Genomic DNA, 113,378 nt, shown 5'->3' with positions numbered 1-113,378 from the left:
TGACTGCAACGAACGAGGGCCCAGCGCCGTCCTGAGGGTATGGAGGCAGCCTTGGCGGACGTAGAGGCGCAATCCAGCGCGATCGACTTCGAGGTCTGGGTGACCGAGAAGGCGGATGCGCTGCTGCGGTTCGCCTATGTGCTGACGGGCGACCACCAGCTGGCGGAGGACGCCGTCCAGGACGCACTGACGACCGCCTGTGCGCGCTGGGCGCGGGTCAGCCGGGCTGACGACCCCGAGGCCTACGTGAAACGGATGGTGGTCAACGCACACATCTCCTGGTGGCGGCGCTTCCGTCGCCGGGAGGCGCCGGTAGAGGACCCGACGAGGACCACAGCCGCCGCTCCCGACGGCACAGCCAACAGGGCCGACGCGGAAGCCGTCTGGGCGCTCTGCGCGACGCTGCCGGACAAGCAGCGCGCCGCCGTCGTACTGCGCTTCTACGAAGAGCTCTCGTACGCCGAGATCGCAACACTCCTGCACTGCGCGGAGGCCACGGCCAGATCGCATGTGCATCGAGCCCTGGCCGTTTTGAAGGACACGCTGAGCAAGGAAGGAGCCGAGGATGCCTGAGCCGGATGAGCAGGAGCTCGGCCCGCAGCTCGCGGACGCCTTCCAGAGCAAGGCCCACAGCATCCAGGGCCGCCGGCCGGCCAGCTTCGCCAGTGAAGCGCGCAGGCGGGTCCAGCAGCGGCGGCACCGGATGACCATGGCCGCCGCGGCAGTGGTGGTTGTAGCGGCCATCGGCGGTGTCTGGGGCGCCATCGGCGGTCCATCGCCCATGCCAACGAGTTCCAGCGACAGCGCCGCCGGCAGTGCGGAGGGCCAGGGCAACAAGAGCGCGCCCGAAGCGGCCATCGACGGATGTCCGCCCCAACACCCGATCCTCACTGCTCCCAGCCACGAGGCTGTACCGCCGGGGACCGGTCTTGACCTGGACACCCCGGTCTTCGGGCTGCAGGCCTGCCGGTACTCGCTGGCACCGGGCAACCAGCTACTGCTCGGCTCGGCCACCTTCACTGCGACCACGGCCCGCCAGGTTGTCGACGCGATCAAGGGGCTGCCGGAGCGCAACCCGACGCTTCCGGTGTTCAAGTGCACCGCCGAGACGGCCAGACCGAAGGAGGCGATCGTGCTGCGCTTCGACACCGCGACCGGCGTCCGAGAGGTCTGGGTCGGGTACGACGGCTGCGCGTCGGCCGGGTTCTTCACCGGCACCCGAACGTACGGGCTCTATGCCGGACCGCTCAAGCTCATCCTCAAGGACGGCGTCCGCCCCACCGGTGGCATCTACCTCGACCACCTCGAGGGCTGGTAGCTACTCCCGCGCCTGACATCGGCTTCGACAGGGCTCGGGACGGACCGGGTTGTCGGTCGTCGGGCTCCCTGTTCGGTCAGGGAGGACGATAACGGGTCGCGATCGCCGTGGCCGGGCGGTCAGACTGGGGGTATGGGTCATGTGGAGGTCGCGGGGATCGGGTTCGAACTACCGGACGGGCGGGTGCTGCTGGACGACATCACCTTCCGGGTCGGCGACGGCGCCAAGGTCGCGCTGGTCGGCGCCAACGGGTCCGGTAAGACCACGCTGACGAGGATCATCGCCGGCGACCTGAAGGCCCACAGCGGCAGTGTCGCGCGGTCCGGCGGGCTGGGCGTGATGCGGCAGTTCGTCGGTTCGGTCCGCGACGAGACGACCGTTCGCGACCTGCTGCTCGGGGTCGCGCCGGACCGGATCCGGGAGGCCGCCGCCAAGCTCGACCAGGCCGAGCTGGCGATGATGGAGGCCGACGACGAGAAGACCCAGTTGCGCTACGCCCAGGCGGTGTCCGACTGGGGCGAGGTCGGCGGCTACGACGCCGAGGTGCTCTGGGACGTCTGCACGATGTCCGCGTTGGGCATCCCGTTCGACAACTGCCGCTGGCGCGAGGTCAAGACGCTGTCCGGCGGGGAGCAGAAGCGCCTGGTACTGGAGGCCTTGCTGCGTGGGCCGGACGAGGTCCTGCTGCTGGACGAGCCGGACAACTACCTCGACGTACCGGCCAAGCGCTGGCTCGAGGAGCAGCTGAACGCGACCCCGAAGACGGTGCTCTACATCAGCCACGACCGTGAGCTGCTGGCCAACACCGCGACCCGGATCGTCACCGTCGAACTAGGGGCCGCGGGCAACACCGTGTGGACGCACGGCGGTGGCTTCCGGTCCTACCACGAGGCCCGCAAGCAACGGTTCGAACGACTGGAGGAGCTTCGCCGCCGCTGGGACGAGGAACACGCCAAGCTCAAGGCGCTCGTACTGCGGTACAAGGTGAAGGCGGCCTACAACGACGGGCTGGCGTCGGCGTACAAGGCGGCCCAGACCCGGTTGCGCAAGTTCGAGGAGGCCGGCCCGCCCGAGGCGATCCCGCGCGAGCAGAAGGTCAGCATGCGGCTGACCGGCGGCCGGACCGGCAAGCGCGCGGTCGTCTGCACCGGCCTCGAGCTGACCGGCCTGATGAACCCCTTCGACCTGGAGGTCTGGTACGGCGAACGCGTGGCCGTCCTCGGCTCGAACGGCTCGGGCAAGTCGCACTTCCTGCGGCTGCTCGCGAACGGTGGCTCCGATCCCGACATCGAGCACCGCCCGGTCGGCGAGATGGTGATCCCGTCGGTCGCGCACACCGGGAGCGCCAAGCTCGGCGCGCGGGTCCGGCCGGGCTGGTTCGCGCAGACCCACGAGCACCCCGAGCTGGCCGGCCGGACGCTGCTGGAGATCCTGCACCGCGGCGACGACCACCGTGACGGGATGGGCCGCGAGCTGGCGTCCCGCAAGCTCGACCGGTACGAGCTGGCGCACGCCGCCGAGCAGAGCTTCGACTCGTTGTCGGGGGGTCAGCAGGCGCGGTTCCAGATCCTCCTGCTGGAGCTGTCCGGTGCCACCCTGCTGCTCCTCGACGAACCGACCGACAACCTCGACGTCGAGTCCGCCGAAGCGCTGGAGGAGGGCCTGGACTCCTTCGACGGAACGGTTCTGGCGGTCACCCACGACCGCTGGTTCTCCCGCGGTTTCGACCGCTACCTGGTGTTCGGCAGCGACGGCACCGTCTACGAGGCGCCGGAACCGGTCTGGGACGAAGGCCGGGTCGAACGCGCTCGCTGAGGGCGGTCGATGCGGTAGACGTAGTGCAGCGGGTCGTCGATGGGGTTGTCGGGTTCCATCGGGCCCGCTGCCACGCGGTGGAAGCCGGCCCGTTCGAGAGCACGCCAGGACGGGCGGTTTCCGGCGACCACGGCGACCAGGATGGTGTCGACGTCGGGGGCAGTGGTCCAGGTCTCGGCGACCAGTGCCGCGATCATCGCCGTACCGACGCCTTTGTTGGTGTCGGTGGATTCGCCGATCAGGTAGTCGATGGTCATCGTCCCGGCCGGCACCTCGGTGAGCGCCTGGAACCCGGTCAGTTCCTCCGGGTAGTCGGCCAGCCTGCTGCGCTGCATCAGGCCGATCGGGTCGCCGTCCTGGAGGACCAGCAGGTCCTCTGAGGGTTCACGGCCGTCGGCCGCCGTCCCGAAGTCTCGTTCGAGGGCTTCGGGTGTCGTCTCGTGGTTCCACCAGCGGGCGACGTGGGGGTTCGCCAGCCAGCCGGCCAGCAGCGGGAAGTCCGCCCTGGTCAGCCGCCGGAAGGTGTAGGCCATGGATTCCTCCTTGGTTTCACTGACGCTAAAAGCCTAGATTTACCGTCAAGCTAATTAGCGGCCAGTCGCTGCTGGTAGCGGGCCTGGCGAGCTCGCTGGCTGCAGGAGGAATGACAGAAGCGCCGACGGCCGTGGTGCCGGACGAACAGCATCCGGCAGTCCTCGCCGGCGCAGCGAGCCAGCACCGAACCATCAGTCGCGAGCCCGATCGTCTCGGTGGCCAGTTCGGCCAGCAACCGGGTGGTACCGGTACTCGACGAGTCGGCCGCCATCCGGGGTACCCCACCCGCCGGCCACTCCATCCGCACCGAGGAGTGCGCCTGAGCTGCGCAATCGTTGACGGCCGCGACCGACTCGTAGCCAGGATGCTTGCCATCGGCAAGCGCCGCCAGCACCTGGTGAACGTGGTCGCGGAACTCCCGCACCCGCCCGAGATCCCGAGCCGGTACGCCGGACGGCCGCCGCCGGCCGTGCAGCCTGGCGTACTCGGCGAACCACCCGTTCATCAGCTCGGCCGTGCGCAGGAAGTCGACGATCACGCCGTCATCGTCGTACCGGGTGTTGGCGAACTCGACGGCGAGCGGCTCGGTTCCCAGGAGTGGGTAGTCCATGCGACTGACGATACCGCTCAACATTTACCGTCAGTCAGAGATTGGTGCACCACGTCTCGCGGTAGGCGGTCCAGTTCGCCTCGGTCGCGGCGAAGTCGACGTAGAGGGCCAGGCCGAAGTTCTTGCGGTCCGACTCGCCCAGGCCGAGCTGAGCGCCTCGCACAGCGGCCTCCACAGTCTCGGCCGAGCCGCGGTGGGAGAAGTTGTCCTCCCAGTAGAACGGCACGCCCATCAGCAGGTCCACGTGGGCCGGCGTCGCCTCCAGTGCCATCTCGGTCTGCTGCGCGACATACCCGCCGTACAGGGATTCCAGTGGGGTCCAGGTGTCGTACGACATCACCGCGATCTGCTCGACCCGGCTCGCCACCTCGTGGAAGTACGACTTCGACCACCACTTGCTCATCCCGGTGAAAGCGACCAGTACGCCGTTCATGCCGGGCGCCGGATTGAGTTGCGCGGCGGCGACGGACAGCGGCGCCTTCCGCGCGGACGTCATCGCATGGACCTGATCCAGCAGTTGCAGGAAGCCCTTCGAGCCGGACCGCACCGGCTCCAGGTCGAAGTGGATCCCGTCGAAGCCCTGGTCGAGCAAGTCGCTGGACGTGGTGGTCACCCGATCGCGGACGGCCGCGTCCTCCAGGACCATGCCCGAGCTCTTCTCGGGCTGCACGATGTCGCCGAGCCATGCCTGCACCCGGATCCACGGCATCGCCTGGTGCACGGCCTCGGTGAACCACCGGGCCTTCGGCGAAACCTTTGCCCAAGGCAACGAACCGTCGTGTTCCAGGGGTCCGGTGTGCACGTAGAGGTCACGGATCCCCGTTCCCTCCAGCTGCTTCGCCAGCGCCGTGATGTCGGCCGCCGACTTCCGTCCGTCCACCCAGGCATGCCCGAGCCAGATCGCGTCCTGCCCACGGGTCGTCGCCGAGGCCGCCGGATCACCCGTGTAGGCGATGCGCCAGGTCAGCGCCAGTACGCCGTACGGGACTGTGATGAGGAGAAGCAGCGCCAGTGGGATGAAGGCGAGGGCGCGGCGGCGGCGCGTCCAGTTCTTCACCGGCGGCGCAGGCCGTCGAAGAGCAGATTGAGCATCCGGGAGCGGACCTCCGGGGTCAGGCCGGCCGCGGTCGCGCCGCGGGATGCGCCGATCAACAAGGCGTAGACCTCGGGGAACTCGGCGTCCCCGCGCAACTGGCTGCTCTGCTTGGCCCGCTCGAGCAGCTGGCCGAAGGCCTCGCGCATGCCCGCGCCCGCCTGCTTGGCGTCCTCGCCGACCACCGTGCCGGCCGCGATCAACGCTTCCCCGATGGCCAGCTTGGAGGCCGCTTCGGCGACCACCTGCTCGAAGAACGTGAAGAACGCGGCGCCGGGATCGTCCTGCGCGGCCAGCTCGATCGCGCGGTCGCGGAGGCGCTCGAGCCGCAGCGTCAGAACGGCTTCGAGCAGGTCGACCTTGGTCGGGAAGTGCCGGAAGACGGTCGCGATCCCCACCTCGGCGAGCTTGGCGACCTCGTCGGTCGAGGCGTTGGGGGACCGGCCGAAAACCTCCTCGGCGGCGGTCAGGATCCGGACCCGGTTGTCCCGGGCGTCCGCACGCAACGGCCTCATCGCACTCCTCGCAGTGGTCGGCACCCGACAGCGTAAGAGACGTTCGGGAACCCGAAAGAGTTGTCAACGGAGTGGCGACTCCGTATATTCGGAGTCATCACTCCGCTTATTCTGCCGTGAGGACACCCCCGATGACTCCTGAACAGGTCTTCCTCCGACTCGTGCACGGCGTCGCCGATCGCGATCTCGAGGCGCTCCCGGCGCTGTACGCCGAGCAGACCGACAACGTGGCGATGGCCCGGGCGCGCGGCCGGCTCGACGAACTCATCGCAGTACTGCGGGAACCGGCGCCGGAGCGGGAAGCGTCGTAGTACCCAGAAGCGCACGAACGGCCCCGGTCCCCTGGCAGCGCAGCCGGACCGGGGCCGTTTCCAACCTCAGGCAACACGCTCCCGCAGCGGCGTCGCGGCCAGGGCTTTGGCGGCGATCACCAGGCCGGCGGCAGCCAGCACGATGTCCTTCAACACGTACTGCGCCTCCAGCGTCGGCGTCCCCGGGAACAGGTCCCCGAAGAACAGCACCAGCGGCGACATGATCCCCACCAGCGAGAAACCCAGCACCAGCAACCCGGTGCGGAGCAGCTTGCCGGTGATCAGTGTGATCCCGATGAAGCACTCCAACGCGGCCGTCAGCAGCAGTGCCCCCGACCCGCTGATCACGCCCAGCGTGAGGGTGTCGATGGTTCGGATGACGAGCGCCTCGGCGGGACTCGCGCCGGGAAAGAACTTCAGCGCCCCGAAGGCCAGGAAGACCAGACCGAGGCTGATCCGCAGGATGTCGATGCTCCGCCGGCCGAGCCAGCCGGACAACTTGTTGCTCTTGGCAATTAACGCGTTCATCGCGGGGTCTCCTGATTCGCAAGCTGATCTGACTCCCTCAGCCTCGCGAAAACACCCCCTGTACCGCGTCCGGCGGGAGACGGCACTTTGCCTACCCCGGCCGCGGTACTACGCCGTACTGCGGAGCCGCCGTTCGGCGTACTGCTCAGGGTTGCCCTGATATCGGTGGGAGCAGCACAACGGCCCCCCGACGTGTAGTCGGAGGGCCGGTGAGGAGATGGGTCAGCGGTCGCCCATCGGGACGTACTGGACGCCACGGGCGCCGGTGTAGATCTGCTTCGGACGGGCGATCTTCTGGTCGGTGTCGCCGAGCGACTCCAGCCACTGGGCCAGCCAGCCCGAGGTCCGCGGGATGGCGAACAGCACGGTGAACATCTCCGGCGGGAACTGCAGGGCCTCGTAGATCAGGCCGGAGTAGAAGTCCACGTTCGGGTAGAGCTTGCGGGAGACGAAGTACTCGTCCTCCAGCGCGATCTTCTCCAGCTCGACGGCGATCTTCAGCAGCGGGTTGATGCCCGTCACCTCGAACACGTCGTCGGCAGCCTTCTTGATGATCTTGGCGCGCGGGTCGTAGTTCTTGTACACCCGGTGGCCGAAGCCCATCAGCCGCTCTTCGCCGTTCTTCACGCCCTCGATGAACGACGGCACGTTGTCGACCGTGCCGATCCGGCGCAGCATCTTCAGCACCGCCTCGTTGGCGCCGCCGTGCAGCGGGCCGTAGAGGGCGGCGATGCCGCCGGTGACCGCGGAGTACGGGTCGACCTGGGTGGAGCCGATCGCCCGGACCGCGTTGGTGGAGGCGTTCTGCTCGTGGTCGGCGTGCAGGATGAACAGGATCTCCAGCGCGCGCACCAGCCGGTCGTCGGCGGCGTACTTGGGCTCGCTCATCTTGAACAGCATCGACAAGAAGTTGGCCGCGTAGCTCAGCTCGTTGTCGGGGTAGACGTACGGCTTGCCCTGCGCGTGCCGGAAGGAGAACGCGCCCAGCGTCGGCATCTTGGCGATCAGCCGGCGGATCTGCAGCGCCCGCGACTCCTCGTCGAAGATGTCCCGCGACTCGGGGTAGAAGGTGGACAGCGCGCCCACCGAGGCGAGCAGCATGCCCATCGGGTGCGCGTCGTACCGGAAGCCCTGCATGAAGGTCTTCAGGTTCTCGTGCACGAACGTGTGATACGTCACGTCGTGCACCCAGGCTTCGTACTCCACCTTGTTCGGCAGCGCGCCGTTGACCAGCAGGTACGCGACCTCGAGGTAGTTCGACTGCTCGGCGAGCTGCTCGATCGGGTAGCCGCGGTACTCCAGGATGCCCTTGTCGCCGTCGATGAAGGTCACCGACGAACGGGTCGAGGCGGTGTTGACGAAGCCGGGGTCGTAGGTGGCCAGGCCACCGTCTCCGTCGGTTGCACTGATCTGCTTGAGATCAGCGGCACGGATGGTGCCATCGGTGATGGCAAGGTCGTAGTCCTTGCCGGTCCGGTTGTCCCGGACGGTGAGCGACTGTTCGGTCACAATGCCCTCTTCGGAAGCTGGCGTCATCGCCCGGTGAGTGAGGGTATCGTCGCCGGCGGGACGCGGATCGGACTGCAATCTTCACCGCTAAACTAGTGCGGTCCCGAGCTCCTTCCAAGCCGGGGTCCCCTCCCGTCGCGGGCTCGCTTTGACCCCGAGGCGTCCACGCCGGTATTCTGGGCTGCTGTTGTGCGTTCCTGGTCCTCGCCGGTGTGATTGCGGGCCGCTCGCCGACGTACCAGTTCTAGATTTGTCAACCTCTGAGAAACGAAGGTCAACGACCGTGCGCACGTACAGCCCGAAACCTGCTGACGTCACCCGTGAGTGGCATGTGATCGACGCCACCGACGTCGTGCTCGGTCGGCTCGCCGTCCAGATCGCCACCCTGCTGCGTGGCAAGCACAAGCCGACGTTCGCACCGCATGTCGACGGCGGTGACTTCGTCGTCGTCATCAACGCCTCGAAGATCGCGCTGTCCGGCAACAAGCGGACCGACAAGCTGGCCTACCGCCACTCGGGTTTCCCGGGCGGCCTGACCTCCACCCCGGTCGGCGAGATCCTGGACAAGGACCCGCGCAAGGCCGTTGAGAAGGCTGTCTGGGGCATGCTGCCGAAGAACCGCCTCAGCCGGAAGCTGCTCGGCAAGCTGAAGGTGTACGCCGGTCCGGAGCACCCGCACTCGGCCCAGCAGCCGAAGCCGTTCGAGATCACCCAGATCGCTCAGTAGTAGCGATCGACGAGCCAGGTAAACGAGGATTCCCAGCGTGAGCGACATCACCACCGAGACCGACGACCTCGACACCGAGGTGCCCATCGACACCGAGGGCCCGGTTGCCTACACCTCCGAGACGAACCCGAGCCCGGAGCAGCGCGCCGAGTCCGGTCGCGTCGCGGTGATCAACCCGGCCGGTGCCACCGGTCGCCGCAAGGAGGCCGTGGCGCGCGTCCGGCTCATCCCGGGGACGGGCAACATCACCGTCAACGGCAAGCCGATCGACGTCTACTTCCCGAACAAGGTTCACCAGCAGCACGTGAACGAGCCGTTCGTGGTTGCGGGCCTGGAGGGCTCCTACGACGTCATCGCCCGGATCAACGGCGGCGGCATCACCGGCCAGGCCGGTGCGCTGCAGCTCGGGATCGCCCGTTGCCTGAACGCCGCCGACGAGGAGGCGAACCGTCCGGGTCTGAAGAAGGCCGGTCTGCTCAGCCGCGACGCGCGGATCAAGGAGCGCAAGAAGGCCGGTCTCAAGAAGGCCCGTAAGGCTCCGCAGTACAGCAAGCGCTGATCACCTGATGTCGCGTTTGTTCGGCACGGACGGAGTCCGTGGCCTGGCGAACGTGGATCTCACCGCGGAGCTGGCGCTCGACCTCTCGGTCGCGGCAGCTCACGTACTCGGCGAGGCCGGTGCCTTCGAAGGGCACCGGCCACGCGCCGTTGTGGGGCGGGATCCTCGGGCCAGTGGTGAATTTCTCGAAGCAGCCGTGGTGGCCGGTCTGGCCAGCGCCGGCGTCGATGTCGTCCGGCTCGGCGTGCTGCCGACCCCGGCCGTCGCCTACCTGACCGGCTCGACCGGTTCCGATCTCGGCGTGATGCTGTCCGCCAGCCACAACCCGATGCCGGACAACGGCATCAAGTTCCTGGCCCGCGGCGGGATCAAGCTCGACGACGTCATCGAGGACGCGATCGAGGCGAGGATGGGCGAGGAGTGGCAGCGCCCGACCGGTGCCAAGGTCGGCCGGGTGCTCGACGACGGCCAGGGCTTCGAGACGTATGTCTCGCACCTGGTCCGGTCGGCCCCGAACCGGTTCGACGGTGTGAAGGTGGTCGTCGACTGCGCCAACGGTGCGGCCTCGCTGACCGCACCGGAAGCCCTACGCCGGCTGGGCGCCGAAGTCATCACGTACGCCGCGGCGCCCGACGGCCTGAACATCAACCTCGACTGCGGTTCGACCCACATGGAGGGTCTGCGCCGCGAGGTGATCGGGCACGGTGCCGACCTGGGTATCGCCCTGGACGGTGACGCCGACCGGTGCCTGGCCGTGGACGCGGCCGGCGAACTCGTCGACGGCGACCAGATCCTGGCCGTGCTCGCCCTGGCGATGCGCGACTCGGGCCGGTTGTCCAACGACACCGTGGTGGCGACCGTGATGAGCAACCTGGGCTTCGTCCAGGCGATGGTCCGGGAGCAGATCGCGGTCGAGCAGACCAAGGTCGGCGACCGCTACGTGCTGGAGGCCATGAAGGCCGGCGGCCACAAGCTCGGCGGCGAACAGTCCGGCCACGTGGTGCTGTCCGACCACGCGACCACCGGCGACGGCACACTGACCGCCGTCATGCTGCTCGCCCGGATGGCCCAGACCGGCAAGCCGCTGGCCGACCTGGCCTCGGTGATGACCCGCCTGCCGCAGGTCCTCGTCAACGTCCCCAACGTCGACAAGACCCGGGCCGGTACCGACCCCGACGTACAGGCCGCGGTTGCGGCCGCCACTGCCCGCCTGGGCGACAGCGGTCGCGTTCTGCTCCGTCCTTCGGGCACGGAGCCGCTGGTCCGCGTCATGGTCGAAGCCGAGTCGTCCGACACCGCCCACGAGGTCGCCCACACCCTCGCCGGCATCGTCGAAACCTCACTCAAGCTCTGACCCCAGCACCACCCGAACCCCGCCGAGCGCTCGTCTCGGCGGGGTTCGTTTTTGGGTTGCGATGAAACACTGCCTCTGGCTCTGAAACAGTGTTTTAGGGAGTCGTGGTGACCTGCCAGAGGTGCTGGTCGGGGTCGGCGAAGGTGGCGGTGTAGCCCCAGGGCTGAGCGGCGGGCGGGCTGACGATGTCGGCGCCGGCCTCGCGGGCACGGTCGATCTGCTGGTCGACCTCGGCGTTGGTGCCCGCGCTCAGGGCGAGGATGCATTCGCCGACCCCGGGATCGGCCACCTTGCGCCCGCCGATCACCCAGCCGAAGCCACCGGTCGGGATCAGCATCAGCCGTATCCCGTCGTTGACGGCGAACTGCAGCGGCTCCGGCAGGCCGTCCTCGGCCAGTTCGCCGATCGGCTCGAACCCGAGCCCGGCACCGTAGAACTCGAAGGACCGCTGCCGGTCGGCGATCGGCAGGCAGACGATGACAGGTGAATTGCTCATGGTGCGGAGCCTCCTCAGGCGGTGGTGAAACGGGAACTGGGCGCGCCGGAGACGCGACCCGGCGGCAACTTGCGACCGCAAAGAACGAGCAGCAGATCCTGGGCGCTGCCGGACAACTCCTGCTGCCCCGAACCCAGAGACCAGTCGAGGTCATCGGCCCGCAGTACGACGTCCTGCAGGTCGGCGCCGAAGAACCTCACGTTCTTGGGCTTGATCCCGTCCAGCACGAGTTGCAAGCGGTCCAGGGGAACGCGGCGATCGAGGCCCAGGGCGACCGTGATGTCGAGCCCGTGGATGACGTCGTGGGACAAAGCGCCGACCAGCCCGCCGCCCGGCGGCTTCCACGGGTGATGGGCGTTCGCCCGCAGTACGGCGACCAACTCGTCGGCAGTCAGCTTCTCCGCATCCTGACGGGCCGCGCGGTCAGCCATCTTGTGGAAGTCACCGCGGGCCCGCACCATTCCGAGCAGAAATCGAGCGATCGAGTACCGGAACGGCATCGTCAGATGAGCCACCACTTCTCGCACCCGCCAGCCGTTGCACAAGCTCGGCGAATCCCAGTCCTCGTCCGGCAACCCGGCCAGCAGGTCAGCCAAGTCCCGTCGTTCTGCCGCCACGGCCTCCTGCACGTCCGTCATCACAACCCCTTCCTCGAACGGCGCTCTCTGCCCTACCGACGAACGGGTTGCTCCCCACCGGACAGCTACTCCGGCGGTGGAGCGGTGGTTTCGCCGATGTGGAGTCTGGCGGGGATCAGGTGGGGCGGGGGGAGGGGGGCGGCGCCCTCGAGCTGGCGGATCAGGGCTTGCGTGCCGAGCTGGCCGAGCTCGGGCCCTGGGGTTCGCATGAACGTGAGTTCCGGGTTCGAGAGGGCTCCCGTATCAGGGGACATCAGCAACGACAGCACCGAGATCTCGTCCGGGACGCGACGGCCGAGGCGGTTCAGGCCGGACATCACGCCGAGCGCGGAGTACTCGTTCAGTACGACGACAGCCGTCGTCTCCGGGTGGTCGCGCAGCAGCCTGGTCGCGGCGCCCTGGCCGGCGCGGGTCGAGTCGGCGCAGGCCAGTACGACGGTCTCCATGCCGTAGCCGGCCGCGACCCTGCGGTAGGCGGCCTCGGAACGCACATAGGGGCCGTAGGTGCGAAAGCGCGGGTCGGCCAGATCGCCCGAGATCAGGGCGAGGCGGCGATGCCCGAGGCCGTGCAGATAGCCGATCGCGTCCTCGACAGTGGTGTCGAAGTCGATGTCGACGTGGGACAGGCCTTCCAGCGTGGTGGTCCGGCCGATCAGCGCGAACGGTGTCCCGGTCTGTTGCAGCACCTCGATCCGGGGATCGTCCAGCTGGACCTCCATCAGCACGACCCCGTCGACCAGTGACTGCCCGACCAGCTCGGTCAGCTCGCCCCCGTCGTTCCCGACCGGCCACAGCACCAGGTGGTAGTCCTGCTTGCGGGCCGCGTCGGCCGCGCTGGTGAAGAACTCCGCCGCCGAGAACCCGAACCGGTGGTCCAGGGCCGGGTAGGCCATCGCGATGATCCGGGTACGACGGCTGGCCAGCGCCCGGGCGACCACGTTGCGGCGGAAGCCGAGCTCGGTCATCGCCTGCTCGATCCGCTGCCGGGTCGCCGGCGTCACCGGTTTGGTGTCGTTGAGCACGAAGGAGACGGTGGCGATGGACACCCCCGCACGCTTCGCCACGTCCCGCATGGTCACCATCGGCCGTCCTCCACCCCACTTCCGTTGTCCGGTCCCACCCTGCCAGCTGGACGGGCGCGAACCCTTGACAGCCGTGTGACGTAGGGAACATAGTCCCTGACTACGCGGCTAGTTAACCGCTTTGCCGCCGGTCCCACAACAGCCCGGAGAAGTTTTCCCCGATCCGTGGTTAAGCGCTTGACCAGCGTGGCCATCGGTTCTCTCACCGGCCCACCGAAGGAGTGCAATGTCATGATCACGCAGCGGATCACCGCGGCTCTGGCGGGTGCGACGGCCCTGTCGCTCGTCCTCGCCGGCTGCGGCGACAGCGGCGACAGCCCGTCGTCCTCGTCCACCGGCAGTGTCAGCAGCCTGACGATCCTGGACTACTACAACAACGACCCGGACAAGGCGCTGGTGCAGAAGGGGCTCGACGCCTGCGCCACCCAGCTGGGCATCACCATCCAGCGCGAGCCGGTGCCTGGTGACACCCTGATCGCGAAGGTGCTCCAGCAGGCCTCGTCGAAGACGCTGCCCGACGTGCTGATGCTGGACAACCCCGACGTCCAGCAGATCGCCGCCACCGGTGCGCTGGCGCCTCTGAACGATATGGGTCTGAGCGGGGACGGCGTCATCCAGGGCATGAACGACGCCACGTCGTACCAGGGCAAGCTCTACGGGCTGGCGCCGGTGACGAACACGATCGCGTTGTTCTACAACACGCAGATGCTGCAGGAGGCCGGCGTCCAGCCGCCGAAGACCTGGGAAGAGCTGAAGGCCGCGGCCAAGAAGCTCACCAAGCCCGGCCGGTACGGCATCGCGTTCAACGCCAACGCGACGTACGAAGGCTCCTGGCAGTTCCTGCCGGCGATGTGGACCAACGGGGGCGACGAGACGGATCTGAAGAGCCCGCAGGTCGCGGAAGCGCTGCAGTTGTGGGTGGATCTGGTGCAGTCGGGCTCGGCGTCGAAGAGCGTGATCAACTGGACCCAGGGCGACGCGAAGGACCAGTTCGCGGCGGGCAAGGCCGCGATGATGGTGAACGGTCCGTGGCAGATCCCGGCGCTGGCGAAGGTGCCGAACATCAAGTGGGACGTGGTCACCTTCCCGCTGAACAAGCCGGACCAGACGCCGGTCGCACCGCTGGGTGGTGAGGCCTGGACGGTCCCGCTGAACAAGGACCAGGCCAAGCAGCAGAAGGCCGCCGACTTCGTGAAGTGCCTGAACTCGGACGAGAACGAGCTGGCTCTGGCCAAGGCCCGGTTCACCGTGCCGACCAAGACCGCGCTGCTCGACCAGTACGTCCAGGAAGTGCCCTCGATGAAGGCGTTCACCGAGCAGGTCAAGACCGCCCGCGCGCGCACCGGCAAGCTCGGCGAGAAGTGGCCCGAGGCCGCCAAGGTGATCTACCAGGCGATCGCGCTGGCGCTGACCGGGAAAGCCTCCGCGCAGGACGCCTTCAAGCAGGCTTCCGGCGGCTGATCGCGATGGCGCAGGCGACTTTGACTCGTAAGGACGCCGCGGCGTCCGGCCCCGAGCCTGTCCGCAGGCCTCGGGGGCGGCGCCACCGCGGCGAGGATCTGACCAAGATCCTGTTCGTGGCACCGGCCGCGCTGGCGATGCTGGCGCTGTTCGGGTACCCGGTGGTGAAGAACCTGATGATGAGTCTGCAGGACTACGGCCTGCGGACCTTCTTCACCGGGCAGGCGCCCTGGGTCGGACTGCGCAACTACTCGGCGGTGGTCAAGGACCAGTTGTTCTCGCAGGCGATGGTGAACACGGCGCTGTTCACCATCGGCTCGATCGCCTTCCAGTTCACCGTCGGACTCGCGCTGGCGCTGTTCTTCCGCCGCCGGTTCCCGCTCGGCGGTCTGCTGCGGTCGCTGCTCCTGCTGCCCTGGCTGCTGCCGCTGATCGTGTCCAGCGCGACCTGGCGCTCGATCCTCGAGCAGGACAGCGGGATCCTGAACCGCAGCCTGACCTGGCTCGGCGTCATCGACGATCCGGTGCCGTGGCTCAACTCGCCGTCGGTCGCGCTGATCGCGGTGATCGGGGTGAACATCTGGATCGGCATCCCGTTCAACGTCACCCTGCTGTACTCCGGTCTGAGCGAGATCCCGGACGAGCTGTACGAGGCCGGCCAGCTCGACGGCGCGACCGGCTGGCAGGCGTTCCGCTTCATCACCTGGCCGAACCTGCGCGCCGTGGCCAGCGTGCTGCTGGTACTCGGTGTGGTCTACACGATCAAGGTGCTGGACATCATCCTCGGGCTGACCGGTGGCGGCCCGGCCAACGCGACCCAGACGCTGGCCACCCAGTCGTACGAGCGGTCGTTCATCGACTTCAAGTTCGGTGAGGGCGCGGCGCTGAGCAACATCCTGATCGCGATCTCGCTGGCCTTCGCGGTCCTCTACCTGCGCGCCACCCGGCGCGCCGTCGACGAATAGGAGGTACGACGATGTCCGACTCCGCTGTTCGTCGCGGGATCTACACCGTGATCGGCGTACTGGTCCTGTGCGTGATGCTGTTCCCGGTCTACTGGATGGTCAACGCGTCGCTGCAACCGTCCGGGAACACCCTGACCGCCGGGCTGCTGCCGCTGGATCCGAGCTTCGCCGGCTACCGGCGGGCCCTCAGTGAGCAGGGCGAGAACCTGCTCACCAGCGTGATCATCGCGGGCGGCACGGTGGTGCTCTGCCTCGCGGTCTCCGCGCCCTGTGCGTACGCGCTGTCGCAGTTCCGCTCCCGCTGGGTGGGAATCGGGCTGCTGGCGATCCTCGTCTCGCAGATGATTCCGGGGATCGTGATCGCCAACGCGCTCTACACGGCGTACGAGCGGCTCGGCCTGCTGAACTCGATTCCCGGCCTGATCGTGGCCAACTGCAGCAGCGGGATCCCGTTCGCGATCCTGATCCTGCGGTCGTTCATGTTGTCGCTGCCGCCGTCGCTGGTGGAGGCCGCGCGGGTGGACGGCGCCGGGCTGTTCCGGGCGTTCGTCGCGATCGTGCTGCCGATCAGCAAGAACTCCCTCATCACCGCCGGACTGTTCACCTTCCTCTTCGCCTGGAGTGACTTCCTCTTCGCCCTCACGCTCACCACCAAAGGTGACGTGCGGCCCGTCACGCTGGGGATCTACCAGTACCTCGGCACCCAGGTGCAGAACTGGAACGCGGTGATGGCCACCGCGGTCCTCTCGGCGATCCCGGCCATCGTGCTGCTGGTCGCCGCCCAGAAGTACATCGCCGCCGGCGCCATCGGTGGCGCCGTCAAATGACCCTCGACAACCAAGGACGAAACTGATGACGATTCGGGTACTCGTATGGGGCGAGAACCGGCACGAGCAGGTCGAGCCGCACGTCGCCGAGATCTACCCCGACGGCATGCACACGACGATTGCCGAGGGCATCGCCGAGAACCTCGGCGACACCGTCGAGGTCGGTACGACGACCCTCGACGAACCCGAGCACGGCCTGACCGAGGAGGTGCTGGCCAACACCGACGTACTGGTCTGGTGGGGGCATGCCGCGCACGGTGAGGTCGAGGACAAAGTGGTCGACCGCGTGTACCAGCACGTGCTGTCGGGGATGGGCCTGCTGGTCCTGCACTCGGGCCACTGGTCGAAGATCTTCGGCAAGCTGATGGGCACCACCTGCACGCTGCGCTGGCGCAGTGAGCAGGATCGGGAGCTGGTCTGGACGGTGAACCCGACGCACCCGATCGCGCGCGGCATCCCGCACCCGATCGTCATCGAGCAGCAGGAGATGTACGGCGAGTTCTTCGACATCCCGGTGCCGGACGAGCTGGTCTTCGTCTCCACCTTCAGCGGCGGCGAGGTGTTCCGGTCCGGCTGCACGTTCCGGCGCGGCCACGGCAAGATCTTCTTCTTCTCGCCCGGCGACCAGGACTACCCGGTGTACCACCACAAGGATGTCCGCAAGGTGATCGCCAACGGGGTGGAGTGGGCCAAGACCGACCTGCCGGAGCGAGCCCTGCCGACCTTGCTGCGGTACGAGACCGGTGACTTCTTCAACGGCCACGGGTACGCCGGTCCGATCGAGGCTGAGTCCGATGAAGAGCGTGCCGATGCCTGAACCCCTGCGGCTTGTCCAGGTCGGCGCCGGAGGGATGGGCCGGGCCTGGCTCCGCACCATCAAGGAGAACCCGGACGTCGTACTGGCCGGGCTGGTCGACCTCGACGTTCCGCTGGCGCGTGTGGCGGCCGACGAGCACGGGTACGCCGAAGTACCGGTGGCGGCGTCGCTGGACGAGTTGGCCGAGCGGACCGGTGTTGAGGCGGTGATCGACGTGACGGTCCCGCTCGCGCATCCCGTGGTCAGCGTGGACGCGTTGCTGCGTGGGTTGCCGGTGCTGTGCGAGAAGCCGCTGGCCGAGACGGTCCGCGAATGCCTGACGATGGTCGCGGCCGCGGAGGCCGGCGGTCAGTTGCTGATGGTTTCGCAGTCCCGCCGGTACTTCCGGACGGGTGAGGCCTTCGGGCGGCAGCTGGCCGAGCTGGGCGCGGTCGGCTCGTTGTCGTGCGAGTTCTTCAAGGCGCCGCGGTTCGGCGGCTTCCGGGAGCGGATGGCCGAACCGCTGCTGGTCGACATGGCGATCCACCAGTTCGACCTCGCCCGCAAGCTGATCGGTACCGAGCCGCTGTCGGTGTACTGCGACTCCTACAACCCGGACTGGAGCTGGTTCGACGGGCACGCGGCCGCGGACGCGGTCTTCACCTTCGACGGCGGAGCACGCTTCGTCTTCACCGGAAGCTGGTGCGCGCCCGGTCTGGAAACCTCGTGGAACGGCCGCTGGCGAGCAAGTTCGGCCAGCGGTACGGCGATGTGGGACGGCGACTCGGCCCCCACCGCGGAACTCGCTTCCGGCGAACCAGTACCGGCGAAGGTCGGCGACGAACCAGAAGAAATCGCCGGCTCCCTGGCCGAATTCGTCCACGCCCTGCGCACCGACAGCAAACCCCAGACGGAGGTCCACGCCAACGTCCTTAGCGTCGCCATGGTCGAAGCTGCAGTCCGCTCCTCAGCCTCCGGCACCCCGATCCGCATCGCCGACGTCCTCACCACCGCCCACACCGAAGCCCTGGAAACCACCCCACCCGGCCCGGTCCTCGACAAACTCCGCTCCTGGCCCTCGATCCACCAGGTCGTAGGCCTCCCCGAAAAGCACTGACGATCGCACCGACGCCCGGCAGCAGAGCGCTGCCGGGCGTTGGTGCGTAGTACAAGCGATTGAACGGGGTGGTTGGTTGTGGGTGGGGGTGGCCGAGTGTTGGATGAGGTGTGGGTTTGCCCTTGACCCCGTCTCTGTCCGTGGGTAACTTTCGGCTGCGGGGGCACGGTTGTAATTCAATTACCTGAGGGGTCGGTCATGTCCGCCTTGCGCCGTTTTGCCGTTGCCAGCCTCGGTCTCGCGACCATCGCCTCGCTTGCGCCGGCTGCTGCTGTCAGTGCTCCACCGCCCGAGACTCCGCCGGCGTTCGCCACCGAACAGCAGGCCGCCATGGCGCTGCACCGGATGACGCTGGAAGAGAAGATCGGGCAGATGTTCGTGCTGTTCGGCTACGGGCCGGACGCGCACAAGCCGGACGCCCGCAACACCACCCTGTACGGCGTCGCGACGCCCGCCGAGGTGATCGCGAAGTACAAGCCGGGTGGCTGGATCTACTTCAGCGCGCGGGGCAACGTGGAGAACCCGACCCAGCTCGCGACGTACTCCAACCAGCTCCAGCAGGCCGCCCTCAGCACCGGCCGGCGGATTCCGCTGACGATCGCCACCGACCAGGAGCAGGGTGTGGTGGTCCGGATCGGGCCGCCCGCCACCCAGTTCGGCGGCAACATGGCCCACGGCGCCACCCGCGACACCGCGGACGCCCGGACCGCGGCCGGCATCACCGGCCGTGAGCTGAAGGCGATGGGCATCCGCCAGGACTACGCCCCGGTCGCCGACGTGAACGTCAACGCGCTCAACCCGGTGATCGGTGTCCGCTCGTTCTCCAGCGACCCGCAGCTGGTCGCGGACATGACGGTCGCGCAGGTCAAGGGGTACCAGCGGGACGCCGGCATCATGGCGACCGCGAAGCACTTCCCCGGCCACGGTGACACCCGCGACGACAGCCACACCGCGCTGCCGACGATCAACCACACCCTGCAGGAGTGGAACACGATCGACGCGCCGCCGTTCAAGGCCGCGATCAAGGCGGGGATCGACTCGATCATGACCGCGCACATCGTGGTCCCGTCGCTCGACCCGTCCGGTGACCCGGCCACGCTGAGCAAGCCGATCCTGACCGGCGTCCTGCGCAACCAGCTCGGCTTCAAGGGCCTGATCATCACCGACGCGCTCGAGATGGCCGCAGTACGGTCCAAGTACGGCGACGCCGAGGTGGCGGTCCGCGCGATCGAGGCCGGCGCCGACCAGTTGCTGCTGCCGCCCGCGCCGGACGTCCAGTTCAAGGCGGTCGTCGACGCGGTGAAGTCGGGCCGGATCAGTGAGCGTCAGGTCAACGAGAGCGTGATGCGCATCCTGTTGCTGAAGCTCAAGAACGGCGTCCTCTTCCACCCGTACGTCGACCCGGCCCAGGTCGCCACCACGGTCGGTACGCCGGCCAGCCTGGCCACCGCGCAGACGATCGTCGACAAGTCGATCACCCTGGTCAAGAACAACAACCAGACCCTTCCGCTCGCCGCCACGCCGCGGAAGGTGCTCGTCACCGGCTGGGGCGTCGCCACGACCGCCTCGCTGGGCGCCAGTCTCACCAAGCGCGGTGCCACCACGACGGTCGCGCAGACCGGTGCGGCGCCGACGGACGCGGCGATCGCCGATGCCGTCGCCAAGGCACAGCTCAACGACGTCACGGTGGTCCTGACCCAGAAGGCCTGGGACACCACGGTCACCGACAAGCTGGGCAAGCAGCAGAAGCTGGTCAAGGACCTGCTCGCCACCGGCAAGACCGTGATCGTGGTAGCCGTCCGCGACCCGTACGACATCGCGTACTTCGACCAGGCGCCGACGTACCTGGCCACCTACGGCTACCAGGGCGTCTCGATGGAGTCGCTGGCCAAGGTCCTGTACGGCGAGATCGCACCGGCCGGCAAGCTCCCGGTCGACATCCCGGTGGCGGGGCAGCCCGCCACGCCGCTCTACCAGTTCGGTCACGGACTGACCTGGTGACTCCGATGGAGTTCTCCCGCAGACAAACCCTTGGTCTCGCCGCCGCGGCTGTAGCAGGCGCTACGGTCGCAGCGGCAGGCCCCGCGCAAGCGACCGCCAGCCGATGGGTTCGCGACACCCTGCGCCGGATGACGCTGGAGCAGAAGGTCGGCCAGCTGTTCGTCTGCTACGCCTACGGCGCCACCGCGGACACGGCCGACGCTCGCAACACGGCCCTGTACGGCGTGGCGACTCCGGCCGAGGTGGTGCGCAAGTACCACCTCGGGGGCGTCATCTACTTCGCCTGGACCGACTCGGTGAAGGAACCCGTCCAGATCGCCCGGCTCTCCAACGGTCTGCAGGCAGCAGCCCTGGAGAACAAGGGCGTTCCGCTGCAGATCAGTACCGACCAGGAGCACGGTGTCGTGTTCCGGGTCGGTCCGCCCGCTACCCAGTTCCCCGGTGCGATGGCGCTCGGTTCCACCAGGTCGCCCGCCTTCGCCCGGGCCGCTGGTGGCATCGGCGGCCGCGAACTCAAGGCCGTCGGTGTCACCACCGACTTCGCGCCGGTCGCCGACGTCAACGTGAACCCGCTCAACCCGGTGATCGGGGTCCGCTCGTTCTCCAGCGACCCGCGGCTGGTGGCCGAGCTGACCGCGGCCCAGGTCAAGGGCTACCAGCGCGACGGCGGCATCGTCGCGACCGCCAAGCACTTCCCGGGTCACGGTGACACCGCGACCGACAGCCACACCGGCATCCCGGTGATCAACCACACCCGCGAGCAGTGGGACACGATCGACCGGCCACCGTTCGAGGCGGCGATCAGGGCCGGGATCGACTCGATCATGACCGCGCACATCGTCGTACCGGCGCTGGATCCGTCCGGTGATCCGGCCACCCTGAGCCGGCCGATCCTGACCGGCATCCTGCGCGAGCAGCTCGGGTTCGACGGCGTGGTCATCACCGACTCCCTCGGCATGAAGGGTGTCCGCGACAAGTACGGCGATGCCGAGATCCCGCTCCGGGCACTCGAGGCCGGCGTCGACCAGCTGCTCATGCCGGTCCAGCCCGATCTGGCCTACAACTCCGTCCTGCAAGCGGTCCGCAGCGGCAGGATCAGCGAGCAGCGGATCGACCAGAGCGTCGAGCGCATCCTCGAGCTCAAACTCAAGACCGGAGTCGTCGACCGCCCGTACGTCGATGTCGCCCGCGTCCCCAAAGTCGTCGGTACGCCGGCCAACTACGCGGCGGCGCAAAACATCGCCGACCACACCACGACGCTGCTCAGGAACGACGCCGGTCTGCTCCCGCTCTCGCCGGCACCCCGCAAGGTGCTCGTCACGGGCTACACTCCGGCCGTCCTTGCGGCCGCACTCCACAAGCGCGGCGCGATCGCCACCGTCAAGGACACCGGCGCGACGCCCACGGACGCCAAGATCGACGACGCCCTCGCCGCTGCCCAGCAGGCCGACCTGACGATCGTCTTGACGATGAAGGCCTGGGACACCGAAGTCACCGACAAACAAGGCAAACAGCGCAAGCTCGTCAACGGACTGCTCGCGACCGGCCGCCCGGTCATCGTCGTCGCCGTCCGCGACCCGTACGACGTCGCCCACTTCCCGGCCGCCGCGACCACGGTGGCGACGTACTCGTACGCCGCTGTCTCGCTCGAGGCCCTGGCCAAGGTCCTGTACGGCGAGATCGCGCCGACCGGCAAGCTCCCCGTCGACATCCCCAGCGCGGCCGATCCCACAAAGGTGCTGTACCCCTTCGGCCACGGACTATCTTTGGCGAGGGACACCCGCCTGACGGTCGCGTCGTACAACATCCATGCGGGCGCGGGGGAGGACAACGCCTTCGACCTCGAGCGCACCGCCCAGGCGATCAAAGCGCTCGACGCGGACATCGTCGGTCTCCAGGAAGTGGACGTGAACTGGGGAGCCCGCAGCCAGTGGCGGGACACCATCGCGGAGCTGGCGGAGAAGCTCGGCATGGACCACGGCTTCGCCCCGATCTACGACCTCGACCCACCGGCCGCCGGCCAGCCGCGCCGGCAGTACGGCGTGGGTGTGCTGTCCCGTTTCCCCTTGCAGCGCACGGAGAACCACGACATCACCCGGCTCTCCACCCAGGACCCGAATCCGGTGCCCGCCCCGGCGCCCGGGTTCCTCGAGGCCGAGGTGGACGTGCGTGGCCGCCGTATCCATGTCTACGTGACCCACCTCGACTACCGCGCCGATCCCGCGGTCCGGCTCGCGCAGGTCGAGGACACCGTGAAGATCCTGGCCCAGGATCGCAAGGATCTGCAACTGCTGCTCGGCGACTTCAACGCCGAGCACGACGCGCCCGAGCTCGCGAAGCTCTGGCGGAAGCTCGACGACGGCTGGCTGACCGCCGCGGTCACCACCGGCGGCCCTTCGACGTACCCGGCGGTCGCTCCGGTGAAGCGGATCGACTACGTCGCCGTCGGGCGTGGCTTCCGCGTTGCCAGGGCTTCCGTCCCAGCGCCTGGCTCCTCGGTGGCCAGCGACCACCGCCCGATCGTCACCGACCTGTACTTCAAGCCCTGAGGGAGAACCGATGAAGCGCCGCAGTCTGCTGGCCGGTGCGGGTGCACTCGCCGCCGCACCGCTGATCGATGTCCAAGCGGCCGCGGCCGCCGAGCCTGCCAAGCACAAGGGAGTCAGGACCGGCGCCCAGGTGCTGGCCGATGACGACTTCACGGCCCTGGCCGGCCAGAAGGTCGGGGTGTTCAGCAACCCGACCGGCATCCTCGACGACCTGAGCCACGTCGTCGACACCATGCACGCGTCCGGCAAGGTGAACGTGGTCGCGGTGTTCGGTCCCGAGCACGGCTTCCGCGGCAGCGCGCAGGCCGGCGGTTCCGAGAACGACCACGTCGACCCGCGGACCGGGATCATGGTCTACGACGCGTACGGCGCGAACGCGGCCAAGCTCGCCACGCTCTACCAGAAGTCCGGGGTGGAGACCGTCGTCTTCGACATCCAGGACGTCGGGGCGCGCTTCTACACCTACATCTGGTCGATGTACGAGGCGATGGTGGCCGCCGCCAACACCGGCAAGAAGTTCGTCGTGCTGGACCGGCCGAACCCGGTCGGCGGCTACGCCCGCGGCCCGATGCTCAAGCCCGGCTACACCTCCGGCGTGGGCAAGGAGGAGATCGTCCAGCAGCACGGGATGACGGTCGGTGAGCTGGCCCGGATGTTCAACGCGGAGTACCTCGCGCTGGACACCGGTGGCCCGGTGGTCCAGGACCTCCAGGTGATCAAGGTGAAGGGCTGGAAGCGGGACCAGTTGTTCGCCGAGACAGGCCTGCCCTGGGTGATGCCGAGCCCGAACATGCCGACACCGGACACCGCCCTGCTCTACCCGGGCACCTGCCTGTTCGAGGCGACCAACTTCTCCGAGGGCCGCGGCACGACCCGGCCGTTCGAGCTGATCGGCGCGCCGTACATCGACTATCGCTGGGCCGAGGCGCTGCGGACGAAGAACGTCCCGGGCATCGAGTTCCGCGAGGCGTACTTCACCCCGTTCATCAGCAAGAACGCCAACCTGCTCTGCGGCGGGGTGCAGCTGCACATCACCGACCCGCACCGGGTCGACCCGATCCTGGCGGCGACGCACATGATGATCGAGGCCAAGCGGCTCTACCCGCAGTTCGCCTGGCGGGCCGAGAACCCACCCGGCCGGTGGATCGACCTGCTGACCGGCTCGGACCGGTTCCGGACCATGTTCACCGCGGGCGCCACGGCCGAGGAGATCGTCGCCGCCTGGCAGCCGGAGACCCGGGCCTGGACCGCACGCCGCGCGAAGTACCTGCTGTACAAGGGAGATCACCGGTGAGAAGACTGCTCGTTTTCACGGTAGCCTCTACCCTCGTGCTCACTCTGGCCACCCCTGCGGTTGCTACCAGCAACAAATCCGGACGGTTCGACCGCCCGTACGACGGCTACGCGCCGAAGTCGACGTTGCTGCGCGACGCGACGCCGGCGAAGGCCGGCCTGGATCCCGCGCCGATCGACGCCGCGCTGGCCCAGGTCGACGGCTGGACCCGGCCGAACGGCACCGTCAAACCCCTGTACGCCGGTGCCGTCACGCTGCTCGGCCACAACGGCAAGGTGGTCACCCGCACGGCGACCGGCCAGGCGGTCAAGTACGCCGACGGCAACGGGACCGAGTTGCCGGCCGACCAGCAGATCCCGATGCGGACCGACACGATCTTCGACATGGCCTCGGTCTCGAAGCTGTTCACCTCGGTCGTGGTGATGCAGCAGGTCGAGAAGGGCAAGGTCGGCCTGGACACCCCGATCGCGACGTACGTGCCGGAGTTCGCGGCCAACGGCAAGGAGGCGATCACGGTCCGGCAGGCGCTGACCCACACCACCGGGCTGCCGGCCTGGCTGCCGCTGTGGAGCGCTCAGCCGGACCCGGCCTCCCGGATGCAGATGGCGCTGACGGCCAAGCCGACCAGCCCGGCCGGTACGAAGTACCTCTACAGCGACCTGAACCTGATCGCGCTGGGCGAGGTCGCCGCGCGGGTGTCGGGCAAGTCGCTGGACAAGCTGGTCGCGGACGGGATCACCAAACCGCTGCAGATGCGCGACACCGGCTACAACCCGGACGAGAAGAAGAAGCCGCGGATCGCCGCCACGGAGTACCAGGCGTCCCCGCCGCGCGGGATGGTCTGGGGCTCGGTGCACGACGAGAACGCCTGGTCGCTCGGCGGCGTCGCCGGCCACGCCGGGATCTTCTCGACGGCCGACGACATGGCCGTGCTGGCGCAGGCGTTCCTCAACGGCGGCAGCTACCGCGGGGCGCGGATCCTGAAGACGGACTCCGTCACCGCGATGATCACCAACTTCAACCAGGCCTTCCCGGGCAACGACCACGGGCTCGGGTTCGAGCTGAACCAGCGCTGGTACATGGGTGGTCTGTCCGGTCCCCGCACCGCCGGCCACACCGGCTACACGGGCACCTCGCTGGTGATCGACTTCGACTCGCGCTCGTTCGCGATCCTGCTGACCAACCGGGTCCACCCGAGCCGCAACTGGGGCAGCAACAACCCCGCCCGCAGGGCCGTAGTACAGGGCCTGGCGTTGTCTTTGGGGGTCGGGCCGCGGCACGGCAAGGACGCCTGGTTCTCCGGCACCACGGACGCCAGTACGACGACGCTCGCCGTGAAGGTCGCCGTACCGGCCGGTGGGGCGAAGATGTCGTTCGACCTGTTCGTGGACACCGAGGACTCCGACCTGCTCTACCTGGAGACCTCGGCCGACGGGACGACCTGGACCAAGGTGCCGTTCACCGTGCGGGACCGCGGGACCGTGATCGATGCCGACGGCACCATCAGCGGCTCCGGCGACCGGCACTGGCACCAGGTGACCGCGGAATTGGCTCCGGGTGACCAGACGGTGCGCTGGCGTTACACCTCCGACGCGCTTTACCAGGGCCGTGGTGTCTATGTGGATGGTGTGAAGATCTCATCTCCGGACGGGATGCTGTTCGACGGAGAGCGAACACCCGAGTCATTTACAGCATCTGGTTGGAGACTTTCGCGTCGATGACCCCGCTCGGTGCGTGATCGCCGTACGGTGGCGTCATGACTTCAGTTACCTCTCCAGAACCCACGGGGCCGCTGCTGGTCCGGGTCCGCGCGGTGATGCCCGCGCTGGCCCCGGCCGAGCAGCGGGTGGCGAACGCGGTCCTCGCCGACCCGAGCGGAGTGGCGGCGATGACGATCTCCGAACTGGCCGAGGTGGCATCCACCTCGGAGACCACGGTCATCCGGTTCTGCAAGCAGATCGGCGTCCCCGGCTATCCGCAGCTCCGCCTGCAGCTGGCAGCCCAGTCGGCCACGGAGAACATCCGGCCGGAGGTGGGCGGTGACATCGAGCCGGGGGACTCCCTGGCCGATGTCGTCGGCAAGGTCGCGTTCGCGGACGAGCGGGCGGTCCGCGAGACCGCTCAGCAGCTCGATGTCGAGGCGCTGAGCAAGGTGGTCGCCGCGGTGGCCAAGGCGCCGCGGGTCGACCTCTACGGCACCGCCGCGAGTTCCTTCGTGGCGCTCGACCTGCAGCAGAAGTTGCACCGGATCCGCCGGGTCGCGTTCGCCTGGTCGGACGTGCACGTCGCGCTGACGAGTGCCGCGTTGCTCGGCGAGGGCGATGTCGCGATCGGCATCTCCCACACCGGAACGACGGTCGAGGTCGTCGAGGCGCTCGAGGAGGCCGCCAAGCACGGCGCCACCACGGTCGCCATCACGAACTTCCCGCGGTCACCGCTGGCCCGGACCGCGGATCTTGTCCTCACCACGGCCGCCCGCGAGACAACCTATCGCTCCGGCGCGATGTCGAGCCGGATCGCCCAGCTGATGGTGATCGACTGCCTGTTCATCGGTGTCGCGCAGTCGGTGATGCCGGACGCCCGCAAGGCACTCGAGGAGACCGCGATCGCGGTCCGTGGGCACCGTCTGAAGAGTTCTGTCAATGATCAACAGAATTGAAAATCCTTCAGTAGGAAACTAACATCGTCACTGTGATCACACCCACGGAGCAGCGCAACCCCAGGACGCTCGCGATCGATGCGGTGGGCACCACCGAGATCCTCCGGATGGTCAACGCGGAAGACGCGCGGGTTGCCGGTGCGGTGAGTGCGGTGATCCCTGAGCTGGCACGGGCGGTCGACGCCGCCGTCGAGGCCGTCCGCAACGGCGGGCGGGTGCACTACTTCGGCGCCGGCACCTCCGGCCGCCTGGCGGTGCTCGACGCCGCCGAACTGCTGCCGACCTTCCATGCCCCCGAGGACCTGGTGGTCGCCCACCACGCCGGCGGCATGGAAGCGCTGCTGCGCGCGGTCGAGAACGTGGAGGACTCCGAGGAGGGCGGCGCCGCCGACGCGGCCTCAGTGACCGGCCGGGACATCGTGATCGGCCTGGCGGCCTCGGGCAGCACGCCGTACGTCGCGGGCGCTCTGCGGGCCGCTCGTGCCGTCGGAGCGACCACTGCGCTGGTCACCTCCAACCCGGCGGCACCGCTGGCCCCGCTGGCCGACATCGTGATCGCCGCGGACACCGGGCCGGAGGTCATCGCCGGCTCCACCCGGCTGAAGGCCGGGACCGCGCAGAAGATGATCCTGAACAGCTTCTCCACCACGCTGATGATCAAGCTCGGCCGGACCTGGTCGAACCTGATGGTCGACATGGTCGCGACGAACCAGAAACTCCGCGGCCGGATGCTCCGCATCCTCGGCGAGGCAACAGGCGCCGACGCCGACGCCTGCGCGACGGCACTCGCCGACGCCGACGGCGAGCTCAAGCCGGCCCTCGTGCACCTCCTGACGGGCTCCCCGATCCCCGAGGCCCGCCGCGCCCTGTCCCAGGCAGGCGGCCGCGTAGCCGTCGCCCTGGGCCTGCTCAGCGCCACCGCCTGACACCGGCCGTCGGTCGTTCCGACGGCGTTCTTGCGCGTCGCTCACGCTTGGCGACCGATTCGATGCGCTCGGCAACGAAGCTGCAGCTTGTTGCAGTGCTGCGCCGTACCCATGAGATGGCTGCGTCTGCGACCCTGGCGAACAGTTCCGGAATTCCGGAAAAAATTCTGCGGGTTTGTTCCGGGATGAACTACTAAGCGCTGGCTTGAAATTCGTGCGGGGAACCCTTCGCGTGGGTTCATTTGAACGTGACAGCTAACCGGTGGCAGCCATCCCGCTGGTTTCGGAATGGCTGGGACGTTTGATTTTTGGGCGGCACAAAACGGAGTAGCATCGCTGATTCGCAGCCGAAAGAAAAGCGATCCAGGACACGTCGCCAACGGTGATGGGGTCATCACTTTCGGTCCGTAGCGAGATTCTGTGATCGTGTCGTATCGTCACGTCATCGCCAGGCCTTGGTGGGGGGCTGGTGCTCTGAATCCTTTGTGTTCAAGGCGAACTTCGGAGCTCGGATGACCATGGACGGTACTGTCGTGGTGCCCGGAACCACTAGGGGCGCCCAATGGGTCGATGACGTGTTGCTGGCCGGACCGGCCGGTGACGTCTGTTTCAGACTCCCTACTCCTATTGACCGCGGAATGCTGCGCCGGCTGGTCCGGGAACGGCAGTCCGAATTGGCCGGCTCGGGTTTGCGCCCGGGCGGCGCCGCCGCATTGCGATTGCCGCCGTCAATGGCTTTCGTGACGCATTTGCTGGCGGTCTGGCGGCTCGGTGGGCAGGCGATCCTGCTCGATCACCGGCTGACCGACTACGAGGTCCGCCGGGCGATCGAGCGGCTGGTCCCGCAGGTCGTGGTGTCGGCGGACCGGCCGGTGGTTTCCGGGCTGCGCACGTTCGTCGACGTCGACACCGACGTGGCCAGCTACTCAGGTCACCCCGCAAGCACCTCACATGCCGTCGTCCAGCTCAGTTCGGGGTCGACCGGCCCGTCGAAGGTGATCGGGCGGACCGCGGAGGACCTGGTCGAGGAGGTACTGCGGTACACCCAGATCGAGGGCGTGCCGCTGCGGGGCGAACGCGTGATCCTGCTGCCGTCGATGGTGCACGTGCTCGGACTGGTCGGTGGGCTGATGTACGGCCTGCACGCCGGTGTCGAGCTGGTCCCACCGGCGCGGCTGACCGGTGACGCCATCGTCCAGGCGATCGCGAGCGGCAACAGCCCCGCGACCGTGCTCGGGGTGCCGTTCCACATCGGCCTGCTCGCCTCGGTCCAGGAGCCGCCGCCACTGCCGCAGTTCAAGCGGATGACGACCGGTGGCGAACTGGTGCCGGCGGCAACCTCGGCCGCCTTCGAGGACAAGTTCGGCGTACCGCTCGGCAACATGTACGGGATGACCGAGGTCGGGGTGATCGGGACCGACCTGTTCGGCGCGCACCGGCCCGCGATCCGCCCGGCACCCGGGATCGAGGTGAGAGCTGTCGATGGAGAGCTGCGGATCCGGCGGCCGGAGTCGCCGTACCTGGGGTTGTCGGACCCGAGTCGCTGGGCCGACGGCTGGTTGCGGACCAAGGACGCCGGGGTGGTCGATCCGGAGACCGGCCTGGTGTCGATCAAGGGCCGGCTGGACTCGCAGGTGTCGGTCGGTGGCCTGAAGGTCGACCTGACCGAGGTCGAGTACACGCTGACCACGCTGCGCGGCGTCGAGGCGGCGGTGGTGGTCCACGACGGCTCGATCACCGCCTACGTCCAGCTGCACGAACGCCGCGACGTCACCCGGATCGAGGCCGACCTCGCCCAGCTGCTCGCGTCGTACAAGCGGCCGCGCAGCGTGCGGGTGCTGGATCAGTTGCCCCGGACAACCACCGGGAAACTCGTCCGCGACATCGCGGTACTGCGCAAGGCCGCGCCGTGATGCTCACAGACCTCGACGGACCGGACGCCCGTCGGAACGACAACCGCCAGCACCGTGTCGGCCCGCACCGGGAGATGGACCAGGGTGAGCTGCGGCTCGGCCGGGACCGGTCCGCCGGCGGGCAACGGCAGCTGCCGGCGCAGACCCGCGTTGCGCAGGCCGGTACCGAGGGCCTTGCCCACCGCTTCCTTTCCAGTCCAGAGGTGCAGGAAAGCCTCGAGTTCTTCGGGCTGTCCTGCCATCCAGGCGAGCTCGGCGGGAGTGAACCAGCGGTGGGCCAGGCCGGTGACGTCGCGGGGGTAGCGGTCCTCGAGGTCTACGCCGACTGGGCCCGCCAGGCCGGCGACGACCGCGACGAACCGCCGGCTGTGGCTGATGCTCACCCCGAGCGGGCCGACGTGCGGAGCGCCGGCGGCGTCGTGGCGCAGGACCGGCGGCCGGTCGAGCAGCGTGCCGGCCAGGTCGAGGAGCAGGGCGTGGGCCGCCGCCCGGTGGTCGCGTTCGACGGGTTTCAGCCAGACGTGCACGGGCTCCAGCTCGGGGTCCGGGCGTCGACTCACAGAAAGAAGGTAACCCGATGAGGGAAGAGGTTCGCGAGTTCGTCCTCGCGCAGCTGGTGGACATGAACTACGACGTCGAGGGCATCGACGACGACACCACGCTCGGCCCGGCCGGGGTCGACCTGGAGTCGCTGGCGCTGGCCGACCTGTCGGTGCGGGTCGAGGACAAGTTCGGTGTGCGGTTCTCCGACGACGAGTCCGAGGAGCTGGCCCTGATGACCGTCGGCGAGTTCACCACCGCGGTGGCCGGCCGGGTAGCGCAGCAGGTCTGATGAGCTCCCTCCTTCCGCCCGGGAGAGCCGAGATCGTCGACTGGCTGGCCGCGCTGGGCGACCGCCGGCCCGGTGAGGTCCGGGAACGGATCGACTCGATGGAACTCGCCTGGCTGGTCCACCAGGTCGAGCAGCGCTACGGGCGCGAGCTCGACGACGACCAGCTGGACCGGATCAAGACCATCGACGACGCCGTTCTCGTCTTCGCGGAAGCGTTGCAGAGCCATGTCTGACCGGCCGCGGGTCGCCATCACCGGACGGTCCGTCCTGAGCGCGCTCGGCCGTGGAGCCGAGGCGCAACTGGCGGCTGCCCTGCCCGGCGCGGCGGCCTTCACCGAGGTCCAGCGGTTCGACACCGGTAACCGCCGGGTCAACCGGGCGGCGACGGCTACCGATGTGCACTCGCTGGAGGAAGAGCTGCTCGACGCGGTGACGGAAGCCTGTGCCGAGGCCGGGCTGACAGCCGCTCAGCGCGCCACAACCCCTTTGTTTCTTGCGGTTCACGGCCGAGCAGGCGTCCGCAGCCTCGCTTCCAGAGCCACCCGCATCTACACCAGCGCCTGCGTCTCAGCCAGTACTGCGGTCGCTGACGCGGCCGCGCTGATCCGCAACGGGTACGCCGAGCGCATCGTCGTCGCGGCCGGCTATCTGGTCGAGCCTGATCAGTTCGCGTTGTTCGACGCGGGCCGTGCGTTGTCGCCGGACGGCGTGGTCAGGCCGTTCAGTCGTGACCGTAAGGGACTGCTGCTCGGCGATGGTGTGGCCGCCATCGTGCTGCAGCGGGGTGAAGGCTTGGCCGAGATCGCCGGCTGGGGGAGGGCCGGAGACGGCTACCACCCGTGCCAGCCGGCTCCTGACGGACACGGTCTGGCCGCAGCCATCGAAGCCGCGTTGCGGAAGGCCGATCTTCCGCCGGAGGTCGTCGGCTACATCAACGCCAATGCCACCGGGACAGGTTTCAGCGATGCCTCCGAGGCGGCCGCGATCAGGACTGTGTTCCACAGCGAAGTACCGGTGAGCTCGACGAAGGCCGTGCACGGTCATGCGCTCGAGGCCTCTGGATTGCTGGAGCTCATCCTGACCGTGCAGGCGCTGCGCGAGGGAAAGCTCCCGGTCAACGCGGGCTTCACCACGCGTGATCCCGAGTGCGACCTGGATCTGATTCTGCACGCGCCCCGGCCCGCCGCAGCGCAGTACGGGCTGTCTCTGAATGCGGCCTTCGGTGGCGCGAACACGGCCTTGCTGGTGCGTGCTGGATGAACCGCCTGACTGGGATTCCCGCACCTCGCACGCTCGCTGTCGGTCACTGGCCGGAGCCGGGTGACGACGTGGTGGCAGGTCCGCCGTCACTGCCCGGTTTCGTCGCGTCATCGTTCAGCCCGCTGGCCGCTGTCGTGGCCGATCGTTGCCTCAAGCCCGCGCCTGCTGTGGAACGGACCGCGATCGTCCTGGTCACCCGCAGCGGCGACCGGGTCAGTGCGGACCACGTGCGCCAAGCGGTTGCCGACGGCAAGCGAGTCGGGCCGCTCTACTTCTTCCAGTCGGTGCCGAACAGTGTGGCCGGCTACATCGCGGCCCGATGGGGTCTGCGCGGACCGGTGGTGTGCCTCAGCCCCACGACTGAGGCGCACGTCGCCGGACTCGAACAGGCGGCGCTGCTGATCGCGGACGGAGACGCGGACCAGGTCCTCGTCGTACTCGTGGAACAGGCGGCCGACGGCGACACCGCCGAGGCCATGTTGGTGAGTGGGGGAGATCCGTTGTGAAGAGTCTGAGAGCGCGACTGGCCGCCGATCCGGCCATCGGGGCCGGCAACGTGCTGGCGACCGTGATCGCGCACGGTGCCGACCTGACCGGGCCGGGCCTGACGTTCGACACGGCCGTCGACGAGTTCCCGGCCGAACATCCGCTCACCCTCGGCGAGCTCGACGACCGGGTCCAGGCGCGGAGCGCGTGGCTGCGCGATCGGGGGATCGGCAGGCGTGACGTGGTGGCGATCTGGGCGACCGAGGCCGCCGACATCGTGCTGAGCTTCCTCGCGCTGACCCGGGTCGGTGCGATTCCCGCGCTGCTGAACGGGAAGATGGCTCCGGCCATCGCGGAGGAGTACATCCGGCGGCTGCGGGTGACCGGCGTCCTGGTCGACGCCGCCCACCAGGACTTGTTGCGTGAGGCACCGATCCTGGGTGACCCCAAGGAGCTGGGCACGGGCGATCCGGCGAAGGCGCCGGCGCAGTACCGGCATCACCAGGACGACCCGGTGGTGATCACCCATACCTCGGGGACGACGGGTGTGCCGAAGGCGGTGCTGCACACGCATCAGACCCTGTACGCCGCGCTGAAGCATCTGCTCACGATGCCGCAGTCGCAGGGGACGGACAGGATCCTCAACGCGCTGCCGATCCCGCACACGGCGACGATCCTGATGGTCAACCAGGTGCTCGGCAACCGCGCGGAGATGCTGCTGCTCTCCAGCCAGGACGCACCGACCGTGCTGCGGCACATCGAGAGCTGGAAGCCGCACGGGGTTTACGGGTTTGCCGTCACGTGGGCGGGGCTGGCGCGCGAGGATCTGTCGGCGCACGATCTCGACTCGGTCCGGATGTGGTTCAACACCGGCGACTGCGCGCACGAACCGCACATCCGGAAGTTGGTTGCCGTGGGCACCCGCGAGACGGTCGGCCGGGAAGGTCGTACGACGGTCTGCGGCTCGCACTTCATCGACGGGCTCGGCTCGAGCGAGATGGGGCACAACGGCTTCCACATCACGCACACGATCGACAGCGACCAGTACGGGCGGTGCATCGGCAAGCCGTACCAGTTCGCATCAGCCGCTGTGCTCGACGCATCCGGCGAGGAACTCCCACCAGGCAAGCCAGGCCTGCTCGGCTTCCGCTCGCCGAGCGTCTCACCGGGCTACTGGAACGACTCGGTCAACACCTACAAGTTCCGCCTGAACGGCTGGTTCCTCACCGGAGACCTGGTCTACCGCGACAACACCGGCCACTACTACCACCTGGACCGAGTCCCCGACGCGGTCGCGGGTTTCGATGGCCCACAGCTCTACACATCCCTCTCAGAGGAACGCATTCTGGCAGCGCTCCCCGAAGTACAAGACTGCACGGTCATCATCGTCCAGGAAGACGGCCAGTTCCGTACCGACGTCCTGCTGGAGCTCCCCGCCGGTGCCGGTCCCATCGAGGAGCGCGACGAGCGGATCCTCGCGGCGGTAGGCGCGGAGGTCGCGGCCACGCTCCGGCGAATCACCGTCGTCGGTGAGGACGCAGTGCCAGTCACCGTAACCGGCAAGGTACGCAAGGTCGCGCTACGCGCAGAACGCGAGTCCGGCGGCACACCGGCTGCACCCGCTGCACGGTCTGAGGTGCTGCGGGGCGCTTCGCCTTCAGCTGTGGAAGCCGGCGGTGGGGTGCCGGTGGTGGCGGTTGCTGGTGACGCCGGGGGTGGGCGATGACTGCGGTGAGCATCACCGGGATGGGGTTGATGACTCCCGTGGGGCGTGGCGTCGTGGAGGTGTTCGACGCGTTGTTGCACGGGAAGTCCGGGATCGGGCGGCCGCCGGTGGGCCATCCGGTGGCTGAGTCGGTGGAGCTGGCGGGCTTTCTCAGCGAGTTTGATACCGGGAAGATCGCCGGCGGGCCGGATGGGAAGGTGATGGATCGGACGGTGATTCTTGCTCAGTTGACGGCTGAGGAGGCGTTGGCCGACGCGGGGCTGGTGGTTGGGGAGAATGTCGCGGCCGAGCGCATCGGGGTGATCATCGGGGGCGTCGGTGGGATGGCGACGCTGGAGAAGCAGGTGCTGGCTCGGGCTGAGCGTGGGCGCGCGGCGGTCAGTCCGTATCTGCTCACCGGGATCCTGCCCAACATGCCGGCCGCCCGCGTCGCGATCCGCTTCGGCATCCGTGGCTACACCTCATCAGTCGGTACTGCGTGCGCCTCCGGCGCGCAAGCGATCGCGGACGGCGTACGACTCATCCGCACCGGCGAGCTTGACGTAGTCATCTGCGGCGCCAGCGAAGCGCCGCTCTTCCCGACCTTCGCGGAAACCTTCGCCAACGCCCGCGCCCTGGCCCGCGGCTGGGACGACCCGACCGACGCGAGCCGCCCGTTCGACCTGCGCAGGAACGGTTTCGTCCTCTCCGAGGGTGCCGGCCTGCTCGTCCTGGAGAGCGCCGACCACGCCGACCAGCGGGGCGCGAAGGGGTACGCCGACATCGCTGGGTACGGCGTGAACTCGGACGCGCACCATCCGACCGCGCCACGCCCGGACGGTACCGGCGCCGCCGCCTGCATGCGCCAAGCATTTGCCAGCGGCAACGTTTCGTCCGGCCAGGTCGGCTACGTCAACGCCCACGGCACGAGCACCAAGCTCGGCGATGTCGCGGAGTCGGTGGCGATCGCCCTTGCCTTCCAGGGATCCAGCCCGGCCGTGAGCTCCACCAAGGCGCTCACCGGACACATGCTCGGTACGTCGGGGGTGGTCGAGGCCGCCGCCACCGCGATGGCGATCAACACCGGCCTGTTGCCACCGACGTACAACCTGGACGATCCCGACCCGGCCTGTCCGCTGGATCACGTCCGCAAGGAGCCGCGCGAGGCGCGCCCGGAGTACGCGCTGTCGAACTCGTTCGGGTTCGGCGGCCAGAACGTCAGCCTGCTGTTCGGTCCTCCGAGCACGCAGATCAAGAGTGAGGGGAAGGTCTGGTGATGGAGATCTACGGAATCGACCACGTCGAGATGTACGTGGGCGACGCCAAGCAGGCGGCGTTCTACCTGGCGCACGCCTTCGGCCTGCAGGTTCACGGCCAGGGGGGACCCGAAACGGGGCTGGCCGGCCAGCGTTCGCTGCTGCTGCGGGAGAGCGCCGTACAGATCGTGCTGACCTCGGGACTGGCTGCCGACCATCCAGCCGCCGCGTACGTCCAGCGGCATGGTGACGGTGTCGCGGTGGTCGGCCTGGAAGTCGACAACGCCTCGGTCGCCTACACCGAGCTGCTCGCTCGAGGCGCCGAGTCTGTGACCGAGCCGGTGACGTACACCGACGAGCTGGAGACCACCGTGGTGATCGCGGAGGTGGCCGGCTTCGGCGACGTGATCCACCGGCTGGTCGAGCGGCACGGCCCGCGGCGGGAGTTCCTGCCCGGCGCCATCCAGATCACCGAGCCGTCGAAGGGCCCGGACGAGAAGCTGTTCAGCGAGATCGACCACCTGGCGATCTGCGTGCCGTCGGGCCAGCTGAAGCCGACCGTCGAGTTCTACGAGAACGTGTTCGGTTTCCTGCCGATCTTCGACGAGTACATCGAGGTGGCCGGCCAGGGGATGGAGTCGACGGTCGTCCAGAGCCCGTCGAAGCACGTCACCTTCACCCTGATCGAGCCCGACCCGAGTCGCAGGCCGGGGCAGATCAACGACTTCCTCACCTGGCACGCCGGCGCCGGTGTGCAGCACATCGCGTTGAGGACCAGCGACATCGTCGAAGCGGTCAGCACGCTGCGCGACCGTGGGGTGAACTTCCTCGCGTCGCCCTCGGCGTACTACAAGGCGCTGCCGGACCGTGTCGGTGAGGTCGAGACGCCGATCGAGGCTCTGGAGGAGCTCGGCATCCTGGTCGACAAGGACCACTGGGGCCAGCTGCTGCAGATCTTCACCGAGTCGATGCACGTCCGCCGGACGCTCTTCCTGGAGATCATCGAGCGGCGCGGCGCGATGACGTTCGGCAGCGGAAACATCAAGGCCCTGTACGAGGCCAAGGAGCGCGAGCTGGCGGGGGTCGAGGCGTGATGCTGGAGTTCAAGCTGTCCGACGAAGAGATCGAGCTGCTGCCGTCCGACGAGGACGTCGCGTTCTACGCCGAGCACGGCTGGTACCTGTCCAAGAAGCTGCTCACCGACGACGAGACCGACGAGCTGGTCAACGCCAGTGAGCGGTACTACGCCGGCGAGCGCGACCGGACCCTGCCGGTCAGGCCGCCCAAGCTCGCCTACTGGGACCCGTCGAAGGGCGACGTCCAGCGGCACAACGACTACGTGCACTACGAGCACGACGGCCTGGCCAAGATCCTGCGCAAGCCGCTGATCGGCGCGGTCGCGGCCCGGCTCGCGCAGGTGGACGAGATCCGGATCTTCCAGTCCACCCTGATCTACAAGCCACCGATCGAGGGCGAACCGTCGAACATCGTGCCCTGGCACTTCGACAAGCACTACTGGTCGTCCTCGTCGTCGGACCGGATGCTGACCGCGTTCATCCCGTTCCACGACTGCCCGCCCGAGATGGGCACGATCACGATGGTCGACGGCAGCCACCGGTGGAAGGAGATCGGCGCCGACGACACCGTCGTCCGGCACTTCGCCGACCGGGACCGGTCGCAGCTCGACCAGATGCTGGTCGACAACGCGCGGTTCAACGGCGCCGACGTGGTCCGGCTGCCGATCACCATCCCGCGCGGCCACATGAACTTCCACCACTGCCGGACGTACCACGGCAGCGGCGCCAACGTCAGCGACCGGCCCCGCCGGGCGATCTCGCTGCACCTGCAGGACGGCGGCAACTCCTACCGGGAGTTCCCGCTCTCCGACGGCACCCTCGCGGCGTACAACCACGACGCGGTGGTCCGCCGGACCCCGGACGGCAAGCCGGACTACGCCGACCCGGACTTCTGCCCCACCCTCTGGGCCGACCGCTAACCAAGGAGACCGAACATGTCACGCTACGACTGGGGTCAGACCCACCCGGGGATCGAGCAGCTGGAGAAGGCGGTCACCGACGCCCGCGACAAGGTCGTGCAGCACCCGCTCTACGCCAACCTGGACACGCACGAGTCGCTGGTCACCTTCATGGAGCACCACGTCTTCGCGGTCTGGGACTTCATGTCCCTGCTGAAGTCCCTGCAGCGCGAACTCACCTGTGTCACGGTGCCGTGGATCCCGACCGAGCACCGCAGCAGCCGCCGGCTGATCAACGACATCGTGATGGTCGAGGAGAGCGACGAACTGGGCGGTGACGACGGCAAGCCTGCGTTCATCAGCCACTTCGAGCTGTACGTCAACGGCATGCAGGAGGCCGGTGCCGACACGAGTGCGATCGACAAGCTGGTCGACCTGCTCCGCGGTGGCGCGCCGGTGGTCGAGTCGCTCGCGGCGGCCGGCGTACCGCAGGCGTCCATCGACTTCGCCGCGACGACCTGGGACATCATCGAGAACGCGCCGGTGCACTGCCAGGCGGCCGCGTTCGCCTTCGGCCGGGAGGACCTGATCCCGGACATGTTCACCCAGGTGGTCGCGGTGAACGAACGCTCCAACAAGCTGAACACCTTCGTCGACTACCTGGAGCGCCACATCGAGGTGGACGGCGAGTTCCACACCCCGATGGCGATGCAGATGGTCGCCGACCTGTGCGGCGACGACCAGGCCAAGTGGGACGCCTGCGCGGACACCATCAACACCGCGCTGGCTGCCAGGGCCCGGTTGTGGGACGCGATCCTCGCCGCGGTGAAGGGCTGAGCCGATGACGACCGTCGACCTCTACCGGACCGTGCGGCTGATCCGCCGCTTCGAGGAGCGTGCGATCGAGTTCGTCCGGTCCGGTGAGATCGTCGGCGGCATTCACCCGTACGTCGGTCAGGAGGCGATCGCCGCCGGAGTGTGCGCCGCGTTGCGGACGGACGACCTGATCACCAGCACGCATCGCGGACACGGTCACGTGCTGGCCAAGGGGGTGAACCCGGCCCGGATGTTCGCCGAGCTGATGGGCCGGGAATCGGGGCTGAACAAGGGCCGGGGCGGTTCGATGCACGCGGCCGACTTCGGCCTGGGCATTCTTGGCGCGAACGCCATCGTGGGTGCGGCCGGCTCGATCGCGACCGGCGCCGCCTGGGCGCACCGCCGGCTGGGCCGTTCGACTGTCGCCGCCACCTTCTTCGGTGACGGCGCGGTCAACGAAGGGATGTTGCTGGAGGCATTCAATCTGGCCGCGCTCTGGAACGTCCCGGTGCTGTTCGTCTGCGAGAACAACGGCTACGCCACCACGATGCCGGTGGCGTCGGCGGTGGCGGGCAGCATCACCGGCCGGGCCAAGGCGTTCGGCATCCCGGCCTTCACGATCGACGGGCAGGATCCCGAGAAGGTGCTGGCGGCAACGACTGCCGCGGTCGAGCGGGCCCGGGCGGGTAGGGGGCCGACCTTCCTGGAGTGCACGACGTACCGGTTCGACGCGCACCACACGTTCGAGCACCGGGCTCGGTTGAACTATCGGTCGGCCGAAGAACTGGCCGCTGGGTGCTCACGGGATCCGGTGGAGATCCAGGGTGCCCGGCTGTCCGCCGAGGACCGCGCGGCCGTCGATGCCGAGATCGAAGCGCTGCTCGATGCGGCGGCCGGGAGTGCGCTGGGTGGCGCCCATCCCGATCCCGCCGCTGCTCTCGAGTATCTCTACGCATCGCCGGAGGTGTTCAGCTGATGCCCAAGTTGTCCTACTTGAAGGCGATGAACCGCGCGCTCGGTGACGAGATGGAGGCCGACGAGCAGGTGTTCCTGCTCGGTGAGGACATCCGCGTCGCGGCGTCCAACCTCACCGCCGGTCTGTTCGGGCGCTTCGGGCCGGAGCGGGTGCTCGATACGCCGTTGTCGGAGCAGGCGTTCACCAACTTCGCGACCGGTGCGGCACTGGCCGGGCTGCGACCGGTGATCGAGTTCCAGATCCCGTCGCTGCTCTTCCTCGTCTTCGAGCAGATCGCGAACCAGGCCCACAAACTGTCGCTGATGTCCGGTGGGCAGTGCAGTGTGCCGGTCACGTACGTCGTACCGGGGTCGGGGTCGCGGACCGGGTGGGCCGGGCAGCACTCCGACCATCCCTACAGCCTGTTCGCGCATGTAGGCGTGAAGACGGTGGTGCCGGCGATTCCCGCGGACGCCTACGGATTGTTGCTGTCGGCAATCCGCGACGACGACCCGGTGGTCGTCTTCGCGCCGGCCGGAGCGCTCGGCTTCCGGGAAGATGTCGACTTCTCGACCTTGGCGCCGGTGCCGCTCGGTGTCGGCCGGATCGCCCGGGCCGGGTCCGATGTCACGGTGGTTGCGTTGGGCCACCTTCTGCAGGATGCCCTGGCGGTCGCCGACGAGCTGGCCGGTGAGGCGTCGATCGAGGTGTTCGATCCGCGGACCGTCTATCCGTTCGACGTCGAGGGCCTGGCCGCGTCGGTCGCCCGGACCGGACGGTTGGTGGTGATCGACGACTCGAACCGGACCAGCGGCTTCGGCGCCGAAGTACTGGCGCTGGCTGCTGAGCGGTTCGAGCTGGTGGCGCCGCCGCGACGAGTCACCCGGCCCGATGGTGCCGTGCTGCCGTTCGCACTGGCCCTCGATCGAGCGGTCCAGCCCGGACGCGATGACCTGGTCGCGGCCGTCCGCGGCGTACTCGAGGGGGAGAAGAAGTGACGACGACCCGACCATCCGCCGCCGAGCTCTGGCCGGTCCTGCCGGACCACGTCCGCGAGCGATTCCTTGCTTACGGCCACAAATACTGGCAGCAGGTGTACGACGATGTCGCGCTGCAGAACCAGAACTGGATCCCGCTGCGCTCCCCGGTCGCCACCCACGCCGGGTTCGCCGAGATGAACCGCATCACGCAGCGGGTCTCGCAACTCGTGCTGGACGCCTGTCGTCGCCGCGCCCGGACGGCCGGCGAGCTGCGCGCCGTACTGGGCGTCCCGGACGGCCGGATCCAGTTTCTGGATGACGACGAGCCACTCACCGGACGGCTGCTCAACGCGATCCGCTCGGATCTGCTGCTGGAGCGTGGCGTGCCGCGGATGGTGGAGTGCAACGTCGAGAGCGCGCTGGGCGGCGTACTGGATGCCGATGGCGTGATCAAGCGGTGGATGGAGGTCTACCGCGAGGAGCCGATGTTCACCGCGATGGGTGCGGCCAAGGCGCCGTCGGCGGTCGACGGTCGCTTCGACGCGATCCGGGCGGATGTCGGGCCCGGCAAGGTCACCGCGATGGTCTACACCTCCAAGGGCGGCTACCCGCGCGCGAACGACACGGCGTACATGATCAACCGGCTGCGGCCCTTCGCCGACCGGGGCCGGGAGCTGGGCGTCGACCTGCTCGTCTACCCGCTCGAGTTGCTCGTCCAGGACGCGGACGGGCGGTTGATGGCCGGAGACAGGACCCTCGACGCGGTCTGGCGGATGTTCGTGCCGACGTTCGTCAGCGACTCCGAGGGGATGAAGGCGCTGCAGGCGGCGTACGCGGCCGGGACCTTCCGGATGTATCTGCCTACTGCTGTCTGGTTGCTGAGCAACAAGACGATCTTCGCCTGGTTGTGGGACGACGTCGACCAACTGCCCGAAGAAGACGCCGAGATCGTCCGCGCGCACATCCCGCGCACCTGGCTCTACGAAACCGCGCACCGGCAGCGGCTGATCGACGAACGCGAGCGGCTGGTGTTCAAACCGACCGACGACTACGGCGGCCACGGCGTCTTCATCGGGCCGCTCACCTCGCCGGAGGACTGGATCGCGGCGATCGACGGGGCGCAGGGGCCGCACATCTTCCAGGAGCTGATCGAGGCGGATCCGCTGACGATGCAGTTCCTCAAGCCGGCCACCGGCGAGGTGGTCGAGGCGGACGTCTCGTACTGCGTCTCGACCTACCTGTTCGACCGGATCCCCGCCGGTGCCTTCACTCGTTTCTCACCGCCCGGAGCGGGCGGGGTGGTGAACCTGACCCAAGGGGCGCTGACCGGCGGCCTGCTACTCGTGAACGTGGGGGAGTACTGATGAGCTTCGACTGGCAGGGGACGTCCTTCGACTACTGGCACGAGTTGCCGCAGGCTGCCAAGGACAAGGTGCTCGCGGCCGGCGAAGAGGACTGGCAGAAGGTTTTCAACGGAGTTCTGACCTTCAACAAGTCCTGGCGCCCGCTGCGGCCGGTGATGATCCACCAGGACACGTACGACGCGCTCGGTGCGGTGATGGACCGACTGCTGCAGCTCCTCCTGGAGACCGGGATGCGCCGGGCGACGACGGCCGGTGAGTTGCGCAAACTCCTCGGTACGCCGGACGGCCTGATCGAGTATCTCGACGACGACGAGGTGCTCGGCGAGCACCTGATCCAGTCCGGCCGGCCGGACATCCTGATCAGCGGCGGCGTACCGAAGTTCGTCGAGTTCAACATCGGCAGTGAGGCCGGGTGCGTCTGGGACACCGAACGCGTCTCGACGCGCTTCCTCTCGATGTTCACCGAGCACGGTCTGGAGACGCTCGACGGGACGGACGGTCCGGTGCGGGTCGCCGCGCCGCCTTCGCCGGTCGACGGTCGGTACCGCGCGATCATCGACACCCTTGGCCTCCAGCCCGGCGACCGGCTGACGACCGTACTGCGCACCGAAGGCGACTACCCCGGCAGCGACAACCTGCCCGCGATCGTCCGTTCGCTCGACCCGTACATCGAGCGTGGCAAGGCGTTCGGGATCGACGGCGACGTCGCCCCACTCGTCTGGCTCGAGCCCGGCGAGGACGGTGAGTTGCTCAACCAGGGCAGGCCGGTGGAAGCCGTGTTCCGCCTGTTCGTCTGCACGGACATGCCGCAGATTCCCGGCCAGGCGGCGCTGAAGGCCGCGGTCGAGTCCGGCCGGTCCAAACTCTTCACCTCGTCGGCGGGCTGGCTGCTGGCGAACAAGCTCGTGCTCGCCTGGCTCTGGGACGACCTGGATCTGCTGCCCGAGGAGGACCAGGAACTCGTCCGGCGCCACGTCCCCAGGAGCCGGATCATCACCGCGTCGATGCTCAACGAGGCCCTTGCCGATCAGGCCGCGCTGGTGCTGAAGCCGGCCGACGACTACGGCGGTGCCGGCGTACTGGTCGGCCATGAGACCGACCCCGGCGCGTGGCGGGACGGGCTCGAGGAGGCGATTCTCCGGGGCGGCTACCTGTTGCAGGACTACGTCCGGCCGGACCGGCTGACGATGGACTTCACCCACATCGAGACCGGCGAGCGGTTGCAGGTCGAGGTGCCGTACTCCGTGGGGCCGTACACGTTCGGCCGGAAGGCGTTCGGCTGCTTCCTGCGGGTCGGCTGCCACGAGCAAGGTGAGGTGCTGAACCTGAAGCGCGCCATCCACGTCACCGGGCCGCTCCTGGTCACGACATGACCGATTGGCAGGCGCAGCGCGGATTCGATGCCTGGGGCAACTTATCCGCCGAGGTTCGGGCGGCAGTGCTGGCCGCGGGCGACGCCGGCTGGCGTGAGGTCTTCGACGAGATCGCCACCTACAACGAGACGTGGCGTCCGCTCCGGCCGGTTTTGATGGACAAGCACTGGCTGGACGACCTGTACGCGTTGAGCGATCGAATGCTGCAACTGCTGCTCGACTGTTGCCGGCGCCGAGCCGGTACAGCGGGTGAACTGCGCAAGCTGCTCGGCATCCCGGACGGCCGGGTCGAGTTCCTGGACGACGCCGAGCCTCTCGGCGACCACTTGGTGATGTCCGGGCGACCGGACATCCTGCTGACCGACGGCGTACCGAAGTTCGTCGAGTTCAACGTCGGCAGCGATGTCGGCAGCGTCTGGGACTCCGAGAAGGTCTCGGCGCGCTTCCTCGACCTCTTCCGCACTTCGGGAGTGGACAGGTTGCTGCCGGTCGAGACGCCTGCGTCGGCGGTCGACGGCCGGTACGCCGCGATTCGCGCGGCACTCGGGCTTGCCGAGGGTGCCCGCCTGACGATGGTGTTCCGGACCGACGGCGAGTATCCGGAGTCGCACGACCCGGAGAAGCTGGTCGAACTCCTGCAGCCGTTCGTGGAGCGCGGCCGCGCACACGGCTACGACATGGACGTCCAGCCGGTCGACTGGCTGTCGCTGAACGAGAACAACGAGCTGATGGGACGTGATCGCCGGATCGAGGCGATCCTGCGGTTGTTCGTCTGCTCCGAGATGCCACCGACCGTTGGTCTGCACGCGATCAAGGACGCCGTGCAGGCCGGTACTGCGAGGCTGTTCACCTCGGCGGCTTCGTGGCTGATCAGCAACAAGCTGGTGTTCGCCTGGCTCTGGGAGGACGCCTCGTTGCTGCCCTCTGCGGACGCGGAGCTGGTACGGACCCACCTGCCACGCACGCGACTTCTTACCCCGGAGCTGGTCTCCTCCGTGCTTGCTGAGCAGGAGCTGCTGGTCCTCAAGCCCGCCGACGAGTTTGGTGGTTCAGGCGTCGTGGTCGGCCGGGAGGCGAGTCCTGAGGTGTGGCAGGCGCTGGTCGAGCGGGGCGCCTCGGAGGGACTGCATCTGGTGCAGGACTACTCGCGGCCGGACCGGATGGTGATGGACTTCGTGCATCTGGACAGCGGTGCGCATGACACCGCCGAGGTGCCGTTCTCGATCGGGCCGTACACCTTCGGGCGGCGCGGTTCGGGGTGCTACGTGCGGATCGGCAGTCAGGGCGAGGGGGAGGTTCTCAACCTCAAGCGCAACGTCCACGTCACCGGCTCACTCCTACTCGGTAGCGCGTGATGCTAGTGGGCGACGTACTCCAATGCGCGTGGACCTGCCGTGGGGGTGTGGATGGCTGCCCGGCGCAGGCCCGCGGCCGCTGCTGCGGCGTCGTACTCGGCGAGAGTGCGTTCGCGGCCGTGGCCGAGGACGAGCATCAGCAGGTCCATCGCGGCGAACACGGCCGGGACGGTGTCGGAGGCCTCCAGGACCAGGACGGAACCGCCGGGGAGCAGGGCGTTCCGGCACTTGGTGAGCGCCTCGACGGCTTGGTCGTCCTCGAAGGAGTGCAGGAGATAGCGCAGTACGAACGCGTCGGCCTGCGGGAGTTCCAGCTCGAAGAGGTTGCCGCCGAGGACGTCGCAGGTCACACCGGCCTTGGAGAACTCACGCTGGGCGGTCTCGATGCTGGCGGGCAGCTCGACGAGGGTGCCTCGGAGGGCTGGGAAGGCGGTCAGCAGCGCGATGAGCTGAGCACCGGTACCACCGCCGACGTCGACGACATGCGTGAAGCGCGACCAGTCGAGCACCTGCGCCAGAGCGGGCCCTTCGGTCCTGGCCCGCTCACCCATCAACTCGTCGTACGACGCGGCCGCACCCGCCGACAGACTCAACTTGTTGCCAGCAGCCACAGGTCCGCCATCCCGCACAGTCCCCAGCAACCCAAAGAAGGCACGATCCATGTGCCCCCCAAACCCCTCCAGATCCAGCCACTTCCGCATCGACCCCGGCGCATCATCCAGCAACCACCGTCCGCCCTCACCCAGAGCGAAGCGAGCCTCCGCCCTGCCCTGCCCGCCCCCGAGGCGGCCGGCCGATGCCCCCTCGCCTTCCCTTTGTTCTTCGTCGCCCGTGGCCTGGAAGAGGCCACGGGCGACGAGGTAGTTCATCAGCCTTCGGAGGGCTTCTGGGTCTGCACCTGCTTTGTCTGCGAGAGCCGTGGAGGTGAGCGGGCCGTCCGCCAGCAGGTCTGCGACGCGGAGGGTGGCGGCTACGCGGATCGCCATCGGGAGGATCAGGTCGCTGGCGGCGGCGAGTTCGGCGGGGGTCATCGGGGGTCTCCTGTGGGTTGGGCTGTTTCGGCCACCGGCTGGCGGTGGTGCCGGACGAGCGGGATCAGCGTCAGCGCGAGCAGCACCACGCCGCCGACCAGGATGGTGGGCCGCAAGCCCGCGTTCGCCGCCGCGACGCCGGCCAGCGCGCTGCCGATCGGGATGCCGGAGACCGCCACCGCGGCGACCACCCCGAACACGCGCGTCTGCAGCTCGGCTGGGATCCGCTCGTACAGCACTGCGCCGACGATCGGATTCACACTCGCCATCCCGAACCCGGCGAAGAATGTCACCGCGAGCACCACCCAAAGGCTGTCACTGATCCCGAGGACAAGAATTCTCGGCGCGCCACCGATCGCCGCCCCGATGAAAAAGGAAAGCATCTGCGGAAGCTTTGTCGCGAAGATCGTGAATACCACGTTCCCGGCCAGTGAACCGGCCGCGAAACAACCGAGGATGATCCCCAGCTTGGTCGGCGACCCGAACACGTCCTGCACCCACAATGGCAACAACACGGTGCTGGTCGCGTGCTGGAACAAATTGAGCAGGAACAAGGTCGAGATCATCCCGAGCAACAGCTTGTCCGCGCGCAAGAAGCTGAACCCACCGCGCAGCGCTTTCAGGTACGGCTCGCGCACCGGCGTGACGTCCTGCGGCTCCGGCGCCGGCCTCACCAGCGTCCCGACCAGCACCGCCGCAACGGCGAACGTCGCGGCGTCCAGCCAGATCGTTTCGCGCGCTCCGAGGGTTGCCACCAGGATGCCCGCGAGCGGCGCTCCGATCAGCCCGGCAGTGCGGTTCATCGCCTCATATGCGCTGGTCACGCGGATCATCGGGATGCCCGACTCCGCCGTCACCGGCCGCAGCAGGACGTGCTTCACCCGGTCGCCGACGCCGCGCATCCCGCCCGCGACGGCGATCAGCACGACCAGTTGCCAGAACCCGAAGTCGGGCGTCGCGGCCACGATCGCCATCGCCGCCGCCGAGCTCAGGTCGCAGAAGATCGACGTCCGGCGCATCCCGAACCGGTCCGCGATCGGCGCGGCCAGAACACTCGTCAGCAGATACGGAATCATTTCCGCCGCGGCGACCAGTCCCATTTTCGCCGGACTGCCCGTGGTGATCAGCACCAGCCACGGAATGGCGACCACCGAGAATCGGCTGCCGAAGGCCGAGAAGACATCGGCGGTGAGTAATGCGTAAAGCCCTACTCGCCGTTGCTGAATCATATCCGCCCCTCTGCTCGCCGCGCCCGCCCCCGGCAGTCACAGTACGCCAAGTTTCAGCTCGGGGTAAGCGTTCCGCAAGGCCGTTCCAGGCCGCGGAAAGAAAGCAGAGAACACGCATCCGGCATGCCGAAAACCTGGGGGAGAAAATGACTGCGGACGATATTGTCAGAGCACTCGCCGCCGGCGGGACCGCCGACCCGTACTCGCTGTACGCCGACCTGCACCGGCTCGGCGAGGCCGTCGCGCTGACCGCGCCCGACCTGCCGTACGCCGCGACCGTGCACAGCTACCGGGCCGTCGACCAGCTGATGCGGGACACCTCCTTCGAGGTGTACGACGCGTTCTGGCTGGCCTCGACGACGCCGGACTGGCAGCGGCATCCGGTGCTGGTGATGCTGATGAACTCGATGATGTTCAGCAACGGCGACCAGCACGGCCGGATGCGCGCGCTGTTCCGCAAGGTCTTCACCCCGCGGCGGGTCCGCAGGATGGAACCCGAGATCGTCCGGATCACCGCCGAGCTGCTGGACCGGCTCGCCGAGCTGGGTGCCGACGGCGCCGAGGTCGACTACATGGCCGAGTTCGCCTATCTGCTGCCGGCCAGGGTGGTCGGCCGGCTGCTCGGGTTGCCGGACGAGGACATCAGCTGGTTCCGCTCGCAGGTCGACCTGATCAACGACTGGCTCGACTTCCGCCGGAAGGGACCCGAGGTCCTGGCGGCTGCGGACCAGGCCGCGGCCGGGATCACGGAGTACTACCTGGAGCTGATCGCTCTGCGCCGGAAGGATCCGCAGGCGGACCTGATCAGCGATCTGGTCCGGGCGGTCGACCGCGGCCAGCACCAGGTGACCGATCTGGAGCTGGTCGGCAACCTGCTGGTGCTCTTCAATGCGAGCTTCAGCACGACGATCCACCTCTTCGGCAACGCCCTGCCGCTCCTGCTCGAGCGCCCCGCAGTCCAGATACCGGCGTTCGTGGAGGAGGTACTGCGGTACGAGACGCCCGCGCACGTGTTCATCCGGGTGGCGAGTGCCGACACGGAGTTCCTCGGCGTACCGCTGAAGCGGGGGGAGCTGGTCGCAGTACTGACCGGAGCGGCGAACCGTGATCCTCGGCGGTTCCCCGAGCCGGACCGGTTCGACCCGGCGCGACCGGACAACCAGCCGATCAGCTTCGGAGCCGGACCCCACTACTGCCTCGGCGCCGCCCTGGCCCGAGCCGAGGCGCGCCTGGCCCTACCGATGGTCCTGGAGCGCTTCCCACGGCTGACCCTCGGAGGCCCACCGATCCACACCGACCAACTCATTCTGCACGGCTACAAGTCCCTACCGATCGTGCTCGGGAGGTAAACCCACAGCGACAATTCGACAAACTCACTCAACCTGAATTCAGTGGTATTGAGGAAAACCACTGTCTACGCTTCCGCACGCCCAAATCCAGGTAATTCGGCGGACAGCCTTCGGATGGTTTCGGCGGCAGCTATTGCGTCGCTCCGGGCGGTGCCGTGGCGGCCGTCAGGGGAATAGAGCGCCGGGTCCGTGGAAAGCGGGTGGTCGGTCAGGTGGACGTGGATCGTGCCCAGGCGTCCGGCGAGTGCGCGGGTGCGTTCCGACAGGGTCGTCATGCGGGTCCGGAGGCCCGGACGGAGCCAGTCGGCGACGGCGGGGGAGTAGGAGACGTTGAACATGCCGAGGGTGATCACGTCGGCTCCAGCGGCCTGCAGCGCCGTGATCATCGCAGTCAGCTCCTCGTCGACGCGATCCGGGTTGTAGCGGGCGCTGAAGGCGTCGTTGCCACCGCCGACGACCAGTGCGAGGTCCGGCTCGAAGGCAAGCGCCGGAGCCAGTTGCGTGGCCCGGATCTCGTGCGCGCGAAGCCCGCTCACGCCGAGGTTGAGGTAGTGCGGGACCTGGAGCTCATGCGCCAGCCGGTCCGCCCACTGCAGCTCGGAGTACCCAGGCACCGGCGAGCACAGCCCCTCCGCCACGCTGTCGCCCAGTACGACGAACCGCCGCCACGGATGCCCGGCCAGCAGTTTCGCGGCCTCTCCCTCGGCCAGGCAGTACTCGTCCGTCGCCTCAGTGAGCACGTCGCGCTCGCAGGGTCACCTTGTCGACCTTGTGGGCGGACGTCAGCGGCAGCTCGTCGAGGAAGTCGATGGCGCGCGGCGTCCACATCTCGTTGAACTCGTCGCGGACCAGCCGCTGCAGCTCGCCCGCCGTCACCACGGCACCGTCGTACCGGACCACGTACGCGTGCGGCACCTCCCCGAAGGCCTCGTCCGGTACGCCGATCACCGCCGCCGCTCGGACCCCCGGATGCGACTGCAGCAGGTCCTCGATCGGGCGGCAGTACACGTTCCAGTTGCTGGCCCCGGTGACGATCGTGTCCTGCACGCGATCCACGACGTAGAGGTAGCCGTCGGCGTCCAGGTAACCCAGGTCGCCCGTGCGCACCCAGCCGTCGACGATGGCCTGCTCGGTCAGGTCCGGGCGGCCCCAGTACCCCGCGAAGCGGAGCTTGCTGGTCGCGTAGATCTCGCCCGTGCTGCCGGCCGGCGCCGGGTTGCCGTTGGGGTCGCGGATCTCCACCCGGACGTCCCCGTACGGCGTACCGGACGACCGCAGTCGCTCGGGATGATCCGGGTCCTCGGTGAGCCCGGGCTGGGCCGTCACGACGATGACCTCGCTCAGGCCGTAGACGATGCGCAGTACTGGCCCGAAGCGCGCAATGGCCTGCCGTAGCCGCGTTGGTGCCGCTGGACCGGCGCCGACGTTGAGCATGAACAGGCTGCTCACGTCGGTCGTCGGCAGGTCGGGATGGTCGAGCAGCTGGTAGAGCAGCGGCGGCGACACGTACGTCGAGTTGATCCGCTCACGCTCGATCGTCGCCAGTGCGCGGCCGGCGTCCCACTCGTCCTCGAGGAACAGCACGCCGCCCATGAACAAGTTGAAGAAGCTGGTGATCTGGCCGCTCGCGAACGCCATCGGCGAGTGCGAGAGGTGCCGCAGTACGGGCAGCCCGGCGGCCAGGTAGTCGGCGGCCAGCGTCAGGATCTGCTCGTAGAAGGCCTGCCGGTGGTGCACCAGCTTGGGCTCGCCGGTGGTCCCGCTCGTCTGCAGGCAGGTCGCGGGCGCCAGATCGCCGTACTCCGGCTGGAACGTCGTGCTCGGCGGTTGCAGCAGGTCCGGTCCTAACCCGCCTTCACCGAGGCAGTGCACCGGTACTCCGAGGCTCACGGCGAGGCGCTCGCCGACCAAGGCCTTGGTCCGCGCGTCGTAGACGAACACGTCCGCCTCGGACAGCCGCGCGAACGCCTCGATCTCCCGGCGGCCCGCGATCGGTGCGATCCACATCGTCCGGGCACCGACGAGGTGCAACGCGAGCTGCAGGCCCGGCAACTCGATCGTGTTGCCCGCGAGCACGAGTACGCCGGTGCCCGGGCCGATGCCGCGATGCTGCAGCGTCGCGGCCAGATCGAGCACTTGCGTCCGCAGCTCGGCGTACGTGAGCCGCTTGCCGCCGGCCACGATCGCCTCGGCCTCGCCGTACCGCGCGAAAAGCCCGAGTGCGGTGACGACATAGGAAGCGGACCGCTCCAGGTCCTGGTCCAGCACGACATCGACCGACATGGCGCCCCACCCTTTCGGTATCCGCCGAGACTGTACTGCGGGAAATTCCCGGCGGCCAGCTTTCGGGCGAATTCAAGCGAGTAATTCAAAGAGCCCGTTGACGTGTCAGGAATCCGGAACTAGGTTGCCGTCACCGCCACTCGCGCAGGGTATTTCTCGCCCGTCGCGCGCCAACCCATTGGGGGGTTGTTCCATGCGCATTCCCAGTACCGTCAGATCGGCCGCACTAGCGGCCGCCGTCACGCTGGCCGGCTCGTCGCTGGCCTACACAGGATTGGCACAGACCGGCTCAGAAGCCCAGACCGCCGAACAGGGCGGCCGTTCCGAGTGGGTGGGGAGCTGGTCCACCGGCGTCGTCCGCCCGGAGGCGACCGGTTTCACCTCCACCGGCCTCAACAACCAGAGCGCCCGCTACGTGGTCCGGCCGTCCGTGGGGGGCGACAAGGTCCGGATCCGGTTCTCGAACATCTACGGCGACCGGCCGGTGCAGATCGGCGCGGCGACCGTCGCGAAGGCCGACACCGCGACGCCGGTGCAGTCCGACATCGACCCGGCCACCAAGCGCACGCTGACCTTCAACGGTTCGCCGACCGCGGTGATGAACAAGGGCGCCGAGCTGCTCAGCGATCCGGTGAACCTGCGGGTCGCCGACCTGAGCACGCTGGTGGTCAGCGTCTTCTACCCGACCGCGACCGGCCCGACCAGCTGGCACGCACAGTCGCTGCAGCAGAACTTCTTCGGTCCCGGTGACCTGACGAACTCCACCGCGGGGACCGACTACATCACCACCCGAGCCTGCTGCTGGACGTTCCTGTCCGGGGTCGACGTCAAGACCGAGAAGTCCGACGGCGCGATCGTCGTCCTCGGCGACTCGATCGCCGACGGCCTGGCCAGTACGCCGAACGCCAACAACCGCTGGCCCGACCAGCTCGCCGAGCGCCTGGTAGCCGACCACCCCCGCAAGGTTCCCGGCGTGCTGAACGTCGGCCTGGCCGGCAACCGGCTGCTGAACGACAGCTCCGGTCCGATCCTCGGCGGCCCTAGTGGCATCGAGCAGCTCGGCCTGAACGCGCTGGCCCGGCTGAACGAGGACGTCTACGGCCAGACCGACGCGCGCGTGGTCATCACCCACCTGGGTGTGAACGACATCTGGATGAACGGCGCCACCTCGGAGCAGATCATCGCCGCGCTCCGGCAGATCAACAGCCAGCTGCGCGAGAAGGGCATCCGCAGTCTGGGCGCCACCATCACGCCGTACGGTGGGTTCACCACGCCGGGTGGCTGGACGGCGGAGAAGGAGGCGACCCGCGTCGCGGTCAACACCTGGCTGCGGAGTCAGCACGAGTTCGACGGACTGGTGGACTTCGACCAGGCGGTCCGGGACCCTGCCGCGCCGGAGAAGCTCCTGCCGGCGTACGACGGTGGCGACCACATCCACCTGAGCGATGCCGGTTACCAGGCGATGGCCGACGCGGTTCCGCTGCATCTGGTTCGCTGAGAATCTAGTTTCTCGCCTGCCGCCGGCCCTGTTGGCCGGCGGCAGGCCATCAATGTGAGAGGTACACCCATGCCGCTGGATCCCCAGGTCGAAGAACTGCGTGCGAAGCGTGAAGCGGAGAACGTGCCGCAGCTGTACACGCAGACGCTGGAAGAGGCTCGCGCCGCCGATCTCGCTGCCATCCAGGCAGGTGGTGGCGACGTGGAGCCGGTGCATCTCGTCGAGGATCTGGTCACGGACTCGGGCGTGCCGCTGCGTCGGTATCGGCCGGAGGGTGAAGGGCCGCTGCCCACGCTGGTGTACTTCTTCGGCGGCGGCTGGACGCTCGGCAGCATCGACACGGCCGACGGCGTCTGCCGCCAGCTGGCGAATCTGGTGCCGTGCCAGGTGATCACCGTCGGGTACCGGCTCGCCCCGGAGAATCCGTTCCCGGCCGCCGTCAACGACTGCCACCGGGCCACCCAGTGGATCGCTGGTCATGCCGTTGAGCTGGGTGTTGATGTCGCACGCCTGGCCGTGGGCGGAGATAGTGCCGGTGGCAACCTTGCGGCCGCAACCACCTTGCTGGCAAGGGATTCCGGCCCTGCGCTGGCCGCTCAGCTGCTCGTCTACCCGAACACACTGTACGGCTCGGACACCGCCTCCATGCGGGCCGGCGACGACCCGTTCCTCTTCAACCGCACCTCGGTCAACTGGTACTGGAAGCACTACCTGGCCGACGAGTCCGACGGTACGAACCCGCTCGCCTCACCGCTGCTCGCCTCTTCGCACGCGGGACTGCCGCCGGCTCTCGTCATCACCGCGGAGTTCGATCCACTGCGCGACGAAGGCGAGTTCTACGCCGAGAAGCTGTACGCCGCGGGCGTCCCCACCGAGATGGTCCGCTACAACGGCATGATCCACGGCTTCTACACGATGTCCGGCGTCCTGGACACGGCTCGTCAGGCCCTCGCCGATTCGGCCGCCTGGCTGCGCAGGACTCTCGACGATGCCTGAGTCGCTCCCGGAGTACGAGGAACTGGCGGCGCAGGTACTCCCGGCGGCCGTCCGTGACTTCGTTGCCGGGGGCAGCGGTAGTGAGACGACGCTCCAGTTGAACCGGGCGGCCCTCGACTCGGTGACCCTGGTGCCGCGGGTGCTCAGCGGTGTCGAGGCCGCGGATACGTCGTCCCGCTTGATGGGTGGCGTGGCCGCGATGCCTGTGGTGGTCGCGCCGATGGCTTATCAGCGGCTGTTGCATCCGGAGGGGGAGTTGCTGCTGGCAACGACGGCGGCCGAGGCTCAGATCCCTTACGTGATCAGCACTTTGAGCAGCTACCCGCTGGAGAAGATCGCCGGAGCGGCGCCTTCCTGGTTCCAGCTGTACTGGTTGCGGGATCGCGCGATGATCGAGTCGTTGGTGGATCGCGCCGAAGCGGCCGGCTGTGGTGCGTTGATGGTGACCGTGGATGTTCCGGTGATGGGCCGCCGGCTGCGCGACGTACGGAACTCCTTCGCGTTGCCTCCCGATGTCGTTGCGGCCAACCTTGTCGATGCTCCGAGCGAGGCGCACGTCGGAGTACCGGGGCTGTCTGCTGTTGCTGCCCACACTGCGTCGGCTTTTGAGCCCGCCGTGTCGTGGCGGGATCTTGAGTGGCTGAAGCAACGAACTGGGCTTCCCCTGCTGGTGAAGGGGATTCTCGATCCGCGCGACGCTCTGCGCGCGGTGGAGATAGGGGCCGATGGCATCGTTGTGTCGAATCACGGTGGCCGGCAACTGGACGGAGCTGTTGCCTCGATCAACGCGTTGCCGCCGATAGTGGATGCCGTGGGCAAGGAGTGTTCGGTGCTGCTGGACAGTGGGATTCGGAGCGGTACCGACGTACTGCGCGCGCTCGCGCTCGGCGCTTCCGCCGTACTGGTCGGGAGACCGTTGCTGTGGGCACTCGCTGTTGATGCCTGTAGCCCCGCGCTTGAGCTGCTGCGCAGGGAGTTGGCCGATGCCATGCTGCTCGCGGGCTGCGCGAACCTCGCCGCTGCGGCCCGGCTCACCACCGGGAGGGCGTGATGGCCGATCTCGATCTCGCCGACCTGCACGGTTCGCTCACCGACCGCGCGCTGAACTCGATGAACTTCCTCAACGAGATCGCCAACCACTATCCCGACGCCATCTCGCTGGCGGCGGGCCGGCCGTCCGAGGAGTTCTACGCGCTCGAGGACCTGCACTCCTACCTCGACACGTTCAGCGGGTATCTGCGCGACGAGCTCGGGTACGACGAGGCGGGGGTGCGCCGGGCGATCTTCCAGTACGGCCGGACCAAGGGCATCATCCACCCGCTGATCGCGCGCAACCTGGCCGTCGACGAAGGCATCACCGTCGACCCGGAGGCGATCGTCGTGACGGTCGGCTGCCAGGAAGCGATGGTCCTCGTACTCCGCGCGCTGCGGGCCGGCCCGGCCGATGTGTTGCTCGCGATCTCACCGGCGTACGTCGGAATCACCGGCGCGGCGCGACTGGTCGACCTTCCGGTCCTACCGGTTGCCGGGGGCAACGAGGGTGTCGATCTCGATGATCTTGTTGCCGTGGTCAAGCGTGCCCGCGCCGAGGGACTGCGTCCGCGTGGCTGCTATGTGATGCCCGACTTCGCCAATCCCTCCGGGCTCAGTCTCGATCTGGAGAGTCGGCGGCGGCTCCTGGAGATCGCCTCGCAGGAGGACCTGCTACTGCTGGAGGACAACCCGTACGGGCTGTTCCCCGCGGCCGGTGTCGAGCGGGTGCCGACCCTGAAGGCGCTGGACACCGATCGCCGGGTGATCTACCTCGGATCCTTCGCCAAGACCGCGCTGCCGGGTGCGCGCGTCGGCTACGTGGTCGCGGACCAGACCGTCGCGTCGCCGGACGGCTGCGTCGGTCTGCTCGCCGACGAGTTGTCGAAGATCAAGAGCATGCTCACGGTCAACACTTCGGCCGTCGCCCAGGCGGTGATCGGCGGCAAGCTGCTCCAGAACGACTGCAGTCTGGTCGCGGCCAACCAGCGTGAGCGCGAGGTCTACGCCGCCAACCTGCGAGCGATCACGGACGGCCTGGCGACCCGCTTCCCCGCTGGCGAGGTCACCTGGACAGTGCCGTCCGGTGGCTTCTTCGTCGTGGTCACCGTCCCGTTCCCCGTGGACGACGCCCTCCTGGAGAAGTCGGCCCACGAATACGGCGTCCTGTGGACCCCGATGAACCACTTCTACGACTCCGGCGTCCCGACCAACTCGCTCCGGCTGTCCTGCAGTTCCGTGACTGCCGCCCAACTGGATGCCGGCCTGAACCGCCTCGCCGCCCTCATCCACGACAACCTCTGAGAATTGGTCCCCTCTCCTGTGGCTGAATCGGCTCTGTAGGCAAGACCGGTCCGCTCCTACGGTGAAGTCATGTCCGATCTCGCCTGTGAGCTCCCGACCCCGACCCCTTCGCCGCTGGCTGTCCCCGCTGAACGGCTCGTCACGCCGCGCTTCGCCCGGCTGCTGGTGATGGTGTTCGGGTCAGGGCTGAGCATGTACCTGCTGACCTCGGTGGTTCCGCTGTACCTCGCGGCCAACGGGTCAGGAGGCGTCGGCGCCGGCCTGTCCACCGGCGCGATGATGCTGTCGGCCGTGGCGATGGAGCTGCTGCTGCCACGGATGCTCAGGCGATTCGGGTACTTCGGGACCCTCGGCCTGGGACTCGTACTGCTCGGGGCACCGTCCCTCGTGCTGCTGTTCACCTCGTCGCTGCCGCTCGTGCTCGGCGTCTGCGTGGTTCGCGGCGCCGGCCTGGCGATCATGGTCGTCGGCGCGGTCGCACTGGTCGCCGAACTCGTCCCGGCCCACCGGCGCGGCGAAGGGCTGGGCGTGTACGGCGTTGTGGTCGGCCTCCCGGCCGTGATCGGTCTGCCGCTGGGCGTCTACCTGACCGACGTGATCGGGTACGACGCGTTGTTCGTCCTCGCCGCCGTCGCCTCGCTGGCCGGGTTGGCGATGCTGCCGGGGATGCCGCGCCGTAGTACCGGCGACGAAGAACACCACGTGAAGGTGCTCGGCGGGCTGCGGGGGAGTGGCTTGCTGATGCCGACCTTCGTGTTCGCCGCCGTGACCGTTGCCGCGGGCATCAGCGTGACGTTCCTGCCGTTGGGATCGGACAGCCACTTCGCCGTCGCCGTCGCCTTGCTGCTCCAGGCGATCACCGCTCCCGGCGCCCGATGGCTGGCCGGCCGGATCGGCGATCGGATTGGCCCGACGAAGCTGTTGGCGCCCGCGATCCTGCTGGCCGCGCTCGGCGCCGCGTCGCTGATCTTCGTCGGCACCGCCGTAGCCATCATCGTCGGTGCCGCCCTCTTCGGCATCGGTTTCGGCGCCGCGCAGAACCTGACGCTGGCGATCATGTACGACCGCTCACCCAAGTCCCGCTACGGCCAGGTCAGCGCGCTGTGGAACCTCGCGTACGACGGCGGCTGGGGCATCGGCGCGATCCTCTTCGGCTTCGTGGTCGCCGGCACCGGCTACTCCCTCGCCTTCGGCCTCACCGCCGCGATCGTTGCCCTCGCCATCGTTCCGGCCCTGAAAGCCTCACTGCGGGCGACCAGCTGACAACGGTACGCACCCGAGGTAGGCGGACGATTTCAAGCTGGTGGAAAGGTTTTCGCGAGTGACTCTTTCGCAGGCTAGGGTCACCCCGTCTCGATCGAGACATATCGACTTTTTGCCCTGGAGGGGGACTCCTACATGAAACTGCAGCGCTTCGCGCTCGCACTGGCCGGCGCCGGCCTACTCGCCGCCACCGCCGTCTCGGGCACGGCCGCCGCGGCCGACCCCAACCCGTCCTGGAAGACCAAGCTCGGCGAGAAGTCCCAGACGACGGTCAAGGCCGCCGCAGCCGAGTGCGCGAGCTGGGTCGGCTGGGTGCAGCCGTCCGGGCTTGCGCAGCACGCCGACGTGACCCCGTCCAAGCCGCCGAAGGCCGAGAAGTGGAACGACTTCCAGTTCGTCGGCACCCGGGCGTCCGGCACGTGGTACCTGACCGGCAACAGCACGGGCACCCGCGCCTGGTTCTCCGGCCTGTTCCTGCAGGGCGCCAACCTGTACCGGCAGACGTCCTACGTCAACCTGAGCAACGGAGCCATCACGCCGAGCGCGACCCGGGTCGGTAGCGGCTGGACCAGCTTCACCACCATCGCGACCTCGAACTACAGCATCACGACGCCGCGGCACGCGTACCTGTACGGTCTGAACACCAACGGAAGCCTCTACCGCTACGCTCAGATCGGCACCAGCTTCAAGGCGCTCGGTTCGCTCCCCGGCTTCAAGTCGTTCAAGGCGATGACCGTGATCAGCGAGACGGCGACCTACGACACCCTGCTGATGACGACCAAGGCCGGCGCGATCTACACCGTCCGGATCCCGGTCGCCGCCAACGCCAAGCCGGTCCTCAAGCTCGTCCGCAGCACCGGTTTCGCGGCGTACGAGGCGCTGACCTCCCACAGCTGCGGCACCCGCGGCGGCTCGCTGATCGTCGGCGTCGACCACGACACCGACACCGGCCAGCAGTATGCCTTCAGCAAGTTCAACGGCGCATCCACCGCGATGACCGCCTACGGCAAGATCCCGCTCGTCTTCAACGGCACCACCACCGCACCCTTCACCTCGTACTACGACCAGCTGGTCGGCGAGTAACACTCAGCTCCAACCCAACCGGGGACGCCGCTTCTGCGACGTCCCCGGTTGTTTTTGCCCGACGCACCTGCACCCACGCGCCCTCCCGCGCGCAGGGAGGTCAGAGTTTGCGGAGGCGGACCCAGCGGACTGCGTGGTCGGCGCCCTTGCGGAGGACCAGGGTGGCTCGGGAGCGGGTGGGGAGGATGTTTTCGCGGAGGTTGGGGCCGTTGATGCCGTCCCAGAGGGATTCGGCTTTGGCGATGGCTTCTTCGCGGCTGAGTTCGCCGTAGCGGACGAAGTACGACTCCGGGTTGCGGAAGGCTGTTTCCCAGAGTTTGAGGAAGCGGTGGACGTACCAGGAGCGGATGTCGTCGGCCGCCGCGTCGACGTACACGGAGAAGTCGAAGAAGTCGCTGACCGCCAGGCCGCTCTTGCCGTCCGCGTGACGAGGGGCGGGCTGGAGGACGTTCAGACCTTCGAGCAGGAGGATGTCGGGCTGTTCGACCGTGGTGCGGACGTCGGGCATCCGGTCGTAGTGCAGGTGGGAGTAGACCGGTGCTTCGACGTTGTCCATGCCGGACTTCACCTCGACCACGAAGCGCAGCAGCGACTTGCGGTCGTAGGACTCCGGGAAGCCCTTGCGCAGCATCAGGCCGCGGCGTTCGAGTTCGGCGTTGGGCCACAGGAAGCCGTCGGTGGTGACGAGGGCGACGCGGGGGTGCTCGGGCCAGCGGGCCAGGAGTTCGCGCAGCAGGCGGGCGGTCGTGGATTTGCCGACGGCAACCGATCCGCCGATGCCGATCACGAACGGGGTGCGGGCCGCGGCCGGTTTGCCCAGGAACGACTCGGTGTCACTGTGCAGCGCCCGGGCGTGCCGTACGTAGAGTGACAGGATCCGGGACAGCGGCAGGTACACCTCGCGGACCTCGTCGATGTCGATCTCGTCCCCGAGACCGCGCAGCCGCTCGATCTCCTCGGCCGTCAGCGGGGACTCGGTCGTCTCGGCCAGTTGGGCCCAGGCGGCGCGGTCCAGCTCGGTGTACGGGGTCACCTCCCGCGACGGCTGCAGCATGGGGCCCATTCTTCCCACACCTGGCGGGGATACGCTGACCGGCATGTGCGGCAACGAGACTGTGGGTGTGGCAGTTGTCACACCGCGGACCCCATGATCGTCGGCGTGGGCATCGATGTGGTCGATGTCGAGCGGTTCATGAAAACGCTCGAGCGGACCCCGGGACTGCGCGGCCGGGTCTTCACCGAGGCCGAGGCGAAGAAGCCGCCCGCCTCGCTGGCGGCCCGGTTCGCGGCCAAGGAGGCGCTGGCCAAGGCGCTTGGCGCGCCGGCCGGGATGCACTGGCACGACGCCGAGGTGTGGACCGACGACAGCGGCCGGCCGTGGCTGGAGATCACCGGGACGGTCGCCGAGCAGGCCGCGCGGCTCGGGGTACAGAGTCTGCATCTGTCCCTGAGTCATGACGCCGGCATCGCGTCGGCGGTCGTCATCCTGGAGGGTTGAGATGCGCCGCGCCCACACCGTCGAGCAGGTCCGGGCCGCCGAGGCCGAGCTGATGGCCAAGCTCCCCGACGGAACGCTGATGCAGCGCGCCGCGACCGGGCTTGCTGTTGCCATCAGCAACTTCATCGGCTCCACGTACGGCGCCCGCGTGGTGCTGCTGGTCGGTTCGGGTGACAACGGCGGAGATGCCCTGTACGCCGGGGAGAAGCTGGCCCGCCGCGGCGCTCAGGTGGTGGCCGTCCTGCTCTCGGACAAGTACCACCGCGAAGGCCTCGCCGCGCTAACAACAGCCGGCGGCCGCGTCGGCACCACGGACGATGTCGCCACAGCTGATGTCGTTGTCGATGGCATCGTGGGGATCGGCGGCAGGCCCGGGCTCCGGCCGGACGCGCTCGTCGCCGTACAGATCGCCGAGGAACACCACGTGCCGATCGTTGCGGTCGACATGCCCTCTGGAGTCGACGTGGACAGCGGCGAGACACCGGATGAGCACGTGAAGGCAGCACTGACCGTCACGTTCGGCACTCACAAGATCTGTCACCTGATCGACCCGGCCGCCGCGGCGTGTGGGCCGGTCCATCTCGTCGACATCGGTCTCGACCTGCCCCCCGCGCCGATCGAGTCGCTCCAGTCGGCCGACATCCGCAAGCTCTACCCCGTACCGACCGGCGAGTCCGACAAGTACTCCCGTGGCGTCCTCGGCCTGATGGCCGGCTCAGCCCAATATCCGGGTGCCGCGGTGATCGCGACCTCGGGCGCGCTGGCCGGGCCGATCGGGATGCTCCGGTACGTCGGTCCCGACGCCGTCGCGGAGGCCGTCCGGGCGGTACACCCCGAGGTGGTGGCCGGTGAAGGGCGCGTCCAGGCGTGGGCCATCGGCTCCGGACTCGGTGATGAGTTGGACGTCGCCAAGGTGCGTGAACTGCTCGACGGCGAGGAGCCGGTGCTGCTCGACGCCGACGGGTTGAAGGCGCTCGACGACACCGGCGACCACCCGCGCGTGCTGATCACCCCGCATGCCGGCGAACTCGCCCGGCTGCTCGGCGTCGAACGCTCGCAGGTCGAGTCCGAACGCCTGAAGCACGCCCGCGAGGCGGCCGAACGCTTCGACGTGACGGTCCTGCTGAAGGGATCGACCACCGTCATTGCCGCGCCCGACGGCCAGGTCCGGGTCAACACCAACGCCGGCGCGTGGCTCGCCACGGCGGGCGCGGGCGACGTACTGGCTGGTCTGTGTGGAGCCCTCCTGGCTGGCGGCCTCACCCCGCTCGACGCGGCTTCGGTTGGTGCCTACCTGCACGCCGCTGCGGCCAACCTGGCTTCCGATGGTGGTCCGATCACCGCCATGCAGGTCGCGGCAAAGGTGCGGGAGGCGAGCCGGCAGGTGTTGCTTGAAGGGGAAACAACCGGGTAGGACAGAGGTGCCAGTGCCTCCACCGCCCGAGGAGTTCGCACATGAAGCGCTTACTCGTCCTGTCCCTGGCCATCTTGCTCGGCGTCGCAGGGCTTCCCGCAACAACAGCGGCAGCCGCCAGTACGCCGTACGTCGCGGATCGCGCGACCAAGATCGATGTGATGGGGGAGTGGGCGCACCCCGATGACGACACCAGCATCATCGGGCCGTGCGGCGTCTGGCACCAGAAGTACGGGACCAAGTGCGGCATCATCATGGTCACCCGCGGCGAGGGTGGTGGGAACTCGGCGGGTAACGAGCTCGGGCCGGAGCTCGGACTGCGCCGGGAGAACGAGGACCGGGTCGCGCACTACCGGTCCGGCACGGTCGACATCTTCAACCTGGACCGCGTGGACTTCTTCTACAACCAGAGCGCGCCGCTGACGCAGTACTTCTGGGACGAGGAGGAGACGCTGCGCCGCGTCACCCGGGTGATCCGGACGACGCAGCCGGAGATCTACATCGGCTTCACCCCGACGCTCAACGCCGGGCACGGCAACCACCAACAGGCCGGCCGGCTGATCTGGGAAGGCGTGCTCGCGGCCGCAGACCCGACCAAGTTCCCCGAGCAGTTGCAGGGCAAGAACGCGTTGAGCACCTGGCAGGTCAAGAAGGTGTTCTCGGGTGGCAGTACTGCGGGCACTGGCGGGACGACCACCTCGCCCAACTGCACCACCGGGTTCGTCCCCAGCGGGCTCGACACGGTCGCGGGCGTCTGGACCGGCTACGACTCACCGTACAAGTGGCCGGCCGGGAACCTGCAGGGCAAGCCGGCCGGGTCGGCGAAGATCTGGCAGCAGGTCGCGGACGAAGGACGCGCGGCCTATCCGACGCAGAGTCGCGTGATGTACAAGGGCGACTCGGCTCCTGCCTGCCCGCGCTTCGCGATGACCCAGTCGTTCGTACCGTTCCAGCCCAATACCAGCCCACAAGCCGGCCTGGACGACGCGATCCTGTTCGGCGCGACCAAACCGGATCCGGGCGGGCTGCCCAAGGGAACACTGGAGTACCTGACCTTCTCGCGCTTCCTCAACGTGGCAGGTGAGCCTTTCCAGGCGACACTCCACCTCAGAGGCTCGCTACAACCGGGCAAGGCCGAGCTGACCGTGCCGCCGGGCTGGACTGTGAGCCCGGCGGCGGACGTCGGCAAGGTGGAAGGCAGCAAAGAGGTGACCTTCACCGTCACGCCCAGCGCGACCGCGACGGTCAACCAGAACTACAAGATCTCCGCCCTCTTCACCAGCAGCACCACGACCGGCTACACCGACAACGTCGTACGGATCGTGCCGCCGACGGAGGGCCGCTTCCAGCGGTGGGGGAACTGGCAGGAGTACGACGAATGGCTGGCCGGTACGGCGCCGCAGGCTACCCGGCTCGGTCGCTCGGCGGCGGTCCAGTCGATGCCGGTCGGCAGCACGATCGCGCTGCCGGTCGTCGTGCACAACTGGTCCAGCCAGCCACAGAGCGGCACGGTCGCGCTGACTCTGCCCGGGAACTTCACGGTCGACGCGGCGACGAAACCCTACGAAGGGCTGGCGCCGGGCTCGGAGACCACGGTGACCTTCCAGCTCACCAACACCGACACCGCCTTGCCTGCAACGCAGAACGTCCAGATCCCGATCGTCACCGGATCCAGCAGTGAGACGCTGACCCTCTCACTCGTCCCCAAGACGGCGATCCCCCAGACCTCGGCCGCACCGGTTGTCGACGGCACAGCAACGCCCGGCGAGTACGCCGGTCCGATACTCGACCTCGGCCGCATTTGGCAGGGCGCGAGCGGTTGCACCGGTGTTGACGACTGCGGCGTCTCGTCGACGGGCGAGGGCAGTACTGCGAAGGTCACCTGGTCGGACGATGCGCTCTACTTCTTCGTCCACGTCCGCGACGACTACCAGTCCTATGCCGTCACGCCCGAGGAATGTGTCGGGCACTGGCAGGCCGACTCGGTGGAGATCCTGCTCGACCCGCGCGGCAACGCGTCGCAGGTGCTCAAGGACACCGCGAACACCTTCAAACTCGGCATCTTCCCGTTCACCAACGACCCGGGCAACCGCAACGGCAACGGCGTCAACGGTCCTTGCTGGGAACGCGATGCCGACAACCACCAGGGCTACTCGACCGGACCGCTCAGCATCGGCAACGCCCCCGGCGTACAGGTCGCGTCTACTGCCAAGTGGGTCGGCAGCAACGAGACGACCACACCGCACGCGTACGCCGGTGGCGGCTACGACCTGGAGGTGAAGATCCCGCTTGCCGCGCTCCCCGCTGCGGTCGACCCGGCCAAGCTCGGCCTGAACATCACGCCGTACGACAACGACGACACCTCGGCAGCCGGTACGACGACGTTGCGGCACATCGACATGAGTACGCGCCTGGGTTGGTCGGCACTTGGCTCGGTGCAGTCCGATCCGTACCGCTGGGGCCAGGCGTCCCTCACCGGCTACACGCCACCCGCCGATCGCCCGACCACCCCGGCACCGCCGAACGTGTCCAACCCCAACCTCAACGGCGCACTGTCGCCCCAGACGATCGCACAGTCTGCACGCAACGGCGTACCGATCTCTGGTCGCGTCCCTACGTCAGAACTCAAGGTCCTGTACGCCGGGTTGGGTCGCAGCTCGGTAGAGCTCTACACATACGCCGGTACTCCGGGGACGGCTCGCCTGTTCCTCTGGAGCGGCCTGATCGGGGCTATCCCCGTCTACACGACGAGTTGCTCGCCAGCCGCCGACCCGCCGCCGGACTACGGGCTGACGCCGTGTGCTGTCACGGATGGCGGCTATCCGCCCTGGTCGCCGGACATGAGCGGTCATGTGGTGAAGCAGACGACGCAGCAGCTGACCACTGGGGTGAAGCGCCTCTCCATCCCATTGACGGCCGCGCAACGAGCACGGATGGCGAAGGACGGCCGGCTGCTGATCTCCTTCGAGACAACGCAGAACCAGGTGCAGGCGTTCGACATCAGGCTCAGCGGGCGGTGAGGTCGATGCCGTTGCCGTCGGGAGCGCGAAGCTTCAGGCGGTCGGCCTCGATGGAGTAGGTCCGCTCACCCTTCAAGGCAGCCAGAACGGTCTGCTCGAGCTTGCCCTCTTCGCCGACACAGGCCTTCCGGGTGGAGCTGAGCTCGCCGAAGGTCAGCTTGTCGCCTGACTTCGCCACGATGCCCTGGAAGTGGTTGCAGCCCGTCGAGCCGGTGATCCGCTCACCGCTGATCGTGAAGTACGCCTTCTCGGAGCCGACCGTGTGCGACGCGGTCTCGCCGGAGATCACGGTTTCCAGCGACCACTTGGTCCCGTCGAGCGGCTTGTCCGGCTGGGCGGTCTCGCGGTCCTGCAGGACGATCTCGGTGGTGCCCTTGCTGACGGTGAGCTTGTCGGACGCGAGCTTCCACATGGGTTCGTCCTGCAGCAGCTTGGCCAGCCAGTCGTCCTGCGCGTGCCGGGCCGGGTCGCACCCCATGCCGGTCGTCTCGAGGTCCTTCACGGTCAGCTTGCCGTCACCTCGCGACACCTTGCCGATCATGGAGTTGCAGCCGGCGCTCGCGCTCAGCCGGCTGCCGTCGAGGAACTGCAGCTGGATCCGGGTCTGCGGCGCCAACTGCTTGGGCTTGCCGTTCTCCGTCACGCTCACGGACAGAAACGACTTCCCGTCCAGCGAACCGCTGGCCGCAGACTCGTTCCCGCACGCGCTCAACAGCACCAGGCCGGCCGCGGCGACACCCACCATTCGCATTCTCACAACCTACGGACGCCGAGGTGCACTCCGGCGTTGCACCGCTACCGAAGATGTCCACCCAGTACTTCGGCCGCGCGCGCCACGTCGTCAGCGGTGGTGGTGAGGTGGAACGCCATCCGGAGCCGGCCCGCGCGGACGCCGGCGACGATGCCGGCTTCCGCCATCAACTCGGGCACCTTCTCATCGGCCTCGGCGGACACGATGGCGGAGTTGGATGGAGCGAGACCGGTGGCGTCCCGGAAGGCGGCCGCGAGCGAGGTGTTGTGGGCGTGGATGGCGTCGACGCCGACTTCCCGGAGGAGTTCGAGTGCCGGAGCGGCAGCCACCCAGCAGTGCCAGGCCGGCGAGAGGTCGAAGCGGCGGGCGTCCTCGGCCAGTCGCAGGGGTGATCCGTAGATGCTCCTCCAGGGCGACGGACCGGCGTACCAGTTGGCGTTGAGTGGGGTGAGGGCGTCGAGGTACTCGGGCTGCACGGTGAAGAAGGCGGTGCCGCGCGGGGTGAGCAGCCACTTGTAGCCGCCCGCGATGGTGAACGCGTACTGGGAAGCGTCGATCGGCAGCCAACCGGCCGACTGCGTGGTGTCGAGCAGCACCCGTACGCCGGTCGCGCGCAGCGCGCCGAGGTCGGCGATCCGGCCGTCCGCCGACTGCACCGCGGAGACCGCGACCAATGCCGTCTCCGGGCGTACTTCGTCGGCAATGCGTTCCAACGGCACTTCGCGGACTCGGTGGCCGAGCGCGAAAAACGGAAAAGTCAGACTGGTGAATTCACCCTCCGCGATCAAGACGTCGCTATTGGTAGGCAGCCAGTTGGCGACCATTCCGGTGAATACCGAGACCTGGCTGCCGACCGCGATCCGGCTGGGTTCGACGCCGACCATTTCCCCGTACGCCGCTCGCGCGCGGGCCAGCGGTTCGTCGTACGACGCCGGGTCGGCGGTGCCGTCTCGCCATGACATCAGCGCGCTCTGCAAGGCGTCCCAGCTCGCTCGCGGCGGCAAGCCGAAGGTGGCGGTGTTCAGGTAGATGCCGGCCGGGCTGAAGCCGCGCTGGGCCTGTTCGATGCTCGTCATGGTTCAACCCTCGGGCCGGCGGGGCCCAAGCGGTAGACCGTCCTGCTGAGGTCAGCTCAAACGAACGCTTTGAGCAGATGAACACCGCGGGAGCGAAAAGCAAATAGTCACCAACGCTGGTTTCGCGCCGCTCTTCATAGCACCATGCTCCTGCGTGAACCCCTTTCCGAGCTAGGAGCGAATTTCCTGTGGCAATCTCCAGAGCGCGCCGGCGCATCGTGGCGGCGGCGATCCCGCTGGCCGTGATCGCGGCGACGGCCGGGCTTCCCGGTACCGCGAACGCCCTCTCGACCGACGTCGTCATCTCCGCCGTGTACGGCGGTGGCGGCAACTCCGGCGCGATCTTCAAGAACGACTACATCGAGCTCGCCAACCTGAGCGACAGCCCGGTCGACGTCTCGTCGTGGTCGGTCCAGTACACGTCGGCTACGGGCACGACCTTCCAGCTCACCAACCTGACCGGCAGCATCCCGGCACACGGCAAGTACCTCGTCCAGCAGGCCGCGGGAGCGGCCGGGACGACCGCCCTGCCCACGCCGGACGCGATCGGGACGATCCCGATGGGGAGCACCTCCGGCGTCGTCGCGCTGGTGACGAGGCAGAGCCCGCTCGTGGGCTGCGGTACCGCCTGCGCGACCGCACCGGACGTCAAGGACCTGGTCGGCTACGGCGCGACGGCGAACGTCGAGACAGCCGCGGCCCCCGGGCTCAGCAACACGACGGCCGACGCGCGGACCGGCGCGATGATCGACACCGACAACAACGCGGCCGACTTCGCCTCCGGCGTACCGAAGGCGACGAACTCCGCCGGCACCACCGTCACCGCCGGCGACGACCCGGGGACCCCCGACGACCCGACCCCCGGCCCGCACCGCATCCACGACATCCAGGGCGGCGGCCGGGTCTCCTCACTGGTCGGCACGAACGTCACGAACGTTCCCGGCATCGTCACGGCAGTCCGGGTCACGGGTAACTCGCGCGGCTACTGGTTCCAGGACCCGACCGCAGACGCGGACCCGCTGACCAGCGAGGGCCTGTTCGTCTACACCGGCAGCACCACGCCGGCTGTCGCCATCGGGGACTCCGTCGTGGTCTCTGGCCGCGTCACCGAGTTCCGGCCGGCCTCGGGTGCGCAGACGCTCACCGAGATCGGCGGCACGGTCAAGACCATCAAGGTCAGCAGCGGCAACGCGTTGCCGGCCGCAGTACCGGTGGCCTTCCCTGACGCCTACACGAAGACCGGCAACCTCGAGACGCAGCCGCTGGAGCCGTCGAGCTACGTGCTGGACTGGCTCGAGGTGCACGAGGGCATGCGGATCACCGTGGCCCAGGACACGCGCCTGGTCAGCCCGGTCGAGACCGAGTTCGGCGAGCTGTGGGTGACGCTCAAGCCGAACCAGAACCCGACTCCGCGCGGTGGCACCGTCTACACGTCGTACGACGACCCGAACAGTGGCCGGTTGATGATCCAGGCGCTGAACGGCGCACCGGCCGCGAACGTCGGCTCCACCCTCGCCGCCGGAACCACCGGCGCGCTCGACTACCAGTCGTTCGGTGGCTACGTCCTGCAGGCGACCCAGCTCGGCACCATCACCGAGGGCGGGCTGAAGAAGCAGAAGGTGCTGCCGCCGAAGAAGGCCGGCGACCTGTCCGTCGCGACCTACAACGTCGAGAACCTGGCTGCCAACAACCCGGCCGCCAAGTTCGCCCGGCTGGCGCAGGCGGTCGTGTCCAACCTCGGCTCGCCCGACATCCTCGCGCTGGAAGAGATCCAGGACAACAACGGCGCGACCAACGACTCCGTCGTCGCGGCCGACCAGACGGTGGCGAAGTTCATCGCCGCGATCCAGGCAGCCGGCGGACCGGCGTACGACTGGCGCGGAATCGACCCGAACGACGACACCGACGGCGGCCAGCCCGGCGGCAACATCCGCCAGGTGTTCCTGTTCAACCCGGCCCGTACGACGTTCGTCGACCGCCCGGGCGGTGACGCGAACACGGCCGTCTCGGTCGTCCGCGCCCGGCCGACCAGCAACCAGGTCGCGCTGTCGGTCTCGCCCGGCCGCATCGACCCGACCAGTGACGCCTGGGCCTCCAGCCGCAAGCCGCTCGTCGGGGAGTTCCGCTTCGACGGTGACAAGCAGTTGTTCGTGGTGGCGAACCACTTCAACTCCAAGGGTGGCGACCAGCCGCTGACGGCAGCCGTCCAGCCGCCGGTGCGCGGTTCCGAAGTACAGCGGCTGAAGCAGTCCGCGGAGGTGCACGAGTTCGTCAAGGATCTGAACGAGAAGAGCGCCGGCCGGGCCCGGGTCGTCGTGCTGGGCGATCTGAACGACTACCAGTTCAGCCCGGCCATCCAGACCCTGACCGGTAACGGGACCCAGCTGACGACGCTGATCGACACGCTGCCCGTCGCGGAGCGGTACAGCTACATCTTCGACGGCAACTCGCAGGTGCTCGACCACATCGCGATCAGCCCGGCGATCAAGGGCTACTCGTACGGCGTCGTGCACATCAACGCCGAGTTCTCCGACCAGGCCAGCGACCACGACCCGCAGATCGTGCGGATCCTGACCGGCTGTGACATCGATCCGCTGCCGAAGCGCTGCCGGCCGGGCAGCCCAGTGGTAGACGAGTAGTCATGACTGCCGACCTCGACCCCAGACGACTGCTGATCTTCCGTGAAGTAGCCCGGCTGGGGTCGTTGTCGGCGGCGGCGACCACGCTGGGCTGGACGCAGCCCGCCGTCGGCCAGCACATGCAGCGGCTGGAACGCGACGTCGGCATCCCGCTGATGCTCCGCTCCGTCCGCGGCATCACCCTGACCGAAGCCGGTACTGCGCTGCTGGCGCACGCCGACGCGCTCGCCTCCCGGCTGACGGCCGCCGAGACGGAGTTGCGGGCCTTCGCCTCGATGGAGCTGGGCACGTTGTCGCTCGCGGCGTTTCCATCGGCGGCTGCTGTCCTGGTGCCACCGGCGCTGGCGAAACTGGAGTCCCGCGCGCCCGCGCTCGAAGTACGGCTGACAGAAGCAGAACCACCAGAAGCAAGAGCACTGGTGACCGCCGGCGATGCCGATCTGGCGCTCATCTTCGAGCACGTGGTGTCCGAGGACAGGGCTGGGGAAGCGGGCGGCGCCGCGGGGCGGGATGGTGACTTGGTCACGGTGCCGCTGCTTGAGGACCCACTGCGGGCCGTGGTGCCCGTCGGCCATCGCCTGGCCGGCCGGGCACGGCCGATCGCCCTTGGCGATCTGGCCGATGAGCGGTGGGTTGCGGGGTGTCCGCGGTGTGAGGAGAACCTGCTGGTCACGACTCGGGCCGCTGGATTTGTGCCGGATGTCCGGCATCGGACCGACGACTATGTGGTCGCTCAGCGGCTGGTCGCCGAAGGGCTTGCTGTCACCTTGCTGCCGGGGCTTGCGCTGCACGCGGCGCCAGGGACTGGCGTTGCCGTGTTGCCCGTGCGGACTTCGCCCGAGCGTCAGGTCGGCGTACTGGTTCGGGCGGAGTTGATGCAGAGTGCGGCAGTCGTGGCCGCGATCGAGGCTCTGCGAGTGGTGGCCGAGCAGACCGCCAAGCGACTGGTCTCGTTGTCGTAGGGTCGAAGGCGTGACTGGACCCGGACTGGTGATCTTCGACAACGACGGTGTGCTGGTGGATTCCGAGCGGCTGGCGAACGGGATCCTGGCCGAGCTGCTGACCGAGGCGGGGCTGCCGTACACGTTCGAGGAGACGGTCCGCGACTTCATGGGCGGCAGCATGGTGTCGATGCGGCAGAAGGCCGAGGCCAAGCTCGGGTCACCCTTGCCGGTCGATCTCGAGGACCGGTACCACGAGCGGCTGTTCGCCGGGTTCGCCGAGCTGCAACCGGTGCCCGGAGTCCGGGAGGTGCTGGATCGGCTGGATGCCGACGGCATCAGGTACTGCCTGGCCTCGTCGGGGACGCACCGGCGGATCCACACCGCGCTGACCACGGTCGGGTTCTGGGACCGGTTCGAGGGCCGGATCTTCAGCGCGGAAGACGTGGCGCACGGCAAGCCGGCCCCTGACCTCTTCCTGCACGCGACGAACACGATGGGCGTCAAACCGGCTGACTGCGTGGTGGTCGAGGACAGCCCGCTCGGCGTCGCCGCCGCCAATGCTGCCGGGATGCGCGTCTTCGGCTACGCCGCAATGACCGACCCCGCCAAACTCACCGAGGCGACCGCGGTTTTCCACAACATGACCGCCCTCCCGGGGCTCATCTCCGCCACCTGAGAGACTGGTAGGGCTATGTCAGAGCCTGGAGATCCCTCGAAGGTTCGTGCCGAAGCGGTCGTGGACCTCGGCGCGATCCGCCACAACGTGGCCGCGCTGCGGGCGCGGGCCGCCACCGCCCAGCTGATGACGGTGGTCAAGGCCGACGCGTACGGGCACGGGATGATCCCGGTCGCCCGGGCCGCGCGAGAGGCCGGCGCGGACTGGATCGGCGCGGCCGTGCTCGACGAGGCCCTCGCGCTGCGCGAAGCCGGCGACACCGGGCCGATCTTCTGCTGGCTGACCACACCGGGCGAGCCGCTCGAGCAGGCTATTGCCGCCGGCATCGACCTGTCCGCGTCCGCGCCCTGGGAGATCGACGAGATCGCCGCCGGGGTGGACGACCGGCCGGCCCGGGTGCACCTGAAGATCGACACCGGCATGAGCCGCGGGGGCGCAGTACCGGAGGACTGGCCCGACCTGATTCGGGCCGCGCTGGCGGAGGTCAGGACCGGGCGGATCGAGATCGCCGGGGTCTGGTCCCACCTCGCGTCGTCGGACGAACCGAAGAGCCCGGTGAACGAGTACCAGGTGGCGGCGTTCACCTCCGCCGTCGACGTGGTGGAGTCCTTCGGGATCGACCCGGGGCTGCGGCACCTGGCCAATTCGGGTGGCACGCTGGCGTTGCCGGAGACGCACTTCGATCTGGTCCGGCCCGGCATCGCGACGTACGGGCTGTCTCCGTTCGGGCACGAGATTCCGTCGGAGGAGCTCGGGCTGCGGCCGGCGATGACGTTGCGGGCGCGGTTCGCGATGGTGAAGCGGGTGCCGGCCGGCGTCGGCGTCTCGTACGGCCTGACCTGGACGGCGCCGAAGCCGTCGACGCTCGGACTGGTCCCACTCGGGTACGGCGACGGGCTGCCGCGGCACGCCTCGAACGGTGCGCCGGTCCAGGTCGCCGGCGAGCGTCGTACCATCGTCGGCCGGATCTGCATGGATCAGTGCGTGGTCAATCTCGAGGACGACCAGGCCGCCGCGGGCGACGAGGTCGTGCTGTTCGGCCCGGGTGTCGACGGGGAGCCGACCGCGGACGACTGGGCAGATGCGGCAGGAACCATCAGCTACGAGATCGTCACCCGGCTGGGCGCGCGCGTCCCCCGCCGGTACGTCGGCGGGAGGTGACCGGCATGGCAAAAGTGGGCCGCACTGCCGGCCTGATCGGCGCCGCGGTCGGAGTGCTCGCCGCAGGTGCGGCCGCCGGCGTCGCCGTCGAGCGGCAGCTGATCGGCCGGCGCTCGGGTCAGCGCGCGCAGCTGGAAGCCGAGCCGTTCGGTTCGCTGCGCGGTACGCCGCACGTCTTCACCGCCGACGACGGGGTCGAGCTGTACGTCGAGGTCGACGAGCTGAAGCGTTCCCGCCGTCCGGAGCCGCCCGCGAAGCGTGGACTCCGTCGCAAGGTGGTGAACCCGCCCGAAGACCTGACGCTGATCTTCCTGCACGGCTACGGGCTGAACATGGACTGCTGGCACTTCGAGCGCCGCGACCTGGCCGGGATCGGCACGATGGTCTTCTACGACCAGCGTTCGCACGGGCGGTCCGGGCGGTCGCCGAAGGAGAACGTCAGCATCGAGCAGCTCGGCCGCGACCTGTACGGGATCCTGGAGAAGTTCGCGCCGACCGGTCCGGTGATCCTGGTCGGGCACTCGATGGGCGGCATGTCGATCATGGCGCTGGCCGAGGCGCACCCGGAGCTGTTCGGCGACCGGGTGATCGGCGTCGGTCTGTGCTCGACCAGCGCGGGCGGGCTGGACCAGGTGCCGATCGCGCTGCCGGGCCGGATCGGGATGATGGTCCGGACGCTCGCCACCCCGACGGTGTCCGCGCTGGCCCGGATTCCCGATGTGGTCGAGCGCAGCCGCAAGGCGGGCACGGACATCAGCTACCTGCTGACCCGGAAGTACTCGTTCGGCTCCGAGGTGCCGCCGGCCTACACCGAGTTCGTCAACGAGATGATCGCCGCGACGCCGATCTCGGTGATCGCGGAGTTCTACCCGATCTTCGCGCTGCACGACAAGTACGGCGCGCTCGAGCCGCTGCAGAAGGTCGAGTGCGTGGTGATCGCCGGCGACAAGGACCACCTGACGCCGTTCGAGCACTCCGAGGAGATCGTCCGGCACGTGCCGGGAGCCGAACTGGTCGAGGTACCGAACTGCGGTCATCTCGGCCTGATCGAGCATCATCGTGAGTTCACCGCAGCCCTGCTCGGGATGATCGAGCGGGCCGAACTAGCCCTGGGACAGACATGACCGACCTGCACGTGGTGGACGCGACCGCGGAGCACGTGGACGAGATCGTCGCGGTGATCCACCACGCCTTCGCCGCCCGCCGCACCCTCGACCCGCCGTCCACCGCGCTGTCCGAGAATGCCTCCACCGTGGGCGACGCTGTCGCGCAGTACGGCGGACTGCTGGTGCGCATCGACGGCGAACCGGCGGGGGCGGTCCTGTACGAGGTCTCCGGCGACGTACTCGGCCTGCGCCGGGTGTCGGTGGATCCGCGCTTCCAAGGGCGTGGAGTCGCGTCGGCGATGGTCGGCTGCGCCGAGGACACCGCACGGGCGCGCGGGTTGCGACGGATCCAGTTGGTCGCTCGGGTGGAACTGCCCGACACGGTCGAGTTCTGGCGGCGGCGCGGGTACTCCGTGGTCGCTCGTGAGGGGCAGAACCTGATCTATGCGAAGGCGATGCCGATCTCGCTGACCGTCCCGACCGCGGACGACATGCGTGCGGCCGCTGAAGAGCTGGCGGGGCAGTTGCGGGCGGGCGACGTACTGGTCCTGTCGGGTGATCTCGGGGCCGGCAAGACGACGTTCACCCAAGGTCTCGGCGCGGGCTTGAAGGTGCGGGGCGACATCACTTCGCCCACCTTCGTCATCTCCCGCGTCCACCCGTCGCTGTCGGGTGGGCCGGCGTTGGTCCACGTCGACGCCTACCGCCTCGGCGGTTTCGCGGAACTCGACGACCTGGACCTGGACGCCAGCCTCGAAGAAGCAGTCACCGTCGTCGAATGGGGCCAAGGCCTCGCCGAAGCCCTGGCCCCCGACCGCCTCGACATCGTCGTCACCCGAGGCGACGACGACACCGACGAAACCCGCTCCCTGCGCATCACCCCAGCCGGCCCTCGCTGGGCAGAGTCGGGCATCCACCTCACCCCGCCGGCGGAGCCGGCTGGAGGGGCGGCGGCGGAGCCGCTAGGTGAGCAAGCGCCGGGCTCCTTCTCCACCACCGCGAGCGCCGCCGGAGGCGGCGCGATGCGGAGCGCCGGCGCTCCGCCGCAGGCAGCAGTTGATCCGGTGCTGGGCTCCTCTGCGCCTTCCCACCCCACCTCCTCCGCTTCAGCGGAGCCGGAGCGGAGCTGACCATGCTGCTTGCATTTGATACGTCCAGTGCTGCTGTGACGGTTGCCTTGGCTGATCCGATCAGTGGGGCGACGATCGCCTCGTCGTCGACCGTGGATGCGTTGCGGCATGGGGAGTTGCTGGCGCCTGCGATTGCGGAGGCGTTGGAGACTGCTGGATGCCGGCCGGGCGATCTCACGAAGATCGCCGTGGGGGTTGGTCCAGGACCGTTCACCGGGTTGCGGGTCGGGTTGGTGACCGCGCGCACGATGGCCGAAGTGCTCGGGATCGAGGTCGCTGGGGTCTGCAGTCTCGACATCCTCGCGCGGCAGTCGTCACTGAGCCTGCCCCTCGCCGTCGCGACTGACGCGCGCCGCAAGGAGATCTACTGGGCCCTGTACGACGGCCCCGCGGCTGACGGCAGCCGTCGACGCCTGGAAGGACCAGCCGTGGACCGCCCGGCCGAGGTCGCGCAGATGCTGTCCGGCGTGCCGGTGATCGGCCGCGGCGCGGTCTTGTACGCCGAGGCGCTCGCGCTCGAGTCCAGCGACGTGATCGAGTACCCGTCGGCCGAAGTACTGGCTCTCGGCGTAGCGACCGGGACGTTGCCCGTGGTCGCGCCGGACCCGCTGTATCTGCGGCGCCCCGACGTCACGATGTCCGGCGGACCCAAGAGCGTGCTGCCCAAGTGAGACCTGCGATCCGTCCGGCCGTCGCGAAAGACCTCGATGCTCTCGTGGCGCTGGACCGCGTCTGCTTCGGCGCTTCGGCGTGGAGTGCCTCGGCATGGCGCAACGAGTTCGCCCGGCTGGAGACCGACCGCGTCGTGCTGGTCGCCGACGAAGGGGTCGCGGTCGGGTACGTCGTACTGCTGGTCCCGTCGGCAGTTGAGGACCCGGTCGAGTTGCTGCGCGTCGCGGTCGAGCCGGCGCAGCGGCGTACCGGGATCGGCGGGCAGTTGATGACGGCGGCGTTGCAGCGCTGCGCCGGGCGGGTCGTGTTGTTGGAAGTTGCTGCAGGCAACAAATCGGCGGAGGCGCTGTACCGTGGCTTCGGCTTCGGGGAGATCAGCCGGCGGCGCGGGTACTACGCCGGTGGCGAGGACGCGGTCGTGATGCGATGGCAGGAGGACCATGAGTGACAACGAGCCCCTGATCCTGGGGATCGAGACGTCGTGCGACGAGACCGGGGTCGGCATCGTCCGCGGGCAGACACTGCTCGCCGACGCGATCGCCTCCAGTGTCGAGGAGCACGCCAGGTTCGGTGGCGTCGTCCCCGAGGTCGCCAGTCGCGCGCACCTCGAGGCGATGGTGCCGACCATCCGGCGCGCCTGCGAGACCGCGGGGATCAAGCCGTCCGACGTGGACGCGATCGCGGTCACCAGCGGGCCCGGCCTGGCCGGCGCACTGCTGGTCGGCGTCGCCGCGGCCAAGGGACTCGCGCTCTCCCTCGAGAAGCCCCTGTACGGCGTGAACCACCTCGCCGCGCACGTCGCGGTCGACACCCTCGAACACGGTGACATCCCCAAGGGCGCGATCGCGATGCTCGTCTCCGGCGGTCACTCGTCGCTGCTCGCGGTCGAGGACATCACGGTCGGCGTCGAGCCGATGGGTGCGACCATCGACGACGCGGCCGGCGAGGCCTTCGACAAGGTCGCGCGGGTGCTCGGCCTGCCGTTCCCCGGAGGTCCATATATCGACAAGGCGGCACGGGACGGCTGGGACGCGCTGTACGTGAAGTTCCCGCGCGGGCTGACCAGCCAGCGGGATCTGGAGCGGCATCGCTTCGACTTCTCCTTCTCCGGTTTGAAGACAGCCGTCGCCCGGTGGGTCGAGGCGAAGCGGCGCGATGGCGAGGACGTCCCGGTGAACCACGTGGCGGCCGCCTTCCAGGAGGCGGTCTGCGATGTGCTGGTCCGCAAGGCGATCGACGCCTGCAAGGACCGCGGCTACGAGCACCTGCTGATCGGCGGTGGGGTCGCGGCGAACTCCCGGCTGCGCGCGATGGCCGAGGAGCGTTGCTCGGCGGCCGGCATCGCAGTACGGGTTCCGCGGCCGGGGTTGTGCACGGACAACGGCGCGATGGTGGCGGCGCTCGGTTCGGAGTTGGTTCGGGCCGGGAAGACACCGTCGCCGTTGGGCCTGCCGGCCGATTCGTCCATGCCGATCACGACGGTCCTGAACTGATGCGGTGGGAACACCCCGGCGGTTTCGTGGCCGACGACGATCCCGCGCGGATCGATCTCGACGTGGTGCACGGGTTCATCAGTACGTCGTACTGGGCGGCGGGCATCCCGCGCGACCTGATGGCGAAGGCGATCGCGAACAGCCTGAACGTCGGGGTCTACGCCGCTGATGGTGCCCAGGTCGCCTACGCGCGGGCGGCGACGGACCGAGCCACCTTCGCCTGGATCGCCGACGTGTTCGTGCTGGAGTCGCATCGCGGACACGGGCTCGGCAAGTTCGTCGTGTCGACGTTGCTGGAGCACCCGGAACTGCAAGGCCTGCGGCGGACGATGCTGGCGACGCTGGACGCGCACGGGCTCTACCGGTCGTACGGGTTCGAGGATCTGGCTGATCCGAGTAGGTTCCTGGTCGTCCAGCAGGCCCCGGCGACCTTGTACGGCAGCCCGTCGTGAGTACTGCGGCGGCCACGGCCTTTCCCCGGATCGACCTGCTGGTGGCGCCGCGCGATGCGACAGAGCTCGTGCTGCTCGCGCACGGCGGCCAGGAGACCTCCGTCGACCCGGCAGGCGCCTGGCGAGGGGCGATCCTGCGGATGTGGTCCTTCGTCCCGGCCGCTCGCGCCGGTGCACCTAAAGCTGCGATCGGGCTGATGCGCTACCGCTACCGCGGCTGGAACGGCGACGCGGCGGATCCGGTCGCGGATCTCCGGATGGTGCTGGACCAGTTGCCGTCGCGCATCACCCGGGTGCTCCTGATCGGTCACTCCCTCGGCGGCCGCGCGGTTGTTGCTGCTGGCAACCATCCGCTGGTCGCCGGTGTGCTCGCCCTCGCCCCCTGGCTGCCGGGCGGCGAACCGCTGGTGGCACTGCGCGGCCCGGTCGTCTTCGCGCACGGAACCGACGACCGCATCACCTCGCCGGCCCAGACCGCGGCCTACGCCAAACGGCTGCGCGCGTCCGGCGTACCGGTCGCTCTGTTCGCCGTCGACGGTGACAACCACACGATGCTCAAACGCAGTCCGGACTGGAACGCCCTGGTTCGCGACTTCACCGCGGGTGCGACGGCCGGCCTCAGTCTCGAGACCGACCGGATCGACCGGCTCCCGCACTCGAAGCACCCCGACAGCACGCGGCGCGGAGTACTGGACATCGCGAAGGCCCGGCTGCGCTACCGCAGCCGCCCTCGTTTCTCATGAAGTTAGTGGCGGGCTCCTGACCGGGACAGCAGCAACAGACGCAGCACCTCGTCCGTCGGCGAGCCGGTCAGGAGCCCGCTCGTGGGATCGATCATATGTTCGAATCCAGTGTGAGCGCAAGTCGGCGGCAGGAGTACGCGACCGCGTCCCGGCCGATCCGGGTGACGATCAGGGTCGCGCTGGCGGAGCCCTTGGGTGACAGCTTCTTGCGCAGTACGGCGGGATCGAAATCCACCCCGCGCTTCTTGATCTCCAGCGTCCCGATGTCCTGCGCGCGGACCCAGGACCGCAGCGCCTTCTCCTTGTAGGGCAGCTCTTCGACCACCTCGTACGCCGAAGCCAGCGGGGTCGCCACCGGGCTGTCGCCGCTGACGTACGCGATCCGCGGATCGAGAAGCCACCCGTCGACGGCCTCGGCCACTGCTGTGACCAGCCCGGCCCGGACGACGGCTCCGTCGGGTTCGTAGATGTACCGGCCGACCGGGGCGCACTCGGCCTCGGGTGCTGACGTCACTGTCGCACCACTGGGCAGGAGGGTCGCGCGGCGCGTAGTACCGGCGTAGAGCTTGCCTGACCACAGTGCTGCTTCTTTGACCTCGCCGGCGTCGCTGACCCACTCCGCCTCGACGCCGTCCGGCACAGCCTCGTGGGGGATGCCAGGGGCGACCTTCACGCAGGCAGTGTCTGACAGCAGAGCAGTGATGAACGACCAGGGTGGTGAGTAGGCGTTGTGGTCGAACACCCGCTTCCCATCCGCCCGCCGGGCCGGATCAGCAAACACCACCTCGTACTGCGAGACGTCCTGCTCCTCCGCGTCTCCGACCAGCACCTCTCCCGGCAGCTCTAGCGCGGCAAGGTTGGCCCGGGCCGCAGCGGCTGTCGCGGGATCACGCTCGACGCCAGTGACTCGCAACCCGGCCCGGGCCGCGCTGATCAGGTCGCCACCGATCCCGCAGCCCAGGTCGACCACTGTCGCGTTCGGGAGTGTGCGGGCGATGCGCGCGGCCCGGTGTACTCCGACTGCTGTCCTCGTGGCCTGCTCCAGGCCATCTGGCGTGAAGTACATCCGTGCTGCGTCTGCTCCGAACTTGGCGACCGCCCGGTGGCGCAGTGACGCCTGCGTGACCGCGGCGGTCACCACAGGAGCGTCGTACCGGCGTCTGAGCTTCTCGACCAGGCGTAGCTCGCCTCCAGGGGTGTAACCGGCGCAGGCCTCAGCCAGTACAGCGGCTCCGGCCGGCGCCAGTAACAGCGAGATCGCGTCAGGTGTCACCAGGCACAGTCTGCCCGGCGGCTCAGATCGGGCTGGAGCAGGTCTTGCTCCAGGCGTGCTTGTGCAGGGAGTAGAGGCGCCAGTTCATCGCTGATCGGGTCTTCGGGCCGTAGATGCCGTCAACGGTGACCTTGTGCCGGCGCTGAACGTTCTGCACGGCGGCGCGCGTCTTGCTGCCGTACTTGCCGTCGACGACCAGCTTGCTGCCGTAGCAGTAGTTCAGGTTGCGCTGCAGGGCCTTGATGGCCGAGGCCGGGTCTCCGACGTAGTCCGGGCCGTAGCGGCGCGGCATGTCGCCGTACTTCAGGTTGCAAGTGGTGGAGGCGTCTTCCCAGCCGCCCGGCACCTGCACGGCCCAGCCCCTGCCGACTGGCTTCATCAGCGCTGACAGGCACTGCTCCAGCCCCTGGGTCCTGGCCGGTGCGGCCTGCGCCGTCGTCGTTGCCACCACGGCGCCACTGACGGCCAGTACTGCCGTCGCGCCGACGGAGATTGCGGTACGTAGATATCCCATGGTCATCCCCTTGAGTCTTCCGTTCCCCGACCGGGATCGTTGCTCGGTAGGACGGCCCTGGGTGGGCAATTGTTCGTTGGCAGGGGGTTGCAACTGTCAGAGCGGGCTGGAGCAGGCCTTGCTCCAGGTGTTGGTCCTGGTGGAGAACAGGCGCCAGTTCATTGCCGAGCGGGTCTTGGGGCCGTAGATGCCGTCAACGGCCAGCCCGTGGCGCTTCTGGACCGCCCGGATCACCCCACGGGTGTTGCTGCCGTAGACGCCGTCCACTGTGAGCTTGTAGCCGTAGCAGTAGTTCAGGTTGCGCTGCAGGGTCCGGATGGCGGTGTCTGGGTCGCCTCTGCGGGACGTGGTCCGGTACGGGTCGTCGCCGTACATGAGGTTGCAGGTGGTGCTCGTGCTGTTCCATACCGACGGAAGCGGGATGCCCCAGCCGGTTCTGCCGACAGGCACCAGGCGGGCCGTCAAGCACTGCGGTGTCGCGGCTGCTGCCTGTGCCTCCGCGACGGTCCGCTTTGCCGTGGTGTCCTGAGCCGGCCTGACCAGTAGGGGAGCTGCTGGGGGCGCTCCGCCGCCTGGAGCCGGTGCGGCCTGGCCCGGGCCGTCGGGCGAGGAGTTGTGGAGACCGTTGGCCGCCAGGCCGGCGACGACGAACGGGCTGACCGCGAGCGTGGCGAGGACGACGCCCTTGCGGGAGGCGAGCTTCGGGAGGGCCGGCTTCGGCAGGGACGGGAGACGGAGGGCCATGGTTCTCTCCTCGAGCAGTCGATCCCGGGGCGGACCGGGAACCTACAGACACGACGGTCCCATGCGGAGGCCGGGTTCGCCCAGACCTCGGTGGCGGAAAGCGGCCGGGCGGTCACAGCCGGTGCGGCGCTGCGCCGAGAGCGAGAATCTGGCACTCGAGTTGACCGAGTGCTAATCGCGGCCTAGATTCGGTATTGGCACTCTCCACCCGAGGGTGCCAGCGACCGGCCTCTGATCCCCGCGACGGCAGAGGCGAACGGCCGCTCGCAGCACCCTTGAGAACACACAAAGAACTCGACCGTGGAGGTCAGCAAGTGTCGGTCACGATCAAGCCGCTCGAGGACCGTATCCTCGTTGCGCCGCTCGAAGCCGAGCAGACCACGAAGTCCGGCCTGGTGATCCCGGACACCGCCAAGGAGAAGCCGCAGGAGGGCGAGATCCTCGCCGTCGGCCCCGGCCGCATCGACGACAACGGCAACCGCGTCCCGCTGGACGTCAGCGTCGGCGACAAGGTCATCTACTCCAAGTACGGCGGCACCGAGGTCAAGTACGACGGCCAGGACTACCTGATCCTGGGCGCCCGCGACATCCTCGCAGTCGTCACCAAGTGACGTCGGAGCGTGCTCCCCGGCTCCGGGCCTGGAGTGCGCTCTTCGTTCGCTGTTCCTGACTGACACCGCTCCGGTGCCGCACGCCGGCGCCGGGGCGGAGTCGGTCCGGGACCGCGAACACCATTGTTGAAACTCAGAGAGGGACTTGTTTTTATGCCGAAGATCCTCGAGTTCGACGAGAACGCGCGGCGCGCGCTGGAGCGCGGCGTCGACAAGCTCGCGAACACGGTGAAGGTGACGCTGGGGCCCAAGGGCCGCTACGTCGTGCTGGACAAGAAGTGGGGCGCGCCGACCATCACCAACGACGGTGTCACCGTCGCCCGTGAGGTCGAGCTCGACGACCCGTTCGAGAACCTCGGTGCGCAGCTGTGCAAGGAGGTTGCCACCAAGACCAACGACATCGCCGGTGACGGTACGACCACCGCGACCGTGCTGGCGCAGGCACTGGTGCACGAGGGCCTGCGGGCCGTCGCCGCCGGGGTCAACCCGATGGGCCTGAAGAAGGGCATCGAGGCGGCTGTCGAGGCCGTGTCGGCCAAGCTGGTCGAGACCGCCCGCCCGGTCGACGACAAGGGCGACATGGCCCACGTCGCCACCATCTCCGCCCGTGACGCCGAGATCGGTTCGCTGATCGCCGAGGCGTTCGACAAGGTCGGCAAGGACGGCGTCATCACCGTCGAGGAGTCGAACACCTTCGGCACCGAGCTGGACTTCACCGAGGGCATGCAGTTCGACAAGGGCTACATCTCGCCCTACTTCATCACCGACGCCGAGGCCGGCGAAGCGGTGCTGGACGACCCGTACATCCTGATCAACCAGGGCAAGATCTCCGCCGTGGCGGACCTGCTGCCGCTGCTGGAGAAGGTCGTGCAGTCCGGCAAGACGCTGCTGATCATCGCCGAGGACGTCGAGGGCGAGGCGCTGTCGACGCTGGTCGTGAACAAGATCCGCGGCAACTTCACCTCCGTCGCCGTCAAGGCGCCGGGCTTCGGTGACCGCCGCAAGGCGATGCTGGAGGACCTGGCGGCCCTCACCGGCGCCCAGGTGATCGCTCCCGAGGTCGGCCTCAAGCTGGACCAGGTCGGTCTCGAGGTGCTCGGCACCGCCCGCCGGATCGTCGTCACCAAGGACAACACCACCGTTGTCGAAGGTGCCGGCAAGACCGACGAGATCGAGGCCCGGGTCAACCAGATCAAGGCCGAGATCGAGCGCACCGACTCCGACTGGGACCGCGAGAAGCTGCAGGAGCGGCTGGCGAAGCTGGCCGGTGGCGTCTGCGTGATCAAGGTCGGCGCGGCCACCGAGGTCGAGCTGAAGGAGAAGAAGCACCGGATCGAGGACGCGGTGTCCGCGACCCGTGCGGCCATCGAGGAGGGCATCGTCGCCGGTGGCGGCTCCGCGCTCGTCCACGCCGCCGCGGTGCTCGACAACGGCCTGGACCTGGAGGGCGACGAGCTCGCCGGTGTCCGGATCGTCCGCAAGGCGATCGTCGAGCCGCTGCGCTGGATCGCCGAGAACGGTGGCTACGAGGGCTACGTCGTGACCGCCAAGGTCGCGGAGCTCGAGGTCGGCAGCGGCTTCAACGCCGCCACCGGTGAGTACGGCGACCTGCTCGCCCAGGGTGTCCTGGACCCGGTCAAGGTGACGCGCTCCGCGCTCGCCAACGCCGGCTCCATCGCCGCTCTGCTCCTCACCACGGAGACGCTGATCGTCGACAAGCCCGAAGAAGAAGAGCCCGCCGCAGCCGGTCACGGCCACGGCCACGGTCACTGATTCTTCGTTCTCCCCGCACCACCAGAACTGCCCGGCAGACTCACCGTCTGCCGGGCAGTTCCGCGTTCCGACGAGCCTGCCCAGCCGTACTGTCCGGGCATGAAGTACTGCTGCGAGTACGCCTACCGGTGTCCTGAGCGCGCCGCGGTCGCTTGCTACGTGCACGGCGGCGCGGACCCGTGCTGCTCGGACGAGGCTGCGCACACCTGCCTGCGGGACATGTACGGCAGCGAAGACGGCCTGATGTTCGGCGACGGCTTCCAGTGCCTACGCTGCGGCAACTACGAGCTGGTCGGTATGGAGCACGAGCCGGCGAGTGAGCCTGGGTTTCCGCGGCGGCAGGGGCTCCCGCGTGAGCACTGGTTCGAGGTGCCGGAGGAGGTCGAGCTGGTCGTCTTCTCGGTCGAGGAAGTCTTCGACATCGCGGCCCGCGGCGGCCTGCTGGTCGTCGGCGAACTCGCCAGCGGCAAGATCGGACCAGGCACCGTACTCCGAACCGCCGACGGCCGCCCGGTCACAGTCCTCGGCCTCGAGTTTCCCCCCAGACGACCCGGCGGCCGACCACCCGAAGACGGCACAGCCCAACGGCTGACCCTCCTCGTCGATCGCGCCGATGCACCCCCGCTCGGAGCGGGCGCAGTACTGACTTCCTGAGCGATTTACGTAGCCAGGCTGCTAGTACCTCAGCGCGGTGAAGCCGTCGATCCAGGCGTACGCCGAACTCGCCGAGACGATCGAGACCGTGCCGGATGCGTACGGCGTGACCGGCAGATAGTAGGTCCGTCGGCTCCAACTGGTCGCGGCGAGCGAGATCCGGCCGAGCTTGCGGCCCGCATGCCAGATGTCGACAGCGCCCTGACCCGGTCCGCTCAAGGCAACCACGGCGATCCGGTTGCCGACCTGGCCGGTCCGGTAGAGGCCCGCACCCGGCTTGTTCAGCCGCGAAGCGGTGCCGTAGATGCCCATCTTGGTGGTGGCCCTGGTCACCGAGCCGACCATGCTCAGTGAGCGGTCGTCGAGTGGTAGCGACGTGCAGACCGGGGACGACCATGCGGACAGGTTTCCGGCAGCGTCGCGGGCACGCACCATGAAGCAGGTGTCGGAGCCGCCGGCAACGGTCATCGAGACCGATGTCGTCCGCATCTTCTGCCAGCCGGCTGGGAACACCCACTGCCCGAGCGAGCGACCGGCCGGCGCGGTCCGGTACACCACGTCGTACGTGCTCAGCTGGGTGTTGTCCCGATACAAGAAGCGGAAGTTCACCGCCGACGTGTAGCGGACCCGGTCCACGGCAGAGATGAGGGACAGCCTCGGCGGCGTCGCATCGACCTGGGTGCAGTACGACGCGCTCCACGGGCTGACGTTCCCGATCTTGTCTTTGGCGCGCACCTGGAAACAGGTGTCCACGCCAGGCTTGGCCGTGATGGTCACCCGGGCCTCTGACGTCGCCTGCTCCGTCCAGTCGCCGTAGGTGCCGCTTGTCCCGGTGCGCTGCTGGAAACGGACGTCGTACGACGAAACGCCGCTGGCGGGCTCGGTCTCGGAGGTCGGGTCGGTGTATGCGTAGCCGAAGCTGATCGACTGGGTTGGTGACGTCCGGGGACCGGCTGTAGCCGAGGTCAGTGTCGGCGCGGTCTGGTCGGTCCTGATGGTCGGAGGCGCCGGCTTGAGCCAGTCGACCTTGGCGACGCGCACCTGTTCGGCTTGGTCGATGTAGGCGAACCGCGGGTCACCCGCGCCGGCCTCGGCGATGATCCTTCGAACGTCGCGCCAGCCTTCGACGGAAACGTACCCATAGCTGCGATGCGGTGCCTGCGGGTCGTTCAGATCGGTGACGAGCAACTCCGGCGGGATGCCGGGCGAGAACGCGAGCGACGCGATGAAGCCGTCGCCGAGCACCCAATGGCGACCGACCGCCGGGGTCCGGTTCGGCACCACACCGAGCAGGTCGACCACTACACCGCAGTACGTCGCCCAGCGACCGGCAACCCTGAGTCCCTGGTCGGACGAGCAGCTCTGCTGCGGGAAAGTTGCCTGGACTTTCTTGGTCCGACCGGTGCTGGTGTCCTTGCCGGCCAAAGTGCCGGTGCTGTCCGGTCCCGTCCATACCCAGGTGCCATCTATGGCGGTGTTGAACGAGCCCTTGATGACCGCATCGACCCGTTCGCCGGTCCGTGCATCCTGGAGAACGTTCCCCATGCCTTGGTCGTAGGCGATGAGCAGTCGGCCGCCCCGCCCGAGCCGGAGGCTCAGGAACCCTGGAATCTCGCGGTGACCACCTGGCCACGAGACTACGTAGACCGCCTCCGTGTAATCGCCCGGAGGCTTCCGCTGCGTTGTTACCAGCACGTCGCCGGAAAGCTGAAACGACTCTTCCGGGCGCTGCAGGCCCGGAATCGACGTCCTCGGTGGGGTCCATTCGGCGCCGGCGGCCGTCGTGATCTCGGACATCGGGATGTCGTTGAACGGTAGAGAAGCCGACCACGATGCGACCACCCGGTCTCCGGACATGCCAACGCTCCAAGCCAGCTCCCGTGCTCTGGGCAGTGGCACCACCTCACGGCGAGCGCCGTCACCTGACAGGAGGTCGATCGACGTCGGCCGTGCGACCCGGAACGTACCGTCGTCGAGTGCGGTGCCGCCGCGGGCGTCGGTCAGCAGGGGCTCGCTCACGGTGCCGTCCGCTGCCGCGATCCGCCGTACCTCGAGTTGGTAGTCGGCAGTTTTCTTGTGCAGCACCAAAAGGTCGTCCGCCAGGGTCTGCAGATCCTCCGTGAACGCTACGTCGACGGTCCCGGTCGCCTGACCGGCCCGGTCGGCCCACGCCACCTGCTGGCCGCTCGTGGTCGCTCCGGTACGCCAGAAGACCCGGCCGGGGGTCAGCGCCGCCCACTCCGGAGACACCGTCGCGACCGTCTGGCTGCTGCCGGTCTGTACGTCGATCAGCCGCAGGTCCTCTGATGTCGTCACGAGCAGGTAGCGCTCATCCTGGTCCACACAGGAAAAGGACCCGGTCGGCAGATTGGCCAGCTCCCGCTTGGCTCCGTCCGGCTGATAGATCCAGACGTGCTGCTCCTCGTCGTCCGCCGTCGCATAAATGGCGCCTACCTCATGCAGGCAGTACGCCCAACCCGGGAGGGCCGCGGTGCCTTTCGACTTCGATGTCGCGGGATCGATGTAGTCGTAGCTCCACTGGCCCGCATTGTTGTTCGTCGACCGGACGACGTACTTTCCGGCCATCGTCGGGCCGACGTGCTCCGAGCTGATGTCGGACATCACGATGCGTCCATCGGCCATGCTTGCGATTTGCCAGTTCTTGTTGCTGTCGCCGCTCCAGGGGTCCTGCTGGTACGCGAAGTACTCACCCGAGGTGCCGAGCGTGGTGAACGGATGCGGATCGTCGTTCCACAGCGGAGCCAGCAGTTCACCCTGCTCGGCGGCGATGGCCGCCGCGGCTGGACTGGAACGGAAAATTGCCAGGGGGACAGTCACGGCTCCTGCAGCGATCACAGCCGCGCTGACGAGACCGGCAAGGACGACACGCGGGCGGCGCATCAGGACTCCTGTCGTTCGGGGGACCCGCGAGTTATAGCAGCGCCGAACGACAGCGGCCAGATCAGTTGCAGCATGTTGCATCGGCCGTGCTCACTGGTTGTAGTGAAAAAAGGTCGGGGATTACCTATAGCCACTATGCAAAGGGGTTGGGCCGCCGTATTCTCATGCAGGCTGACCGGTCTGTGAACGAGGGGGGCGAGGGGTGGCTGAGGTCCAGGTGCCGCACACCCATGATCGCGTGGAGCTGCGTGATCTCGCCGCTCTGGCCGGCGAGGGTGACCGGAACGCTCTGAACGATCTGCTCACCCGGGTCCGGGCGGTTGCCCACCGGTACGTGCGGTCGAGGCTGTGGACCTATCCCGGCGGCGCCGACATGGTCGATGACGTCGCGCAGGAAGTCTGCGTCGCGGTGTTCGGGGCGCTGGGCCGGTACCGGGACGAGGGCCGGCCGTTCGAGGCTTTTGTCTACGGCATCGCGGCCCGGAAGGTCGCCGACGCCCAGCGGGCGTTCGCGGTGGCCGACGTGTCGACGCCGGATCTTCCGGACGGGGCGGACGAGTCGCCGACGCCGGAGGAACACGCGGTCAGACACTCGGAGGTCCAGCACATCGTGGGGTTGCTGGACCGGTTGCCGGAGAAACTGCGGGAGATCCTGCGGCTCCGGGTGGTAGCGGGGTTGTCAGCCGAGGAGACCGGCCGGGCACTGGGGATGACACCGGGGGCGGTGAGGGTCGCACAGCATCGGGCGTTGAACACGCTCAGGGGGTTTGTGGGGCATGAAGCACAGTCGGAACGACGGGCAGGGGAGGAGCGACATGGCTGACCGTTTTGATCTCGACGCGATAGAAGCCGACGACGCGCTGCTCGATCTGCTCGCAGCCGGTGGGGAGTCCGCCTGGGAGGCGGGCGAGCACGACCCGGCCCTGAAACTGCTGGCCGGTCTGCGGCTCGCGGTGGAGGTCGAGGACGAGCTCCCGGTGGAGACGATCGACGATCCGGAGAGCTTCCTGGCACGCTGTGCCGCGATGACCCCGGTGATGGACCCGTTCGCCCGCAAGATGGCCGCGCGGAGCCTGGCGCTCGGCGTCGCCGCGGTGGCCGCGCTGTCGGTGTCCGGGGTGGCCGCGGCCGTCACGGGCGACCCGCTGTCGCCGTACGAGAAGGTGATCGAGAAGGTCGTCGACGGCCTGCGGGCGGAGACGAGCTTCCCGAAGGAACAGCTCGACGGCATGCCGGTGGTCGACAAGACCAAGATCGTCAAGGTCGCCAAGGACTTCGAGCAGAAGGCCAAGGACAAGGAAAAGGCGCAGTACGAGGAGCAGGGCCTGGCCGAAGTGCCGGCCCAGGCCGTCGTCGCGCCGAAGCCGCCGCTGGCCCGGCCGATCCCGCAGACCGAGCAGCAACTGCTGATCGAGAAGCCGATCTCGACCCTGCCTGCGGTGGAGCAGCCGACCGAGCCGGTCGCGCCCGAGCAGCCGAAGCCGACGGACCCGCCGACCACACCGGCCGATCCCAAGCCGAGCGACGACCCGACCGCGCCGACCGAGCCGAAGCCGACGGACCCGCCGACCTCGACGCCGACCGACCCGCCGACCACGACGCCGACCGACCCGCCGACCACGACGCCGACGACCACCCCGACGGACCAGCCGACCACGACCCCGTCGACGCCGGCCGGCAACAACAACGGTTCGACCGGCGACAACGGGTCGACCGACACCGGCAACGGCCAGACGGGCAACGGCCAGACGGGGAGCAACGGTTCGACCGGCGACACCGGCTCGACCGACACCGGCAACGGGTCGACCGACAACCCCAGCAACCAGCCGGGCACCCCGGTCACCCCGCCGACCACCGTGCCGAGCACCGGCGGCGACACCAACACCGGCGACACCAACACCGGCGACACCAACACCAACACGGGTGACACGAACACCGGTGGCGACACCTCTGGTGACCAGTCCGGCGATCAGAACACCGATCAGGACGGGCAACGCGACGACGACAAGCCGGCCGAGCCGGTCACCGAGATCGTCGCGAGCCTGCTGCCGTCGCTCCCGGTCGCGAGCAGCACGACGGTCGAGACGCCGCCGCGCCGCCTGCCGCAGTACGTCGGGAAGAGCGTCTCGTCCGTCGGCAAGCACTCCAATGGCAAGCCCGAGCTGGGCTGGGCCAAGGCGCGCTACGCCAAGGGCAAGCACTCCAGCGGCCGGTACGCCGAGGGGCAGCACGCCGCGATCGCCCGGGCCCACGGTTCGATGGCCCCGGTCACGATCCGGCAGATCCTGGGCGTGCTCAACACGCCGATGAGCGACCGCTGAACCACGCAGAGCAACCACTGAAGCACGCAGAGCGACCGCCGGGCACCTGGCCGGGCGGTCGCTGACCAGCCTCCCGGACGGGACCGATTCGGGCGGCGGGGGACCGGCGGCATAGGATGGGGTCCCGTTCTCGCCGTGCAAAGGTGCCTGCCTTCCTCATGGACATCACACCCTCCGGAGTTCCCGACAAGTTCGCCGTCCTCGGCCTGACCTTCGACGACGTCCTGCTGCAGCCCAACGAGTCCGACGTGATCCCGTCGGAGGCCGACACCAAGTCCCGGGTCAGCCGCAACATCGAGGTCAACATCCCGCTGCTGTCCAGCGCGATGGACACCGTCACCGAGGCCCGGATGGCGATCGCGATGGCGCGCCAGGGTGGCCTCGGCGTCCTGCACCGCAACCTGTCGATCGAGGACCAGGCCCAGCAGGTGGACCTGGTCAAGCGGTCCGAGTCCGGCATGATCGCCCAGCCGATCACGATCGGCCCGGACGCGAGTATCGGCGAGGCCGACGCGCTCTGCGCGCAGTACCGGATCTCCGGGGTGCCGGTGGTGGACCAGGCCGGTGTGCTGGTCGGCATCGTGACGAACCGCGACATGCGGTTCGAGACCAGCCAGGACCGCCCGGTGCACGAGGTGATGACCAAGCAGCCGCTGATCACCGGCAAGCAGGGCATCTCCGCGGACGATGCGATGGCGCTGCTCAGCAAGCACAAGGTGGAGAAGCTCCCGCTGGTCGATGCCGACGGCAAGCTGACCGGCCTGATCACGCTGAAGGACTTCGTCAAGCGCGACCAGTTCCCGCTGTCCACCAAGGACGAGACCGGCCGGCTGCGGGTCGGCGGCGCGATCGGCTTCTTCGGTGAGGCGTACAAGCGGGCGATGACGCTGGTCGAGGCCGGCGTCGACCTGCTCGTGGTCGACACCGCGCACGGCCACTCGCAGGCCCAGCTGGAGATCATCCGCAGGCTCAAGGCCGACCCGGCCACCCGCGACGTCGACGTCGTCGGCGGCAACGTGGGCACCCGGGCGGGTGCGCAGGCACTGGTCGACGCGGGCGCCGACGGCGTCAAGGTCGGCGTGGGTCCCGGCTCGATCTGTACGACGCGCGTCGTGTCCGGCGTCGGCGTACCGCAGGTCACCGCGATCTACGAGGCGTCCCTGGCGTGCAAGCCGGCCGGCATCCCGGTGATCGGCGACGGCGGTCTGCAGTACTCCGGTGACATCGCCAAGGCGCTCGTCGCGGGTGCCGACACCGTGATGCTCGGTTCCCTGCTCGCCGGTTGCGAGGAGTCGCCCGGAGATCTGGTCTTCATCAACGGCAAGCAGTTCAAGGCGTACCGCGGGATGGGTTCGCTCGGCGCGATGCAGTCCGGCGGCCTGCGCAAGTCCTACTCGAAGGACCGCTACTTCCAGAGCGATGTCGGCAGCGACGAGAAGCTGATCGCCGAGGGCGTCGAGGGCCAGGTCCCGTACCGCGGCCCGCTGTCCGCCGTCGCGCACCAGCTGATCGGCGGCCTGCGCCAGTCGATGTGGTACTGCGGTTCGCGCACCGTGCCCGAGCTCCAGGAGAAGGGCCGGTTCGTCCGGATCACCTCGGCCGGCCTGCAGGAGTCGCACCCGCACGACATCCAGATGACGGTCGAAGCGCCGAACTACTCCGGCCGCTGACCCGCCCGCTGACCGAAGGACACTGATGACCGAGATCGAGATCGGCCGCGCCAAGCGGGGCCGGCAGGCGTACGCGTTCGACGACATCGCGATCGTGCCGTCGCGCCGGACCCGGGACCCCGAGGAGGTCTCGGTGGCCTGGCAGATCGACGCCTACCGGTTCGAGCTGCCGATCCTGGCCGCGCCGATGGACTCGGTGATGTCACCGGCCAGCGCGATCGCGATCGGCAAGGCGGGCGGCCTCGGCGTCCTCAACCTCGAAGGCCTGTGGACCCGGTACGACGACCCGACCTCGCTGCTGGAGGAGATCACCAGCATCAGCAAGGAGCAGGCCACCACCCGGCTGCAGGAGATCTACTCGGCACCGATCAAGCCCGAGCTGATCTCCCAGCGGGTGCAGGAGATCCGGGACTCCGGCGTCACCGTGGCCGGCGCGCTGTCGCCGCAACGGACCAAGCAGTTCGCCAAGCACGTGGTGGACGCGGGCGTCGACCTGTTCGTCATTCGCGGTACGACGGTGTCGGCCGAGCACGTGTCGGGTCAGGCCGAGCCGCTCAACCTCAAGCAGTTCATCTACGACCTCGACGTACCGGTCATCGTCGGCGGGTGCGCGACGCATCAGGCCGCGCTGCACCTGATGCGGACGGGCGCTGCCGGAGTGCTGGTCGGCTTCGGTGGCGGTGCCGCGCACACGACCCGCAAGGTGCTCGGCGTGGCCGTGCCGATGGCCAGCGCGGTGGCGGACGTCGCCGCGGCCCGGCGGGACTACATGGACGAGTCCGGCGGCCGCTACGTGCACGTCATCGCCGACGGTTCGGTCGGCCGCTCTGGTGACCTGGCCAAGGCGATCGCCTGTGGCGCCGACGCGGTGATGGTCGGCTCGCCGCTGGCCCGCGCGAGCGACGCTCCGGGCGGCGGCTTCCACTGGGGTGCCGAGGCCTGGCACGCCGACCTGCCCCGCGGCGAGCGGGTCGAGGTCGGCGTCAGCGGCACGATGGAGCAGATCATGTTCGGCCCGTCCTTCGTCCCGGACGGCACGATGAACCTGGTCGGCGCCCTCAAGCGCGCGATGGCCACCACCGGCTACACCGAGCTCAAGGAGTTCCAGCGCGTCGAGGTCGTCGTCGGCTGAGTCTGCGAGGATTGACGGATGGGATGGTTCAAGCGTCGTACCGAAGCTGACAATGTCGCGCTCGCGGGGGCGCGGGAGCAGCTCACCTCTGACGACGTGGACCAGATCCGTTTCCTGCTGACCACCAAGAAGACCGTGTTCGCGGTCAAGTACGTGATGGATCGCACCGGGATCGAGCTCAAGCACGCGCGTGACCTGGTCGAGGACATCCGGCTCGGCCGCTACGTCCCACCGGTCGGCGACACCCCGGTGCTTAGGCGGCCGGGGTCCAACCTGGCCGAGCGCACCCGCGCGCTGAAGGCGTCCGGCGACCTGCACCAGGCCACCGCGCTGGTGGTCAGTGAGACCGGCATGACCGAGGTAGAGGCAGGCCTGTTCGTCGGCGCCCTCCGCGCCGACAACCGGCAAGACGGCTAGCCCAAGCCGGTCAGCCCAAGACTGTCAGCCCTTGACGTAGGACAGTTTCTCCGCGACCTTGCCGTCGCGCAGGCGCAGTACGTCGACCCCGCGCACGTGCCCGCGGCCGCCGTCCGCCTCCGCCCAGGAGAACTTCCACCGGACGATGGCCCGGTCGCCGAGCACCACCGACTCCTCGGTCTCGAAGCGCGGCTCGGCCGTGTCCTCGAACAGCTTCCGCCACTGCTCCCGTACTGCGTCCGCTCCCTCGAAGCGGGCCCCGTCGGGTGCCGGCGAGGTGGATTCGAAGACGCAGTCCTCGGTCATGTGCGCCATGATCGCGTCGACGTCACCGGCCGCGAAAGCCTCACCCAGCAAGGCGACGGTGGTGTGCCCGGGTGACCAGGCCGGATCCCGGCCGAAGGCGCCGAGCAGCGATTCGGTGGCGCTGGAGAAGCCTTCGACCCGCGGGCCGATCGCGCCGCCGCCGCGGTACAGCTCCTCGCGGTCCTTGAACCAGGACGCCACCGCGGCGACCGCCTCGGGATCGAGGTGGGCGTCACCGCCGATCGCGACCGCCAGGTCCCAGCCGTGCACGAGATGGTCGGCCGCGAGCTGGTTCGCGTACTCCTCGGCCGACTCCTCGCCGTACGAGAGCTGCACGGTGGAGCCCCGGAGTACGGGCTCGGTGACGGCGACTTCGGCGGCGCGGGCCGCGTGGCTCGCGGCCGCGGCGGGATCGTCGCCGAGCAGGTCGCCGTCGAGTGAGTCGCCGACCTCCTCGATGGTCCGGCCGGCCATCAGCGGTACGGTCCAGCGGTCTTCGCCGACCACGTGGTTGACCAGCGTGCGGACGTCCCAGTCCGAGCACGGCGTCGGGTTGTCCCACTGGTCGGGGCGGACCGCGGCCACCTGCCGGACGAAGTCCTCGCAGGTCCGGCGATGCAGTTCTACAACGTCCATCTTGACCTCCCCGTCAGCGCCAGCGTGCGCTCAGCCGGAGGTGAGGTCAACGGTTACAGCTGGGCCGCCGCCTCGTGGGCGTGCTGGGAGGCGGTGAAATCACCCTTCGCGGCGAGCAGGTCACCGTGGTGACGCAGGCAGGCACCGGCCAGGCTCTTCATCTCCTGGTCCGTCATCGTGAACGGGATCAGGGCGGTCGCCACCTCGGCGCTCCAGCCGGCCAGGTCGAGCGCCATCTCGGTCTGCCCGCTCGCGTGGTAGGCGCCGGAGATGTCGAGCAGGACCCGGGCCCAGACCGGCGCGTAGGTGCTCGTCTCGTACCGCATCCGGTGCGACTCGCGCTCGGACGAGATCGCGAACAGGTAGTGCGCCTCGAGCCCCAGCGTCAGCGCGGTCTCGGCGTCGTGCGCGAGCATCGGGCGGACCAGTTCGGCCAGCTCGGTGGCCCGTACTGCGGCCGACTCCGGGTCGGTCCGGCCGGACACCGTCGCCAGCGTCATCCCCGGCGCCGGCTCGCTCAGTGCGACCAACCGGTAGTACTGCTCGTACGGCCCGAGCTTGATCTCCGCCGACTCCAGAGCGGTGGTCAGCGACGGTGGGATGCCACGGTCGAGCTCTTCGGTGACGAGCGCCGCGGTCGCGGGATCGGTCGCGTACGCCGTCCGCAGGCAGTTCTCGCCTTCCAGGACCCGGCCGGCGATGCTGAGGTGCTTGCCCTTGCGGGTCAGCGCGGCCACCAGTGTGCGCAGGTCGGTCGCCGATTCGGAGTCGGCCAGGGTGTCGGCGGTGTTCAGCCCGATCTCGTCGGCCTCGAGCGCGAGGTCCAGCCGGCCGTCGGCGGCGTGGATGTCGGCCGAGACGGCCGCGGCAGAACAGAGATAGCGCGCATACGACAACGACTGCGAACTCGCGTTGATCTGGTCGGCCAGCTGCAGGAACAACTGGGTGGCCGCGTCGGCGGACGCGACGGCCAGCGCCGGATCGCCGTACCGGCGGAGGATCAGCGCGTTCATCGCGAGCACCCGGGCGAAGTCGGGCTGGTGCAGGATGCCGTCCTCGCCACCGACCAGCTGGCCGTACGCGATCACCGCGCCGTCCATCTCCAGTACTGCGGTCGCGCCGTACCCGCGATGCGCCTGCGTCATCGCGCGCCGGGCGCGCACGTCGGCCAGGAACGAAGTGCAGTCCAGGACCTCGGCATCGCTCAGTTCGGTGTAGCCGAGTTGGGCCTCGTGGAGCGCGGCAAGCGCTTCCTCGTGACGGCCCGAGGCGTTCAGGGAGCCGGCCAGCTCGTACTGCGTCGCCGCCATCAGGTGCTTGGCCTCGTAGTGGTCCGGGCGATCCCCGGCGCGCTCCCTGGCCAGTTCGATGACGCGTTGCTGGTACGGCCCGGCCTCGTCGGCGCGGCCTTCCTCGATCAGCACCTGGGCTGTCTGCAGTGCCTCGCCGAGCTCGTCCTCAGGGGGAGTCCACAACCCCCCGCTGTCCACCATCTTTACGTTCCACCCCTTCACAGGTTCAGTCGTTCACCCTAGCGCCATCACCCCTCATAGTGGGCCCATTCGTCACCACGACATCCAGGGACTGGCTGGCAGTTCCCTGCGTGCTGCGCGGCACTCGGCACGGCACCTCGCCGCACTGGAGCAAAGGCCACGATGCGCCGCATCGCTGCCTTCGCTCCAGCACGCCGAGCTACCGCACCGAGCACCTGCTCGCGACTGCAGGGAACTGCCAGCCAGTCCCGTACTGACACAACCTGTTACCCACAGGTAGCCTGGACAGATGAGCGAGCAGACTTCGATCCCTGCCGACCCCGAGCTCGACCCGACCGCGTCGTACGCGACCGACCAGTCGGTCATTCGCCGGCTGGCCGGTCTGTTGCGCGCCACGGCAGGCAGCCGTACCTCCTACGCGCCGGCAACCGGGCAACCGGTCGCCGAGCTGCCGGTGTCCAGCCCCGACGACGTCGTTACCGCCGTCCGGTCCGCGCGCCGGACCCAGCGCAGCTGGCGAGACACCTCGATGGCTGACCGCGCCGCCATCCTGCTGCGCTACCACGATCTGGTCCTGGACCACCGCCACGAACTCGTCGACCTGGTGATCGTCGAGTCCGGCAAGGCCCGTAAGCAGGCGTTCGAGGAGGTCGCGCACGTCGCGCTCACCGCCCGGTACTACGGCCGCAAGGGCGCCGACCTGCTCGCCCCGCAGCGCAAGCTGGGCATGTTCCCGGTGCTCACCCGCGCCGAGCAGCGGTTCGTGCCGAAGGGTGTCGTCGGCATCATCTCGCCGTGGAACTACCCGCTCAGCATGGCGATGTCCGACGGACTGCCCGCGATCATGGCCGGCAACACCGTCGTCCACAAACCCGACAGCCAGACTCCGCTGAGCGCCTTGCGTGCGGTCGAGCTGCTGTACGAGGCCGGACTGCCACGCGACGCCTGGCAGCTGGTGAACGGCGACGGCCCGACCGTCGGTGGCGCGATCATCCAGAACACCGACTACATCTGCTTCACCGGCTCGACCAAGACCGGCAAGCTGGTCGCCAAACAGGCCGGCGAACGCCTGATCGGCTGCAGCCTCGAGCTCGGCGGCAAGAACCCGATGCTCGTACTCCGCGACGCCGACGTGCACCGCGCTGCCGAGGGCGCCGTCCGTGCGTGCTTCAACAGCGCCGGCCAACTGTGTGTCTCGATGGAGCGGCTCTACATCGCCGACCAGATCTACGACGCGTTCATCACCGCCTTCCTCGACCGGGTGAAGCGGCTCAAGCTGTCGGCCGGCACCGGCTGGGACGTCGACATGGGCTCGCTGATCTCCAAGGCCCAGCTGGAGACGGTCAGCCGGCACGTCGAGAACGCCCGCGAGAGCGGGGCCGTAGTACTGGCCGGTGGTAAGGCCCGGCCGGATATCGGGCCGCTCTTCTACGAGCCGACCGTGTTGTCCGGGGTGACGCCCGAGATGGAGTGCTTCGACAACGAGACCTTCGGGCCGGTGGTGTCGGTCTACCGGTTCTCCGACGAGTCCGAGGCGATCCAGCGCGCCAACGAGGGCGAATACGGGCTGAACGCGAGTGTCTGGACCAAGGACGGCCGGCGCGGTCGCGCGATCGCGGCCCAGCTGGTGGCCGGCACGGTCAACGTCAACGAGGGTTACGCCGCGACCTTCGGCTCGATCGACACCCCGATGGGCGGCATGCGATCGTCCGGCCTCGGCCGTCGTCAGGGTGTGGAAGGCATCCGCCGGTACGTCGACCCGCAGGCGATCGCGACCCAGCGGCTGCTCCCGATCGCGGCCTCGCACGGCCTGAAGGACGAGGCGTATGCCGAACTGATGACCGGCGCGCTGCGAGTGCTGAAGAAGCTGGGCCGCGCATGAGCTTTGATCACGACGTCATCGTCATCGGCTCCGGGTTCGGCGGCAGTGTCAGCGCGCTGCGCCTGGTGGAGAAGGGGTATGACGTCGGAGTCCTGGAGGCCGGGGCGCGGTTCGAGGACCAGGGGTTCGCGAAGAACTCGTGGGACAAGAGCCGGTTCCTGTTCGCGCCGCGACTGGGCTGGTACGGCGTCCAGCGGATCAGCGCGCTGCGCGACGTCATCATCCTGTCCGGCGCCGGAGTCGGCGGCGGCAGTCTCGTCTACGCGAACACCCTGTACGAACCGCTGCCCGCGTTCTACGCCGACAAGCAGTGGGCCCACATCACCGACTGGAAGAGCGAGCTCGCCCCGTACTACGACCAGGCGAAGCGGATGCTCGGCGTCACCACCTATCCCGGCTTCACCCCGGCCGACCAGGTGATGAAGCAGGTCGCCGACGACATGGGCGTGGGGGACACCTTCCACCCGACGCCGGTCGGAGTGTTCTTCGGCGAGCCCGGCGTCGAGGTGGACGACCCGTTCTTCGGCGGCGCCGGACCCCGGCGTACCGGGTGTATCGACTGTGGCGAGTGCATGACCGGGTGCCGGCACAACGCGAAGAACACGCTGACCAAGAACTACCTGTACCTGGCCGAGAAGGCCGGCGCCGAGGTGTACCCGATGACCACGGTGACGTCGGTCGAGCGTCTGCCCGGTGGCGGGTACGCGATCGAGACCCGGCGGACCTCGAACCGGAAGGTGACACGGAGGTTCACCGCCGGGCAGGTGATCTTCGCCGCCTCCGCACTCGGTACGGCGAAACTCCTGCACCGGCTGCGCGACGAGGGCAAGCTGCCGCACCTGTCGGACCGGCTCGGCGTCCTGACCCGGACCAACTCCGAATCGTTGCTGGGGGCAATCGCCAGGGACCGGACGGTCGACTACAGCAAGGGTGTCGCGATCACCTCGTCGTTCCACCCCGACGAGATCACCCACATCGAGCCGGTCCGGTACGGCCGGGGCAGCAACGCGATGTCGCTGCTGCAGACCGTGCTGACCGACGGCGGCGGCACCAAGCCGCGCTGGCGGACCTGGCTGCGCGAGATGGGGGTGCAGCGGAGGAACCTGCGCCGGCTCTACGACCTGAAGCACTGGTCGGAGCGGACCGTGATCGCGCTGGTGATGCAGACCGAGGACAACTCGATCACCACCTACGGCAAGCGCGACCGGTTCGGCCGCTGGCGGCTGACCTCGAAACAGGGCCACGGCACCCCGAACCCGTCCTGGATCCCGGTCGCCAACGACGTGGTCCGGCGGATGGCGAAGATCATGGGCGGTACGCCGGGTGGCACCATCGGTGAGCCGTTCAACGTGCCGATGACCGCGCACTTCATCGGCGGTTGCGCGATCGGCGACTCACCCGCGACCGGCGTGGTCGATCCGTACCACCGGGTCTACGGGTACGAGGGGCTGCACATCGTGGACGGCTCGACGATCTCGGCCAACCTGGGCGTCAATCCCTCGCTGACGATCACCGCGCAGGCCGAGCGCGCGCTGTCGTTCTGGCCGAACAAGGGCGAGGAGGACCCGCGGCCGCCGCTCGGATCGGAGTACCGGAAGGTGGCGGCGGTCACGCCGGTGAAGCCGGTGGTGCCGGCGGATGCGCCCGGTGCGCTGCGGTTGCCGATTGTCGGGATCACCCAGCCGAAACAGGCTGTGACAAAACCGTGACGTTATGACAACAAAGCCCCGTGACCTTTGGGGGTCACGGGGCCAATGGTGTTCTTGGGAAAGTGAAAACTCCTCAGACTTTGCGTCGGAGGAGTTTTGGTCAGTGCCGGAAAAGGGAGCAGGCCCCTCGAGAACGTTTCCGCCCAAATCGTTTCCCGAGGGGCCTACTCAAGCCGGGGTGAGGCGCCCGGCGCTTTGGGATCGGATCGCCAGCCAGAGCTGGCGACCCGAGTTCGTGTTCCTCACTCTACTACCGATTCGGGCTATTTCGACCCCTTCGCGGTGACCGTAATCACTCTGCGTGCTGATCGTAATGTGCGACCTTTCAGTCGCTGCCCGTCATCGAGAAGCTGTGTTCTTGCGATCACCGCCTCTGCACACATCAACGAGGCCACTGAAGAGGGGTTACGAGGTTCCACAAAAGTTTTTGAAGAAACTTTGGCTGAGCCAGTTCCGGCCGAGGTGTTCCACGTGACGCCCCTCGCAGAGAAACCAGCCGACGCTGGCTTAGGGTGGGCCGACTGAGCCCGTGCGTGCTGCGCGGCACTCGGCACGGTAGCTCGGCGCACTGGAGCGAGGGCCACGATGCGCCGCATCGCTGCCCTCGCTCCAGCACGCCGAGCTACCGCACCGAGCACCTGCTCGCGACTGCACGGGCCCAGCCGGCCCACCCTTACTGTGGGCCGACCGTTCGATGAGGCAGGAGAACCATGAACGACATCCTCGATGTGGCGCGTGAGCAGGTTCTGGAGCGAGGGATCGGCCTCGACCAGGAGCAGCTGGTCGAGGTACTGCGATCGCCCGACGACGTGCTGGACGATCTGCTCGCGCTGGCGCACGAGGTCCGGGTGAAGTGGTGCGGCGAGGAGGTCGAGGTCGAGGGCATCATCTCGCTGAAGACCGGCGGCTGCCCCGAGGACTGTCACTTCTGCTCCCAGTCCGGCCAGTTCACCTCGCCGGTGCGCGCGGTCTGGCTGAACATCCCCGAGCTGGTCGAGGCCGCCAAGGAGACCGCGAAGACCGGCGCGACCGAGTTCTGCATCGTCGCCGCCGTCCGCGGCCCGGACGAGCGGCTGATGGCGCAGGTGAAGGCCGGCATCGAGGCGATCAACGCCGAGGTCGACATCAACATCGCCTGCTCGCTCGGCATGCTGACCCAGGCGCAGGTGGACGAGCTCAAGGCGATGGGCGTGCACCGCTACAACCACAACCTGGAGTCGGCCCGCTCGTACTTCGGTGACGTGGTCACCACGCACTCCTTCGAGGAGCGCTGGGAGACCTGCGTGATGGTCCGCGAGTCCGGGATGGAGCTGTGCTGCGGCGGCCTGGTCGGGATGGGCGAGTCGTTGGAGCAGCGCGCCGAGCTGGCCGCGCAACTGGCCGAGCTCGAGCCGCACGAAGTACCGCTGAACTTCCTCAACCCGCGGCCGGGCACGCCGTTCGGCGACATGGAGATCATGGCCGGCAAGGACGCGCTGCGCACGATCGCCGCGTTCCGGCTGGCGATGCCCCGCACCGTCCTGCGGTACGCCGGTGGCCGTGAGCTGACCCTGGGCGACCTCGGCACCCGCGAGGGTCTGCTCGGTGGCATCAACGCGGTCATCGTCGGGAACTACCTGACCACGCTGGGCCGTCCGGCGACCGCCGACCTCGACCTGCTGGCCGACCTCAAGATGCCGGTCAAAGAACTCCAGAAGACACTCTGACGCGATGGCCACAGTCCTGTACTGCGGTCACTGCGGCCGCGACACCACCGAAGGCAGCCACGACGCCTGCCGGCAGGCGCTCATCCTGGAACCACCCCGGTACTGCGACCAGTGCCGTCGCCGGATGATCGTCCAGGTTCGCCCGACGGAGTGGACCGCACGCTGCTCCGTGCACGGTGAACTGAACTCGGCCGGAGGGCCCGAGCTCTCACGGTAGGGTTGAAACATGCCCGACGCCGTGCCTCGCCTGCTGGTCGCCGTCTACGGACCGACCTCGGCGGGAAAGACCAAAGTGTCGGTCGACCTCTGTTTGCGGATCCGCGACGAGCTCGGGCTGGCGCCGATGGTCGTCTCGGCCGACTCGCGCCAGGTCTACCGGTACATGGACATCGGGACCAGCAAGACGACGCCGGAGGAGATGCGGGGGGTCCCGCACACGATGCTCGACGTCACCGAGCCGGTGCGGAAGCTGGAGCTGGAGACGTTCGTCGCCGAGGCCCGCAAGCACATGGACGAGTGCTGGGCCTCCGGCGGCGTGCCGGTGATCGTCGGCGGCACCAGTGTGTACGTCCGCTCGCTGCTGGAGGGCTGGGAGGTCGACGCGGTCGCCGAAGCCCGGAACGCGATCCGGCGGGACTTCCCGCGCAGCATGGCCGAGGACGCGTACGCCGTACTGACCCGGCTGGACAAGTCGGCGGCCGGCCGGATCCACGAGAACAACTACGACGCGATCGTGAACGCCCTGGCGCATGCCATGGGCAACGATCCGGACCGGGCCGGTACGTCGGTGGCCGCGCGGCAGGTGGTGCTCGGAGTCGACCGGCCCGCCACGGAGATCGATCGCCGGGTGGCGGAGACGTACGACTCCCAGGTCCAGCGCGGGCTGCGCGACGAGGTGCTGGAGCTCGACGAGCGGTACGACGTGCTGGCGCAGTACCGGAGTCTTGGTCAGAAGTCGCCTAACCAGGTGGTCCACACCCATGGCTACACCGAGTGGTTCGATCTGGCCGTGGAACGCGGCAAGCCGGTGGAGAACCTCGGTGCGGCCGAGCTGGACGAGGTCCGCGACCGGGTGGTCGAACGCATCCGCACCCACACCCGCCGCCAGCGCTCGGCGATCCCGAAACTCACCGGCGTCACGATGGTCCGCAACGACCGCGACGCCTTCGCCGCGGTGCAAGCCGCGCTGACAGCACCTGCACCCAAGCAGTCCGGGGGACCGAAACCGGCCGGGGGTTCGAAGGCCGCCGGTGGTGGTAAGCCGGCTCGCTCCGGAGGTGGCCGAGCGGCCGCGGGCCGCTCCGGCGGTCGCGGTGCCGGGAGCGGGAGCGGTCGACCACGCCAGGGCAAGCCCCGCCAGGGCCCCAAGCCGCGCTGAGCCGGCTGGAAAGCTGAGCCGGCTGGAAAGACAACGGCCCGGGTCAGGTGACCCGGGCCGCTCAGGACAAGGCGAGGGTCACTTGCCGCGGCCCTTGTTCTCCTTGGCCGCCTTCTTCTGGGCGGCGATGATGTTGCGGCCCGCGCGGGTGTTCGGGTTGGGGTTGCGCTGCTGGTCGGCCTGGTTACGAGCCTGACCGTTCTCGTGCTGGGTCTTGCTGGACTTGCTCTTGCTGGTCCTGTGCTCTTTGCCAGGCTTGCCGTTCTTGCCGAAGGCCATCTTTGCTTCTCCTCTATCGAGGCCACACCCGCCGTGGCTCGCTATCGTTCGTGGTGTTCGAACAGACGCTGAGTTCCGGCGCCCGGTTCCCTGCTGCTCGGAACGACGAAAACGTAATCACGGGGAGGGGTCATCCCACGCCGTACTGCGGGCGGCGGCGACCCAGTCGGCGGCTAGAGTTCTGGCGTGGTCAACGACACTGCCATCAACGTTCTGGCCGCGCTCGGTACGGCCAGCTGGTCGCCACCACAGGCAGTCTCGTACGAGGTGGCGCAGGAGGCCGTCCGGCAGGCCGTTGGCTACTACGCACAGCTGATCGCGCAGGAGGAGTCCGCGGCCGAGCCCGACACCGCCGCGATCGAAGGCTGGCGGGCCGAGCAGGTCGCCTGGGCCGGACGTCTGACCGAGCTGACCCCGCTGGACACCCGCGAGGTCAAGCGGATCCGCGCCGCCGCCGATGAGCTGCTGAGCGTCGACGACGAGGACGACGAGGACGACGACGAAGACGACGACGAAGACGACGAAGCTGACGATGAGGACGAGTCGGTGGACGAGGCCGATGGGGGTGGACCGGCGTGATCGAGTCGGGTGACGAGGACCGGCACGTCCTTGACCAGGCCGAGAGCGATCGGCTCTTCCGTGACCGGATCGTCCCGGACCTGCTCGACGGCAGTCCCCAGCAGATGCCCATCGTGCTCTTCGTCTGTGGCCAGCCGGGCGACGGCAAGGCGACCATCACGGCACTCGCCCAGGCGGTGCTGCGCCGCCGCGGCCGCCCGGTGGTCCTCAGCGCCCCGGCCTTCGAGGCCTACCACCCGCGCCTGTACGAACCGATCACCGACGTGGCCACGACGGGCGACAGGTACGTCCAGTACGACGGCCGGCGCTGGCTGGCCGCGGCCGAGGCGCTGACGATCCAGCGGCGGTACGACGCGATCGCCGAGTCCGAACTGGTCGATCCCGGCGCCTTCGCCGAGTCCGCCCGCCGGTTCAAGGCCGCCGGGTACCAGGTCGAGATTGCCATCCTCGCGGTGCACGAGGCGCACAGCCGGCTCGGCGTGCTCGAACGTCACATGCTCGCCCTGGAGGAGTTCGGCTTCGGCCGGTTCGTCGCGCAGCGCACGCATGACGCCGGCTACCAGGGCGTACGGCGGGCCGCCGACCTGGTCGATACCGGCGACTTCGCCGATCGGGTCGCCGTCCTGTGCACCGATGGCCGGCTGCTCTACGGCAACCAGCGCGATACCAGGGGCCAATGGCAACGACCCCCGGTCACCGGCGAGGTGATCAGCCGGGAGCGGGAGCGGCCATGGACCGTGGCGGAGTCGCGGTACTTCCTGGAGACCGTTTCGCAGGTCGGCCGGATCGGGCTGGCCGCACCGGTCCAGTGGGTCCGCGACGAGTCGGTCGACCAGGCCAGAGAGATCACCGCCCTGGCCCGGCACCGGTTGCACCCCGACGCGGTGACGTTGCACATCGCGACGGCCGGGACGTCGAGCTGACCGCCGTCGCCGAGATGCCGACCACACCCTGACCGTCGTCCCCGGATCACCAATTACTGTGGTGAATCCGCGAAGACGAAGGCAGGACACTGTGTCACAACCGGTGAACGCGTGGCGACGGACGGATTCGGCGTACGGGCGTGAGCTGCTCGCTCGGGACGCCGCGACGCTGTGGCATCCGTACTCGTCGATGAGCGAGCCGGCGCCGATGCGGCTGGTCCGGGGAGCGTCCGGCGTCCGGCTGCGGCTGGACGACGGCGCCGGTGGCACGGTCGAGGCGATCGACGCGATGTCGTCGTGGTGGTGCATGATCCACGGCTACCGGAACCCGGTCCTCGACGCGGCGCTGAAGGCGCAGGTCGACGACTTCAGCCATGTGATGTTCGGCGGGCTCACGCACGAGCCGGCGATCCGGCTGGCCGAGCGGCTGGTGGAGATCACGCCCGAACCGCTCCAGCACGTGTTCTTCTGCGACTCGGGGTCGGTCTCGATCGAGGTCGCGATCAAGCTCGCGCTCCAGTATCAGGTTGCCCGCGGCAACAATGGGCGGACGCGGATGCTGACCATCCGGGGCGGGTACCACGGCGACACGTTCGCGCCGATGAGCGTCTGCGACCCGGTGAACGGGATGCACTCGCTGTTCACCGGTGCGCTGAAGGAACAGGTCTTCGGGCCGCAGCCGCCGGCCGGGTTCGACCGGGCCGACGACGATCCGGAGTACCTGGCCTGGGCAGCGGCGATGCGGCAGGTCGCAGCGCAGTACCGGGAGGAGGTCGCGGCGATCGTTGTCGAGCCGATCCTGCAGGGGGCAGGGGGGATGTATCCGTACAGCCCGGCTTGCCTCAAGCTGCTGCGCGAACTGGCCGACGAGCACGGCTTCCTGCTCATTCTGGACGAGATCGCCACCGGATTCGGCCGCACGGGCACGCTTTTCGCCTCCGAGCATGCAGGCATCGACCCCGACATCCTCTGCGTCGGCAAGGCCCTCACCGGCGGCTACCTGTCGCTGGCCGCCACCCTCTGTACTACGGACGTCGCGCACACCGTGTCGGACGGACCGGGCGGGGCGCTCATGCACGGGCCGACGTTCATGGCGAACCCGCTCGCGTGCGCGGTCGCGCTGGCGAGTATCGACCTCCTTCTGTCGCAGGACTGGGCCGCGCGGGTCAGCTCGATCTCGGCGGGGCTGTCGGCCGGTCTGGCACCGGCGGCCGACCTGCCCGGCGTGAAGGACGTGCGAGTGCTCGGCGCGGTCGGCGTCGTCCAGCTCGGCGGCCCGGTGGACATGGTCCGGGTCACGGACGCCGTACTGCGCCGAGGCGCGTGGGTCCGCCCGTTCCGCGACCTCGTCTACACGATGCCGCCGTACCTGTGCACCGACGAAGAGGTCACCACCATCACCACCGCCATCACCGAAGCACTTGCCGAGGGCAACTGATGACGGAAGAGCGGGGGCTGAAGGCGGCGGCGGATGGTCATGCAGGGGTGCTCGGGGCGTGGCTGGCGCCCAAGGCGGCGGCGCTGGAGGCTCGCGGTCTGACCCGGCGTCTGCGGGCCAGGCTCGCTGGTGAGCGGTTGATCGACCTGGCTGGGAACGACTATCTCGGTCTTGCGCGCGACCCGAGGGTGGTGGAGGCGGCCGTGGCTGCCGTTCGCGAGTGGGGGACCGGTGCGACGGCTTCTCGTTTGGTCACTGGGACCACCGCGTTGCATGCCGAGTTGGAGTCGTCGCTGGCGGCGTACACCGGCAATGAGTCCGGGCTCGTCTTCTCTTCCGGCTACCTGGCCAACCTCGGCGTCATCACCGCTCTCGGTGGCCCCGGCACGCTTCTCGTCTCGGACGAACACGTCCACGCGTCGATCGTCGATGCCTGCCGGCTCGCCCGCTCGCGAGTGGAGATCGTCCCGCACAACGACGTAGAGGCAATCGAGAAGGTACTTGCCGAGCGCAACGAACCCCACGCGCTGGTGCTGGTCGAGTCCGTCTACAGCGTCCTCGGCGACGCCGCCCCGCTGACCGCTCTGTCCGAGGTCGCCCGGCAGAACAACGCGGTGCTGATCGTCGACGAGGCGCACGGCCTCGGCGTCACCGGCAACGGCCGCGGCTCGGTCACCGCCGCCGAGCTCGCCGGCAGCGACCACGTCATCACCACCATGACGTTGTCCAAGGCAATGGCCAGCCAGGGCGGCGTCGTGCTGGGCCCCGCCGTACTGCGCGATCACCTGATCAACCGGTCCCGGGCTTTCATCTTCGACACCGCCCTCACCCCAGCCTCCTGCGCCGCCGCCCTCGCCGCGCTCCACGTCCTGATCGAAGAACCGACCCGGCCAGCCACAATCCACACCGCAGCAGCTCGCCTGGCCTCAGCCTGCGGAGTCGCCCCCTCCTCAGGCGCCGTCGTCTCAGTCCCCATGCCCGGCCCCCGCGAGGCCGTCAAATCAGCCGACCTATGCCTGACCAACGGCGTACGAGTCGGTGTCTTCCGGCCGCCATCAGTTCCGGACGGCATCAGCCGCCTTCGCCTCACCGCCAGGGCGGGCCTGACCGAGGCGGAACTGGAACACGCCTGCGCGGTACTCAGCGAGGTCTGCGCAGCTCACGCCGCGAGCTGATCCCCAGCTTGGCGAAGACGTTGCGCAGGTGGTACTCGACCGTCTTCGGGGTGACGTGCAAGCGGGCGGCGATCTCGCGATTGGTGAGGTTGCCCAGGACGAGGTCAGCGACCTCCTGCTCGCGGCTGGTCAGTCCATGGTCTGCCCCAGGCGCGGATCGGCCCTCCAGTTCGGTGAGATCGGCTGCTGCTCGCCGCCGGTAGGGAAGCGCGCCGAGCGCGGTGAAGCAGTCGCCGGCGGCGGCCAGCCACTTCGCGGCGCCGGTGGTGTCGCCGAGGGCGAGTAGTTGGCGGCCGTGAGCGTGGAAGAGCAGGCCGTCGGCCAGTCGAGGTCGTGGTGCGAGGTAGCGGGTGAGGAACTGCTCGCTCATCGACAGCGCCCGCCGGATGTCGCCTCCGGCCTCCACCTGCTGGGCGGTCAGCCGGATCAGAGTGCTACCCATCAGCGCCATCCCGCGAGTTCTGACGCGGAGGGCGGCGAGCTCTCGCGCGGCCTCGGCCAGCTCACCTTCGCGCTGAAGCCCTTCGATCAGAAGCGGGCCCCACCAGGAACTCCACCATTCGTGCAGACCTGCCGACTCCGAGCGCGACCCGCGCAGCCCTGGCACTGCACTCAGTGCCTGCAGCATCCCGGAGCTGTCGTCCCGAGCCTGGCAGAGCAGCGCGGAGGCGATCGCGGCGTACCGGAGATCCTGGGGTCCGCCGATGCGCTGTGCGGCCTCCCCGGCTCGGTGCACCAGGCTCTCGGCGAGTCGCCAGTCGCCCCGGGCAGAGGGAACCAAGGAGGCGGCCAGGGAGCGCAGTACTTCGTTCATCAGCGGTTCGTCGTCGTCCGCGAGAAGCGCGGCGGTCCGCATCGTCAGCAGGCTCTCGTCCCACTCGCCGGACTCGTACTGAACGGCGGCCAGGTAGCAGTGCGGCTGAACACCCGACAGCATCGGTACGCCGGCCAGTTGCCGGCGGACCACCTCGGCGAGGTCACCCCGTGCCTCGTCGGCCAGGCCGAGCTGCGCCCGGATCGCGCCGCGGCAGGCCAGTGACTCCAGGTCCCGATTGGGGACGTCGGACGCATGGCCGGCCAGGAAGCGGAGCTCGTCCAGGCCGGCCGCCAGCCCGGAGCGCCGGACTCGCAGGACGGCCAGCACGCAGCGGATGTAGTCGCGCTGTGGTGCAGGCACACCGTCCGCGTCCAGAGTGAACGCGGCATAGCTCAAGGCTTGGCCGAGGTCCCCGCGCCAGGCCCGGATGGTGGTCAGTCCGGAGGCGGCGGAACCCCGGATCCAGCCGCGGCGGCTGAGCTCGAAGGCCTCGGTCAGGTGCTGTTCGGCCAGGCCGCGCTCGCCGACCAGGTAGAGCTCGCACAAGCCCAGCGCGAGCGAGCGCAACGCGGAGGGTGCGCACCGGGCAGCCCGGTCGTAGTCGTTGCGGGCCCGTCCTCGCGTCGAGCTGAACATCGAGTGCACCATCGCGGTCAGGAAGAGGCGTTCGCGCTGATCGCTGCCCGGCGTGACGTCGGCGGCCCAACTCAGCAGGGTCGCCGAGGTGCCGTAGTTGCCCTGCTCTGCTTCACGTCCGGCCGCCTCCTCGAGCTCTGCGGCCAGGCCGGCGTCCGGCGAGCTCAGCGCCGCGACGCGGTGCCGCCAGGCCAGGACGTGCTCGACCGTCGTCGCCGCTCGTTGGTGCAGCTCGTACCGGCGTACCGGGGTGAGGTCGGTGTAGATGGTCTCGCGTTGCAGGTCGTGGCTGATCGCGACCGGGCAGGCCGGGGCTGAGGGGAACCAGGTGGCCAACCCGGCGTCGATGGCCGGCCCCAGCGCGGCGTGGGCATCGTCGACACCGGCCACCTCGGCGACCTGGGCCAGCGGCGGCCGGCCCCCGAGGACGGAGAGTGCCTCGAGCAACAGTCGCGACGACTCCGGCAACTTCGCGAAGGTACGCCGTACGGCCGAGGTGACCGAGGGCGGGACCGCCAGCCACCAGTCGGTCGTGGTGAAGCGTTGCGTGAAGAGCTCGGTGAGCAGGGTCCGGAGCAGGAGCGGATGGCCACCGGTATAGGTGTGCAGCCGTCTGGCCGCCCCGGACGGCATTTGAACGCCGGAGATGGACTTGGCCAGCTCGGCGACGTCCACCAGGTCCAGGCCGCCCAGCTCCAGTCGCAGGTCGGTCGGGATGCCGTGTACCAGTTCCTCGACCTCGCGGTCGGGTGAGCGGCCGGCCAGGACTACCAAGAGCTGCACGGCCCACATGCGGCGCAGTACGTAGCGCAGGGTCTGGCGGGAGGCTTGGTCGGCCCACTGCAGGTCGTCGACCACCACAGCGATCGGCGAGTGACGCTGCAGGTCGCCGAGCAGCCCGAGCAACTGACTGCCGACAGCGATCGGGTTGGCCTCGGGCGGAACCCCGCCGGCCAGCGAAGGCGTCCTGGCTCGGAGATCCGTGGGAACCCGGCTCAGCAACTGGTCGATGACGCCCAGCTGCAGCATCTGCTCGGCCGGATCGCCGGTGGCCCGGAGTACGGCGAAGTCCTCCAGCGTGGCGACGAACCGGCGGATCAGGCCCGACTTGCCGATCCCGGCCGGACCGCGCAGTACGGCGGTCTGGTGCTGGCCGGCCCGGACCTTCTGGGCGAGCTCGGCCAGCTTGGCCAGCTCGGCGATCCGGCCGACGAAGTCACGGTCCGCGGCCGGACCGGGATGGCCAGAACACATAGCGCCTCGACTCGCCGTACGGACCGGACCGGAGATCAATCGCTTGAACGATTATCCGGACCAGTCCGCACAGCGGCGCCGGCCGTCAGACAGAAGTTACTGACCTGTGATCACTCACCGTCACGGCCGGGTTGAAAGCAGCGTCCGCGACGGAGTAGCACAACTTCCACGGCTGGGACTGCGGATCGATCAGCTCCAGCAGCCGCTGTTGCTGGAGTCGCTCGACCGGGTTCTCCGGCCAGGTCGGAGTCAGCAGGGCGGCCCGCAGGTCGGTGGCCCAGGTCGAGCTCTCCTCCAGCAGGTACACGCGGTAGGTGTAGCTCGTGTAGGCGGGTGCCTCCGAGTTCCCGCGCAGCCAGACCTCGCTGCCGACCGTGATGCCTTCGGAGTTCTTGGTGCTCCAGCTCGACTCCAGTTCGAACTTGAGCCCGATCCCGGCGGTGCCCTCGACCGATTCGCCGAGCAGCTTGCCCTCCATCCCGGCCGACAGCAGGACGTCGGCGTTGAACTTGAACCCGTGCTTGACCGTCTCGGACTTGGTCATCCCGAAGGTCGCGACGGTCTTGGTGTCGTAGCCCCAGGCGCCGGTCAGGTAGCCGGTGCCCTGACCGAGATCGATCTTCGACTTGCGCTCCAGCGCCTCGTGCTCGTGCTGACTCAGGACGTAGCTGTCCAGCTTGCCCGGGCCGGCTGGACGGAGTAGTCCTGCTCCTTTCCGTCGCCCTCGATCTCCGAACCCGCGGTGATCGTCGAGACGGACTGGGTGCTGCCGAGCCTGCTGAGCGCGCCCTTGTAGGCGGCGGACAGCGACACCTCGGCCTTCAGCCAGGCCTTGAGCGAGAGGATCCCCGGAAGGGCCGCCTCGCTGGTGCCCTTGATCGACATCGTCGCGATCGCCGCGGCCGACCAGCTCAGGTCGAACCCGCTCTCCTCGCTCTGCGAGCCGGCGAAGACCGCCTGGGAGTAGCCGGGCCCGTTGAAGTACCGCAGTGGGTCGTACTTGTCGTCCATGTTGAGGTTCTCGTTCGGGATCGGCGGTGGCCCCTCGATGATGCCGACCAGCAGTTGCCGCCCGGCGACCCGCGGACGCGCGGACCGCTGCAGCGTGCGCCACAGCTGGTCGGACCAGACCTCGGCGATCTGCCCGTTGCCGTTGTAGAAGAGCAGCCCGGCGTACAGCGGCAGTTCGGCGTCGGTCAGCTCGGGGTTGTTCCGGCCGGGGGTCTCGGTCAGCTTGCCTGGACGGATGACGAGCTGGGAGGCGTTGCCGCCGGAGTGGACCGACTTGTTCCTGCCCCGGCTCATCTGCTCGATCACCGACAGGGCGTCGGCGGAGTCCCAGCCCTCCAGCCAGTACTTCGGTGCGATGGTGACCGCCGGGTTGGCCGGATCGGTGTAGCCGAGCAGACCGACGGCGGTGTTCGTGAACCAGCAGGCCTTGCCGTCGTCGTCCAGGTAGTACACCAACGCGGAGTTGTCCGGCAGCACCTGGATCTTCGGGAACCGGATCGCCTTGCCGGTCCACCGCTGGAGGTGCTCGACCAGGTCGCCGACCACCAGCTCGTCGCCGATCGGAGCCAGCCAGCAGCCCAGCCGCCAGGTGGCCTTGTCCTTGCTGGTGTCCTTGCGCTTGGCGATCACGACCAGGTGCGGATCGCTCTCGTCAGGCGGCAGGATCACGTCGCAGCAGACTTCGCAGTCGTTCTCGTCCAGACTGCCGGATCCGGAGTCGCCGGCCAGCGGCAGCTGGACGGTCGTCGTCCGCACGCCCTCCATCCAGGTCTCGTCCGCGAGCGCGGACCAGGGGATGGAGACGATCCGCAGACTCGTCTTCAGGTGCGGGGCGGCGCCGACCAGGAGCACTCCGTCCGCCAGCGTCACCAGGCCGAAGGTCTTCATCACCTGGATCGGTTCGCCGTCCGCCTCCAACTGCCGCACGGACAGCTCGCCGGCGGGCCCGTCGGGGAAGCTGTCCTGGGCGTACCAGATGTTGTCCGAGCGCGGCTGCCGGTAGAAGACGTGCCGGACGGTGTCGAAGCCTTCCGCCCGGTTGAGAACCACCTGGACCGGCCGGTCGGAGTCCGGGGCCGCCGCCGACGTGGTCAGCTTCGTCCGGACCCCCTTGCCCTTGCCGTCGGCGTGATAGCGCCACAGACAGCCCTGGCCCTGGATGTAGCCGTAGATCGCTCCGTCCGGCATCGTCACGGCGCTGACGTTCGCAACAGGCATGATGACCACCACTTCTTCCTTGTCGGTACCGGAAACCGCTGGTAGGAATCACGGTGGGTGATCGCCTGCCCGTCCACCCTGGGGTGCATCCCTAGGACTGTCCCCAGGCTCTTACGATCGACGGATGCACAAGGTTCTGTTCGTCACGGGTACCGACACCGGGGTGGGAAAGACGGTGGTCACGGCTGCGTTGGCGGCTGGTGCGGTTGGACGTGTGGCGGTGGTGAAGCCGGCGCAGACTGGGGTGACGGCGGACGAGCCGGGGGATCTGCAAGAGGTTCAGCGGCTGACTGGTCTGGATGACCTGCACGAGGGCGTGCGGTTGCTGGATCCATTGGCGCCGACGACGGCTGGGCGGCGGCAAGGGGTTGTGTTGCCGTCGGTCGACGATCATGCGCGGACCATCGACAAGTTGGCCGTCGAGCGGGACTTGGTGCTGGTCGAGGGGGCGGGTGGGTTGCTGGTCGGGTTGGATGATGATGGCAACGATCTGGCCGATCTTGCGGCCCGGCTCGACACACCGTTTGCGTTCGTGGTGGTTGCTCGGGCTGGGTTGGGGACGTTGAATCACGCTGGGCTTACGGTGGAGGCGTTGCGGGCTCGTGGGTTGCCGATCGCTGGGCTGGTGATCGGGTCGTGGCCGGCTGAGCCGGATCTCGCCGAGCAGTGCAATTTGGATGACCTGCCGACGACGACCGGCGTACCGGTGATCGGGCGGATTCCGGAAGGCGCCGGCGCGCTGGACCGGGACGCGTTCGTGGCTGCGGCTCCTGGGTGGTTCGACCGGTGACCGGTTGCCCGGCTCGGTACGACGAAGAGCTGGGGCTGTGGGCCGTCGATGAGCCGGCCGAAGTGCGTGAGGTGTTGCTCGATCCGGAGACGTTCCGGCCGGACAACGCGGTGGTGGCGCACAGTCCGCTGAGCGTGAAGGCTCTGCGGGTGCTGTCAGGGGTTGGCTTCGCGCTGCCGCCGACGCTGGCGAACAACGCGGGCCCATCGCATCGGCCGATCCGTGCCGCTGTCGCTCGCTTCTTCAGCCCGGCCAGGGTCGCGGCCGTTGAGCCGCTCACCCGGCGCCTGGTGGCTGAGCGGGTTGACGTGGCTCTGGCCGGGTTGCGCTCAGGGCCCGTGGATCTGGTTGAGGTGATCGCGGCCGAGCCGCCGGCGTTGGTGGTGCTGGACATGCTCGGGTTGCGCGATGTCGACGTACCGGCGTTGAAGGCGTGGAGCCGGGACTCGCTCGAGTTGTTCTGGGGCTGGCCGGACGAAGATCGGCAGCTGGAGCTCGCGCACAGTGCGGCGGAGTTCTACGGCTGGTTGCGGAAGCGGGTCGTTGCGGCTCGTCGGTTGCCGGGGGAGGACCTGTTCGGGGTGTTGGTGCGGCTTGGGCTGAGCGACGAAGAGGTGTGCGCGGTGGCGTACTTCCTGCTGATCGCGGGGCAGGAGACGACGACGCAACTGATCTCGACGGCCTTCCTTCGGATGATCGGCCGAGTTGATGACGCCGCTGCCGTGGTCGAGGAGGTACTGCGGGAGTCGTCGTCGGTGCCCACGTGGCGACGGGTTACTGCTGGGGTGACCACGGTCGGTGATGTGGAGTTGCCTGCCGGTGCGCCGATTCTGCTCGGGCTGACCGGCCATGGGGGTCCGGCCGACCTGGCTTTCGGGCTCGGCATCCACCGCTGCTTGGGTGCTGGTCTCGCACGGCTGGAGGCTCGCGTCGCATTGGAGACCGCGGCGCCGCTGCTGGCCGTAGTACAGGCTGTTGAGGCTGAGCCGCCGATGATCGAGCTGCTGTCGTTCCGGGCGCCCGCGCGGGTACTGGTGGCGCTGGATCCGGCGCGATTACAGCCCTGCTGACCTGCACCGATACCCTTTGCGGGTGACTGAGCATGAGCTGGTTCTGGTCGTCGACTTCGGGGCGCAGTACGCGCAGCTGATCGCGCGCCGGGTGCGCGAGGCCAAGGTGTACTCCGAGATCGTGCCGTCGTCGATGCCGGTCGAGGAGATGCTCGCCCGGAATCCGAAGGCGATCATCCTGTCCGGCGGGCCGCAGTCGGTGTACGCCGAGGGCGCGCCGCGGGTGGATTCCGGGCTGTTCGAGGCCGGGGTGCCCGCGTTCGGGATCTGCTACGGCTTCCAGGCAATGGCCCAGACGCTCGGCGGCGATGTGCGGCGGACCGGGCTGCGCGAGTTCGGGCGGACGCCGGTCACGGTGAGCGAGCCGGGCACGCTGCTGGCGGGGATCCCGGATGACCTCAACGTCTGGATGTCCCACGGCGACGCGGTGCACGCGCCGCCGGCCGGGTTCGCAGTACTGGCTGCTTCTTCCGGTGCGCCGGTCGCGGCCTTCGAGGATCTGGACCGTCAGCTCGCCGGTGTGCAGTGGCACCCGGAGGTGCTGCACTCGCAGGCCGGGCAGGCCGTGCTCGAGCACTTCCTCTACGACATCGCCGGCTGTGTCGGTGACTGGACGACCACCAACGTGGTGGACGAGCAGGTCGAGTTGATCCGCCAGCAGGTCGGCGACAAGCAGGTGCTGTGCGCGCTGTCCGGTGGCGTCGACTCCGCGGTCGCGGCGGCCCTGGTGAGCAGGGCGATCGGTGACCAGCTCACCTGTGTGTACGTCGATCACGGGTTGCAGCGGTCCGGTGAGTCCGACCAGATCGAGAAGGACTTCGTCGCCGTCACCGGGACGCGGCTCGAGGTGGTCGACGCGGAGGACCAGTTCCTCGGCGCGCTGGCCGGGGTGACGGACCCGGAGCAGAAGCGCAAGATCGTCGGGCGCGAGTTCATCCGCACCTTCGAGGCGACCGCCCGCAAGCTCGACGCGGAGCGGCACATCGAGTTCCTGGTCCAGGGCACCCTCTACCCCGATGTGGTCGAGTCGGGCGGCGGCACGGGCACCGCGAACATCAAGTCCCACCACAACGTCGGCGGCCTGCCGGACGACTTGCAGTTCTCGCTGATCGAGCCGCTGCGGACGCTGTTCAAGGACGAGGTCCGCGAGCTCGGCATCGCGCTGGGCCTGCCCGAGTCGCTGGTCTACCGGCACCCGTTCCCCGGCCCGGGGCTGTCGATCCGGATCATCGGCGAGGTCACCAAGGACCGGCTCGAGATCCTCCGCGCGGCAGACCTGATCGCCCGCACCGAGCTGACCGCGGCCGGCCTGGACCGCGACATCTGGCAGTTCCCGGTGGTCCTGCTGGCCGACGTCCGCTCGGTCGGCGTCCAGGGCGACGGCCGCACCTACGGCCACCCGGTGGTACTGCGCCCGGTCACCAGCGAGGACGCGATGACCGCCGACTGGGCCCGCCTCCCGTACGACGTACTGGAGAAGATCTCGACCCGGATCACCAACGAGGTGGACGAGATCAACCGGGTCACCGTCGACATCACCAGCAAGCCCCCGGGCACCATCGAGTGGGAGTAGAACCCCACAGCAGTGAGAATGAGGGCATGGCTGAAAGAGATGTCGAACGTGAGTACTCGGTAGCGGACTTCGCCGCGAAGCTGCGGCGGCTGGCGGACGCGCTGGAATCCGGCAAGCCGTTCCGGATCCAGATCGCCGGCGAGCGCTTCACCGTCCCGAAGAACGCCCAGGTGAGCGTCGAACACGAACGCGGAGACGACGAGGAAGAAGTCGAGTTCCAGCTGAAGTGGGCGCTCGCCGACGCCGACGAGGACCCCGAAGACGACACCGAGGTCTGACCCCCTGCCCCATCGACCATCACCCGACCGCCCGGGAAACGTTCTCCCCGGGCGGTCGCCGCTTTCCTGAGAGTTCCTGCAGAATTCCGCCGGGCAGCTTGTTCTGGGTTGTGGCTAGACCGCAATATGCCCGTGTGGGGGTGGCCATGAGTGTTGTGGGGATCAGTCGCCGGCAGTTTCTGAGTGCTGCCGCGTCGGTGGTCGCGACGGGTGCGGCGATGGTCGGTACGTCGCTGTCGGTGTCGGCCGACACCTATGGGTCGGGGGAGCTCGGGCCGTGGCGTGACCTGACCCGGTCGATCTCGAGCGACGCGCAGATCCGGCGGGTGCTGGCGGGCGACGGGGTGTTCATGTTCGGCGACAGCATCGGCGTACAGGACGGCGACGCGCTGGCGCTGCGGCTGACCGAGGTGACCGGCCTTGCGCTGGCTGTGGACAACTGGGCGGGGAGGCCGACCGAGGCCGCGGTCGATGTGTTGCAGGCGTGGGCGACGACGTACGGGCTGCCGAGCCGGATCTTGATGGCGGTCGGCACCAACGACATCTTCAAACCGCCGGCTTTCGGGCCCCAGGTGAAGCGGGCGATGGAGATCGCGGGCCCGGACCGCACGGTCTATTGGGTCAACACGCATGTCTCGCGGACGAAGGAGCCCGAGGATGTCCAGCGCGCCGATCTTCGCAACAGCACCTGGGTCAACCGCCAACTCGACGACGCCGCCCGCCACTACCCCAACCTCCAGATCGTCCGCTGGGCGGAGTTCCTGGCCGAGGTGAAATACCCCCACCGCTACCTCCGAGACGGCCTCCACACCTCCATCCCCCTCGGCCAACACTGGCGCAACGAACTAATAGTCCGAGCCTTACGCACCAAGCCCGCCCCCACACCCGCCTCGTGACGCTGCGCGTCACCTCGGATTTTCGTGCAAGCGAGTAAGCGGGCAAATCCGACGACGAACCATCTGTATGGTCTTGCTGCTCTGCACCCAGCTTCTTGTTGCGAGGTGACGCGCAGCGTCGCGAGTCCGGCGGGCTCGCTCAGCTGTCTACATGAGCTTGCTTCTTCTCGTCGGAATGCCGAGGTGACGCGAAGCGTCACGAGGCCGGTTTCTTCCGCTAGTTAGTCGGTTTGGTGGTTGGTTAGGCGGGTTTCTAGCGTGGTGGCTTCGGTGGGGTTGAGGGTGCGTAGGCGGTCTACCAGGAGGTAGCCGGCTCGGTACCAGAGGTCATCTCCGGGCGGGGTTGAGTCGAAGATTTCTCGGAGTAGGGCGTCGTCTGTGGTGCCGTGTTCGGCTATGAGGAGGCGGGCGTTTGTGCGTTGGCCTTCGAAGCCGCCTCGTTCGTAGTAGTCGGCTGCCTGGCGGGCCTCGGCTACCGCCTTCGCCGTCTCGCCCTTCTGGAGTTCCAGCAGGGCGAGGTCCCAGT

105 protein-coding genes (2 of these 105 only partly in view) are annotated in these 113,378 nt (G+C 68.6%); 77 read left to right on the top strand and 28 right to left on the bottom strand.

The window, feature by feature from the left end:
• From AB0F51_RS11750 to AB0F51_RS11735, 4 genes are all read left to right on the top strand, one after another.
• Positions 1–35 carry the 3' portion of a methyltransferase gene (locus AB0F51_RS11750; protein ID WP_360277865.1) on the top strand. The gene continues 586 nt to the left of window position 1, outside the view, so 35 of the gene's 621 nt are visible here — the last part of the coding sequence; its start codon lies beyond the left edge, outside the window; it ends in the stop codon at positions 33–35.
• A 16-nt stretch (positions 36–51) separates the two neighbouring features.
• Positions 52–573 carry a SigE family RNA polymerase sigma factor gene (locus tag AB0F51_RS11745; RefSeq protein ID WP_360277862.1) on the top strand — a complete coding sequence of 174 codons (522 nt, stop codon included), beginning with the start codon at positions 52–54 and terminating at the stop codon, positions 571–573.
• The gene (locus AB0F51_RS11740) at positions 566–1,318 is read left to right on the top strand and encodes a hypothetical protein (RefSeq protein ID WP_360277859.1); all 753 of its coding nucleotides are present in this window, start codon (positions 566–568) and stop codon (positions 1,316–1,318) included. The genes AB0F51_RS11745 and AB0F51_RS11740 overlap by 8 nt, the downstream gene beginning before the upstream one ends.
• Positions 1,319–1,450: 132 nt before the next feature.
• Entirely contained in the window at positions 1,451–3,133 is a 1,683-nt protein-coding gene (locus tag AB0F51_RS11735; RefSeq protein ID WP_360277856.1) for an ATP-binding cassette domain-containing protein, read from the top strand.
• Here the strand turns inward: AB0F51_RS11735 and AB0F51_RS11730 are convergent.
• From AB0F51_RS11730 to AB0F51_RS11715, 4 genes are read right to left on the bottom strand one after another with little or no spacing between them, the layout of a single operon-like run.
• A complete protein-coding gene (locus AB0F51_RS11730; protein ID WP_360277853.1) occupies positions 3,079–3,666 on the bottom strand; it encodes a GNAT family N-acetyltransferase in 588 nt (195 codons plus the stop codon). The genes AB0F51_RS11735 and AB0F51_RS11730 overlap by 55 nt on opposite strands.
• 50 nt (positions 3,667–3,716) lie before the next feature.
• Positions 3,717–4,277 carry a CGNR zinc finger domain-containing protein gene (locus AB0F51_RS11725; protein ID WP_360277850.1) on the bottom strand — a complete coding sequence of 187 codons (561 nt, stop codon included), beginning with the start codon at positions 4,275–4,277 and terminating at the stop codon, positions 3,717–3,719.
• Between the two features lie 34 nt (positions 4,278–4,311).
• Positions 4,312–5,334 (bottom strand): hypothetical protein, encoded by a 1,023-nt coding sequence (locus AB0F51_RS11720; protein ID WP_360277847.1) that lies wholly within the window; start codon positions 5,332–5,334, stop codon positions 4,312–4,314.
• Positions 5,331–5,885 carry a helix-turn-helix domain-containing protein gene (locus AB0F51_RS11715; RefSeq protein ID WP_360277844.1) on the bottom strand — a complete coding sequence of 185 codons (555 nt, stop codon included), beginning with the start codon at positions 5,883–5,885 and terminating at the stop codon, positions 5,331–5,333. Before AB0F51_RS11715 ends, AB0F51_RS11720 begins: the two co-directional genes overlap by 4 nt.
• A gap of 131 nt (positions 5,886–6,016) precedes the next feature.
• Between AB0F51_RS11715 and AB0F51_RS11710 the strand changes: the two genes are divergently transcribed.
• On the top strand, positions 6,017–6,196 hold the full coding sequence (locus AB0F51_RS11710) for a hypothetical protein (RefSeq protein WP_360277841.1): 180 nt from the start codon (positions 6,017–6,019) through the stop codon (positions 6,194–6,196).
• A 66-nt stretch (positions 6,197–6,262) separates the two neighbouring features.
• On the opposite strand, the gene AB0F51_RS11705 is transcribed toward AB0F51_RS11710, so the two are convergent.
• Positions 6,263–6,724 (bottom strand): DoxX family protein, encoded by a 462-nt coding sequence (locus AB0F51_RS11705; RefSeq protein ID WP_360277838.1) that lies wholly within the window; start codon positions 6,722–6,724, stop codon positions 6,263–6,265.
• Positions 6,725–6,946: 222 nt separating this feature from the next.
• Positions 6,947–8,233, bottom strand: coding sequence for a citrate synthase (locus AB0F51_RS11700; RefSeq protein ID WP_360277835.1), 1,287 nt, complete (start codon positions 8,231–8,233; stop codon positions 6,947–6,949).
• A 283-nt stretch (positions 8,234–8,516) separates the two neighbouring features.
• Between AB0F51_RS11700 and rplM the strand changes: the two genes are divergently transcribed.
• Genes rplM through glmM form a run of 3 tightly spaced genes read left to right on the top strand, consistent with a single transcriptional unit; the run spans position 8,517 to position 10,873 of the window.
• A complete protein-coding gene (gene rplM, locus AB0F51_RS11695) occupies positions 8,517–8,960 on the top strand; it encodes a 50S ribosomal protein L13 (RefSeq protein WP_360277832.1) in 444 nt (147 codons plus the stop codon).
• Positions 8,961–8,997: 37 nt separating this feature from the next.
• Entirely contained in the window at positions 8,998–9,519 is a 522-nt protein-coding gene (gene rpsI, locus AB0F51_RS11690) for a 30S ribosomal protein S9 (protein ID WP_360277829.1), read from the top strand.
• A gap of 7 nt (positions 9,520–9,526) precedes the next feature.
• Positions 9,527–10,873, top strand: a complete 1,347-nt coding sequence (gene glmM, locus AB0F51_RS11685) for a phosphoglucosamine mutase (protein ID WP_360277826.1) — start codon at positions 9,527–9,529, stop codon at positions 10,871–10,873.
• Positions 10,874–10,967: 94 nt separating this feature from the next.
• Here the strand turns inward: glmM and AB0F51_RS11680 are convergent, their stop codons facing one another.
• The 3 genes from AB0F51_RS11680 to AB0F51_RS11670 form a co-directional block, all read right to left on the bottom strand.
• Positions 10,968–11,369, bottom strand: coding sequence for a VOC family protein (locus AB0F51_RS11680; protein ID WP_360277823.1), 402 nt, complete (start codon positions 11,367–11,369; stop codon positions 10,968–10,970).
• A 14-nt stretch (positions 11,370–11,383) separates the two neighbouring features.
• On the bottom strand, positions 11,384–12,007 hold the full coding sequence (locus tag AB0F51_RS11675) for a maleylpyruvate isomerase family mycothiol-dependent enzyme (RefSeq protein WP_360277820.1): 624 nt from the start codon (positions 12,005–12,007) through the stop codon (positions 11,384–11,386).
• Positions 12,008–12,072: 65 nt separating this feature from the next.
• Positions 12,073–13,089, bottom strand: coding sequence for a LacI family DNA-binding transcriptional regulator (locus tag AB0F51_RS11670; protein WP_360277817.1), 1,017 nt, complete (start codon positions 13,087–13,089; stop codon positions 12,073–12,075).
• A 231-nt stretch (positions 13,090–13,320) separates the two neighbouring features.
• Here AB0F51_RS11670 and AB0F51_RS11665 point away from each other — a divergent pair, with 231 nt between their 5' ends.
• The 12 genes from AB0F51_RS11665 (at position 13,321) to AB0F51_RS11610 (ending at position 29,597) form a co-directional block, all read left to right on the top strand.
• On the top strand, positions 13,321–14,550 hold the full coding sequence (locus AB0F51_RS11665; protein ID WP_360277814.1) for an ABC transporter substrate-binding protein: 1,230 nt from the start codon (positions 13,321–13,323) through the stop codon (positions 14,548–14,550).
• Positions 14,551–14,555: 5 nt separating this feature from the next.
• Positions 14,556–15,515 carry a sugar ABC transporter permease gene (locus AB0F51_RS11660; RefSeq protein WP_360277811.1) on the top strand — a complete coding sequence of 320 codons (960 nt, stop codon included), beginning with the start codon at positions 14,556–14,558 and terminating at the stop codon, positions 15,513–15,515.
• Positions 15,516–15,526: 11 nt separating this feature from the next.
• Positions 15,527–16,342 (top strand): carbohydrate ABC transporter permease, encoded by an 816-nt coding sequence (locus AB0F51_RS11655; protein WP_360277808.1) that lies wholly within the window; start codon positions 15,527–15,529, stop codon positions 16,340–16,342.
• A gap of 25 nt (positions 16,343–16,367) precedes the next feature.
• Complete coding sequence (locus tag AB0F51_RS11650) at positions 16,368–17,159, top strand: ThuA domain-containing protein (protein ID WP_360277805.1); 792 nt, start codon at positions 16,368–16,370, stop codon at positions 17,157–17,159.
• Positions 17,152–18,255: a Gfo/Idh/MocA family oxidoreductase gene (locus AB0F51_RS11645; RefSeq protein ID WP_360277802.1), complete on the top strand. Its 1,104-nt coding sequence runs from the start codon at positions 17,152–17,154 to the stop codon at positions 18,253–18,255. Before AB0F51_RS11650 ends, AB0F51_RS11645 begins: the two co-directional genes overlap by 8 nt.
• 198 nt (positions 18,256–18,453) lie before the next feature.
• Positions 18,454–20,256 (top strand): glycoside hydrolase family 3 protein, encoded by a 1,803-nt coding sequence (locus tag AB0F51_RS11640; RefSeq protein WP_360277800.1) that lies wholly within the window; start codon positions 18,454–18,456, stop codon positions 20,254–20,256.
• 128 nt (positions 20,257–20,384) lie between these two features.
• Positions 20,385–22,805 carry a glycoside hydrolase family 3 N-terminal domain-containing protein gene (locus AB0F51_RS11635; protein ID WP_360277797.1) on the top strand — a complete coding sequence of 807 codons (2,421 nt, stop codon included), beginning with the start codon at positions 20,385–20,387 and terminating at the stop codon, positions 22,803–22,805.
• Between the two features lie 10 nt (positions 22,806–22,815).
• A complete protein-coding gene (locus tag AB0F51_RS11630; RefSeq protein WP_360277795.1) occupies positions 22,816–24,099 on the top strand; it encodes a DUF1343 domain-containing protein in 1,284 nt (427 codons plus the stop codon).
• A 35-nt stretch (positions 24,100–24,134) separates the two neighbouring features.
• The gene (locus tag AB0F51_RS11625; protein ID WP_360277792.1) at positions 24,135–25,820 is read left to right on the top strand and encodes a serine hydrolase domain-containing protein; all 1,686 of its coding nucleotides are present in this window, start codon (positions 24,135–24,137) and stop codon (positions 25,818–25,820) included.
• A gap of 35 nt (positions 25,821–25,855) precedes the next feature.
• Positions 25,856–26,758 (top strand): MurR/RpiR family transcriptional regulator, encoded by a 903-nt coding sequence (locus AB0F51_RS11620; protein ID WP_360277790.1) that lies wholly within the window; start codon positions 25,856–25,858, stop codon positions 26,756–26,758.
• Positions 26,759–26,790: 32 nt separating this feature from the next.
• Positions 26,791–27,684, top strand: coding sequence for an N-acetylmuramic acid 6-phosphate etherase (gene murQ / locus AB0F51_RS11615; RefSeq protein WP_360277787.1), 894 nt, complete (start codon positions 26,791–26,793; stop codon positions 27,682–27,684).
• A gap of 512 nt (positions 27,685–28,196) precedes the next feature.
• Positions 28,197–29,597, top strand: coding sequence for a class I adenylate-forming enzyme family protein (locus AB0F51_RS11610; protein WP_360277784.1), 1,401 nt, complete (start codon positions 28,197–28,199; stop codon positions 29,595–29,597).
• Here the strand turns inward: AB0F51_RS11610 and AB0F51_RS11605 are convergent.
• Complete coding sequence (locus AB0F51_RS11605; RefSeq protein WP_360277781.1) at positions 29,528–30,157, bottom strand: 4'-phosphopantetheinyl transferase superfamily protein; 630 nt, start codon at positions 30,155–30,157, stop codon at positions 29,528–29,530. The genes AB0F51_RS11610 and AB0F51_RS11605 overlap by 70 nt on opposite strands.
• Before the next feature lie 17 nt (positions 30,158–30,174).
• Between AB0F51_RS11605 and AB0F51_RS11600 the strand changes: the two genes are divergently transcribed.
• From AB0F51_RS11600 to AB0F51_RS11535, 14 genes are read left to right on the top strand one after another with little or no spacing between them, the layout of a single operon-like run.
• Positions 30,175–30,429 carry an acyl carrier protein gene (locus tag AB0F51_RS11600; protein WP_360277779.1) on the top strand — a complete coding sequence of 85 codons (255 nt, stop codon included), beginning with the start codon at positions 30,175–30,177 and terminating at the stop codon, positions 30,427–30,429.
• On the top strand, positions 30,429–30,662 hold the full coding sequence (locus AB0F51_RS11595; RefSeq protein ID WP_360277776.1) for an acyl carrier protein: 234 nt from the start codon (positions 30,429–30,431) through the stop codon (positions 30,660–30,662). Before AB0F51_RS11600 ends, AB0F51_RS11595 begins: the two co-directional genes overlap by 1 nt.
• Positions 30,655–31,689 (top strand): beta-ketoacyl synthase N-terminal-like domain-containing protein, encoded by a 1,035-nt coding sequence (locus tag AB0F51_RS11590; protein WP_360277773.1) that lies wholly within the window; start codon positions 30,655–30,657, stop codon positions 31,687–31,689. Before AB0F51_RS11595 ends, AB0F51_RS11590 begins: the two co-directional genes overlap by 8 nt.
• The gene (locus tag AB0F51_RS11585; protein WP_360277770.1) at positions 31,686–32,195 is read left to right on the top strand and encodes a beta-ketoacyl synthase chain length factor; all 510 of its coding nucleotides are present in this window, start codon (positions 31,686–31,688) and stop codon (positions 32,193–32,195) included. The genes AB0F51_RS11590 and AB0F51_RS11585 overlap by 4 nt, the downstream gene beginning before the upstream one ends.
• Complete coding sequence (locus AB0F51_RS11580) at positions 32,192–33,901, top strand: class I adenylate-forming enzyme family protein (protein WP_360277768.1); 1,710 nt, start codon at positions 32,192–32,194, stop codon at positions 33,899–33,901. Before AB0F51_RS11585 ends, AB0F51_RS11580 begins: the two co-directional genes overlap by 4 nt.
• Positions 33,898–35,157, top strand: a complete 1,260-nt coding sequence (locus AB0F51_RS11575) for a beta-ketoacyl-[acyl-carrier-protein] synthase family protein (RefSeq protein WP_360277765.1) — start codon at positions 33,898–33,900, stop codon at positions 35,155–35,157. Before AB0F51_RS11580 ends, AB0F51_RS11575 begins: the two co-directional genes overlap by 4 nt.
• Positions 35,157–36,230 carry a 4-hydroxyphenylpyruvate dioxygenase gene (gene hppD, locus AB0F51_RS11570; protein ID WP_360277763.1) on the top strand — a complete coding sequence of 358 codons (1,074 nt, stop codon included), beginning with the start codon at positions 35,157–35,159 and terminating at the stop codon, positions 36,228–36,230. Before AB0F51_RS11575 ends, hppD begins: the two co-directional genes overlap by 1 nt.
• Positions 36,230–37,132, top strand: a complete 903-nt coding sequence (locus AB0F51_RS11565) for a phytanoyl-CoA dioxygenase family protein (protein WP_360277760.1) — start codon at positions 36,230–36,232, stop codon at positions 37,130–37,132. The genes hppD and AB0F51_RS11565 overlap by 1 nt, the downstream gene beginning before the upstream one ends.
• Before the next feature lie 15 nt (positions 37,133–37,147).
• Positions 37,148–37,948 (top strand): DUF3050 domain-containing protein, encoded by an 801-nt coding sequence (locus AB0F51_RS11560; protein ID WP_360277758.1) that lies wholly within the window; start codon positions 37,148–37,150, stop codon positions 37,946–37,948.
• Between the two features lie 4 nt (positions 37,949–37,952).
• Positions 37,953–38,903, top strand: a complete 951-nt coding sequence (locus AB0F51_RS11555) for a thiamine pyrophosphate-dependent dehydrogenase E1 component subunit alpha (RefSeq protein WP_360277757.1) — start codon at positions 37,953–37,955, stop codon at positions 38,901–38,903.
• Positions 38,903–39,880, top strand: coding sequence for a transketolase C-terminal domain-containing protein (locus tag AB0F51_RS11550; RefSeq protein WP_360277755.1), 978 nt, complete (start codon positions 38,903–38,905; stop codon positions 39,878–39,880). The genes AB0F51_RS11555 and AB0F51_RS11550 overlap by 1 nt, the downstream gene beginning before the upstream one ends.
• On the top strand, positions 39,877–41,226 hold the full coding sequence (locus AB0F51_RS11545) for a hypothetical protein (protein WP_360277752.1): 1,350 nt from the start codon (positions 39,877–39,879) through the stop codon (positions 41,224–41,226). Before AB0F51_RS11550 ends, AB0F51_RS11545 begins: the two co-directional genes overlap by 4 nt.
• Entirely contained in the window at positions 41,226–42,599 is a 1,374-nt protein-coding gene (locus tag AB0F51_RS11540) for a hypothetical protein (protein WP_360277750.1), read from the top strand. Before AB0F51_RS11545 ends, AB0F51_RS11540 begins: the two co-directional genes overlap by 1 nt.
• Positions 42,596–43,954: a hypothetical protein gene (locus tag AB0F51_RS11535; protein ID WP_360277748.1), complete on the top strand. Its 1,359-nt coding sequence runs from the start codon at positions 42,596–42,598 to the stop codon at positions 43,952–43,954. The genes AB0F51_RS11540 and AB0F51_RS11535 overlap by 4 nt, the downstream gene beginning before the upstream one ends.
• A 2-nt stretch (positions 43,955–43,956) precedes the next feature.
• Here the strand turns inward: AB0F51_RS11535 and AB0F51_RS11530 are convergent, their stop codons facing one another.
• Complete coding sequence (locus AB0F51_RS11530; protein ID WP_360277745.1) at positions 43,957–44,985, bottom strand: methyltransferase; 1,029 nt, start codon at positions 44,983–44,985, stop codon at positions 43,957–43,959.
• Complete coding sequence (locus AB0F51_RS11525; RefSeq protein WP_360277743.1) at positions 44,982–46,214, bottom strand: MFS transporter; 1,233 nt, start codon at positions 46,212–46,214, stop codon at positions 44,982–44,984. The genes AB0F51_RS11530 and AB0F51_RS11525 overlap by 4 nt, the downstream gene beginning before the upstream one ends.
• Positions 46,215–46,360: 146 nt before the next feature.
• Here AB0F51_RS11525 and AB0F51_RS11520 point away from each other — a divergent pair, with 146 nt between their 5' ends.
• Entirely contained in the window at positions 46,361–47,563 is a 1,203-nt protein-coding gene (locus AB0F51_RS11520; RefSeq protein WP_360277740.1) for a cytochrome P450, read from the top strand.
• A gap of 65 nt (positions 47,564–47,628) precedes the next feature.
• Here the strand turns inward: AB0F51_RS11520 and AB0F51_RS11515 are convergent, their stop codons facing one another.
• Both AB0F51_RS11515 and AB0F51_RS11510 read right to left on the bottom strand, forming a co-directional pair.
• On the bottom strand, positions 47,629–48,303 hold the full coding sequence (locus tag AB0F51_RS11515) for an SGNH/GDSL hydrolase family protein (RefSeq protein WP_360277737.1): 675 nt from the start codon (positions 48,301–48,303) through the stop codon (positions 47,629–47,631).
• Complete coding sequence (locus tag AB0F51_RS11510; RefSeq protein ID WP_360277734.1) at positions 48,293–49,846, bottom strand: AMP-binding protein; 1,554 nt, start codon at positions 49,844–49,846, stop codon at positions 48,293–48,295. The genes AB0F51_RS11515 and AB0F51_RS11510 overlap by 11 nt, the downstream gene beginning before the upstream one ends.
• A gap of 193 nt (positions 49,847–50,039) precedes the next feature.
• Here AB0F51_RS11510 and AB0F51_RS11505 point away from each other — a divergent pair, with 193 nt between their 5' ends.
• The 6 genes from AB0F51_RS11505 (at position 50,040) to AB0F51_RS11480 (ending at position 57,020) form a co-directional block, all read left to right on the top strand.
• Entirely contained in the window at positions 50,040–51,344 is a 1,305-nt protein-coding gene (locus AB0F51_RS11505; RefSeq protein WP_360277731.1) for an SGNH/GDSL hydrolase family protein, read from the top strand.
• A 69-nt stretch (positions 51,345–51,413) separates the two neighbouring features.
• Positions 51,414–52,340, top strand: coding sequence for an alpha/beta hydrolase (locus tag AB0F51_RS11500; RefSeq protein ID WP_360277728.1), 927 nt, complete (start codon positions 51,414–51,416; stop codon positions 52,338–52,340).
• A complete protein-coding gene (locus tag AB0F51_RS11495; RefSeq protein WP_360277725.1) occupies positions 52,333–53,391 on the top strand; it encodes an alpha-hydroxy acid oxidase in 1,059 nt (352 codons plus the stop codon). Before AB0F51_RS11500 ends, AB0F51_RS11495 begins: the two co-directional genes overlap by 8 nt.
• Positions 53,391–54,674: a PLP-dependent aminotransferase family protein gene (locus AB0F51_RS11490; RefSeq protein WP_360277722.1), complete on the top strand. Its 1,284-nt coding sequence runs from the start codon at positions 53,391–53,393 to the stop codon at positions 54,672–54,674. The genes AB0F51_RS11495 and AB0F51_RS11490 overlap by 1 nt, the downstream gene beginning before the upstream one ends.
• Positions 54,675–54,743: 69 nt before the next feature.
• Positions 54,744–55,937, top strand: coding sequence for an MFS transporter (locus tag AB0F51_RS11485; RefSeq protein WP_360277719.1), 1,194 nt, complete (start codon positions 54,744–54,746; stop codon positions 55,935–55,937).
• Positions 55,938–56,072: 135 nt separating this feature from the next.
• Positions 56,073–57,020, top strand: coding sequence for a hypothetical protein (locus tag AB0F51_RS11480; RefSeq protein ID WP_360277717.1), 948 nt, complete (start codon positions 56,073–56,075; stop codon positions 57,018–57,020).
• 100 nt (positions 57,021–57,120) lie between these two features.
• Here AB0F51_RS11480 and coaA read toward each other — a convergent pair whose 3' ends face one another.
• Positions 57,121–58,074 carry a type I pantothenate kinase gene (gene coaA, locus AB0F51_RS11475; RefSeq protein ID WP_360277714.1) on the bottom strand — a complete coding sequence of 318 codons (954 nt, stop codon included), beginning with the start codon at positions 58,072–58,074 and terminating at the stop codon, positions 57,121–57,123.
• A 93-nt stretch (positions 58,075–58,167) separates the two neighbouring features.
• Here coaA and AB0F51_RS11470 point away from each other — a divergent pair, with 93 nt between their 5' ends.
• The 3 genes from AB0F51_RS11470 to AB0F51_RS11460 are packed head-to-tail and all read left to right on the top strand — an operon-like array spanning position 58,168 to position 62,952.
• The gene (locus AB0F51_RS11470) at positions 58,168–58,518 is read left to right on the top strand and encodes a holo-ACP synthase (RefSeq protein WP_360277711.1); all 351 of its coding nucleotides are present in this window, start codon (positions 58,168–58,170) and stop codon (positions 58,516–58,518) included.
• A gap of 1 nt (position 58,519) precedes the next feature.
• Positions 58,520–59,932, top strand: coding sequence for an NAD(P)H-hydrate dehydratase (locus AB0F51_RS11465; RefSeq protein WP_360277708.1), 1,413 nt, complete (start codon positions 58,520–58,522; stop codon positions 59,930–59,932).
• Between the two features lie 41 nt (positions 59,933–59,973).
• Positions 59,974–62,952 (top strand): sugar-binding protein, encoded by a 2,979-nt coding sequence (locus AB0F51_RS11460; RefSeq protein WP_360277705.1) that lies wholly within the window; start codon positions 59,974–59,976, stop codon positions 62,950–62,952.
• On the opposite strand, the gene AB0F51_RS11455 is transcribed toward AB0F51_RS11460, so the two are convergent.
• Both AB0F51_RS11455 and AB0F51_RS11450 read right to left on the bottom strand, forming a co-directional pair.
• Complete coding sequence (locus tag AB0F51_RS11455; protein ID WP_360277702.1) at positions 62,939–63,703, bottom strand: META domain-containing protein; 765 nt, start codon at positions 63,701–63,703, stop codon at positions 62,939–62,941. The two genes, AB0F51_RS11460 and AB0F51_RS11455, sit on opposite strands and share 14 nt — an antisense overlap.
• 44 nt (positions 63,704–63,747) lie before the next feature.
• Positions 63,748–64,779 (bottom strand): aminotransferase class V-fold PLP-dependent enzyme, encoded by a 1,032-nt coding sequence (locus AB0F51_RS11450; protein ID WP_360277699.1) that lies wholly within the window; start codon positions 64,777–64,779, stop codon positions 63,748–63,750.
• A 188-nt stretch (positions 64,780–64,967) separates the two neighbouring features.
• On the opposite strand from AB0F51_RS11450, the gene AB0F51_RS11445 reads away from it, so the two are divergent.
• The 11 genes from AB0F51_RS11445 to AB0F51_RS11395 are packed head-to-tail and all read left to right on the top strand — an operon-like array spanning position 64,968 to position 75,795.
• On the top strand, positions 64,968–67,418 hold the full coding sequence (locus AB0F51_RS11445; protein ID WP_360277697.1) for a lamin tail domain-containing protein: 2,451 nt from the start codon (positions 64,968–64,970) through the stop codon (positions 67,416–67,418).
• Positions 67,419–67,420: 2 nt separating this feature from the next.
• Positions 67,421–68,380 carry a LysR family transcriptional regulator gene (locus AB0F51_RS11440; protein WP_360277694.1) on the top strand — a complete coding sequence of 320 codons (960 nt, stop codon included), beginning with the start codon at positions 67,421–67,423 and terminating at the stop codon, positions 68,378–68,380.
• Positions 68,381–68,390: 10 nt separating this feature from the next.
• Positions 68,391–69,038 carry an HAD family phosphatase gene (locus AB0F51_RS11435; RefSeq protein WP_360277692.1) on the top strand — a complete coding sequence of 216 codons (648 nt, stop codon included), beginning with the start codon at positions 68,391–68,393 and terminating at the stop codon, positions 69,036–69,038.
• Between the two features lie 15 nt (positions 69,039–69,053).
• Positions 69,054–70,199, top strand: a complete 1,146-nt coding sequence (alr, locus tag AB0F51_RS11430; RefSeq protein WP_360277689.1) for an alanine racemase — start codon at positions 69,054–69,056, stop codon at positions 70,197–70,199.
• A 5-nt stretch (positions 70,200–70,204) separates the two neighbouring features.
• Positions 70,205–71,323 carry an alpha/beta hydrolase gene (locus AB0F51_RS11425; RefSeq protein ID WP_360277687.1) on the top strand — a complete coding sequence of 373 codons (1,119 nt, stop codon included), beginning with the start codon at positions 70,205–70,207 and terminating at the stop codon, positions 71,321–71,323.
• On the top strand, positions 71,320–72,435 hold the full coding sequence (tsaE, locus tag AB0F51_RS11420) for a tRNA (adenosine(37)-N6)-threonylcarbamoyltransferase complex ATPase subunit type 1 TsaE (RefSeq protein ID WP_360277684.1): 1,116 nt from the start codon (positions 71,320–71,322) through the stop codon (positions 72,433–72,435). Before AB0F51_RS11425 ends, tsaE begins: the two co-directional genes overlap by 4 nt.
• A gap of 2 nt (positions 72,436–72,437) precedes the next feature.
• Positions 72,438–73,106 (top strand): tRNA (adenosine(37)-N6)-threonylcarbamoyltransferase complex dimerization subunit type 1 TsaB, encoded by a 669-nt coding sequence (tsaB, locus tag AB0F51_RS11415; protein WP_360277682.1) that lies wholly within the window; start codon positions 72,438–72,440, stop codon positions 73,104–73,106.
• The gene (locus AB0F51_RS11410) at positions 73,103–73,555 is read left to right on the top strand and encodes a GNAT family N-acetyltransferase (RefSeq protein WP_360277679.1); all 453 of its coding nucleotides are present in this window, start codon (positions 73,103–73,105) and stop codon (positions 73,553–73,555) included. Before tsaB ends, AB0F51_RS11410 begins: the two co-directional genes overlap by 4 nt.
• The gene (gene tsaD, locus AB0F51_RS11405) at positions 73,548–74,600 is read left to right on the top strand and encodes a tRNA (adenosine(37)-N6)-threonylcarbamoyltransferase complex transferase subunit TsaD (RefSeq protein ID WP_360277676.1); all 1,053 of its coding nucleotides are present in this window, start codon (positions 73,548–73,550) and stop codon (positions 74,598–74,600) included. Before AB0F51_RS11410 ends, tsaD begins: the two co-directional genes overlap by 8 nt.
• Positions 74,600–75,052, top strand: coding sequence for a GNAT family N-acetyltransferase (locus AB0F51_RS11400; RefSeq protein ID WP_360277673.1), 453 nt, complete (start codon positions 74,600–74,602; stop codon positions 75,050–75,052). Before tsaD ends, AB0F51_RS11400 begins: the two co-directional genes overlap by 1 nt.
• Complete coding sequence (locus AB0F51_RS11395) at positions 75,049–75,795, top strand: alpha/beta fold hydrolase (protein ID WP_360277670.1); 747 nt, start codon at positions 75,049–75,051, stop codon at positions 75,793–75,795. Before AB0F51_RS11400 ends, AB0F51_RS11395 begins: the two co-directional genes overlap by 4 nt.
• A 91-nt stretch (positions 75,796–75,886) precedes the next feature.
• On the opposite strand, the gene AB0F51_RS11390 is transcribed toward AB0F51_RS11395, so the two are convergent.
• The 3 genes from AB0F51_RS11390 to AB0F51_RS11380 all read right to left on the bottom strand — a co-directional run bounded on the left by AB0F51_RS11390 (position 75,887) and on the right by AB0F51_RS11380 (position 78,326).
• A complete protein-coding gene (locus AB0F51_RS11390; RefSeq protein WP_360277667.1) occupies positions 75,887–77,068 on the bottom strand; it encodes a class I SAM-dependent methyltransferase in 1,182 nt (393 codons plus the stop codon).
• Positions 77,069–77,090: 22 nt separating this feature from the next.
• Complete coding sequence (locus AB0F51_RS11385; RefSeq protein ID WP_360277664.1) at positions 77,091–77,588, bottom strand: peptidoglycan-binding domain-containing protein; 498 nt, start codon at positions 77,586–77,588, stop codon at positions 77,091–77,093.
• Positions 77,589–77,678: 90 nt separating this feature from the next.
• Positions 77,679–78,326, bottom strand: coding sequence for a peptidoglycan-binding domain-containing protein (locus AB0F51_RS11380; protein WP_360277661.1), 648 nt, complete (start codon positions 78,324–78,326; stop codon positions 77,679–77,681).
• Positions 78,327–78,640: 314 nt separating this feature from the next.
• On the opposite strand from AB0F51_RS11380, the gene groES reads away from it, so the two are divergent.
• The 3 genes from groES to AB0F51_RS11365 all read left to right on the top strand — a co-directional run bounded on the left by groES (position 78,641) and on the right by AB0F51_RS11365 (position 81,364).
• Positions 78,641–78,937 (top strand): co-chaperone GroES, encoded by a 297-nt coding sequence (groES, locus tag AB0F51_RS11375; protein ID WP_328329211.1) that lies wholly within the window; start codon positions 78,641–78,643, stop codon positions 78,935–78,937.
• 153 nt (positions 78,938–79,090) lie between these two features.
• On the top strand, positions 79,091–80,710 hold the full coding sequence (gene groL / locus AB0F51_RS11370; RefSeq protein WP_360277658.1) for a chaperonin GroEL: 1,620 nt from the start codon (positions 79,091–79,093) through the stop codon (positions 80,708–80,710).
• Between the two features lie 99 nt (positions 80,711–80,809).
• A complete protein-coding gene (locus AB0F51_RS11365) occupies positions 80,810–81,364 on the top strand; it encodes a hypothetical protein (protein ID WP_360277655.1) in 555 nt (184 codons plus the stop codon).
• A gap of 21 nt (positions 81,365–81,385) precedes the next feature.
• Here AB0F51_RS11365 and AB0F51_RS11360 read toward each other — a convergent pair whose 3' ends face one another.
• Positions 81,386–84,265 carry a hypothetical protein gene (locus AB0F51_RS11360; RefSeq protein WP_360277652.1) on the bottom strand — a complete coding sequence of 960 codons (2,880 nt, stop codon included), beginning with the start codon at positions 84,263–84,265 and terminating at the stop codon, positions 81,386–81,388.
• 217 nt (positions 84,266–84,482) lie between these two features.
• Here AB0F51_RS11360 and shbA point away from each other — a divergent pair, with 217 nt between their 5' ends.
• The 5 genes from shbA (at position 84,483) to AB0F51_RS11335 (ending at position 89,805) form a co-directional block, all read left to right on the top strand.
• Entirely contained in the window at positions 84,483–85,088 is a 606-nt protein-coding gene (shbA, locus tag AB0F51_RS11355) for an RNA polymerase sigma factor ShbA (RefSeq protein ID WP_360279710.1), read from the top strand.
• A complete protein-coding gene (locus tag AB0F51_RS11350; protein ID WP_360277649.1) occupies positions 85,081–86,586 on the top strand; it encodes a hypothetical protein in 1,506 nt (501 codons plus the stop codon). Before shbA ends, AB0F51_RS11350 begins: the two co-directional genes overlap by 8 nt.
• Positions 86,587–86,744: 158 nt before the next feature.
• The gene (guaB, locus tag AB0F51_RS11345) at positions 86,745–88,256 is read left to right on the top strand and encodes an IMP dehydrogenase (protein WP_360277646.1); all 1,512 of its coding nucleotides are present in this window, start codon (positions 86,745–86,747) and stop codon (positions 88,254–88,256) included.
• 25 nt (positions 88,257–88,281) lie between these two features.
• Positions 88,282–89,388, top strand: coding sequence for a GuaB3 family IMP dehydrogenase-related protein (locus tag AB0F51_RS11340; protein ID WP_360277643.1), 1,107 nt, complete (start codon positions 88,282–88,284; stop codon positions 89,386–89,388).
• A gap of 18 nt (positions 89,389–89,406) precedes the next feature.
• Positions 89,407–89,805: a hypothetical protein gene (locus tag AB0F51_RS11335; protein ID WP_360277640.1), complete on the top strand. Its 399-nt coding sequence runs from the start codon at positions 89,407–89,409 to the stop codon at positions 89,803–89,805.
• Positions 89,806–89,829: 24 nt separating this feature from the next.
• Here the strand turns inward: AB0F51_RS11335 and AB0F51_RS11330 are convergent, their stop codons facing one another.
• Together AB0F51_RS11330 and AB0F51_RS11325 are read right to left on the bottom strand one after the other, a co-directional pair.
• Positions 89,830–90,747, bottom strand: a complete 918-nt coding sequence (locus AB0F51_RS11330; protein ID WP_360277637.1) for a TIGR03086 family metal-binding protein — start codon at positions 90,745–90,747, stop codon at positions 89,830–89,832.
• A 53-nt stretch (positions 90,748–90,800) separates the two neighbouring features.
• Positions 90,801–92,240: a hypothetical protein gene (locus AB0F51_RS11325; RefSeq protein WP_360277634.1), complete on the bottom strand. Its 1,440-nt coding sequence runs from the start codon at positions 92,238–92,240 to the stop codon at positions 90,801–90,803.
• A gap of 289 nt (positions 92,241–92,529) precedes the next feature.
• Between AB0F51_RS11325 and AB0F51_RS11320 the strand changes: the two genes are divergently transcribed.
• The 5 genes from AB0F51_RS11320 (at position 92,530) to AB0F51_RS11300 (ending at position 98,915) form a co-directional block, all read left to right on the top strand.
• Positions 92,530–94,122, top strand: a complete 1,593-nt coding sequence (locus AB0F51_RS11320; RefSeq protein WP_360277631.1) for a succinic semialdehyde dehydrogenase — start codon at positions 92,530–92,532, stop codon at positions 94,120–94,122.
• Complete coding sequence (locus tag AB0F51_RS11315) at positions 94,119–95,831, top strand: GMC family oxidoreductase (protein ID WP_360277628.1); 1,713 nt, start codon at positions 94,119–94,121, stop codon at positions 95,829–95,831. Before AB0F51_RS11320 ends, AB0F51_RS11315 begins: the two co-directional genes overlap by 4 nt.
• A gap of 710 nt (positions 95,832–96,541) precedes the next feature.
• Positions 96,542–97,537 carry a biotin synthase BioB gene (gene bioB / locus AB0F51_RS11310; protein ID WP_360277625.1) on the top strand — a complete coding sequence of 332 codons (996 nt, stop codon included), beginning with the start codon at positions 96,542–96,544 and terminating at the stop codon, positions 97,535–97,537.
• Positions 97,538–97,541: 4 nt separating this feature from the next.
• The gene (locus tag AB0F51_RS11305) at positions 97,542–97,754 is read left to right on the top strand and encodes a hypothetical protein (RefSeq protein ID WP_360277622.1); all 213 of its coding nucleotides are present in this window, start codon (positions 97,542–97,544) and stop codon (positions 97,752–97,754) included.
• Positions 97,755–97,763: 9 nt separating this feature from the next.
• Positions 97,764–98,915, top strand: coding sequence for a hypothetical protein (locus AB0F51_RS11300; protein ID WP_360277619.1), 1,152 nt, complete (start codon positions 97,764–97,766; stop codon positions 98,913–98,915).
• 78 nt (positions 98,916–98,993) lie between these two features.
• On the opposite strand, the gene AB0F51_RS11295 is transcribed toward AB0F51_RS11300, so the two are convergent.
• Entirely contained in the window at positions 98,994–99,194 is a 201-nt protein-coding gene (locus tag AB0F51_RS11295) for a hypothetical protein (protein WP_360277616.1), read from the bottom strand.
• A gap of 186 nt (positions 99,195–99,380) precedes the next feature.
• On the opposite strand from AB0F51_RS11295, the gene AB0F51_RS11290 reads away from it, so the two are divergent.
• From AB0F51_RS11290 to AB0F51_RS11275, 4 genes are all read left to right on the top strand, one after another.
• Positions 99,381–99,773, top strand: a complete 393-nt coding sequence (locus tag AB0F51_RS11290) for a hypothetical protein (RefSeq protein WP_360277613.1) — start codon at positions 99,381–99,383, stop codon at positions 99,771–99,773.
• Positions 99,770–100,696, top strand: a complete 927-nt coding sequence (locus AB0F51_RS11285) for a zeta toxin family protein (protein WP_360277611.1) — start codon at positions 99,770–99,772, stop codon at positions 100,694–100,696. The genes AB0F51_RS11290 and AB0F51_RS11285 overlap by 4 nt, the downstream gene beginning before the upstream one ends.
• 91 nt (positions 100,697–100,787) lie before the next feature.
• Positions 100,788–102,134, top strand: a complete 1,347-nt coding sequence (gene bioA, locus AB0F51_RS11280) for an adenosylmethionine--8-amino-7-oxononanoate transaminase (RefSeq protein ID WP_360277608.1) — start codon at positions 100,788–100,790, stop codon at positions 102,132–102,134.
• Positions 102,134–103,309 carry an 8-amino-7-oxononanoate synthase gene (locus AB0F51_RS11275; protein WP_360277606.1) on the top strand — a complete coding sequence of 392 codons (1,176 nt, stop codon included), beginning with the start codon at positions 102,134–102,136 and terminating at the stop codon, positions 103,307–103,309. The genes bioA and AB0F51_RS11275 overlap by 1 nt, the downstream gene beginning before the upstream one ends.
• Here AB0F51_RS11275 and AB0F51_RS11270 read toward each other — a convergent pair.
• The 3 genes from AB0F51_RS11270 to AB0F51_RS11260 form a co-directional block, all read right to left on the bottom strand.
• Complete coding sequence (locus tag AB0F51_RS11270; RefSeq protein ID WP_360277604.1) at positions 103,275–106,016, bottom strand: AAA family ATPase; 2,742 nt, start codon at positions 106,014–106,016, stop codon at positions 103,275–103,277. The two genes, AB0F51_RS11275 and AB0F51_RS11270, sit on opposite strands and share 35 nt — an antisense overlap.
• 85 nt (positions 106,017–106,101) lie before the next feature.
• The gene (locus AB0F51_RS11265; protein WP_360277601.1) at positions 106,102–106,560 is read right to left on the bottom strand and encodes a hypothetical protein; all 459 of its coding nucleotides are present in this window, start codon (positions 106,558–106,560) and stop codon (positions 106,102–106,104) included.
• Between the two features lie 113 nt (positions 106,561–106,673).
• Positions 106,674–108,245 (bottom strand): hypothetical protein, encoded by a 1,572-nt coding sequence (locus tag AB0F51_RS11260; RefSeq protein ID WP_360277598.1) that lies wholly within the window; start codon positions 108,243–108,245, stop codon positions 106,674–106,676.
• Between the two features lie 124 nt (positions 108,246–108,369).
• Between AB0F51_RS11260 and bioD the strand changes: the two genes are divergently transcribed.
• The 5 genes from bioD to AB0F51_RS11235 all read left to right on the top strand — a co-directional run bounded on the left by bioD (position 108,370) and on the right by AB0F51_RS11235 (position 112,852).
• Positions 108,370–109,035 carry a dethiobiotin synthase gene (bioD, locus tag AB0F51_RS11255; RefSeq protein WP_360277595.1) on the top strand — a complete coding sequence of 222 codons (666 nt, stop codon included), beginning with the start codon at positions 108,370–108,372 and terminating at the stop codon, positions 109,033–109,035.
• Positions 109,032–110,105: a hypothetical protein gene (locus AB0F51_RS11250; protein WP_360277592.1), complete on the top strand. Its 1,074-nt coding sequence runs from the start codon at positions 109,032–109,034 to the stop codon at positions 110,103–110,105. Before bioD ends, AB0F51_RS11250 begins: the two co-directional genes overlap by 4 nt.
• A gap of 22 nt (positions 110,106–110,127) precedes the next feature.
• Entirely contained in the window at positions 110,128–111,678 is a 1,551-nt protein-coding gene (guaA, locus tag AB0F51_RS11245; RefSeq protein WP_360277589.1) for a glutamine-hydrolyzing GMP synthase, read from the top strand.
• Between the two features lie 26 nt (positions 111,679–111,704).
• Entirely contained in the window at positions 111,705–111,956 is a 252-nt protein-coding gene (locus AB0F51_RS11240; RefSeq protein ID WP_360277586.1) for an amphi-Trp domain-containing protein, read from the top strand.
• A 146-nt stretch (positions 111,957–112,102) separates the two neighbouring features.
• Positions 112,103–112,852: a hypothetical protein gene (locus tag AB0F51_RS11235; RefSeq protein WP_360277584.1), complete on the top strand. Its 750-nt coding sequence runs from the start codon at positions 112,103–112,105 to the stop codon at positions 112,850–112,852.
• Positions 112,853–113,073: 221 nt separating this feature from the next.
• On the opposite strand, the gene AB0F51_RS11230 is transcribed toward AB0F51_RS11235, so the two are convergent.
• Positions 113,074–113,378, bottom strand: partial view of a tetratricopeptide repeat protein gene (locus tag AB0F51_RS11230; protein ID WP_360277581.1) — the final stretch only. The gene runs 2,374 nt beyond the window's last position; only the last 305 of its 2,679 coding nucleotides appear in the window; its start codon lies beyond the right edge, outside the window; the stop codon is at positions 113,074–113,076.

Origin of the sequence: Kribbella sp. NPDC023855 (genome assembly GCF_040639475.1) — a bacterium.
GTDB lineage: Bacteria > Actinomycetota > Actinomycetes > Propionibacteriales > Kribbellaceae > Kribbella.
The sequence above is the reverse complement of the archived record's forward strand: the minus strand, read 5'-3'. Positions and strand labels throughout refer to the sequence as shown.

Excerpts from the sequence above, each read along its gene's own strand:
- AB0F51_RS11560 (WP_360277758.1), top strand. The coding sequence starts at position 37,148 with ATGTCACGCTACGACTGGGGTCAGACCCACCCGGGGATCGAGCAGCTG.
- AB0F51_RS11380 (WP_360277661.1), bottom strand. The coding sequence starts at position 78,326 with ATGGCCCTCCGTCTCCCGTCCCTGCCGAAGCCGGCCCTCCCGAAGCTC.
- AB0F51_RS11500 (WP_360277728.1), top strand. The coding sequence starts at position 51,414 with ATGCCGCTGGATCCCCAGGTCGAAGAACTGCGTGCGAAGCGTGAAGCG.
- AB0F51_RS11610 (WP_360277784.1), top strand. The coding sequence starts at position 28,197 with ATGACCATGGACGGTACTGTCGTGGTGCCCGGAACCACTAGGGGCGCC.
- AB0F51_RS11670 (WP_360277817.1), bottom strand. The coding sequence starts at position 13,089 with ATGGTGACCATGCGGGACGTGGCGAAGCGTGCGGGGGTGTCCATCGCC.
- AB0F51_RS11340 (WP_360277643.1), top strand. The coding sequence starts at position 88,282 with ATGACCGAGATCGAGATCGGCCGCGCCAAGCGGGGCCGGCAGGCGTAC.
- bioD (WP_360277595.1), top strand. The coding sequence starts at position 108,370 with ATGCACAAGGTTCTGTTCGTCACGGGTACCGACACCGGGGTGGGAAAG.
- AB0F51_RS11640 (WP_360277800.1), top strand. The coding sequence starts at position 18,454 with ATGTCCGCCTTGCGCCGTTTTGCCGTTGCCAGCCTCGGTCTCGCGACC.
- AB0F51_RS11275 (WP_360277606.1), top strand. The coding sequence starts at position 102,134 with ATGACGGAAGAGCGGGGGCTGAAGGCGGCGGCGGATGGTCATGCAGGG.
- hppD (WP_360277763.1), top strand. The coding sequence starts at position 35,157 with ATGGAGATCTACGGAATCGACCACGTCGAGATGTACGTGGGCGACGCC.
- AB0F51_RS11350 (WP_360277649.1), top strand. The coding sequence starts at position 85,081 with ATGGCTGACCGTTTTGATCTCGACGCGATAGAAGCCGACGACGCGCTG.
- AB0F51_RS11600 (WP_360277779.1), top strand. The coding sequence starts at position 30,175 with ATGAGGGAAGAGGTTCGCGAGTTCGTCCTCGCGCAGCTGGTGGACATG.
- bioB (WP_360277625.1), top strand. The coding sequence starts at position 96,542 with ATGAACGACATCCTCGATGTGGCGCGTGAGCAGGTTCTGGAGCGAGGG.
- AB0F51_RS11715 (WP_360277844.1), bottom strand. The coding sequence starts at position 5,885 with ATGAGGCCGTTGCGTGCGGACGCCCGGGACAACCGGGTCCGGATCCTG.
- AB0F51_RS11320 (WP_360277631.1), top strand. The coding sequence starts at position 92,530 with ATGAGCGAGCAGACTTCGATCCCTGCCGACCCCGAGCTCGACCCGACC.
- AB0F51_RS11335 (WP_360277640.1), top strand. The coding sequence starts at position 89,407 with ATGGGATGGTTCAAGCGTCGTACCGAAGCTGACAATGTCGCGCTCGCG.
- AB0F51_RS11315 (WP_360277628.1), top strand. The coding sequence starts at position 94,119 with ATGAGCTTTGATCACGACGTCATCGTCATCGGCTCCGGGTTCGGCGGC.
- AB0F51_RS11495 (WP_360277725.1), top strand. The coding sequence starts at position 52,333 with ATGCCTGAGTCGCTCCCGGAGTACGAGGAACTGGCGGCGCAGGTACTC.
- AB0F51_RS11675 (WP_360277820.1), bottom strand. The coding sequence starts at position 12,007 with ATGACGGACGTGCAGGAGGCCGTGGCGGCAGAACGACGGGACTTGGCT.
- AB0F51_RS11300 (WP_360277619.1), top strand. The coding sequence starts at position 97,764 with ATGCCCGACGCCGTGCCTCGCCTGCTGGTCGCCGTCTACGGACCGACC.
- guaB (WP_360277646.1), top strand. The coding sequence starts at position 86,745 with ATGGACATCACACCCTCCGGAGTTCCCGACAAGTTCGCCGTCCTCGGC.
- coaA (WP_360277714.1), bottom strand. The coding sequence starts at position 58,074 with ATGCTGCAGCCGTCGCGGGAGGTGACCCCGTACACCGAGCTGGACCGC.
- AB0F51_RS11705 (WP_360277838.1), bottom strand. The coding sequence starts at position 6,724 with ATGAACGCGTTAATTGCCAAGAGCAACAAGTTGTCCGGCTGGCTCGGC.
- AB0F51_RS11620 (WP_360277790.1), top strand. The coding sequence starts at position 25,856 with ATGACTTCAGTTACCTCTCCAGAACCCACGGGGCCGCTGCTGGTCCGG.
- AB0F51_RS11400 (WP_360277673.1), top strand. The coding sequence starts at position 74,600 with ATGCGGTGGGAACACCCCGGCGGTTTCGTGGCCGACGACGATCCCGCG.
- AB0F51_RS11510 (WP_360277734.1), bottom strand. The coding sequence starts at position 49,846 with ATGTCGGTCGATGTCGTGCTGGACCAGGACCTGGAGCGGTCCGCTTCC.
- AB0F51_RS11330 (WP_360277637.1), bottom strand. The coding sequence starts at position 90,747 with ATGGACGTTGTAGAACTGCATCGCCGGACCTGCGAGGACTTCGTCCGG.
- AB0F51_RS11645 (WP_360277802.1), top strand. The coding sequence starts at position 17,152 with ATGCCTGAACCCCTGCGGCTTGTCCAGGTCGGCGCCGGAGGGATGGGC.
- AB0F51_RS11650 (WP_360277805.1), top strand. The coding sequence starts at position 16,368 with ATGACGATTCGGGTACTCGTATGGGGCGAGAACCGGCACGAGCAGGTC.
- AB0F51_RS11585 (WP_360277770.1), top strand. The coding sequence starts at position 31,686 with ATGAACCGCCTGACTGGGATTCCCGCACCTCGCACGCTCGCTGTCGGT.
- AB0F51_RS11465 (WP_360277708.1), top strand. The coding sequence starts at position 58,520 with ATGCGCCGCGCCCACACCGTCGAGCAGGTCCGGGCCGCCGAGGCCGAG.
- AB0F51_RS11555 (WP_360277757.1), top strand. The coding sequence starts at position 37,953 with ATGACGACCGTCGACCTCTACCGGACCGTGCGGCTGATCCGCCGCTTC.
- AB0F51_RS11635 (WP_360277797.1), top strand. The coding sequence starts at position 20,385 with ATGACGCTGGAGCAGAAGGTCGGCCAGCTGTTCGTCTGCTACGCCTAC.
- AB0F51_RS11305 (WP_360277622.1), top strand. The coding sequence starts at position 97,542 with ATGGCCACAGTCCTGTACTGCGGTCACTGCGGCCGCGACACCACCGAA.
- AB0F51_RS11590 (WP_360277773.1), top strand. The coding sequence starts at position 30,655 with ATGTCTGACCGGCCGCGGGTCGCCATCACCGGACGGTCCGTCCTGAGC.
- AB0F51_RS11575 (WP_360277765.1), top strand. The coding sequence starts at position 33,898 with ATGACTGCGGTGAGCATCACCGGGATGGGGTTGATGACTCCCGTGGGG.
- tsaD (WP_360277676.1), top strand. The coding sequence starts at position 73,548 with ATGAGTGACAACGAGCCCCTGATCCTGGGGATCGAGACGTCGTGCGAC.
- AB0F51_RS11470 (WP_360277711.1), top strand. The coding sequence starts at position 58,168 with ATGATCGTCGGCGTGGGCATCGATGTGGTCGATGTCGAGCGGTTCATG.
- AB0F51_RS11565 (WP_360277760.1), top strand. The coding sequence starts at position 36,230 with ATGCTGGAGTTCAAGCTGTCCGACGAAGAGATCGAGCTGCTGCCGTCC.
- AB0F51_RS11450 (WP_360277699.1), bottom strand. The coding sequence starts at position 64,779 with ATGACGAGCATCGAACAGGCCCAGCGCGGCTTCAGCCCGGCCGGCATC.
- AB0F51_RS11710 (WP_360277841.1), top strand. The coding sequence starts at position 6,017 with ATGACTCCTGAACAGGTCTTCCTCCGACTCGTGCACGGCGTCGCCGAT.
- AB0F51_RS11360 (WP_360277652.1), bottom strand. The coding sequence starts at position 84,265 with ATGCGCCGCCCGCGTGTCGTCCTTGCCGGTCTCGTCAGCGCGGCTGTG.
- AB0F51_RS11730 (WP_360277853.1), bottom strand. The coding sequence starts at position 3,666 with ATGGCCTACACCTTCCGGCGGCTGACCAGGGCGGACTTCCCGCTGCTG.
- AB0F51_RS11235 (WP_360277584.1), top strand. The coding sequence starts at position 112,103 with ATGAGTGTTGTGGGGATCAGTCGCCGGCAGTTTCTGAGTGCTGCCGCG.
- AB0F51_RS11480 (WP_360277717.1), top strand. The coding sequence starts at position 56,073 with ATGAAACTGCAGCGCTTCGCGCTCGCACTGGCCGGCGCCGGCCTACTC.
- tsaE (WP_360277684.1), top strand. The coding sequence starts at position 71,320 with ATGACCGACCTGCACGTGGTGGACGCGACCGCGGAGCACGTGGACGAG.
- AB0F51_RS11270 (WP_360277604.1), bottom strand. The coding sequence starts at position 106,016 with ATGTGTTCTGGCCATCCCGGTCCGGCCGCGGACCGTGACTTCGTCGGC.
- AB0F51_RS11425 (WP_360277687.1), top strand. The coding sequence starts at position 70,205 with ATGGCAAAAGTGGGCCGCACTGCCGGCCTGATCGGCGCCGCGGTCGGA.
- AB0F51_RS11240 (WP_360277586.1), top strand. The coding sequence starts at position 111,705 with ATGGCTGAAAGAGATGTCGAACGTGAGTACTCGGTAGCGGACTTCGCC.
- tsaB (WP_360277682.1), top strand. The coding sequence starts at position 72,438 with ATGCTGCTTGCATTTGATACGTCCAGTGCTGCTGTGACGGTTGCCTTG.
- AB0F51_RS11365 (WP_360277655.1), top strand. The coding sequence starts at position 80,810 with ATGAAGTACTGCTGCGAGTACGCCTACCGGTGTCCTGAGCGCGCCGCG.
- AB0F51_RS11540 (WP_360277750.1), top strand. The coding sequence starts at position 41,226 with ATGAGCTTCGACTGGCAGGGGACGTCCTTCGACTACTGGCACGAGTTG.
- glmM (WP_360277826.1), top strand. The coding sequence starts at position 9,527 with ATGTCGCGTTTGTTCGGCACGGACGGAGTCCGTGGCCTGGCGAACGTG.
- AB0F51_RS11680 (WP_360277823.1), bottom strand. The coding sequence starts at position 11,369 with ATGAGCAATTCACCTGTCATCGTCTGCCTGCCGATCGCCGACCGGCAG.
- AB0F51_RS11550 (WP_360277755.1), top strand. The coding sequence starts at position 38,903 with ATGCCCAAGTTGTCCTACTTGAAGGCGATGAACCGCGCGCTCGGTGAC.
- AB0F51_RS11740 (WP_360277859.1), top strand. The coding sequence starts at position 566 with ATGCCTGAGCCGGATGAGCAGGAGCTCGGCCCGCAGCTCGCGGACGCC.
- AB0F51_RS11455 (WP_360277702.1), bottom strand. The coding sequence starts at position 63,703 with ATGCGAATGGTGGGTGTCGCCGCGGCCGGCCTGGTGCTGTTGAGCGCG.
- AB0F51_RS11655 (WP_360277808.1), top strand. The coding sequence starts at position 15,527 with ATGTCCGACTCCGCTGTTCGTCGCGGGATCTACACCGTGATCGGCGTA.
- AB0F51_RS11325 (WP_360277634.1), bottom strand. The coding sequence starts at position 92,240 with ATGGTGGACAGCGGGGGGTTGTGGACTCCCCCTGAGGACGAGCTCGGC.
- groL (WP_360277658.1), top strand. The coding sequence starts at position 79,091 with ATGCCGAAGATCCTCGAGTTCGACGAGAACGCGCGGCGCGCGCTGGAG.
- AB0F51_RS11440 (WP_360277694.1), top strand. The coding sequence starts at position 67,421 with ATGACTGCCGACCTCGACCCCAGACGACTGCTGATCTTCCGTGAAGTA.
- AB0F51_RS11485 (WP_360277719.1), top strand. The coding sequence starts at position 54,744 with ATGTCCGATCTCGCCTGTGAGCTCCCGACCCCGACCCCTTCGCCGCTG.
- AB0F51_RS11595 (WP_360277776.1), top strand. The coding sequence starts at position 30,429 with ATGAGCTCCCTCCTTCCGCCCGGGAGAGCCGAGATCGTCGACTGGCTG.
- AB0F51_RS11505 (WP_360277731.1), top strand. The coding sequence starts at position 50,040 with ATGCGCATTCCCAGTACCGTCAGATCGGCCGCACTAGCGGCCGCCGTC.
- AB0F51_RS11295 (WP_360277616.1), bottom strand. The coding sequence starts at position 99,194 with ATGGCCTTCGGCAAGAACGGCAAGCCTGGCAAAGAGCACAGGACCAGC.
- AB0F51_RS11520 (WP_360277740.1), top strand. The coding sequence starts at position 46,361 with ATGACTGCGGACGATATTGTCAGAGCACTCGCCGCCGGCGGGACCGCC.
- AB0F51_RS11385 (WP_360277664.1), bottom strand. The coding sequence starts at position 77,588 with ATGACCATGGGATATCTACGTACCGCAATCTCCGTCGGCGCGACGGCA.
- AB0F51_RS11460 (WP_360277705.1), top strand. The coding sequence starts at position 59,974 with ATGAAGCGCTTACTCGTCCTGTCCCTGGCCATCTTGCTCGGCGTCGCA.
- AB0F51_RS11490 (WP_360277722.1), top strand. The coding sequence starts at position 53,391 with ATGGCCGATCTCGATCTCGCCGACCTGCACGGTTCGCTCACCGACCGC.
- AB0F51_RS11265 (WP_360277601.1), bottom strand. The coding sequence starts at position 106,560 with ATGACCAAGTCCGAGACGGTCAAGCACGGGTTCAAGTTCAACGCCGAC.
- AB0F51_RS11665 (WP_360277814.1), top strand. The coding sequence starts at position 13,321 with ATGATCACGCAGCGGATCACCGCGGCTCTGGCGGGTGCGACGGCCCTG.
- AB0F51_RS11525 (WP_360277743.1), bottom strand. The coding sequence starts at position 46,214 with ATGATTCAGCAACGGCGAGTAGGGCTTTACGCATTACTCACCGCCGAT.
- AB0F51_RS11725 (WP_360277850.1), bottom strand. The coding sequence starts at position 4,277 with ATGGACTACCCACTCCTGGGAACCGAGCCGCTCGCCGTCGAGTTCGCC.
- AB0F51_RS11260 (WP_360277598.1), bottom strand. The coding sequence starts at position 108,245 with ATGCCTGTTGCGAACGTCAGCGCCGTGACGATGCCGGACGGAGCGATC.
- AB0F51_RS11535 (WP_360277748.1), top strand. The coding sequence starts at position 42,596 with ATGACCGATTGGCAGGCGCAGCGCGGATTCGATGCCTGGGGCAACTTA.
- alr (WP_360277689.1), top strand. The coding sequence starts at position 69,054 with ATGTCAGAGCCTGGAGATCCCTCGAAGGTTCGTGCCGAAGCGGTCGTG.
- AB0F51_RS11660 (WP_360277811.1), top strand. The coding sequence starts at position 14,556 with ATGGCGCAGGCGACTTTGACTCGTAAGGACGCCGCGGCGTCCGGCCCC.
- AB0F51_RS11530 (WP_360277745.1), bottom strand. The coding sequence starts at position 44,985 with ATGACCCCCGCCGAACTCGCCGCCGCCAGCGACCTGATCCTCCCGATG.
- AB0F51_RS11735 (WP_360277856.1), top strand. The coding sequence starts at position 1,451 with ATGGGTCATGTGGAGGTCGCGGGGATCGGGTTCGAACTACCGGACGGG.
- AB0F51_RS11630 (WP_360277795.1), top strand. The coding sequence starts at position 22,816 with ATGAAGCGCCGCAGTCTGCTGGCCGGTGCGGGTGCACTCGCCGCCGCA.